Genomic DNA, 114267 nt, shown 5'->3' on the forward strand with positions numbered 1-114267 from the left:
CCGGGGGCGGTACCGAGGCGGCCACTCCGGCCGGGGCGACGAAGGCGACCAGCAGCTGTTCCATCAGCGCGCTGCGGGCGGCCTCGTCCAGTTCGTGCGCGGTCGCCCGCTCCAGGCGGCGGACGGCGAGCGCCGCCGCCTCCACCGCGTCGTCCACCAGCACCGTGCGCAGGCCCGCGTCCAGGTCGGCCAGCCGGCGCCGGCGCATCGACTCGGCCACCTCGGGCGCGTAGTCCAGGGCCAGCGGCTGCACCGAGTACACCTCCAGGCCGGCCGGGGCGACCTCGGCGGCCAGCGCCCTGGTCATCTCGTCGGCGAACCACTGCCCGTCGCGCAGCGCGGGACCGGGCCCCGCGTTGCTGTCGCAGGGCAGGGTGGACGCCGTGCGGGTGAGCACCGCCTGGACCTGCTCGCGCAGGTAGCTCTCGTGGTCCTCGATCGCCAGCAGCGCCCGCGCGGTGTCCTTGACCCGCCAGACGATCAGCAGCCGGACCACGATCGGCGTGCCGGTGCGGTCCACCACCTTGACCGGCTCGCTGCGCCAGTGCCGCAGCCGCACGTCCACCCGGCGGCGGCGCAGCAGCGGGTTGACCCAGACCAGGCCGGTCCGGCGGACGGTGCCCCGGTAGCGGCCCCAGCGGGTCAGCACCCGGGTCTCGCCGCCCGCGTTGGCCAGCAGCCCGGCGAGCGCGAGCACCGCCAGCAGGCCGGCCGCGGCCGCCGCGGCGACCCACCGCGCGTCCACCTCGACCAGACCGCTCCTCTTCGCGGCGGCGCCGCGCAGGTCGGGCAGCGCGTCCCAGTACGGGATGACGCCGGTGCGCAGCAGGACGAGCAGCACGCCGGCCACGCCGATCAGCACCGCCAGCAGGGCGATCCAGCCGGGCACCGCGGTGGCGCGCTGCTCGCGCAGCGCCTGGTCGGCGCGCGGCGGTCGGCGGGAGGTGGTCGCGGTCGGGGCTCCGACCGTCGTGGCGTCCAGGAGTTCGACGGTCTCCGGGGCGACGGTCTCCAGCGGGTCGGGCAGGTCCGCCGGAGCGCCCGGTGAGGGGTTCGGGACGACCGCCAGCGGGGTGGTCGCCGGGCCGCTGTCGGCCGGGCCGCCCGGCTTGACGGTCCTGACGGCCGTGGCTCTGGCCAGCGGGCTGGAGCCGGAACGTTCCGGCAGGGCCGGCGGGAGTGCCTTGGGCGGGTTGTCGGGTCGCTGCGAAGAATCGCGGGTGACGTCCATGCACGGGTCCTCTGGGTCGGTGTGTCGCGCAACGGGCGGCCCGGATCTGACGGGCAGTGCCAGGGTCAGGCTAAGTTCATACGTCATCAAATGCGACATTTGACCGAGGTGTGTCGACATTTACTGACGAATCATCCAAAGCCGACCTGACGCGCAGGCACATGAACTGATGGTCGGGACAGTTCGGCGCGGTTCAGCGCCGAGGAGCACCGGCCCTACGGGCGAACACCCGACGGGTGATCAGTCCGAGACCGGTGAGCACCAGCAGGACTCCGGCGAGTCCACCGCGCCAGCCGGCCTCCCCGGGCCGACCGGACGCACCCTGCGCGGCCTCCGCCGGCGGCGCCGCCAACGGCCGGTCCGCCTCCCCGGCCCGCTCGGCGGAGTCCGCCGGATCGGCGGGCCCGGCGAGTCCGACGAGGCCGACGGCTCCGGCCGGCGCGGGCACGGACCTCACCGCGGCGACGGCCGTCGGCGAGGTGCCGACGCCGCCTGCCGGAGCCGAGGAGACGATCGCGGCGGTCGAAGGGGTCGGGACGACGGGCCCGGTGGAGGCGGCGGACCCTGCGGGCACGGTGGACCCGGCCGGCACGGTGGCCGCGAGGGCCGCCGGGCTCGGCTCGGCGGGACTCGACGGCACCGGCTTCGGCGCCGCCTGGCTCGACACCGTCGACGGTGCCCCCGCCGTCGCCACCGCCGTCGCCGACGGACTGGGCCGAGCCGAGGCCGAGGCCGAGGCCGACCGTGTCGGGCTCACGGCCACCGGGCTCGGCGTCCCCGAGGCCGCCGTACTCGGCGTCGCCGGGTCGGGCACCGCCTTCGCCGTGGCGACCCGCACCAGCACCGCTCCCGCCGAGACCCCGTTCCCCGCCCGGTCGGTCGCCGTGACGATCAGCCACTGCTCACCGTCCGCCAGGTCCCGGTTGGCCGTGCAGCTCCAACTCCCGTCGAACGCCGCCGTCGCCCCGCACAGCACCGTCCGCCGCTCCTGCTCCGAGCCCGCCACGGCCCGCGCCGTGACCAGCACGTCCACGCCCGGATCCGCCCGGCCGACCAGCTTCGGCCGACTGACCCGCACCGTCTCCCCGGAGGCCGGCGAGGTGAGCACCGGACCGGTCGGCAGGCCGGTGTCGACGACCAGCGCGACCGGCTGACCGGCCGTCCGGTTCCCCGCCATGTCGACCGCGACCGGGGCGAGCAGGTGCTTCCCGTCCGTCAGGTTCTCGACCGGCAGGCAGGACCACCGGCCGTCCGCCGGCACCCCCGTGATGCAGAGGTCCTCGCCCGAGTCCTGGTCGACGACCATGACGGTGCTGCCCGGCTCGCCGGTGCCGGTGAGCCGCAGCCCCGGGTCGTTGGTGTACGCGGGGACGATGAGCGTGGGGGCGCCCGGCGGCACCGTCTTCACGCTGACCCCGACCGGTTCGCCGCGCACCGCAACGCCTCCGTCGGCGCTCTCCACCGGCGTGAGGGCGTGCGGACCGGCGGCCAGCTCCGTGTCGGGGCGGCAGGACCAGTCGCCGTCGTGCCCCACCTCGGCCGTGCAGAGCACGGTGTCGCCCTCCCGGACCTCCACCGTGGCGCCGGACGCCGCGCCCCGGCCGCTGATCCGCGGGCGGGCGTCGGCGAGAACGGCACCGTCGACCGGCTCGGTGATCTCCGGCCGGGCCGCGGTGGCGCCCGGCCCCGGGGCGGCGTCGAAACCGAAGCGGACCCGGAGCCCGGCGGGCAGCACCGCCCGCTGCTCGGCGGACCAGGTGCCGGGGGCCTGCCGGGCCGCCGCGAGTGGGGTGCTCCACGTGGTCAGCAGCCCGGTCGCGAGGACGGCCAGGGCGGCAGCCGTACGGGAAAACTGTCGGCTCATCCGGCTCTCCTTCGCGGTCGGCTGCCGGGTGGTGGGCAGTCTGCACAAGATCCGACAAAAAGGAATCACGATCCTGAGCCGGTCATACTGCGACACCTGTGCTTTTGGCCGTGTCCCACCCGTTCGGCGGTCATCCGGGTGGCAGGACGGGATGTACCCGAAACAGCTGCATTTCATCCATTAGGCGGCAATCGGCACCACCCGAACGGACGCGGGATCGGGTGCTCCGGACCCATGCGGGCGACACCCGCTTCCGGGACGGATCCATCCACCGGACGGCTCTGTTCGATTCGCCGGCCGGGCACCCCGGAGAACGGGAGAAGCCCCCGGCCGGTGGCCGGGGGCTTCTCGATGGTGCGCTCAGCAGGATTCGAACCTGCAACCTCTTGATCCGTAGTCAAGTGCTCTATCCGTTGAGCTATGAGCGCAAGGAACGGGCGAACCCGATCTTGCGGAGTTTGGTGCGCTCAGCAGGATTCGAACCTGCAACCTCTTGATCCGTAGTCAAGTGCTCTATCCGTTGAGCTATGAGCGCTCGCCCTGGTGAACGTCGTCCCCGGGGCGTTGCGTGGACAACATTACATGACCTGCGGCGTAGGACGAAATCGGTTGATCCGGGCTCCGCCCGGCCCCTCCGACTCCTTCCCGGCGTCGCCGGAGCCGCTCCCCGGAGCACCCCGGGACCATCCGCCGGGCCGACCGCCGAGCCACCCGCGACCAGCCGCCGGGCCGCCCGGGTCCTCCCCGGGAACGCGAAGAGCCCCCGCCGACGAGATCGTCGACGGGGGCTCCCGACTGGCGGAGGCTGAGGGATTTGAACCCTCGATCAGGAATAACCCCGAAACCGCATTAGCAGTGCGGCGCCATAGACCGGACTAGGCGAAGCCTCCCCACATGGACCGTTCCCGCGCGAGCGGAACCGTTCCGTGTGTCAGTGATGATGCCACAACCGTGGGGCTTGGCACCAACCACCGCCAACGTTACTAGGCGGGTCGTCCCCGCCGCAAAGAAGAATGAGATACTGCCGTCTCCGGAGGAGCTGCCCCGAGCCGAGGAGACCTGTCGACGTGAGCAGCAGGCCGATCCGAGGCGCTGCTCGCCTCGCCGCCATACTCGACGCCCTGCCCGACGCGTTGCTGCTGGTGAACAGCAACGGCACCGTCGTGGACGCCAACAGCGCGGCGGTCCAGGCGTTGCAGGCGCCGGGCACCTCACTGGTCGGCATGGGCGTGCTGGGTCTGCTGCCCGAGTTCGACCCCAGTCGCATCCCCGGCTCGATGCGCCCGGCCACCCGTGACGGCGACGCCCTCGACCGCCCGGTCCGGATGACCGCCCACCGCACCGACGGCACCACCTTCCCCGTCGAGGTCTCCGGCAACGACTTCGCCGACGACGGCGACGGCCGCGGCTACGCGCGCTCCCCGTACGACTCGTACCGCGAGAACTCGCCCTCCTCCTCCGACCTGCTCCTGCTGCTGGTCCGCGACCTCTCCGGCCGGCTCGGCGTCGAGGCCGAACTGCGCCGCCAGCACAAGCAGACCGAGATGATCCTGCGCGCCGCCGCCGAGGGCGTGCTCGGCGTGGACCTCGAAGGCCGCTGCGTGCTGGTCAACCCGGCCGCCGCGCACATCCTGGAGTACCGGGCGAGCGAGCTCGGCGGCCGCGAACTCCACCCGCTGATCCAGCACTCCCGGGCCGACGGCACCCCGCTGGCGCTGGAGGAGTCGGCGCTGCTGGACACCCTGACCTCCGGGCGCAAGCACCGGGTGCGCGGCACCGTGCTGTGGCGCAAGGACGGCCGGCCGGTCACCGTCGACCTCACCACCGCCCCGGTCCGGGACGGCGACCAGCTGGTCGGCGCGGTGATGACCTTCACCGACCGCAGCCGCGAACTCGCCCTGGTGGCCCGCAACGAGCACCTCACCGCCGTCCTGGAGAGCGAGCTGGGCGGCGCGCTGAACGCGCTGAACCAGCGGCTCGACGCGCTCGCCGCCGACCCGGCCGGCCAGCTCTGGCCGGAGGCCAACTGGACGCTGCGCCGACTGGCCGCCGAATGCCGCCGGTTCGGGAAGCTGATCGACGACGTGCTGGACCACCAGCGCTGCGAGGCCGGCGAGAGCGGCGCGGAGGCCAAGGACGGCAAGGAGCCCAAGACCGGCAAGGAAGCCAAGGACGCCACGGACGGCATGGGCGCGCGGAAGGCCGCGCCGCGGGTGCCGGTGGGCCTGGACAAGGTGGTCCGCCGGGCCGTCGAGGAGGCCGGCGAGCTGGTCGGCCCCGGCCGGGTGCGGTTCTCGGTGCACGCCGCCGCGGTCGAGGTGATCGCCGACGAGCGGCGGCTGGCCCAGGCGCTGGCCCACCTGGTCGCCGACGTCAGCGGCGTCGGCGTGGTGCTGGACGCCCCCGCCGCCCCCTCCCCCGGTCTGGCCGTGCCCGGGCTGAACGTCGCCGCCGCGCCCGTGCTGCCGCCCGCCCCCGAACCGCCGACCGTCGTGCTGGCCGCCGCCCAGCGCGGCGAGGTCGCCCGGGTCGAGATCCGCGGCCCCGGAGTCGGCGGCAGCCCCGTCCACCTGCCGATAGCCCGCACGGTGGTCGAGCGCCACGGCGGCGTGCTCCAGCCGCACGAGCTGCCCGGCAAGACCGGCACCACGTACGTCGTCGAGCTGCCGCTGGACCCGGCAGCCGCGAAGGCCGCCGCCGAGCGCGCCGCCGCCGAGGGCCGGTCCGACCGGCCCAAGGAGAGCGACAGCGCCGTCCTGCCCGACCTTCCGGGCATCCCGCAGCTGCCCCGCAGCGGCGGGACCGACGGGCCCGCCGAGGCCGAGGCGGCCGGCGAGCAGCCCGCTCCCGAGGCCGCGGAAGACCCCGCGGCGGAGCAGGCGCCCGCCGAGGAGCCCCCCGCCGAGCGGCGCGGCCGCCGTGGCCGCCCGGCCCCCGAGTCCCCGGCCTCCGGCACCCCCGACACTCCCGGTGTTCCCGGTGCCCCCGACATTTCCGTTGCCCCCGGTGCCCCCGATCTTCCCGCCGACCAGTGGCCGAACGCCCCGGCCCGGGTCGAGCGGACCGTCCCCGAGCAGTGGAACGGCACCGGCAACGACCCCGCGTACGGCCGCCAGGGCCTCGCCGGGCCGGACGGCGCCCAGAGCGACCCGTGGGGCAAGGACGACGGCCGCTCCGGCCCCGCCTACGCCGTGCCCGTCGACGGCGACCGGGCGCAGCCGCCGACCCGCCCCGCCGGGCGAGAGCCGCTCGCCCTCGGTCCGGCCCCCGCGCCCGCCGCCCCGGACGGCACCCCGCCCGGCGGCACCCCGACCGCCGAGAGCGACCAGGAGCACGTCCCGGGCGAGACCAAGCCCCGGCGCCGCCGCGCGCTGCCCACCGCCGAGGACTCCTCCGGCGGCTTCGCCCTGCCCGGAGTGGCCGACGCCCCGGTCTACCCCGGCCTGGAGCACGCCCTGCCGGCCGGCCCCGCGCCCGCGCCGCCCGAGCCGACCGCCGCCGCGCCGACCGGACGCCGCCGCCGACTGGCCGTCCCCCCGGGCCCCGACCCGGACGCCCTGGTGAACGCCTCCGCTCCGGCCGGCCCGTCCGGCCCGGTCGGCCAGACGCAGCCCGCGCCCGGCAGCGCCCTGGCGCCCACCCGGGCCGCGCTGCCCACCGCCGAGGAGCCGTCCGCGCCCCGCCCGGTCGGCACCGGCCTGGGCGAACTGGCCCCGCCGCGCGCCCTCGGCGCCGCGCCGGTGCCCGCCGCCGCGCCGCAGCCGCCCGTACCGGCCGAGGCCGCCCGGATCGCGCCGCGCCCGATCGCCGAGCTCCCGGCCGCCGAGCAGCGGCCCGCCGCCGAGCAGCCGTCGGCCCCGACCGGCGAACTGGCCAACACCCGCCGGCTGCTGGTCTGGCCCGAGCCCGACCCGGCCACCCGGCAGGCCCTCCAGGCGCGCGGCTACCTGCCGGTGATCGTCCGCTCCCGCGAGGAGGTGGACGCCCAGGCCGCCGGCTTCCCGGCCGCCCTCTTCGTCGACCCGCTGACCGGCCCGATCACCCGCACCGCGCTGCAGTCGCTGCGCACCGCGGCGCTCAACCGCCGGGTCCCGGTGCTGGTCACCGCCGGCCTCGGCCAGGCCACCCGGGACGCCGCGTACGGGGCCGACCCGGCCGTGCTGCTGCGCGCCCTCGCCCCGCGCGACGGCGAGCACCACGCCCCGCGGGTCCTGTTGGTCGAGAGCGACCCGGACATCGCCGCCGCCATGATCAGCAGCCTGGAGCGGCGCGGCATGCACGTCGAGCACGCGGTGGACGAGAACGACGCGGTGGCCCGGGCCAGCAGCGTCCAGCCCAACCTGGTGGTGATGGACCTGCTGCAGATCCGCCGCCGGCGGGTCGGCCTGCTGGACTGGCTGCGCGCCAACGACCGGCTGCACCGCACCCCGCTGGTGGTCTACACCTCGGTGGACCTCGACCCGCGCGAACTGCCCCGGCTGCGCACCGGCGAGACGGTGCTGTTCCTCGCCGAGCGCTCGACCAGCGAGGACGTCCAGTCCCGGATCGTCGACCTGCTCGGGCGGATCGGCGCGATGGGCGAGGCGGGCGTCGCCGCCGCGGGCTGACCGCCGGTACGCCGAAGGGCCGGCCGCCCCGTTCCGTACGGGGCGGCCGGCCCTTCTCCTCGATCACGCCTCGACGGTCACTCCTTGCCGAGGACCGTGACGTCCAGCTCCTCCGCCGCGTAGCTGGCCCGGATCACCTTCTTGTCGAACTTGCCGACCGAGGTCTTCGGCACCGACGGCACGATCGACCAGCGCTCCGGCAGCTGCCAGGAGGCGATCCGCTCGCCCAGGAAGGCCCGCAGCTCCTTCAGCCCGACGGTCGCGCCCGGCCGCAGCACCACGGTGGCCAGCGGGCGCTCGCCCCACTTCTCGTCCGGGACGGCGACCACGGCGGCCTCGGCCACGTCGGGGTGCGCCATCAGGGCGTTCTCCAGCTCGACCGAGGAGATCCACTCGCCGCCGGACTTGATGACGTCCTTGGCCCGGTCGGTGAGGGTCAGGTAGCCGTCGGCGGTGATGGTGCCGACGTCGCCGGTGCGCAGCCAGCCGTCCTCGGAGAACTTGTCGTCCGGGCGGACCGGGTCCTGGCCGGCGCCGCCGTAGTACGCCCCGGCGATCCAGGGGCCGCGCACCTCCAGCTCGCCCGCCGAGACGCCGTCGTGCGGCATCCGCTCGCCGCCCGGACCGATCAGCCGGGCCTCGACGGAGGCCGGGAAGACGCCCTGGGTGATCCGGTACGGCCACTCCTGCTCGGGGGTGAGACCGCCCGGCGGCTGGGCGAAGCAGCCGAGCGGGGAGGTCTCGGTCATGCCCCAGGCGTGCAGCACCCGGATGCCGTGGCGCTCCTCGTAGGCCTTCATCAGGGACGGCGGGCAGGCGCTGCCGCCGATGACCACCATGCGCAGGCTGGAGGTGTCGTAGTCGCCCGCGTCGAGCTCGTCGAGCAGGCCGGCCCAGATGGTGGGGACGGCGGCACTGACGGTCGGACGGACGGCGGCGATCATCTCGGCCATCGGCTTGGGCTGGAGGAAACGATCCGGCATCAGCAGGTTGGCGCCGGACATGAAGGCCGCGTGCGGGATGCCCCAGGCCTGGACGTGGAACATCGGCACCACCGGCAGCGCGGTGTCGCGCGGGGTGAAGGCGAAGTTGTCGCCGGTGTTGACCTGGAGGCAGTGCAGGTAGACCGAGCGGTGGCTGTACAGCACGCCCTTCGGGTCCCCGGTGGTGCCGGAGGTGTAGCAGAGCACGGCGGCCTGCCGCTCGTCGATGTCCTGCTGCCACGGGTACTCGGCGGGCCGGCCGGCGATCAGGTCCTCGTAGTCGTGCACGCCGCCCGCGAAGCCGGCCAGCAGCGAGCGGTCGCCGGGGCCGCTCACCACGATGTGCCGGAGGGTCGGCGCGAGGTCCGGGAGGACGGCGGCGAGCAGCGGCAGGACGGAGCCGTTGACGATGATCACGCGGTCGGCGGCGTGGTTGACGATGAACGACAGCTGCTGGGAGGGCAGTCGCAGGTTCAGCGTGTGCAGCACGGCCCCCATCGAGGGGACGGCGAGGTACGCCTCCAGGTGCTCGGTGTTGTTCCACATCAGGGTGGCGACCCGGTCGTCCGCGGTCACCCCCAGCTCGTCGCGCAGCGCGCAGGCCAGCTGCGCGGCCCGCGCGCCGACCTCGGCATAGCTGCGGACGACGGGCCCGGTGCCGTCCCAGGTGGTCACGGTCGACCGCCCGTGGATCGTGGACCCGTGCTCCAGGATTCGGGCGACGGTGAGCGGTACGTCCTGCATCGTGCTGAACACGGGTCCTCCTTGACCTGGCGGCACTTGGCGGCTGCGCCTGCGGCACCTACCGGGCGGTAATGCGCGCCGACGTGCCCGATTGTGCCGCCCCCGCCCCCCGCTGTCAGCATCCCGCCTCCGTTGCACGGATCACGGCTTCGTCCCGGTTCCACCGTCCGCCCGCCGTCTCGACTCCGTCGGCAGCCAGGTGCGCACGTCCGCCGGGACGGCCCGGTACTGGTCGGGGGTGAGGGTCCGGCTCCGCCACACACCGTCCGGGCCGGGCTCGACCACCCGCACCTCGTCCTCGGCGGTGACCGCGGCCCGGCGCCGGTCGGTGAAGATCCACACCTGGCGACCGTCCTCCTGCCACCGGTACTCCGGCTGGTCCTTCCTGCTGTCATAGAGCGTGTCGTCGTACCACAGCACGTCCTTGCGCGTGCCCTCGCCGCTCTTCGACGGCGTGTACGCCCGCACCACCCCGCGCCACCGCCTGCCCCCGTCCGGCCCCGCGCTCTCCTCCACCTCCAGCGCGAACCGGTCGTACGGCGCCCGCACCCAGTAGTCGGGCCTGGCCGCCCCCTCCGCGTGCAGCCGGTTGGTGTACACCGCGGGCGGCCCGTCCGCCCCACCCCCGCACCCGGCCAGCACCATCGCGGCCGCCAGTGCCACGACCAGCGCTCCCCCTCGCCGCCCCATCCGCCGTCCCCTCGTTCGCTCGGCATGGCCCACGGGATGACGGTAGGTCAGTTCCGCCCGGGTAGTCCGCGCGGGAGCGAGGGGGTCAGGGGTGGGTGGGGGTGGCGGGGCGGGTGAGGCGGAGGGAGTTGGTGGGGTCGGGGGTGTAGGCGGGGTCGAGGGTCCAGCCCTGGGCGGCGGCGATGCGGAGGGCCTGGTGGGCGCCGGCGCCGCGGTAGGTGGCGCGCTTGAGGTGGATGCGGTGGACCACGGTGCCGTCGGGGGTGCGGGTGGTGGTGGGGCGGGTGCGGTTGGAGTCGCGCTCGAGGATGCGGCGGATGTGGCGGTCCCAGGCGGCGGGGCTGTTGGTGAACTCGGCGCGGAAGGCGCGCGGGCCGACGGTCCAGCGGGCGCCCCAGCGGTCCCAGTAGTCGGGCTCGGGGCGGCTCACCCAGCAGGTGAGCAGGCCGTACACCGGGGCGTAGACGATCTGGAGAAGGAAGACGAACGGCAGCAGCGGCGCGAAGCGGACCGGCTGCGGGCCCCACGGGGTGCCGGGGGCGGCCGGCGGGTCCTGCGGGGAGGGGGCGTTCAGGGCGGCCGGGGCCGGGAAGTGGCGGGCGAGCCGGACGTGCCCGGCGTCCGTCCCGGACGCCACGCCGTGCCAGCCGCGCGACTCCGCGAGCCGGACCACGCCGGCCGCGCCGAGGCCGCGGTAGAGCCGCAGGGCGAGCCGGACCCCGACCACCCGGCCGAGGTCGGGCTGCACCTCGCCGCCGCCCGCCGCGTACGACGCCTCGGCGGCGGCCATCCGGCGCTCCAGGATCGGGGCGACGTAGCGCTCCCAGTCCTCCGGCCGGCCGGTGAGCTCGGCCCGCAGCCGGCGGGGCGGGATGAAGCTGCGGTTGACCTTCAGCCAGCCGTCGGAGCTGGGGCCTCCCCCGTTGTAGTCCGCGAAGATCAGGACGACGAAGAGGAGCACCAGGCCGAGCACCCAGAGCGGGGCGTAGATCCACTGGAGGAGGAACTGGAGCAGCACCGCGAGGCGGTTGCGGCGCGGTGCCGGGCCGGGGAAGCCGCCGGGGAGGCCCGGTCCGGACACCGGCGGAGCGCCGAACCGGGCAGCTGGGTACGGCGGTTGGGGAGCCGGCGGCTGGGGCTGGTGGGGCTGCTGGGACGGGTACGGCTGCGGGGGCTGCGGGGGCTGGTACGCCTGCGGCGGCGGGGCCGGCTGCGCGTACGGGTTCTGTGCCGCGTACGGGTTCTGCCCGTAGGGCGCCGCCCCGTACGGATTCTGCGGCGGCACGCCGTATCCGCCGGTGCCGCCGTGTCCCTGGCCGTTCGCCATGCCGCTCCCCCCGTGCTTCGATCGGGGGCCACCCTACCGGCGGGGTCTCAGCGGGCGGTGGGGCCGTCCACCTGGTTGCGGTCGACGGTGAGGGTGGCGCCGCCGAAGGTCTCCTCGACGTTGCCGTGGTACTGGTGGACGCGCTGGTGGAAGCTCCAGAGGTCGGGGGCGAGGCCGTCGGTGTCGGCCCGGCCGTCCCAGCGGGCGTACCAGAGCGCGTCGGGCATCGGGGTGCTGCCGGCCCGGGCGGCGGCGGCGAGGTCCGCGATGCCGGAGTCGAGGCTGGAGTAGAAGCCGGAGCGGTAGCCGGCGGCGTGCAGGCCGGCGGTCCAGCCGAGGGTGAAGTCGACCACGGCCTGGCCGCAGGCCGGGTCGCCCATCGGGTAGGCCTCGATGTCCAGGTAGACCGGGCTGCCCTTGGCGAGTCCGAGCGGGCGCAGCGCCCGGGCGGCCTCGCCCGCCTCCTCCCGGCCCTGCTCGGCGGCCTTCGCCGGGTCGATCCGCTCGGGTTTGCGGCTCGGGTCGGCACAGGGCGCCTGCCGTCCGACGTGCACCGGCAGGAACCGCCAGCCCGTCGCCCGCGCCTGGCGCACCCACTCGGCGGTGAGCCTCGGCTGGGCGCAGCCGCGCTGGGAGCCGCTGGTGTAGATGCCGACCGCCCCGTACGGGGAGGTGCCGCGCCAGGCCTTCAGGGTGTCGAGCGGCGGTGCGGTGCAGGCGTCGAAGGCGGGGCCGCTCCAGGTGTCGCGGGCCCGGGGCGGGCCGGGCCGGTCGGGCAGCGTGACGGCCCGGATGCGCGGGGTGGCGGTGGCGGCCGGGGCGGCGGCCGCGGCGTTCGCGCCCGGCCCGTCGGTGGCCAGCAGGAGCACGAGGGCGGCTGCGAGGAGGGAGGCGGGGCGGAGATGGCGCATCCCGCCTTGATACTGACGGTCCGTCGGGCGACTGCGGCAACCACGCCGCAGCGCCCTCGCGAGTCCACCCTTTCGGACGCACCCGTCCGTATCCGTCCCGATTTTTGTAACGAGCTTGCCGGTTCATCACTCCTTACGGCAAACTCACGAACATGCCCACCTCCCATACCAGCGAAACCCCCTCCGTCTCGTCGTCGGCCGCCGCCGTCGCCGAGGCCCTGGCCATGCCGCCCGCCCCCAAGGGCGAGCCTGCCGGTGAGCGGGGAAGCTGGCGACGAGGTGGGGCGTCCGGCTCCGCGGCGCCACCTGAAGGCCGGCCCGGTCGGCCCACCGGCCGGTTCGGCAAGGTCCTGCGGCGCCCGGAGAGGATCCCGGCGCCGCTTCTCTGTCTGACCGCGATGTTCCTGGTGCAGACCGGCATCGCACTGTCCAAGCCGCTGTTCGGTCCGCTCGGCGTCAGCGGCACGACCTTCCTGCGGCTCGGCTTCGCCGCGGTCATCCTGCTCGCCGTCACCCGGCCGAAGCTCCGCGGCAAGCGCCCGCGCGACCTCGCCGCGGCCGCGCTGCTGGGCATGGCCTCGGCCGGGATGACCTTCCTGTTCGCCGGGGCGATCGACCGGCTGCCGATGGGCACCGCCGCGACCATCGAGTTCCTCGGCCCGCTCGCGGTCGCCCTGGTCTTCGCGCGGCGCGCCAGCCACCTGCTCTGGGCGCTGCTCGCGGCCGCGGGCGTGGTGCTGCTGACCCTGCTCGGCGAGGGGGACGGCGGCGGGTCGCTCGACCCGGTCGGCCTGCTGTACGCCTTCGGGGCGGCGGCCTGCTACGCCGCGTACATCCTGTTCACCGACAAGGTCGGCGCGGCCTTCCAGGGGTTCCAGGGCCTGGCGGTGTCGATGACGGTCGGCGCGCTGACGCTGGCGCCGTTCGGGCTCGGCCAGGCCTGGGACGGGCTGACCGCGCCCGGCGCCTCGCCGCTCGCGCTGCTCGCCGCCGTCGCCGGGGTGTCGCTGCTGCTGCCGGTGATCCCGTACGCGCTGGAGATGACCGCGCTGCGACGGATGCCGCAGCGGGTGTTCAGCGTGCTGGTCAGCCTGGAGCCGGCGGTCAGCGCGCTGGTCGGGCTGGTGGTGCTGGGCCAGCTGCTGGGTCTGCCGCAGCTGGCCGGGATCGGCTGCGTGGTCGCGGCCAGCGTGGGCGCCACGCTGACCGGGCGGCGGTAGCCGCGCGGGCCCGCGCGGCACCACGGCTTACGGCTCACATTACGGCTTGACCGTGTCACGCCTCACGGCCAGAGCAGGGTGCGCGACCACTCCGGGGAGCTGACCGGGCCGGTGCGGGTGTAGCGCAGCCGGATGTGCCGGCGCTGGGCGTCGCCCTGCCAGAACTCCACCTCGTGCGCCCACAGGGTGTAGACCGCGTGCCCGGGTGCGACCGCGTCCGGGTGCGCCTCCAGTCGGCGGCGGGCGACCGCCACCGCCTCGTCGTACTCGTCGAACGAGCCCAGCGGCTCGCTCTGCCGCCCGACCAGCGCGCCGACCCGGGCGGCGGGCGAGCGGGTGGCGAACTCGGCGGCGGCGACCACGTCGGCGGCCTGCTCGACGGCGCCGCGCACCCGGACCTGGCGGCCCAGCTGCGGCCAGTAGACGGTCAGCGCGGCGGCCGGGTGGTCGGCGAGCTGACGGCCCTTGGGGCTGTCGGCGTCCGCGGAGAAGTTCCAGCCGGTGCCGGCCGCGTCGACGTCCCGCAGCACCAGCACCCGGGCGTCCGGCATGCCGTCGGCGTCGACGGTGGAGAGGGTGAAGGCCTGCGGGTCCAGCACCCCGGCGTGCAGCGCGGTGGCGAGCCAGTCCACGAACAGCGGGCCGGGCTCGGCGGGGGCGGCCTCGGGGTCGAAGGACGGCAGCGGGCGGGCCATCGGCGGGCGGCCGAGCAGCAGTTCGGGGACGGACCGGGGACCGGACCGGCGCTCGCGGACCGGCTCGGCCGGCGGCTCCGGGCGCGCCTCCGCCGACGGCGGCCCGGACTCCGACCGGGGCTCCGGTGCAGGCCTGGTCCCGTCCGGGCCGGTCAGGCCCTCCTCCTCCGCCGCCATCGCGCGCCCTTCCTTCCGATTGCCGCGGTCGCCGCCCCGGCCGGGCCGGTCCTTCCGGGCCCGGGCACGTGGGTGCGCTGTCAGAGCGCAACCGTACCGCCGTACACCGACGGCTCCGGGCGCGGGCCCTCGGTGGACGGATCCGGGGACACCGATCCGGGGACACGGCTCCGGGGACGGAGTGGCCGGGCGGGGGAATCCGGGTGGACGGGCGGATCGCCCGGTGGTCGGCGCGGAACCCGGGCCCACCACCGGGGGATCCGGCGCCGGACACGCCCGTTGGGCGGTGCCGATGGCGGCACCGCCCAACGAGGCCGGTTTCGCGGTGACCCTTTCCGCCTACCGGTCGAATGCGCTGTTCCCTCCGGTGTGATGCGTCGGTACCCCGGTGTCCGTTCCGGCCGTCGCGATCCGCTCCGGGCCCTTCCGCGACTGCTCAGCTCACCCGCGGCCATCCACGTCCGGCGCCCCCGCCTTTCGTGGTGGTGTGGTGCCCGGTGCCGTCACCCGGCCGTGCGGTCGGTCAGTTGAAGGTCGGAGCGAAGACGACGTTGATGTTCTTGCTGTCCTGGCCTGTCTGGACGTTGCCCGCGTTGTCCTTCACCGCGAGGGTGTTGGCCTGGTTGGAGGCACCGGAGCCGGTGGCGGTCTGCTGGGTGGAGACGTGGTTGCCGTCGACCCCGCCGAACACGTTGCCGGTGCCGGAGTCGGAGACCACACCGGCGTTGGACGGGGACTCGGCGCCCGCGCCCTCGTCGGCGGCGGCAGCACCGGCACCGACCAGCAGCAGACCGGCCGCGAGTGGGCCGGCGAGGAGGAGTCCGGCCAATCGGCGGGTGTGGATGCGTGCCATGGATGCCTCCAGGGAGCTTCTTTTCGGGCAACGGTCGATCAAGGTGTGCAAGGTTCGCCGGCCAGACGAACACCTGCGGGCTGCGACGCCGGAAGACAGCCTTCCGCAACAAATCGACAAAGCGCCAGCTCGCACGGCGCATTTCGCCCGTTTGCGTGATCTCCGTTCGAGCCGCGCATGACGGCCCGGAAAGCGGTCAGTGCGCAAGCTCACCCTGGTTGAGCTGGGGTTTCGTCCGGGCGGCCGCCGACCAGGGCGCCCCGGAGGGCGGCGCAACGGCGTCACACGATCCACTGGGCGCACCACCCCGGCGCGTGCGAACTGCGAACACGCCTCGAAAAAGTTCGATCACCCTTCCATGTCGACTTTTCCGGCCATTCGCAGAGAGTTGGAAAAATCAGATCATCTTGCCGGGATTCAGGATTCCCAGCGGATCGAAGACCGCTTTCAACCGCCGCTGGAGGTCCAACGCGACCGGGCCCAGCTCACGGGCCAGCCAGTCCCGCTTCAGCAGCCCCACCCCGTGCTCCCCGGTGATCGTGCCGCCCAGTTCCAGCCCGAGCGCCATGATCTCGTCGAAGGAGCGCTGGGCGCGGGCCGTCTGCTCCTCGTCCGCCGCGTCGAAGATGACGATCGGGTGGGTGTTGCCGTCCCCGGCGTGGCTGACCACCCCGATGGTCAGCCCGTGCCGCTCGGCGATCACCGCGACGCCGTTCAGCATCTCCGCCAGCCGCGAGCGCGGCACCGCCACGTCGTCGATCATCGTGGTGCCCAGCCGGTCCAGCGCGGGCAGCGCCATCCGCCGGGCGGCCAGCAGCAGATCGGACTCCGCCTGGTCCTCGGCCGGCACCACCCCGGTCGCCCCCGCCTCCCGGCACAGCCGCGCGACCCGTGCCAGCTCGGCCGCCCGGTCCGGTCCGTCGAAGGCCACCAGCAGCAGCGCCTGGGTGGACTCCGGCAGACCCATCCGCCCCAACTCGTTGACGGCCCGCACCGAGACCGCGTCCATCAGCTCCATCAGCGACGGGGTCAGCCCGCGCGCCATCACCTCGCAGACCGCCGCCCCCGCCGTGTCCGCGCTCGGGAACTCCGCCGCCAGCGCCAGCTGCGGAGCCGGCGCCGGCCGCAGTGCCAGCACCGCCCGGACCACCACGCCGAGCGTCCCCTCCGAACCGACGAACACCCTGGTCAGGTCGTACCCGGCCACGCCCTTCGCCGTCCGGCGGCCGGTGGACAGCAGCCGTCCGTCCGCCAGCACCACGTCCAGCCCGAGCACGTACTCGCTGGTGACGCCGTACTTCACGCAGCAGAGCCCGCCCGCGCCGGTGCCGATGTTGCCGCCGATCGTGCAGGACTCCCAGCTGGACGGGTCAGGCGGGTACGAGAGGCCCAACGCCTCTACCGCACGGGAGAGTTCGGCGTTCACCACGCCGGGCTCGACCACCGCGATCCGGTTCACCGGGTCGATCTCCAGGATCCGGTTCAGCTTCACCAGCGACAGCACGACGCAGCCGTCCACCGCGTTCGCCGCACCCGACAGCCCGGTCCGGGCGCCCTGCGGCACCACGGGGACGCGCAGCTCGGTCGCGGTGCGCAGCACGTGCTGCACCTGCTCGACCGTCTCCGGGAACACCACCACCGCGGGCTGCCCGGCCGCACAGAAGCCCGCCATGTCGCGGCGGTACGCGGCGGTCACGTCCGGGTCCACCACGACGGCCCCGTCCGGGAGGCCCTTCGCCAGTCGGTCCGTCAGATCACTCATCGCCGCCTCCGCTCGCCACCCCGCCGCCTCCACCTCCGCACTCTGCCCGGACGGCCGGGGCCGGGCAAGTGGGCCCCGGGGCGGACGGGCAGGAAGGGGAGACACCGCCGGGGCGGACGGACCGGGGCGCTGCCGCACAGGCGGGGTGCCCGGATGGGCTCAGGCCCGGCGGAGGGTCGGGGTGGCCAGGGCGGTGAGGCCGGCGGCGGCGGTGGCGAGCGCGCAGAGGAGGGTGGGCAGGGTGGCGCCCGCCGTGTCCGCGAGCAGGCCCAGCAGGGCGTTCGAGAGCACCAGCGCCAGGCTCTGGACCAGCGTCAACAGGGCCTGGACCCGCGAGAGATGGGTCGACGGCGCACCGGTCAGCACCAGCGGACCGAGGTGGCAGGCGAAGAGCCCCGAGCCGAGGCCCGTCACCGCACTGCCGGCCACCGCCGCCACCGGTCCCGCGGCCAGCGCCAGCAGCGCGGTCCCCGCGGACGCCGTACAGAGCCCGACCGCCGCCCCGACCCCGGCCCGGGGCAGCGCACCGCGCCGGGCGACCAGGCCGGCCACCACCAGCACCCCGGCCGCCTGCCCGGCGCTGACCAGTCCCGCCGTCCCGGCCGTCCAGCCGTGGAACCGGGCGAGCAGCGGGCCGAGCAGCGACACCACCGGCAGCAGCGCCCCGGCCGCAGCGCCGGTGAGCAGCAGCGCGGCCCGCAGCAGCGGGTCGGCGAGGGCGAGCCGGACGCCGGAGGCCGCCTCGCGCAGCAGGCCGGCCGACGGGGCGGACGGGCCGTCCTCCCGGGGCCGCACCCGCAGCAGGACCAGCAGCACGACCCCGAAGCTCACCGCGTCCGCCAGCGCCGCGCCGGACAGCCCGCCGGCCGCGACCAGCAGGCCGCCCAGCGGCGCCCCGAGCAGGACGGCGCTCTGCCCGCCGGCCTGCCGCAGGGCGAGCGCCCGGGGCAGCCGGTCGGCGGGCACCAGCCGACGCGGCATCGAACCGCTCGCCGGGAGGTGGAAGGCGTCGACCGTACCGATCACGGCCGCCGCCGCGACCAGCAGCCACAGCGGCGTCCCCCGGTCGGCCGCCACCAGCGCCAGCGCGAGGGTGGCGGCCAGCATCACCGCGTCCCCGACGAGCATCACCCGCCGGGCGCCGAACCGGTCCGCGACCGCGCCGCCCAGCAGGACCAGCGCGGTGCGCGGCACCGTGACCGCCGTCAGGACCAGCCCGGCCGCGCCGCCGCCGTGCGCGGAGGCGGCCCAGCCGAGGGCGAAGTACAGCGCGGCGTCGCCCAGCAGTCCGGCCTGGACGCCGGCCAGCCAGCACAGGTACGTCCGGGGCAGCGCCGCCGGGATCGGGGCGCCGGAGCCGGTGGTGGCGGCGGAGGCGGTGTTGGTGCCGGAACCGGTAGTGGTGCCGGAGCCGGTGGTGGCGGTCGTCATGCCGGGCGACGCTAGGGCCCTCGACCCGGTCGAGGGCAAACGCGGCTACCGCCGGGCCACCGGCTCCTGGAGCTCGGTGACCCACCCCGCCGGGTCGTCCGGGCACTCCAGGTACAGCTCCCGGGCGTAGCCGGCCGAGCGGTAGCCGTTCTCATCGATGAAGCGGGCCAACTCCTGAACGGTGCCCAGCACTTCGTCCATCGGGCCGCGGTGCACGATGGTCGCCGCCGCCTCGATCGGCGGCAGGTCGAGCACCTCGAAGTCGTGCGCGCCCGGCCGCACCGACGGTCCGACCGGGACGGCGGCCAGCACCAGCACCGAGCCACCGCCCTCCGGCGCGTCCCGGTAGTGGGCGACGGACGGGCCGGTCGCCTCGATCCCGGCCGCGGCCAGCCTCCGGCACAGCTCGGCGAACAGCGGCCCGATCACCAGTCCGATGTCCTCCGGTTCGTAACTCGCGGCCACACCGGCCAGTTGGGCCACCCGGACGGGCGGCACCGGCTTCACCACGACATCGTGCGCGGACATGGTCCCCTCGCTCTCGATCGTCCGGAGCCTTGCCTCCACCCGGGCCAGCCGCAGCTCGTCGGCCGCGATCGCCTCGGCCAGCTGGGCCCGCCGCAGCCGTAACATCCCGCGCAGTTCGGCCACGTCCACCCGCTCGTCCAGGACGTCCCGGACCTGCTGGAGGGTGAAGCCGAGCTCCTTGAGCGCGATCACCCGGTTGAGCCGGGCGAGTTGGGACGCCTCGTAGAAGCGGTACCCGCTGACCGGGTCCACCCGGGCGGGCCGCAGCAGCCCGATCGCGTCGTAGTGGCGCAGCATCCGCACCGACACCCGGCCGTGGCTGGCGAAGTCTCCGATGTTCAACATGGTGCGACCACTCCACCCCCTGCCACCGTGTCAGGGTCAACCCCGGCCGCCCACCGCCCCCGGGAAACACCGAGGGCGGGTGCCGAACGATCTCGGCACCCGCCCTGAGCAGGTGGTTCCCTACCGGCGGAGAGCGTGGGATTCGAACCCACGGTACGGGGTCACCGCACGACAGTTTTCAAGACTGTTCCCTTAGGCCGCTCGGGCAGCTCTCCAGGCGGAGGTCAGCCTAACGGGTCCGGCGGGGTTCGGCGCACACGTTTGGGCGCGGGCCGGGCTCACGGCTGGTCGCCGACTCGTTCGGCCAGCGTGACCTTGGTGTTGAAGGTCTGGCCGTTGCGGGTGTACTCGACGTCGACGATCTCGCCGGGCTTGTGCGTCCAGATCCGGCTGACCAGGGCGGGGCCGTTGTCGATCGGGACGCCGCCGAGCTTGGTGATGACGTCGCCCGGCTTGAGGCCGGCCTTGTCGGCCGCGCCGCCGGGGGTGACGGCGGGCTGGCCCTGGATGTCCTTGGTCTGGATCTGCGCGCCGTCGCCCTTGTAGTCGTCGTTGCGCAGCACGTCGAGCTTGGCGTAGACCGGCTTGCCGGTCTTGATCAGGGTGTCCGCGACCCACTTGGCCTGGTTGATCGGGATGGCGAAGCCCAGGCCGATGCTGCCGGCCCGGCCGTTGGACGAGGCGTTGGACTGGATCGCCGAGTTGATGCCGATCACCGCGCCGCCGGAGTCGAGCAGCGGGCCGCCGGAGTTGCCGGGGTTGATCGAGGCGTCGGTCTGGAGGGCGTTCATGTACGAGGCCTGCGAGCCGGTCTCGTCGCCGGAGGCCACCGGGCGGTCCTTGGCGCTGACGATGCCGCTGGTGACGGTGGACTCCAGGCCGTACGGCGCGCCGATCGCGACGGTGGCGTCGCCGACGTTGACCTTGTCGGAGTCGGCCAGCGGCAGCGGGGCCAGCTTGCTCTTGGGCGGGTTGTCGATCTTGATCACGGCGACGTCGTAGCCCTCGGCGTGACCCAGCACGGAGGCACCGTAGGAGCTGCCGTCGGCGAACTTGACGGTCAGTTTGCCGCCGCTGAGGGTCGGCGCGACCACGTGGTTGTTGGTGAGGATGTGGCCCTCGGTGTCGAAGACGAAGCCGGTGCCGGTGCCCGACTCGCCGTTGCCCTGCGCCTTGATGGTGACGACGCTGGGCAGCGCCTTCTGCGCGATGGCGGCGATCGAGCCGGGGGCGGGCTCGTTCTTCTGGGTGTCGCTGGCCTGGACGGTGGTGCTGCGGTGGTCGTTCGCGGAGCTGCTGCTGTCGGAGCCGTTGACGGCGGTCACGCCGAGCACGCCGCCGGCCACACCGGCGACCAGCGCGACGGCCGCCATCAGCGCGACCAGGGCGCCGCGCTTCTTGCGCGGGCCGCCGGGGCCGCCCGGACCGCCGGGGTAGTCCGCCGGGTAGCCGAGCGGGCCCGCCGGGCCGCCGGGGTAGCCCGCGCCGCCGGAGGTGGAGTCGTGGGCGGGTCCCCAGCCGCCGAGCGGCTGGCCGGCCCCGAAGGGGTGGTGGCCGTGCGCGGCGGGGGCGGCGGGCACGGCCGGGGCGGCGCCGTACCCCTCGTGCGGACCGGCGGCGGGGACGCCGTGGGTCGGGGTGGCGTACGGGTTGCCGGCCGGCGGCAGGGCCGGGGCGGCGGGCGCGGCGGCCGGGGCCGCCGGAGTCTGCGGGGCGGGCGGCAGGACGGGCGGCGGCGCGTCGATGTAGCCGGTGGCCGGGTCGACGGCCGGCTCCTCGGCGGCGGCCACGGCGGGGGCCTCCGGCGCGGGCACCTTGGTGAAGGCGACGGTGGGCTTGTGACCGCCCTCCGCCGGAACACCCGGCGCCTGGACCCCCTCGGCCGGCACGGCGTCGGCGGGCGGAGCCGCCTCGACGGCAGCGGCCTCGGCCGCGCCCGCCTCCGGCACCCGCCGGAAGGCCATGGTCGGCTTGTGCCCGCCCTGAGCGGGGCCCTCGGAAGCGGACTCGGCCGCCTCCAGGCCGGCGGGCTGCTCCCCCTGCGGCCCGGTGGGCCCAACCTCGCGCTCGGTGCTCACGGACGACCTCCATAGCTGGCAGAACCAAGGACCATAGTTTTTCGCATTGTCGATTCGTTTGCCGTAAGGACCCCTCTGAAGAACTCATAAGAATCCTTAGCCGGCACCGACACCGGCACGGACACCGGCACCAGCATCGACGCCGGACCGGCACCAGCACCGACGGCCGAGGCTCCCCTCCCCCGCCGGGCGTCCCGCGATGCGGTCCGCACGCCCTCGGCCTTGGGTGTTCGCCCCCGTGCCGGTTAGCCTGTCGCTCCAAACTGACACGCGGGAGCTTGGACCCACCAGGCTGAGAGTGCGCATGTCGACCGTACGCCACGCGAGTGACGGCCGTTCGAGGGGGCGCTGACCGCCGGAACCTGTCCGGGTAATGCCGGCGTAGGGAGTATCGGCCATGCCGCCTGCTTCGCCATCCTCTTCTTCGGGCGCGAACGCCCCCGCTCCCGGTCCGAACACCTCGGCTCCGGGCGCGACCGCCGTCCTGGAGCACCCCGACCACGTCGAAGCGCCCCTGGTCCTGGACACCGAGCCGCCGCGCACGCTGCGCTTCCGGGACCACTTCGCGCTCTGGATGAACCTGGGCGTCAGCCTGATCGGTTTCTCCACCGCCGCCACCGTGCTCGGCGCCCCCGGCAGCGAGCTGTCGCTGGCCGCCGCGGTGACCGCGATCACGGTCGGTACGGCGGTCGGCACCGCGATGCTCGGCGTGGCCTCGCTGATCGGCGCCCGGACCGGCGCCCCCGCGATGGCGAACCTGCGCGGGCTGTTCGGCACCCGGCTGTCCTACCTGCCGACGGTGCTGAACATCGTCCAGTGCATCGGCTGGGGCGTGTTCGAGCTGCTGACCATCTCGGCGGGCGCCCAGACCGTCGCGCACACCACCGGCTACCGCTGGCTGTTCGTCCTGCTCGCGGGCGCGCTGACCACCGCGCTGACCATCTGGCCGCTGGGCTCGATCGCGGTGCTGCGCCGCTTCGTCGCCGGGGCGGTCGCGGTGGCGATGGTGTACCTCACCGTCCAGCTGGGCCGCCAGGGCGTGCCGGACCCGGGCGCGGGCAACTGGCACGGCTTCCTGGGCGCCACCGACGCGATGATCGCGGTGTCGGCCTCCTTCGTCCCGCTGGCCGCCGACTACACCCGGCACTCGCGCACCCCGCGCTCGGCGTTCTGGGGAAGCTTCTCCGGCTACACGGTCGCCCAGGTCTGGTGCTACGTGCTCGGCCTGATGGCGCTGCTCCAGTCGGACGGCGACCCGAACCGGATCTTCGACTCCTTCCTCGGGGTCTGGGCCGGCTGGCTGTTCCTGCTGGTGCTGGTGCTGCGCGAGACCGACCAGTCCTTCGCCAACGTGTACTCGACCGCGATGTCGGTGCAGAACCTGCTGCCGAAGGTGGACCGCCGGGTGCTCTCCGGGGCGATCGGCGCGCTGACCACCGTGCTGGCGCTGCGGATCGACGAGTTCACGGACACCTACTACGGCTTCCTCGGGCTGATCGGCTCGGTGTTCGTGCCGCTGCTGGCGGTGCTCGCGGTGGACTACTTCCTCGGCGCCGGCCGGCGCGGCTGGAACCTCTCCGCCGACGCGCCGTCCCGCTGGCTGATGCTGCTGCCGTGGGTGCTGGGCTTCGCGGTCTACCAGTTCATCGCGCCGACCAACGTGGCCGGCTGGTGGACGGACTTCTGGACCTCCGCCCGGGAGGCGCTGCACTTCAGCCCGCAGGAGTGGACCTCGGCCTCGCTGTTCGCCTTCGTGGTGCCGGCGCTGGTCACCTGGGCGCTCACCCCGCTCGGCCGCCGCACCGCCGGGCGCTGAGAGAAGCCGGGCCTGACGCCGGGAGAAACCGGGCCGGGCGCTGAGGGAACCGGGCCCGGCACCGGGAACGACCGGCGAAGCGGCGGACGAAGACGGCCCCACAGGTTGGGACCGTCTTCGTCCGCGCTTCACCTGCGCCACCTATCGTTGGGCCTGTGACCAGCCCAGACCTGTCCTCGACGGCGGCGCGCACCGTGCCGCCCGTCCAGGTGATCGCCCACCGCGGTTCCTCCCACGCCCTGCCCGAGCACACCCTCGCGGCCTACCGGCGCGCGCTCGACGAGGGCGCGGACGCACTGGAGTGCGACGTCCGGGTCACCGCCGACGGCGCGCTGGTCTGCGTGCACGACCGCCGGATCGGCCGGGTCTCCGACGGCCGGGGCACCGTCTCGGCCATGACCCTCGCCGAGCTGGAGGCGTACGACTTCGGCGCCTGGAAGACCGGCCGCCCCAGCACCGACCCGGAGCTGCGCGGCGTGCTGCGGCTGGAGCGGCTGCTGGAGCTGGTGGTGGAGTGCGGCCGCCCGGTGGACCTGGCGATCGAGACCAAGCACCCGGTGCGCTTCCGCGGCCGGGTGGAGACCGAGCTGCTGCGGACGCTGGAGCGCTTCAAGATCGGCGCGACCCGGGACGGCGACCGCCCGTCCGCCCGGATCATGAGCTTCTCCTCGGTCGCGCTGAGCCGGGTGGCCGCCACCGCGCCGGAGTACCGGCGGGTCTTCCTGTTCGAGCGGACCGTGCCGCTGCTCGGACGGCTGCGCCCGGGCTCGCCGCTGCCGGGCGGGGCGCGGATCGCCGGACCGGGCATCGAGCTGGTGCGGGCCCGCCCGCAGCTGGTGACCCGGCTGCGCGAGCTGGGGCACGAGGTGCACGTGTGGACGGTGGACGAGCCGGCCGACGTCGAGCTCTGCCTGGAGCTCGGGGTGTCCGCGATCATCACCAACCGGCCCGCGGAGGTGTTGTCGCAGCTCGGCCGGTGATCCGCCGACGCACTGATCGCCGTACCCCGCCGATCCGATCACTCTGGTCGGCAGTCAAACCTTCCTCGCACGAAATTGCCGGAATTCTTGCACCCGGGCGACGCAGGGTGAGCGCGGAATGACCTGAGGTCGACCGTCGGGCGTCCTGTCCGAAATGGGCCCGCAGGATCGTCCGGTGCTCGTTTCCGACGCATTACCAAGGGGCATCTCTCCCTCGGCATACGCTGAAGGAGGTCCGGGGGTGGCGTTGATGGTGGCGCGTGAAGTGCCGACTTCATCGACCATGGCAGTGCCGCACGGCCCAGCGAGTGTCGGGGTCGCACGGCGCCGACTGCGTCGAGATCTGGGTGACCGGCAGGTACCGGAACCGGTCATCGATGATGCTGTTCTGATCCTTTCCGAGCTGTTGAGCAACGCCTGTCGGTACGCCCGCCCGCTCGGCCCGCTGTCGGCCCTGGGCCGCAGCGCCCGGGCCGAGGTACTCGGGAAGGTGCTGGTCGGCGTCCCGTCCGGGCCGCACTCCGCGCAGGGCGGCCGGAGGCCCGCCGAGGGCTCGGACGAGCCGGACGGCGGGGTGCTGGTCCGCTGGCAGATGCACGCCGACGGGGTGCTCACCCTGGAGGTCACGGACGGCGGGGCGGCCACCCGGCCGCTGCCCGCGAGTCCCTCGCTGACCTCGCGCGGCGGCCGCGGCCTGAGCATCGTCGACCAGCTGGCCAGCGACTGGGGCGTGCGCGACGCCCCCGGCGAGGTCACGGTCTGGGCGGCGCTGCCCGCCCGGGCCCGGCACGCCCGGCGCACCGGGGGCGATGCCCGTAGCGCGTGAGCCGGGCCGGGGGAATGTGTCGTTAGGCTTCCCGGGACACAGGACCACCGTTCCCGGGAGAGCCGCAGCATGGGCAAGAAGGCCGCCAAGAAGGCGCCGCAGCGCCAGTCCACCACCGCCGTCACGGGTGAGGTCCCCGTGGTCGGGGCCCGCGAGGACTGCCCCTGCGGCTCGGGCCGCCGGTACAAGGCCTGTCACGGCCGGGAGGCCTCGCACGCCGTGCAGGAGCTGGTGCACCGCCCGTTCGAGGGCCTGCCGGGCGAGGCCGACTGGGTGGCGCTGCGCGAGCTGGTGCCCGCCGCCACGGCGCCGCTGACGCTGGCCGCCGGGGTGGCCGGGGGCGCGACCGGTGACGTCCCGTCGGTGACCCTGGCCACCGTGCTGCCGCTGGCCTGGCCGGCCCTGCGCCGCCAGGACGGCTCGATCCTGCTCGGCCTGCAGACCCAGTCCGCCTCCGGCGACCTCAGCCGCGACCTCGCGGACGCCCTGGAGCTGGCGCTGGCCACCGAGCCGGGCAGCCCGGTGCCGGCCCGCCGGACCGTCCCGGGCGGGCGCCGGCTCCAGGACCTGCTGGACACCACCGCGGCGTTCACGCCGACCGTGCACACCGGCTTCGAGTTCTGGCTGGAGGACGCCGAGGCCGCCACCGGCGAGGTCGCCGCCTCCCTGGAGCGCGCCAACGCCTCGGCCATCCCGACCGAGAAGCTCGCCGGCGTGGACGCCGCCTACTGGTGCGGCACCCCGGACAAGAACCACCTGCGCTGGGTGATGACCGTGCCCGAGGAGCAGCTGCTGGACGCGCTGGCCCGGCTGAACGCGGCCGGCGAGGCCTCGCTCGGCACGGACACCCGCCTGGTGGGCTCCTTCCGCGCGCACGGCCTGACCGTCCCGGTGTGGGACCTGCCGCTGGCGATGACCGCCGCCGACTGCGAGAAGCCGGCCGCCGAGTTCGCCGAGCGGCTCGCCGCGGTGCTCGCCGACGCGACCCCGCTGAGCGCCGAAGAGCGGCGCGCCCGCGCCAACCTGGTGAACCGTCAGGTCACCCTGAACTAAAGCGCGCGGGATCCGCGTGATACGCGTCACATTGTCGCGGTGAACGCGCAATTTCCGGGCGTGGAGGGCGTCTTGGAAATTGGCGCGGGCGCAGATCCTTGTTACTGTCTAAAGAGTCCGGCCGCTGGTGCATCCCCCGTCGCCAGCGGTCGGATCTTTTGTTTTTCCGGGGCGCCCCGGTGAACGGCTCCGGCCTCCGCCCCGTTCCGGTGATCCTCAGTAGGCCGAACGTCCGCGATCGAGCCGGACCGTCGCCTCCACCAACTCCCCCAGCAGCGGCCCGACCTGCGGCAGCCAGACCCCGCCGCCGACGCCCGGTCGCGGGGCCATCACCCAGCGCACCCGCCCGGTGGCGCCGCCGGGCGGCAGCGGCAGGAACCCGCCCGCCCCGTGGTAGCGCAACGATCCCGGCACCCACGGCAGTTGGGCGAGCATCTCGCCGAGCACGTCCAGCGAGTACGGGGCCACCAGCAGCGCGTAGCGTCCCGGCATCGCCAGCACCGGCCCGAGCGGCAGCCGCAGCGCGCCCAGGTAGACCAGCGCCCGGGCGCCGGCCGCCGCGGGCAGGCTGACCGCCGAGACCGTGGAGCCGGTGGCGGCCAGCACCGGCGCGTCCGGGCTCTGCCGCTCCCACCACCAGCGCACCATCCGGGCGTCCGTGGTGGCGGCCAGCAGCGAGGGGTCGTGCGGGTGCGCGCCGGGGACGGTGCAGTCCGGGTCGCCGCAGGAGCAGCGGCCGTCGCGCAGCACGGCGCCCGGCACCACGGGCCAGCGGTGGTCGACGGCGGCCGCCAGGGCCGCGGTCAGCCGGGCGGAACGCTCCTCCGACCGGTCCTTCGGGTTCTCACGCATGGCGCTCGTTCCTTTCCCTGACCGCTCGGTTCGCTCCGCTCCGCCGGCGTCCGTCGGGATCCTCCGTGCGGGCCCGCCGCGGCGGGCCCCGGACTGCGCGAAGCGGGGCGGGCGGCAGGACGGGCGGCGCGGCTACGACGTGGAGCAGGTGTGGAGCACGACATGAAAGGGCCGAACACCGGCCCAGCCCTTGGAACGAGAATCCCGTACGCGACCGGATGGACGCCGCCCGGGCGCGCTTGGTTCCACCGTACGAGTGAGAGAGTTCCGGCCGGCGCGGCTCGCGGGCGGCACGGACATACGATCCGGACGGCCGCCCGGTCCGTCCTCCCGGTTCTGCCCGTTCACGGCCCGCTCCATGCCTCGCGCCCACCCGGCGCGTGCACGGATCCCGCACGCCCCCCGACCGGATCGTGAGCGATGTCGAAACGGCCACCACGTCGTCCTGGATCTGGACATGCCCCGAATGGCCTGTGTAGAAGTGGTGGCATTGCTGTCGATCAATGACGAGTAGTAGCGAATCGAGGCGAAACACGCCCTTAGGCCGTGCTCGCTCCACATTGGCCGTATCTGGGGGTTTCGCATGGCACGTAGCACCGCGTCAGGAGTGACGGCATGAACGAGTCCCACCCGTCGGCGGCCCTCCCCCCGACGCCGACCGCCGAGCCGGGCGAACCCGGCTGCGCAGGCGGGCTCACCGTCCTCGACCCGCCCGGCCTGCCCGGCCCCGTCGACGCCCTGGACGGCACGCCGGACGCCCGCACGGAGCCGTCGGCCGCGGTGCAGGACCGTTTGGCCGGACGCCTGTCCGATATCACCAGCCTGCACGAGCACACCGAGCGGCTCGTCCGCACCCGTGGGCTGGCCGCCGTCCTGGACACCGTCCTCGCCTCCGGTGCCGCCCTGCTCGGCGCCCGGCGCGGCGTCCTGGTCACCAGGCAGCCCGGCGGCGGTCCCGGACAGCCGGTCGGCTTCGGCCTCGACCGCGCCAGCCTCGGCGCCCTGGAGACCGTCCCGACCGAGCAGAGCATGCTGGCCCGGCTGCTGCGCGAACGGGACCGGCCCGCGCAGCTGCACTCCCGCGACCTCGCCGAGGACCCGGCCACCGGCGCCCGGCTGCGCGAACTCGCCGTCCACCTCGGCCTCGGCGGCGCCTACGGCCTGCCGCTCGCCACCGTCGAGGACGGCCCACTCGCCGCCGCCCTCTGGTTCTACGACGAGCCCGCCGAGCCCACCGCCTGCCAGCGCGACCTGGCCCGCCACTACTGCGAGATCGCCGCCCCGCTGCTCGCCAAGCAGCTGGAGGCGGACCGGATCGCGCGCACCACCGAGGCGCTGCGCCGCGGCCTGCTGCCGGACCGGCTCCCCCGGGCCGCCGGGCTGCGGCTGGCCGCCCGGCTCGTCCCGGCCGGCCTGGAGAGCTCCTGCGGCAGCGACTGGTACGACGCGATCCCGCTGCCGGACGGCACCATCGGCCTCACCGTCGGCTCCGTCTCCGGCGACGGCCCCGGCGCGGGCCCCGGCTCCGCCCCCGGCGCGGCCGCCGCGATGGGCCGGGTCCGGGCCGCGCTGCGGGCGTACGCGGTGCTGGAGGGCGAGGACCCGGTCTCCGTCCTGGGGGACCTGGAACTGCTGCTCAAGACCACCGAGCCGGCCCGCACCGCCACCGCCGTCTACGCCTGGATCGAGCCCGGGGAGCGCCGGATCACCCTGGCCGGCGCCGGACACTGCCCGCCCGTCCTGGTCGGCCGGCACGGCGCCGAGTTCGTGGAGACCTCGCTCTCCGCCCCGCTCGGCATGCTGGCCTGCTGGGAGGCCCCCGGCGTGGAGTTCACCGCCGAGCGCGGCGACACCCTGCTGCTGTACACCGAGGGCCTGGCCCGCCGCTGCGGCCCGACCCTGCACGCCGGCCAGGCCAACCTGCGCCGGGCCGCCGCCGACGCCCCGCGCGACGTGCGGATCGACCCGGACCGGCTCTGCGCCCACCTGCTGGCCGTCTGCCCGGACCCGGAGGCCGTGAGCGCGGCCACCGACGACCTGATGCTGCTGGCGGCCCGGTTCGAGTGACGGTTCGGGCCCGGAACAACCGGGCGGCCGGGCGTCCGTACCATGGACGCACGGCCGCCCGCGCGTGTCGCGATCCGACACCTCCCCCCAGGGGCGGCGGTACCACCCCCAAGGAGGCGTTGCACGTGACCGAGGACCGTACCCCCGCGGTGGCCGAGAACCCCGAGGCCGAGGGCGGCGAGGAGCCCGAGCAGTTCAAGGGCCGCAAGAACGGTCTCTACGGCGAGATCTCCGACGAGCTGGCCGCCTCGATGAAGACCGGCTGGGCCGACACCGAGCTGCACGGCCTCACCCCGGTCGCCCAGGCCCCGTACGCGGCCGAGCGCCGCGCCAGGCTCTCCGCCGCCTTCCCCGGCGAGCGCCTGGTCGTCCCGGCCGGCAACCTGCGGGTGCGCTCCAACGACACCGACTACGCGTTCCGCGCCTCCAGCGAGTACGTCCACCTCACCGGCGACCGGACCGAGGACGCGGTGCTGGTCGGCGAGCCGACCGGCGCGGCCGGCCACGAGTTCACCCTCTACCTGCTGCCCCGCTCGAACCGCGAGAACGGCGAGTTCTGGCTCGACGGCTACGGCGAGCTGTGGGTCGGCCGCCGGCACAGCCTGAGCGAGCAGGAGCAGCTGCTCGGCCTGCCCGCCCGCGACGTGCGCAAGGCCGCCGAGGAGCTGGCCGCCAAGGCCGCGGACTCCGTGGTGCCGACCCGGATCGTCCGCGGCTACGACGCCGGCCTGGAGGCCGCGCTCGCCGACGCCCTGGACGCCGACCGGGACGCCGCGTTCAAGGAGTTCCTGAGCGGCCTGCGACTGGTCAAGGACGAGTGGGAGATCGGCGAGCTGCGCGCCGCCTGCGACGCCACCGTCAAGGGCTTCACCGACGTGGTCCGCGAGCTGGGCCAGGCCGTCGCCACCTCGGAGCGCTGGATCGAGGGCACCTTCTGGCGCCGCGCCCGGGTCGAGGGCAACGACGTCGGATACGGCACCATCGCCGCGGCCGGCCCGCACGCCACCACCCTGCACTGGGTGCGCAACGACGGCGACGTGCGCCCCGGCGAGCTGCTGCTGCTGGACGCGGGCGTCGAGACCAGCACCCTCTACACCGCCGACGTCACCCGCAGCCTGCCGATCGACGGCCGTTTCAACGCGATCCAGCGCCGGATCTACGACGCGGTCTACGAGGCCCAGGAGGCGGGCATCGCCGCGGTGAAGCCCGGCGCCCGGTTCCGCGACTTCCACGAGGCCTCGCAGCGCGTCCTCGCCGAGCGGCTGCTCGCCTGGGGCCTGCTGGACGCCTCGGTGTACGACGTCGAGAAGGTCCTGGAGCTCGGCCTCCAGCGCCGCTGGACCCTGCACGGCACCGGCCACATGCTCGGCCTGGACGTCCACGACTGCGCCCACTCGCGCCGCGAGGAGCACGTCGACGCGCTGCTGGTCCCCGGCATGGTGCTGACCGTCGAACCCGGCCTGTACTTCCAGCAGGACGACCTGACCGTGCCGGAGGAGTACCGCGGCATCGGCGTCCGGATCGAGGACGACATCCTGGTCACCGCCGACGGCAACGAGAACCTCTCGGCCGGCCTGCCCCGCCGCGCCGAGGACGTCGAGGCCTGGATGGCCTCGCTCGCCTGAGCCGCGACACCGTGAAGGGCCCGGCCTCCCGAGCAGTGGGAGGCCGGGCCCTTCGGCTTCGGTCCGGGCTCAGCCCTTGCTGTAGGGCTGGACCAGGGAGTCGGCGCTGTGGTGGCCGCCCGCCACCCCGCCGACCTCGATGGCCATCGGTCCGGCGTGCCGCGCCACCGCGACCCGGAAGGTGTACGGGACCGAGCTGCCCGGCAGGAGGTCCGCCAGCTCGGTGGGCTCCACCCCGAACCGGCCGTTGCAGTCCTGGACCGTCGTGAGGGTCTTCCAGTCGTTCCCGACCTTCGCCTGCACCGTGACCTCCGACGCGGACAGCTCCTGGCTGTTCCGGGCGGAGAGGAACACCGACGGGTGCATCCGGGTGACGCCGTCCGGCGAGGAGAGCGTGTAGGAGAACTCGGTCGGGGCGCCGCCGTAGACCAGGAGGGACGGCTCGGAGAGCGAGTTCACCACCGGGCGGTGGGCGTCGACGACCTTCGTGGTCACCACGCTCTTCGCCATGTCCCGGTACGACGTGCTGTGCGGGGCCGGGGCGTCCGCCTCGACGGCGAGGCTGCCCGGACGGTTGTCCACGGCGAGCACCATCCGGTACTCGACGGTCCGGCTCTCGCCCGCGGCCAGGGTGAAGGCCGCGTCGTCGCCCGTGCCCGCGTAGTCCATCCCGCCGCCCTGGCTCAGCGCGGGCAGGGCCTTCCAGCCCGAGGCGTCCTTGCGCTCCAGCGTGCCCTGCGCCATCGCGAGCACCAGCCGGCACGGCGCGCCCTCGTACTGCCGCGTCGCCACCACCGGCGCGACCGCGCGGCTGCCGGAGGCGTCGTTGTTCCTCCAGGTCACCGAGAACGAGACCTTGTCGCCCACCTGGATCCTCTGGCCCTCCCGCAGGCCGTCGAAGGTGATCCCGATGCCCCCGGGCTTGGCGGTGGTGCCGGTGGCGGGCTTGGCGGCGGGCTTGGGCTCGGTCTTCGCGGCCGCGGCCACGGGGGCCGGTACGGCCGGTACGGCGGTGGCCGGGGCCGCCTCGGTGGCCGGCGCGGCCGGAGTGGTGACGGCCGGGGCGGGCGCGGCCGGGGCGGCCGGGGCGGCGCCCGCGCCGGGGGTGGCCGACGTGGTGGCCGCGGGGGTGGGAGCGGGAGCGGAGGCGGCGACGGAGGCCCCGCCGTTCGTCGGGCCGCAGGCCGCGACACCGACGGCGGCCACGACGGCCAGCGGGACGATCTTCGCAATACGGGCGATAACGGACGCGTTCATGTGACAGTCCCCCCAAGGACGTGGTGACGGTGATCGGAATGGTCGGGCGCCTGCTGTCGCGCCCCGAGGAGCCGGCCCGAGCCCCGGCTCCGCCGGCTCGCTCTCCCCGCCTCTCACCCTGATAGACGTCCATCCCGCCGGGGGGTTGCAGGTGGATCCGAAGTTTTTCTCCGCGGACTTCCCCGGAACGCCGAAAGGCGCCGTGACCGGGGGAAACCCCCGGCCACGGCGCCTCGAACGGCCGCCTGGGACGACTACTTCACGACCGTCACCGGGACGCTCTGCTCCTTCAGCACGGCCAGCGGCGCGGTGCCGTCGTACGGCAGCGTCAGCTGGACGGCCACCGGCATCGTCCCGGGCCCGTCCGCCGGGTCGAGGGCCATCCGGTACGTCACCTTCCTGGTCTCACCCGGCGCGAGCGAGAACCGGGCCTTGACGCTCACCGCGGCGTAGTCCATGCCGCCGCCCACCGAGAGCGGGATCTCCGTCCAGCCGCCGCCGTCCTGGCGCTCCAGCTTGCCCTTGTTCACCGGGAGCACGACGTTCGGCGGCGTTCCGGCGTACTCCTTCGTGTAGACCAGCGGCTGGAGCTGCGGGTAGGTCTTCTGGCCGGTGTTCCGGTACGTCACCGTGAAGGTCACCGGGGTGCCGTTGTCGGACACCTTCTGCCCGGCACCGATGCCTCCGTCGACCGTGATGGAGAGGTCCTTCGCAGCCTGCTCGGTCGAGGACGGTCCCGGCGACCTGTGGCCGCTCACGTCCAGGCTGTTGACGATCGCCGTCAGCCCCGACTGGTAGTCGCTCTTCAGCCCGTTCGCCACCACGAAGACCTGGTCCCCGCCCATCCCCCACAGCTGGGCCGTGAAGGTGTCGCCGGGCTTGCAGGTGACGTTCCACTGGACCTTGTCGACCGCCTTGCCGGCCACGGTGGACCTGGTCCGCGCGGGGTCGCCGACCGAGGCGTAGCCGTCCTCGGGGACGTAGGGCCGGCCCCAGACCGGGCAGTTCGGCTGGCGGCCCCAGCGCCCGGCGCCGGTCACGTCGCCCATCGTCGGCCAGGCACCGCCTTCGAGTTCGTCCGGGCTGTCGTAGGCCACGACCAGGGCGCCGTACGGCTCGCACGTCGACGGCGACCAGCCCTGCTGCGGGTCGGTCGGCGCGCCCGGGCTCAGGACGCAGACCCGGTCGGCCGCGACCGGCACGGCCTTCCAGCCCGCCGGGACCTTGAACCTGACGCCCCGGAGGCTGGACGAACTCGCCGCGCCGCCGGCGGGGTTGCCGCCGGAGGCGGTGGAGGACGGGCTGCCGCCGTCGGCGAGCGGGACCTCGGTCGCGGGCGCCTCGCCGGTGGGGGTGCCCGGGTCGGTCGGGGTGGCCGTCGCACCGGGGGTGCCGGTCGGCTCGGGCGTCGGGCTCGGCGAGGTGGTCAGAGTGGCCGCCGGGGGCGGGACCTCGTCCTGGGCGACCGGATCGCCGTGGAAGGTGAGCACGCCGACCGCCATGGCCGCGGCCAGGCCGAGCGGCAGGGTGACGGCGTACACCGGGCGCAGCCGGCGGATCCGGCTCTTCGGGGGAGCGGCCGGACGCAGTCCGGTCGCCGTGACCAGGGAGGCCCGGGCCGTCATCGCCTCGCGGAGCAGCCGCTCGGTCGGGGTCTCGGCCGGTCCGTCGCCGTCGCCGTCGCCGCCGGTGCGGCCGGGGAGCTTGTCGGTCATCGAACCTTCTCCAGGTGCTTTTCCAAGGCGTCCAGAGCGCGGCTGGCGGTGGACTTCACGGCGCCCCGGGACAGTCCCAGGGTCTCGGCTATCTGCGCCTCCGACATGTCGGACCAGTAGCGCAGCACCAGCACCTCACGCTGGCGGGGGGTCAACTCCTGCAGGGCCACCAGCACCCGGCGGTGCTCGTCGTTGAGCACCGCGTGGTCCTCGGCGGACGGGGCGTCGGCCACGTGCGGCGGCACGTACTCGCGAGCCGTCTTGCGGCGGCGCAGCATCGAGCGCGCCCCGTTGACCACCGAGGTGCGCAGGTAGCCGAGCGCGTTGTCGAGGTCGTCCAGCTCCTCGCCGTGGCGCTGGTAGAGCTGGGTGAAGGCCTCCTGGACGACGTCCTCGGCCAGGTCCTGGTGGTCGACCAGCAGGACCGCCATCCGGACCAGGCCGAGCCGGTGGGCATGGTACAGGTCGGTCAGGGTGGGCCGGTCCTCGACCGGCTTGCGGCCGCCGCGCAGCAGCCGGAACCCGGAGCGGCGCTGCTTCGCCTCCTGCTCGGTGACGACGGCGGCGAGCGGTTCGCCCGCCTCCTGCACACCGAACAGCGCGGCGACCACCCCTCGGAAGGAGAAGCCGCGGGCCCCTGACTGCACGGCGGTCGGCCCGATGGCCATGGACATCTGCGTTTCCGCTTTCCCCCGGGACGGTGACGGCGGCCGCCGTTCCGTCAGGTCACCTGATCAAGATCATGATCGGGGGGGATCATCGCAGGCGTCCGCTGCCGGCCTCCCTCCGCCCCCGTACCAAGGGACGTGTGACGGCGGTGGAGGTTGCGGGCGGGTTCGAAGGAAGTTCCGAAGGGCCCCGGACGGCTACACTCACCGGCATTCCGCCACCCGTGAGCAGGGGGTTCGCATGGCCGACCAGAACGTCGACGGCCCGGTCGGGGCCGGAACCGGTACGGCCGCCGGTCCGGCCGCGGACGGGGCCGCGGCCGTCGGCACGGCCGTCGGGTCGCGGCCGGTGGCCGTCGCCATCGGCCGGCGCCCGGAGCCCGTGCACGACGTCGCGGTGTACGCCTTCCCGGGCATGGCACCGTTCGAGCTCGGCGTGGTGGTCGAGGTGTTCGGGCTGGCACGGCCGGAGCTGACCGGCCTGCTGGCGGCGCCCTGGTACGGGCTGAAGGTGTGCGCCGACCGGCCCGGGACGGCGCTGGAGGCGGTCGGCGGATTCACGCTGACCGCCCGGCACGGGCTGGACGAACTGGCGGCGGCCGACACCGTGGTGGTCCCCGGGGTGCCGAACGCGTTCGGCGGCGTGGGGACGGGCGTCTCCCCCGCCCTGGTCGAGGCGCTGCGCACCGCGCACGGACGCGGCGCCCGGATCGTGTCGATCTGCTCGGGCGCCTTCGCGCTGGCCGCCGCCGGGCTGCTGGACGGCCGGGAGGCGACCACCCACTGGCGGTACGCCGAGCTGCTCCAGCAGCGGTACCCGGCGGTGCTGGTCAACCCGGACGTGCTGTACGTGGACAACGGCGACGTGCTGACCAGCGCGGGCAGCGCGGCCGGCATCGACCTCTGCCTGCACCTGGTCCGCCGGGACCACGGCGCCAGGGTGGCCAACACGGTGGCCCGCCGCTTCGTGGTGTCCCCGCACCGGGACGGCGGGCAGGCCCAGTTCGTCGAGGCCGCGGTCCGCCCGGTCGAGGACGAGGACGACGGGATCGCCCGCAGCATGCAGTGGGCGCTGGACCACCTGTCGTCCCCGCTGACCATCTCGCAACTGGCCGGCGCCGCCCGGATGTCGGACCGCTCGTACCTGCGGCACTTCACCGCCCGCAACGGGACCAGCCCGATGCGCTGGGTGGTCACCCAGCGCATCGCGGCCAGTCTGGCGCTGCTGGAGTCGCCGGAGGGGACGGTGGAGGAGATCGCCGCGGCGGTCGGCTTCGAGAGCGCCGCGACCTTCCGCCACCACTTCGGCCGGGTGATGCGCACCTCCCCGACCGCCTACCGGCGCTCCTTCGGGCGCGGGGTGGCCTGAGCGCGGTATGGCCTGGGCGCGGGGCTACCGCCCCTCGCTCTTCTCCTCGCGCCGGTCCGCGTTGGCGACGATGGCGTCGTGCAGCCACTGCGCCAGGCCTGGCGCGATCTTCTCGTAGGTCTCGGTCCAGCGCGGGTCCGAGACGTACAGCGAGGCCAGGCCCCGGTGGATGGTGAACGTGCAGTCGTAGAAGTTCCGGCAGATGTGCTGCCGGTGCTCCTCGGCGAGGTCCGTGGCCACCGTGCCGTCGGCGGGCTCGCCGGCGGTGACCGCCGCGGCCAGACGGTCGTTGAGCTCCGTCATCTCGGCCTGGATGCGCTGCCAGTCGGCCTTGGAGTAGCCGCCGGTGCGGCGCTGCGACTCGGCCCAGGCCTCGGTGTCGCCCCAGCGCTGCTCGGCCTCCTGTTCCCACTCCTCCTGGTAGCCCTCGCCGAAGATCTCGAACTTCTCCTCCGGGGTCAGCTGAATGCCCATTCTCCGTGCCTCCATGGCGTGTTCGACGGCTGAGGCGAGTTCCTGGAGGTGACTGATCCGGTCGGTGAGCAGCTGGTGCTGCCGCCGGAGGTGTTCGGTCGGGCTGACCGAGTCGTCGTCCAGGATCGCCGCGATCTCCTCCAGGGGGAACCCGAGTTCTCGGTAGAAGAGGATCTGCTGCAGCCGGTCGAGGTCGGCGTCCACGTACCGGCGGTAGCCGGACCGGGTCCGGCCGGCCGGGGACAGCAGGCCGATCTCGTCGTAGTGGTGCAGGGTGCGGACGGTCACCTTGGCGATCTTCGCCACGGCGCCGACCGAGTAGCCCTCACTGGTCATCGGAGTTCCTCCCTGGTGCTGACCACCACCCTCGGCTCTCACGTCGCGTGAGGGTCAAGCGGTGAACGGGAACGGGCGCGCGCCCGCCTCAGACCCCGGCGCCGGCCGGCGTCCGCTCGCGCCGACGGCCGCCCCTGGCGCCCTGAGCACCCCGGCGGCCACCGCCGCCGGCCCCGTCGTCGCCGTCGCCCGGGGCGCCCGGCCGCCGCCGACGGGACCGCTGGGTGGGCCAGAACAGCACGTACCCGGCGGAGACCACCACGAAGGCGAGCCGGACGAAGCCCCGGGCCGCGTCGGACGGCAGGAGAAGCGTGCCGCCGTACAGCGCGGCCAGCGCGATCCAGCTCCACCACGGGACGAGCCGCTTCTGCCCGACCGCGTCCCAGAGCAGGGTGCCGAGCAGGATCGAGGCCGTGTAGTAGGTGTAGACGCTCGGGTCGAGCAGGATGCGGGCGTCCGCGCCCAGCAGCACCACGGCCGGCCAGCGGCCGCGCCGGACGGCGGCGCAGCCGAGCCCGATGCCGAGCGCGAACTGGGCCGGCCGGTCCCACCAGGGGGTGGCCGGGTCGGTGACCCCGAACCAGCGCAGCGCGGAGGCGGGCTGGTTCGGGATGGTGAACTTGGCGGCCGCCATCGTGTCCAGGTTGCCCAGGTAGAACGGCAGCCAGGCGATCGCCACCAGGGCGCAGAACCAGAGCGCGGTGCGCAGCCAGGCGGGCCGGGGCAGCGCCAGGATCAGCGGGGCGAAGGCGATCGCCCAGGGTTTGGAATCGACCGCCAGCGCCAGGAAGACCGCGACCTGGACGGGCCTGCCGCGGGCCAGGGCGTGCGCGGCGAGGGTGGTGAAGAACAGCGCGAGGACGTCGTCCAGGTGCGCGAAGCGGACCGAGACCTCGACCCACATCGGGATGAACGCCAGCCCGGCGATCAGCAGCCGCTGCTGAAGCCGTCGGTGGTTGGTCCCGGTGCCGAGGTAGTACAGGGCGGCGGTGCGGCCGACCAGGACCAGCATCACCAGGCCCAGCCCGGCGCTCACCGCCTCGGCGATCAGCTCGCCGGTGTGCGGGGCGAACGGGGCGGTGAGCCGGGCCGCGGCCAGGCTCACCGGGCCGATCTGGAGCTCCGGATGGTGGGCGTAGAGCGACAGGCCACCGTCGGACTGGCCGCTGAAGAGCAGCTGCTCGCCCTGGCGCAGGTAGTGCCAGGAGAAGCCGCCGCTGGGCTCGACCAGGAAGAACCAGAGCACCGTCCAGGCGGCCAGCAGGACGTGGTGCCTGCGCAGCGGCAGTCCGGCGATCCGCCCGGTCGACGCCTCGTAGTCGGTGGTGGCCCGTGCCGTGCGCGCTGTCCGCACCTGTCCTCTCCCCGCCGTTCCGCCCCCTCCGGCCGGACATCCTATGTGACGGAGGAGAACCGCCCGTGCCGCCCGCGGATCCGTCCGACGGGACGGGGCGGGCGGCACGGGGACGGCTGCGGAGACAGCTCCGGGGACGCTCGGGAACGCCGCTCGGGCCGGGTCGGCGGCAGCCGTGGCCCGGGCGGCGTCCCCGGAGCCGGCGCGCTCGTCAGCGGGCGCGTCTCACGATCGGCGCGCCCCGGGCCGGCGCGCTTCGGCTCAGCCCTGCTGGGCGGACTTGCGGCGGCGCAGCACCACGAGGGTGCCGACACCGGCCACCAGGACGGCGGCACCGGTGGCCGCGATGGCGGTGGTGTTGTCACCGCCACCGGTCTGGGCCAGCGCCTTGTCGCTGCCGTCCGCGGCGGCCTTGGCCTTGTCGACGGCGGCCGGGGTCAGCGGCGGCGGGGTGATGACCGGGGGCACCACCGGGAAGTCGATCGGGCCCGCGGTGTCGCCGCTGCTCTCGGCCGGGGCCGGGGCGGTGGCCGAGCCGGAGGGCTCACCGGTGGCCGGGGTGGTCGGCTTCTCGGTCGGCTTCTCGGTCGGCTTCTCGGTGGGCTTCCCGGTCGGGGAGCCGGTGGGCTGCCCGGTCGGGGTCGGGGTCGCGGTCGCGGTGGCCGACGGGGAGCCGCTCGCGGTCGGGGACGGCTTGCCGGTCTGGGTCGGGGTCGGGCTGGGCTTGCCGGTGTGCGACGAGGTGGGCGTCGGGGTCGGCTTGCCGCCGGGCGCCTTGATGACGAAGCCCACGCCGCCGTCGCAGCTGAGGTGGCCGTTGTCGACCGGCTGGTGGCTGGAGTCGTCGAGCTGGGCGGCGAAGACGACCGGGACGACGCCGGCCCGGCCGAGCGGGGCACCGTCGGCGAAGGACGCCCGGACCTTGATCGGGACGTTCTTGCCGCGGTTCACCCCGAGCAGGTCGTCGGCGACCGGGTTGCCGCTCGCGTCGAGGGTGCCGAGCAGCATCAGGACGGAGTCGTTCTTCTCCCCGCTCTGGTCGGGGGCGACCACCGCGGTCTGCCACTCGCCGCCGGGGAGCCGGTACTGGACCTTGAGGTCCTTGGCCTGGAGCGAGCCCGCCTTGTTCCTGAACTTGAGCAGCGGGATGAAGACGAAGTCGTGCTTCGTCCGGTTGTCGATCTTGAAGGTGAACTCGCGGGCGTCACCGCCGGCGATGAAGGTGCCGGGCACGCCGTTCAGCGAGAGGTCGAGGCTCGCGTGCGACGCCTTGTCGGCCTGTGACGCGACGGCGGACGGGGTGCCGGTGGCGCCGACGGCCATGGCGCCCTGGGCGCCGGCCAGCACGAGCGAGGACGCGAGCGCGGCGGAGCCGGCAAGGGCAAGACTGCGACGTATGGACAAGGGAGACCTCACGGAAGAGTCCGGGCGAGGCCCGGGCGCGAGGGGGCGGCCGCAGACGCCGCGTACCCCCCGCGAAGCTGAAAGTCCGACGGAGAGTACCGAACGACCGGACCGGTCCGGAAGGCGGGTGGCAGCCTTCGCCCCGGACTCGGGGCAGGCCTGTCCGAATAGTCCAACTCTGGTATCCCGTACGGCTTTTGCTCCGCACCGGAGGACGGCCGACGGATGACGGCCGACGGGTGACGGGTGACGGGTGACGGGTACACGCCCGGCGGGCGGTACCCCACGCCCCCTGGAGGATCAGCCCGCGAAGAAGGACTTGGCCGCGATCACCGCCCGCTCGTCGGCCAGCACGTCGCCCGGGCGGGTGCCGTTGCCGAGCAGCACCCCGCCCCAGCGCATCCCCATGTACTCGGCGGTCAGCCGGAGCGTGCCGATCAGCGGCTCGGCCTTGTCGTCCTCGGTGGCGAGGGCGGTGACGCCCCAGACGGTGCCGCCGCGCATCCCGTCGCGGAACGCCACCCCGGGCACCCGGAACCAGGCCGACCAGTAGTCGAGGTAGAGCTTGGCGCTGGTCGGCAACGAGTACCAGTACAGCGGCGCGACGAAGACCAGGTCGGTGGCCGCCAGGGTGGCGTCCAGCAGCGTCCGCTCGTGGCCGACCGGCTCGGGGTAGCTGCCGTCGCCGGTGTGCCGCAGGTCCCGGAAGGGCGGCAGCGGGTGCTCGTCCAGCCGCAGCCAGCGCTGCTCGGCGCCGGCCGGCAGGCTCGACTCGGCGGCCAGCCGGGCGAGCCGGGCCGAGTTGCCGTCGGTGCGCGCGCTGGCGTCGAGGAACAGGAAGCGGCGCGGCGCCTCGGCGCCGGACGGCTGATCGGTCATCAGGACTCCTCCGTCGTACGTACGGTGCGGACGCAGGGGTGAGCAGCCGTCGAACGCCGGTTTATTCCGCGCCGGTGCCGGCCCCCGGGCGGCCCCCGGGAGCGGCCGGGCCGGCGGTCAGTCGGGCAGTCCGGCCCGGCGGCGGGCGACGGCGGCGACGGCCGCCCAGTCCTTGTCCCCGTCGCCGTGGGCCAGCGCGTCCAGGAAGGCGTCCCGCAGGATGCTGCCGAACGGCAGCGGGACGTTGCGCGCGGCGCCCGCCTCCAGCGCGAGGCCGACGTCCTTGAGCCCCAGCGGCAGCCGGAACCCGGCCGGCTCGTAGCGGCGCTCGGCCACCATCGCGCCGTAGCCGGTGTGGATCGGCCCGGGGAAGAGCGTGCCGGTGAGCATCTCGACCAGGTCGGTCGTCCGGACGCCGTTGGCCTCGGCGAGGCTGCACGCCTCGGCCGTCGACTCGATCGCGCAGGCGATCAGGAAGTTGGTGCTGATCTTGGCCGTGTTGGCCTGCCGGGGGCTCTCGCCGAAGTGCCAGGTGCGCTCGCCCATCGCGGCGAACAGCGGCTCGGCCCGCTCCAGCAGCTCGGGCGCGCCCGCGACCAGGAGGTTCAGCCGCCCCGCCGCCGCGACCGGCGGCCGGCCGAGGACGGGGGCGGCGACGTAGCCGATGCCGTGCGCGGCGTGCAGCGCCTCGGCCCGCTCGGCGAGGGCGAGCGAGACGGTGGCCATGTTGACGTGCAGGGTAGCCGAGGCGCCGGCCAGCAGGGCGGGGTCGAGCAGCAGCTGCTCGACCGCCGTGTCGTTGGCCAGCATGGAGACCACCGTGTCGGCGGCGAACACCTCGGCGAGCGAGTCGGCCGCCTCCGCGCCCTCGGCCACCATGGCGGCCACCGGCTCGGGCGAGCGGTTCCAGACCCGTACGGTGTGGCCCGCCCGGAGCAGGCTGCCGGCCATGCCGCGCCCCATCGCTCCGAGCCCCACGAAGCCGATCGTCCGCCCGGTCATCCGCCCGTTCCCCTCGCCGTCACCGCTCGCGTGCGACCGACTGTACGTCAGGCGCGCGGCGGGCCCGCGGGGGGAAGGGCCGACGCACCGCGGCGGGGCCCGGGCGCACCCGCGGCCGGGCCACGGCTCACGCGCAGGCGCGGGCCGGCATCCGGGGGCGGTCGGCCGCCGCACCGCGCTGCAGCTCGGCGACCACCCGGCCGCGCAGCAGCTCGTACTGGGCCTGGAGCCGGCCGGGGCGGGCCGGGCGGGCGACCGGGCGGCCGGGGCCGACCAGCTCGTCCGGCCCGAACTGCTCGCGGGTGAGGTCGATCTCGAAGCCGGTGGCGAAGCGGTTCCACCAGTGGAGGTCCGTCCGCACGCCGTCGACGTACACCTCGCCCATCATGAGCTCGCCGCCGAGCAGGTCGTGCACCACCATCGCCGTCACCCCGCACTGGCCGCGGGCGGGATTGTCGGGACGCCAGTGGGCCAGATCCTCGGGCGCACAGGTGTCGACACCCCAGGAGGAGCGGATCGCACGTTCGATGTCGTTGAGGGTCCACGCCGTCATACCGGGAAGCCTGCCACGCGGCACTGACAGCGGCACCGGCTTTTCGAAGGGTCGTCCCGTGTTCTGCGGCGAACCTCCCGGCGTTCACCCGAACGAGGCCATGGCCCGGCCGGCCGGTCCGCCCGGGTACGGGAGGGGCCGGCCGGCCGGGCCCGGCGTCACTTCGCCAGCTCCGCGACACCCGCCTGCGCGAACTGCTCGTCCAGGTCGCCGCTGGGCGCGCCCGCGACACCGACGGCCGCGATCGGAGCGCCCTTCGACTGGATCGGGGCACCGCCGGCCAGGAACAGGGTGCCCGGGATGTCCTTCAGGTTCGGGGCCTGGGCCAGGCGCTTGGCCAGCTCCGAGGTCGGGGCGTTCCAGGACACCGCGGTGAAGGCCTTGCGCTCGGCCGACACCGGGGACTGCGGGCCGGCGCCGTCGCCCTTCAGCAGCACCCGGGTGACACCGTCCCGGTCGACGACCGCGACCGACACGTGCTGGCCGGCCTTGGTGGCCGCGTCCAGGGCGGCCTGGGCGGCGCGGGTGGCGGCGTCGATGGTCAGTCCGCTGCTCTGGGCCAGGTTCTTGTTCTGGGTGTCGGCCTTCACGGCGGCCGGGGCGGCCGGGGTGTCGGTGGACTCGGCGCTGGCCGAGACGGCGCCCACGGTGGCGGCGGCGAGCGCGGCGGCGGCGACGGTGCCGGTCAGCACCCGGGTGCGCACGGAGGTCTTCTTCATGGTCCAGCTCCTCAGCGGATCTGCGGGGTGGGGCGGGGTGGGCAGGTCGGGGGCCGCCGGACCGTTGCGGGGATCGTCCGGCGGCGTGCTTCGATCCTCCGCCCGGGGCAGGGGCCGCCACATCGGCGGTCCGGCGCGGACGGCCGGGCATGATGGTGGACGGCGGGGTCAACCGATCGGCTGATGCGGACCCGGGCCGGACGGGTCACCATCGAGGGATCGGCGCAGGTCGTCGCGGGTCGGCGCGGGTAGCCGCCGCAGGTGGACGCGGGTCGGTACGGACCGGCGCCGACCGCGCACGCACCACCCCGTTCAGCCAGGAGCCACCCGTGCAGCAGCCCCGCCCGACCGCCGGCCGCCGCGCTGCGGACCGCACCGGCGCCGATCGTCCCAGCGTCCTCGGACACGACGCGGGCGACCCGGACGCGGGCCGGCTGGCGCTGCTGCTGGACTCCGCCTTCCTGCTGCTGCTCGCCGCCTCGCTCAACCGCTACCTCAGCCACCACTCCGGCACCGCCCAGGCGCCCTGGGTGATCGGGCTGAGCGCGGCCCTCGCGGTCGCCCAGCCGGCCGGGTCCTGGCTCGACCACCGCAGGCCGCCCGCCCCGGGCCGGCGCCGCCGGTGGCCGTCGGCGCTGGTGGTGGCGCTCTGGGTGGTGCTGGTGCTGCTCGCGCCGAGCTTCGCCTGGTGCGCCGTCCCGCTGATCTACACCGCGCTGCGGGCGCTGCCGACGAAGGCGGCCATCCCGCTGGTCGGCGCGCTGACCCTGCTGGTGGTGATCGCCGAGATCCGGCTGCCGGGCGGCGCCGACGCCACGCTCGTCCTGCTGCCGCCCGCGGTGGCCGGGCTCGCCACCGGCGTCTTCCTCTTCATGACCCGGCAGGCCGCCCGGCAGCGCGCGCTGATCGCCGACCTGGTCCGCACCCGGCGCGAACTCGCCGCCACCGAGCGGCGGGAGGGCACCCTGGCCGAGCGCGCGCGGCTGGCGATGGAGATCCACGACACCCTGGCGCAGGGCCTGTCCAGCCAGCAGATGCTGCTCCAGGCCGCCGAACGCACCTGGGACACCCACCCGGCGACCGCCCGCACCCACGTCCGCACCGCCGCCGAGGTGGCCGCCCGGAACCTGGCCGAGGCCCGCCGCTTCGTCCACGACCTCGCCCCGGCGGAGCTCTCCGACGGCCGCACCCTCGACCAGGCGCTGCGGGCGCTGGCCGAGCGGGAGTCCGCCGAGAGCGGGCTGCCGGTCCGCTTCCACCTGGACGGCACGCCGGTGCCGCTGCCCACCGCGGCGCAGTCCGCGCTGTTGCGGATCGCCCAGGGCGCGCTGGCCAACGTCCGCGAGCACGCCGGGGCTTCGGCCGCCGCGATCACGCTGTCCTTCCTCGGCGACCAGGCCGTGCTGGACATCGCCGACGACGGGCGGGGCTTCGACCCGGAGGCGGCCGGCCCCGGGGGCGGGCGCGGGTACGGCCTGCCGGCGATGCGGGCCCGGCTGCGGCAGCTGGGTGGCAGGCTGACCGTGGAGAGCACGCCCGGCGAGGGCACCGTGGTCTCCGCCGCGATCCCCCTCCAGCACCGGTGATCAGCGACGGCGGGCCGAGCGACGACGACCCTGGAACTGCGATGACCCTGGAGCAGCGATGAGCACGACTCCCGTACCGGCGGCTCCCGTCCGGCTGTTGGTCTGCGACGACCACGCCGTGGTGCGGGCCGGACTGCTGGCGCTGCTGGCGAGCGCCGGTGACATCGAGGTGGTCGGCGAGGCGAGCACCGGGGAGGAGGCCGTCGCACTGGCCGCCCGGCTGGCGCCGCAGGTCGTGCTGATGGACCTCCAACTCGGCGACGGCATCGACGGGGTGGAGGCCACCCGGCGGATCACCGCCGTTCCGGGCGGGCCGCACGTCCTGGTGCTCACCACCTACGACACCGACGCCGACATCACCCGGGCCATCGCCGCCGGCGCCACCGGCTACCTGCTGAAGGCCGAGCGGCCGGAGGAGCTGTTCGCCGCCGTGCACGCGGCCGCGCAGGGCCGCACGGTGCTCTCGCCGCCGGTCGCCTCCCGGGTGATGGCGCAGATGCGGGCGCCCGCGCCGCAGCTCACCGAGCGGGAGCAGGACATCCTCGAACAGCTGGCGCAGGGGCTGGGCAACCGGGAGATCGCCCGGGCGCTGTTCATCAGCGAGGCCACGGTGAAGACCCATCTCGGCCGGATCTACGACAAGTTGGGCGTGGACACCCGGGCGGGGGCGGTGGCGGTGGCGAAGGAGCGCCGACTGCTGCGCTGAGCCCGCCGATCCCGCCTCCTCCCGGCTGCGCTGGGCGCTCGCCCGGTGTCACTGTGTGCTGTCATGATCCTTGGAATGTCGGATTCCAGGCCGGTGTCCGCCGTCACCCGCACCCATCCCGGCGCGGTCGGTTGGGGCGGCGGTCACCCCCACAGGGCCGTAAATGCTTGGTCCCACGGGCTTTCCGGCCGCCACCGAGGGTCCGCCGTGATGTAAATGTTTCGTGGATTTCGCTATTGACAAACCAACCACGCGGTTTGTTAGTTTGAGATCCAACGACGTCCCCGGAGGTGGGGGCTCGCCGGGGCCTGTGCGGACCGCTCTCGCCGGAGGGTGTTGGCCAGGGGGGGGAAACGGCGGGTTTGCCGGGGTGTCGGGGGGAGCGGCAGCGCCGAAGCCGCGCGACGAGGCGGCGTGGAGCGAGTCCGGGGGGACTCGCTCCACGCCTCCCCCGGTCCCCGGGCCGTTCGACTACACCAGCGCGCTCCAGTACGGACAGCTGACGTACGGCAGCGGCGGCGCGCAGTGGTCGACGCTCCCGGACAGCACCGGGCCCCGCTCCGAGCGGGCCACTCCCGGCGAGGTCGCGGTCAGCCCGGCCTCGCCCAACTCGCCGAAGCGAAGAGCCAGTCGGTAGCCGTCCGGGGTGGTCGCGGCGACCCTCGGGCGCTCCCGGCCGGCGTCCAGCGAGGTGATCGTCCAGCCGCGTCGCCGCCAGTGCCGCTCCACCACGTCGACCAGCGCCGCCCGTCGGGGCAGCGAGACGACGGTGAGGAGGTCCCGGCCCCGGGTGACGTACCAGAGCAGCTCCGACTCGCGCCCCGGCAGCGACAGCCGGGCCCCCGCCCGCGCGGGCGCGCCCTGCCAGACCGGCACCGGACGGACGGCGTCCAGGGTGTCCTGGAGCAGCGTCTCGCAGCATTCGGCGGCGTCGAGTTGATCGACCGTCGCCGACCCCGACCCGGCCCCCGGTCGCCGACCCGGCGCGACCCGCGCACCCCCGGGGCCGCCGCCCGGGCATCCGACGTTCAGTTCGGTACCACCTGACTGCACAGGGCCCTCCGTACTCCTCCCGGTGTTCAACCCGGGCAGGCATTCCGTCACTGCTTGGACGGCGGGCGGGTACGGGCAGTTCCCCTCCCCGTTGCGTCCCGCACCGTTCCCCCACCTCAAATTGCACTGCACGGTGCAGTTGAATCACTGCTCTGCACTGTGTAGTTTACTTCTCGCGACGGCCGGGCCGGACCAGCCGACCGACCGCTCTCCGCCCGCCTTCTGACCCGCCATCGAGAGGACCCGCCATGCCCGTCATCACCGTCGGCACCGCCCGCATCCCCTACCGCGTCGTCGGAGACGGCCCCGACACCCTCGTCCTGGTGCACGGCACCGGCCCCGGCTCAGCCATGTGGGACGGCCTGCTGGACTCCTTCACCGACCGCTACACCCTGCTGCTGCCCGACCTCTCCGGCAGCGAGGCCGCCGAGGACGACGGCGCCCCGCTCACCCTGGCGGCCATGGCCGCCCAGGTCGCCGCCGTGATCGAGGACGCCGGGCGCGGCCCCGCCGACGTCCTCGGCTTCTCGCTCGGCGCCGTCGTCGCCACCGCGACCGCCGCCCTGCACCCCGAGCGGGTCCGCCGCCTGGTCGCCGCCGCCGGCTGGATCAGCGCGGAACAGGACGAGTACCTGCGGCTCTCCATGGCCACCTGGCTCTCGCTCGCCGACCACCCCGCCGCGTTCGGCGGCTACGCCACCCTCACCGCCTTCAGCGACGGCTTCCTCAACCGGATCGGGCGCGCCGCCGTCCAGGCCAACACCGCCTACATGCGGCCCACTTCGGGCACCCTGCGGCACATCGCCCTCAACCTCGACCTGGACCTCGGCCCACTGCTCCCCCGCGTCCAGGCCCCCACCCTGGTGATCGGCTGCACCCAGGACGCCACCGTCCCGGTGGAGAACGCCCGCCGGCTGCACGCCGCCCTGCCCGGCAGCGCCTACGCCGAGTTCGACACCGGCCACATCGTGCTCGCCGAGGAGACCGAGGCGTTCACCGGCGCCGTCCGGGACTTCCTCCTCACCGCCGCCCGAACCGCCGCCCGAACCGCCGCCTGAACCGCCGCCTGAACCGCCGCCTGAACGACGCGGGCTGCCTCCCGGAGCACACCGTTGCCCCGGAGGCAAGCCCCTCCGCAGAACGGCTGATTACCGCGCATGGTGATCGAAATCAAATTGACTGAACGTCAACTTCGAAGGTGAGACTGCCTTGTTCGCGACATTCGCAAGGAGACGACCATGCGCATACTCTTCACCGGCCCCACCGCGGCCGGTCACCTCTACCCGATGGTGCCCACCGCCCAGGCGCTGCGCGGCGCCGGGCACGAGGTGCTGTTCGCCGTCGGCCAGCCGGTCGACCTGATCCGGTCCGCGGGCTTCCCGGTCGTGGAGATCGGCGACGGCCGGACCCTGCGGGAGATCATCGAGGAACACCTCGGCGGCAAGGTCGAGTACGTCAACCGCGACCGGACCCAGGAGGAGATCTTCGACATGGCGGCCGCCATGTTCGCGCGCGCCTCCCGTCCGGACCTGGAGGGCCTGCTGGCCGCCGCCACCGGATGGGGCGCCGACCTGATCGTCCACGACTCCTTCCACTCCGCCGCCCCGGTGGTCGCCGGCCTGCTCAAGATCCCGTCGGTGGTGCAGAACTTCGGCGCCAGCCCCGGCCGCCCGATGGCCGAGCTGGTGGCCTCGCACGTGCCCGACCTGTACGAGGAGCACGGCCTGACCGGCCCGGACATCGCCGCGGTGCTCAACCTCGGCCCGCTCGGCGGCGACCCGGACGGCCTGTCGATGCGCTACGTCCCGTACAACGGCGGCGGCATCGTCCCGGCCGAGTTCCTGCGCAAGCCCGAGCGCCCGCGGGTGGTCGTCACCCTGGGCACCGTGCTCGCCGAGCTCGACGGCGTCCGCTCGGTGGTCCGCCTGGTCGAGGCGGCGGGCGAGGTCGACGCCGACTTCCTGCTCGCGGTCGGCGGCGCCGACCTCGCCCCGCTCGGCACCCTGCCCGCCAACGTCCGCGGCCTGCCCTGGGTCCCGCTCAACGAGCTGCTCAGCCGTGCCGACGCGCTGATCCACCACGGCGGCGCGGGCACCATGCTGACCGCCCTCCAGGCCGGTCTGCCCCAGCTGCTGCTGCCGCAGGGCGCGGACCACTTCGTCAACGCCGAGGCCATCACCGCCACCGGCGCCGCCCTGAGCTCCACCTCCGAGGCCGTCGACACCGCGCTGCTCGACCGCGTCGTCACCGACGCCGAGCTGCGCGACGCCGCCCGCCGCCTGCAGGCCGACAACACCGCCCTGCCCACCCCGACCGCCCTGGTCCCCGCCCTGGAGGGCCTCGCCGCCCGCCGCTGATCCCACCGTGCCTGACGGCACACCCGGAGAAGCGCGACAGCCGTGGGTCGACCGACCTGCGGCTGTCGGCCGTACCCGCCCGGTACCAGCCGGAGACGCCCCGGAACCAGATCGGTCTCGGCCACTTCGAACACACTGCCGACCCGGACGCAGCGCCCGTGAGGCCACGCCCGCCGGACCGGGCGCCGCGGTCGCCCCCCGGCCGCCAGCGCCCGGTCAGCCTGCCCGCAGCAGGGCGCGTAGCCCGGCGGTGTCGACGACCCGGGCCCGGGAGGGGAGGACCCGGTGCAGCAGGAGGTGGTGGACTTCCGGGTCGGGGTCGGCGACGCCGTCGGACAGGACGTACAGCCGGTAGTCGCGGTCGGCCGCGTCGACCACGGTGGACAGGACGGCGCCACCGGTGCTGAGCCCGGCGACGACCAGGGTGGTGATGCCGCGCTCGCGCAGCCGCCGGTCGAGGTCGGTGGTGGAGAGTTCGGTGGTGGACAGGGCGCCGTAGCGGGTCTTGCGCACGACGAGGTCGCCGGCCCGGGGCGCCAGCCGCTCGTGGACGGCGGCGGCGGGGTCCTCGTGATGCATGGCGCGGTGCCGGGCCAGCGGGGCGAAGGACCGGTTGGCGGCCGGGACGGCGTCCCAGTCGGCCTCGGTGAAGCCGACCCGCGCGTAGGCGATGGTGCCGCCCGCGGCGCGCACGTCGGCGACGGCTCCTGCCACCCGGTCGAGCAGGGCCTCGCGGTCCCCGTCCTCGGGCAGCGCGGCCAGGACCGCGGGTTGGCAGTCCAGGACGAGGAGCGCGGTGTGCGCGGGGTCGAATGCCGGGTCGAACGCCGGGTCGGTGCTCATGCGGGTGTCCTCCGTACTGGTGACGTGCCTGGTGGCGGGCCTGCCGGTGTGCCCGGTCCGGCCTCCGGTCGCGTCCGCTCCGCTCGGGGCAGCAGGAGCGGGGTGGCCAGGGCGAGCAGTCCGGCGACCGCGAGGGCGGTGCGCGGGCCGGTGGCGGCGGCGAGCAGCCCGCCGAGCGCGGTGCAGACGGCGATGGACGCCTGCTGCCCGATCGACCAGGCCGTCAGGGTGCGGGCGACGAGGTGCCCGGGCGTGTGTTCGAGCCGGTAGGTGGCGAGCACCGGGTTGAACAGGCTCATGTTGACGATGATCGCCAGCTCGACGGCCATCACGGTGACGAGGCCGACCACGCCGGGGCGGACGAAGACCAGGCCGATCAGCCAGACGGCGCGCAGGGTGCCGACCGTCCGGAGGACCCGGTCCCGGCCGTGGCGCTCCGCGACCCGCCGGGCCAGCCGGGAACCGATCAGTCCACCGAGGCAGGGGGCGGCGAAGGCGAGGCCGTACTGCCACGGGGCGAAGTGGAGTTGGCGCAGCAGCAGCACGGCGAGCACCGGCTCGGTGGCCATGATCAGACCGGCGACGAGCATGTTGTTGAGGTAGAGCGCCCGCAGGCCGGGATCGCCCGCGATGTGCCGCCAGCCGTCGAGCACCGCACCGGCCCGGAGCGGGCTCGCACCGGGCCGGGACGGGCTCCCGCCGGTCCGTCGCGGCGCCTCCTCCCGGCCGCGGATCGCGAGGATGCACAGCGCGGACAGCAGGTAGCTGAGCGCGTCGGCCACCACGGTGGTGACCGGCCCGAACCGGCCGACCGCCGCCCCGCCCAGCGGCGGCCCGATCGCGATGGAGCTCCAGTTCGTCGACTCGAAGCGCGCGTTGGCCACGAGCAGGTCCTCCGGCCGGACGAGCGCCTTGAGGTAGGCCCCGCCGGCCGCACCGAAGGCGATCTTCGCCGCGGTGACCACGGTCGAGACCGCGAGCAGTTGGACGAAGCCGAGCCGCCCGAAGGCGTAGGCGACCGGGACCGTCGCCATGGCCGCGAACCGGACCAGGTCCATCGCGATCATGACCGGACGCTTGCGCCGGAACTCCACCCACGGCGCGAGCGGCACGGCCACCAGCGCGCCCACCGCCGGCGCCACCGCGGACAGCGCGGCCACCTCCGCGGGACCGGCGTGCAGCACCAGCACGGCGATCAGCGGCAGCGCCCCGAACCCCAGCCCCGACCCGTACGCGCTCACCGCGTACGCCGCCCACAACCGGCCGAACCGCCGGCCCAGCCGTTTCCCGCCCGTCATGCCCGGTGCCCTCCTCCGCCGTCCCGGTCCTCGGCCGCACAAACCGAGGTTGACCGGTGCGAGCCAACCGGGCGGCGCGGCGGCGGGTCAAACAACCGATTTACCCGCTCCGCACAACCACTGGTTGTTCACTAAGGTGGCCGACGTGGACCTCGAAGCAGTGCGCACCTTCGCCGCCATCGCGGAGGCCGGCCAGTTCCAGAAGGCCGCCGTCGACCTGGCGATCACCCAGCAGGCCGTCTCCAAGCGCGTCGCCGCACTGGAGCGCGACCTCGGCGTGCGGCTGTTCACCCGCACCCCGCGCGGAGCCGAACTCACCATCGACGGGCAGGCGTTCCTCCCCCACGCCCGTGAGCTGCTGCGCGTCGCCGAGCGCGCGGTCGCGTCCGTCCGCGCCGGCCGCCGCCCGCTACGGGTCGACGTGATCGCCTCGCGCGGGGCGGCCTCGGGCCTGATGCGCGGCTTCCACCACGCCCACCCCGGGATCGACCTCGACGTGCTGATGCTGCTGGAGATCGAGACCGCCGTCGCCGCCCTCCGCTCCGGCACGATCGACGCGTCCTTCCGCGCCGTCGCCATGCCCGGCCGGCCCCTGCCCGAGGACATCGCGTCCGTCCGGGTCCTCGACGAGCCGCTCCAACTCCTCACCGGCCCGGCCCACGCGCTGGCGGGCGCCCGGTCGGTAACCGTCGCCGAGCTGGTCGGCCACCGGATCTGGATGCCCGGCATCCTCCCCGGCAGCGAATGGGGCGCCTACTACGACGACCTGGTCGCCGAGTTCGGCCTCACCATCGAGGCCACCGGCCCCAACTTCGGCTCCGACGCCCTCCTCGACACCATCGCCGACACCCCGGCCCTGGCCACCTTCATGAGCGAGCAGACCCGCCTCGTCTGGCCGGCCGGCCACGGCCTGCGCCGCATCCCGGTGACCGACCCGACGCCCGTCTACCCCCACTCACTCCTCTGGCACCGCGACAACCCCCACCCCGCCCTCCCCACCCTCCGCGCCCACCTCGCCACCGCCGCCCCCACCCCCACCACCCCCGAGACCTGGACCCCCACCTGGGTCCTCCCCCACTGACACCGGCCACCCTGGACGGCCCGGGACAACGCAAAAGCCGCAGGTCATATGACCTGCGGCTTTCGGTAGTGGAGCGGGCGACGAGAATCGAACTCGCGCTCTAAGCTTGGGAAGCTCATGTTCTACCATTAAACTACGCCCGCCTGATGAGCCGTCAGAGACCGCTCGATCCAGTGTCACTGTACCCCATCCGCGACGGTGGTTGCACAGGGGGTCGGCGGACGCGGCGGAGCGCCGTGGGGCGGGTGCGGGGGCGTACTGTTTGGGCCGCGTGCGAGTGCTCCGGTGGGTGGGGGCCGAGGCGGCGAGCCATGGTGAGGAATGTCCGGAACATCCCCTAATGTGACGCTGTCCCGGGGCTCGGCCGCCGGGGCGCGTGAGTACGGGTGAGTACTGGGTTAGGGATGGGAAGGGGATCGATGGAGCAGCGCGCCGTCGTTCGTTGTGCCGAGGGGCACCTGTTCAGCACCACCACGTTCCCGATGCAGAACCTCGGTCCGGGCCGGCTCGGGCCCGGGCGGTTGATCCGCTGTCCGCAGTGCGGACGGCTGCGGAGTTCGGTGCTGGCCGACGTGCGGGACCTGTCGGAGCCGCAACTGGCGCGGGCGATGCGGCTGGAGGCCGCGGAGTTCCTCGCCTGACGGCGGACGGACGCGGAGGTGGGCCCCGGACGGATTCGTCCGGGGCCCTTTCTTGCACGTAACCTCGAGGCGTGCTGCTCTCTGACAAGGACATCCGGACCGAAATCGACCTGGGCCGGGTCGTCATCGACCCGTTCGACCCGGCGATGATCCAGCCGTCGAGTATCGACGTGCGCCTCGACCGCTTCTTCCGCGTGTTCGAGAACCACAAGTACCCGCACATCGACCCCTCGGAGGAGCAGCCGGACCTGACCCGGTTGGTCGAGCCCGAGGGCGACGAGGCGTTCATCCTGCACCCCGGCGAGTTCGTGCTGGCCTCGACGTACGAGGTCATCACCCTGCCCGACGACGTCGCGTCCCGGCTGGAGGGCAAGTCGAGCCTGGGCCGGCTGGGCCTGCTCACCCACTCCACGGCCGGCTTCATCGACCCCGGCTTCAGCGGCCACGTGACGCTGGAGCTGTCGAACGTCGCGACGCTGCCGATCAAGCTGTACCCGGGGATGAAGATCGGGCAGCTGTGCCTGTTCCGGCTCTCCTCGCCCTCGGAGCACCCGTACGGCTCGGAGCGCTACGGCTCGCGCTACCAGGGCCAGCGCGGCCCGACGCCGTCCCGCTCGTTCCTGAACTTCCACCGCAGCCGGGTCTGAGACCGGAAGACCGGGAAACCCGGGAGACCGGAGACCGGAGCCCGGCGACCCGCGGAGCCGCACGCAGACGGGCGGCCACCCCTCATCGGAGGGGTGGCCGCCCGCGGCGTTCTCAGGCCCGCTTGGGGCTGGTGACGGCGACCAGCTCGGTGCCGTCCTCGGACAGCCGCAGCTCGGTGCGCAGCTCGGCCAGCTCGCCGAGGTGGTGCAGGTGGGTGCCGCCGCAGAAGATCTGCGCGCCGCCCTCGGGCAGCTCGCAGTGCCACTGCCGGCGGGCGGTGAGCTCGGGGCCGGGCACCTCGATGCGGACCGGGGCGTCGGCGGCGACCCAGGCGGCCAGCCGGGTGTTGACGGCCTCGGTGAGGGCCGGCAGGGCGTCGGCGAGGGCCGGGAACTCCTCGGTGGCGTCCACCGTGAAGCCCTTCTTCTTCAGCGACTTGCCGAGCCGGTAGGTGTCGGTGCTGGCCTCGGTGTCCATCACCGAGCTCGCCATCGCGAGGCTGTCGAAGTCCGGGTTGCCGAAGGCGTCCGAGCGGCCCGGGTCCTTGCGCCAGCGCGGGGCGAGCGCGGCGTTCAGGGCGAGCGCGAGCAGGTGGCAGCCGCTGTGCGAGGCGCTGAGGGCGCCCCGGCGCCGGGCGTCGACGGCGAGCGCGGCGGTGCGGCCGACGATGTCGCCGGGGTCGGTGTCGAGGACGTGCAGGACCAGCCAGGACCACTCCTCGTCGCCGCGCCGGACCGGGATGTCGGCGCCGACCGCCGGCTCCCCGCCCTCCGGGCCGACGGCGCCGGTCAGGCAGTCGACCACGGCCAGCTCGGTGCCGTCCACGGTCAGGGTGCCGAGGTCGGCCGGCTGGTCGGGCCAGGTGTGGTCGAGCGGGTGGAACGGGGTCGCCTCGGTGACGACGGCGTACCGGCCGTCGGCCAGCGGGTGCACCGCCAGCACCGGGGACTCGCCGGTCACCGCCCCGGCCGGGAAGCTGACGTGGGTGGTGGGGAGGGTCATGCCTGGCTCCGGTGAGGGTGGGACGACGAGGGTGGGGCGGGCTCGGCGCTCGGCCGCGGCCCGCCCCCATTCTGCCCTTCGCCCGTCGGAGCCCTCAGCCCAGCGTCGGCAGCTTGATCAGCACCAGCAGCGCGACCAGCTGTATCGCCGAGGCGCCCGCGGCCTTGCCCCAGGGCAGGTCGTGCAGCCGCCGGACCATGCTGGTCAGCAGGTACCCGCAGAGCAGCCAGGTGGCCCAGCCGACGACCTGGACGACGGCGCTGCCGGAGGGCAGCACCAGGTCGAGCAGCAGCCGGGGCGCGTCGGTGAGCCAGCCGATCAGCGCGGCCAGGCCGACGGTCGCCTTCCACGGGCCGTCGCCGCCCAGCTGGCGGGCCAGCGCGTAGGTGACCCCGCCGAAGAGCGCGCCCGCCACGGTGAAGCCGACGGCGGCGGCGAGGAGGCCGGTCAGCGCCACGGTGAAGGTCGAGTTGACGATGTCGTCGCGGGTCAGCCCGATGCCGAGCACCGCGAGCACGCCGTACAGCAGCGAGACGGTGAGGGCGGGCAGCCAGACCTGGTGGTCGCGGGTGCGGTCGAAGATCGCGGTCGGACTGCGGAACAGGCCGGTGAACAGCTCGCGCCAGCGCGGCCGGGGGCCCGTGGCGTGCGGGGCGGACTGGCCGCCGGCCCGGTAGACGGCGACGTTGTCCTGGCCGTACGGCTGCTGGTCGTAACCCCCGTCGGGGCCGTACCCCCCGTCGGGGCCGTAGCCCGCGTCCGGGCCGTAGCCCTGGTCCGGGCCGTACCCCTGCGCGGCGCCGTACGGCGGCTGCTGCCCGTGGCCGTCGTCGTAGTAGCCGTGCTGCTGGCCGGGGTGGCCCTGGTACGGCGGCTGCTGCGCGTACGGGCCGCCGGACGCGTACGGGTCGCCGGCCGGGAAGGCCCGGGTGTTGCCGGGCCGGTCGGCCGCGTAGGGGTCGTACCCGTGCCCCGCCGGGTGCCCGGGGCCGCCGGACGTGCCGCCGGGCCCGCCGGGCGGTGCCGTGTGCGGGGCCGTGAAGTACTCCGGCCCGTCCGTCCCCCCGGGCGACGCCGGCGGCGGAGGGGCCGACCACCCGCCGTGCGGGCGGTCCGCGCCCTGACCGTTGTCGTATCGATTACCAGCCACGGTCCGAAGGTACCCGCCCGGCCCGGCCCGCGTCGGCCCCGGACGGAGCCGGGGCCGGTTTGCAGCGAGGCTGAGACGAACGGGGCCGAAAACCCCCCGGACCGGGCCCCGAAGACCCGCGAAGCCGCGAGCCCGGGACCCCGGGGGCGCTACCGCTGGACGCCGACCGACGGCCCGTGCACCGCCGCGGCCGCGCTGGTGCCGGCCGGGCAGCCGCCCGGGCCGGCCGAGGTGCGGACGGCGCCGACCGGCAGCAGGGTGCCGCAGGCGATCCGGATGCCGGTCGGCAGCTCGTTGTCCGACTCCACGATCGCGCCGTCGCCGATCACCGCGCCGTCCAGCGCCGAGCGGTCGCCGACGGTGGCGAAGGCGCCCACGATCGAGTCCTTGACCAGGGTGTCCGGGCCGATCACGGCGCCCGGCAGGATCACGCTGCCCTCGACGATCGCGCCGGCCTCGACCACCGCGTCCTCGGCGACCACGGTGCCGCCGCTGAGCACCGCGCCCGGGTGGACGGTGGCGCCGGGCAGCAGCAGGGCGTCGCCGGTCGGGCCGGGGACGGCCGGGGAGTCGACCTTGCCGAGCACCAGGTCGGCCGAGCCGCGGACGAACGCCGCCGGGGTGCCCAGGTCCAGCCAGTACGAGGTGTCGACCACGCCGCGCAGCAGCGCGCCGGTGGCGAGCAGCTCGGGGAAGGTCTCGCGCTCGACGGACACCTCGCGGCCGACCGGGATGCGGTCGATCACGGACCGGGTGAAGACGTAGCAGCCGGCGTTGATCTGGTCGGTGACGATCTGCTCCGGGGTCTCCGGCTTCTCCAGGAACTCCAGCACCCGCCCGTCCTCGTCGGTGGGGACGAGGCCGAAGGCCCGCGGGTCCTCGACCCGGGTCAGGTGCAGGGTGACGTCGGCCCCGGCGGCCACGTGGCCGTCGCGCAGGGCGGCGATGTCGACGCCGGAGAGGATGTCGCCGTTGAAGACCAGGACCGGCTCGTCCGGGCCGCAGGTCAGGCCGGAGGCGGCGTTGCGGATGGCTCCGCCGGTGCCCAGCGGCTCGCGCTCGGTCAGGTAGACCAGCTCGATGCCGTACGGGGTGCCGTCCTGGAAGTGGTCCTCGAACACCTCGGCCAGGTAGGAGGTGGCCAGCACGACGCGGGTGACGCCGGCGGCTGCCGCGCGGGCCAGCTGGTGCGCGATGAACGGGACGCCTGCCACCGGCAGCATCGGCTTGGGGGTGTGGGTGGTCAGCGGACGCAGTCGCGTGCCCTTACCACCGACCAGCATGATCGCCTCGGTCATGGTCTGCGCTGTTCCCCTTGTGGTCTCTGCGGCACCGGCCCGGCGGGCCGACACCTCGTCGTCGGTCTGGACCCGGCCGTCCGGCCGGCGCGGGTCGCCACCCGTCCGGGGCTTCCGTCCGGAACGGGTGAACCGGCGCGAAGCCGGTCCGGGCCTACTGTATTTGCTTCCGACCGAATGCCCGTCCGGCGCCTGTGCGATTGCCGTCACTCCCCGTACGCCCGCCGTACCGGCACAGGCCGTCCGGGCCGTCCAAAAGCCCGGCCCGGCGGGCGCGTTCGCGGCGTCCACCGGGCCGGGCAGTTGTAGCAGAACTGTCGAACAGCGGGCTCTGCGGGGGCCGTTACGCGTCCACCGTCGCGGGCTGCTCCTCGTTGTCGGCCGGCGGGACGGCCTTCACCGAGTCGAGCAGCAGCTGGGCCACGTCGACCACCTTCAGGTGCTCCTTGGCCGCGCCCTCGTTCTTCTTGCCGTTGACCGAGTCGGAGAGCATCACCAGGCAGAACGGGCAGGCGGTGGAGACGATGTCCGGGTTGAGCGACAGCGCCTCGTCCACGCGCTCGGTGTTGATCCGCTTGCCGATGCGCTCCTCCATCCACATCCGCGCGCCGCCGGCGCCGCAGCAGAAGCCGCGCTCCTTGTGGCGGTGCATCTCCTGCTGGCGCAGACCGGGGACCTTGTCCATGATCTCGCGCGGCGGGCTGTAGACCTTGTTGTGGCGGCCCAGGTAGCAGGGGTCGTGGTAGGTGATCAGGCCCTCGACCGGGTTGACCGGGATCAGCTTGCCCTCGTCGATGAGGTGCTGGAGCAGCTGGGTGTGGTGGATGACCTCGAAGTGGCCGCCCAGCTGCGGGTACTCGTTGGCGATGGTGTTGAAGCAGTGCGGGCAGGTGGCCACGATCCGCTTGACCGGGGCGTCCTCCAGGGCCGCGTTCAGCGTCTCCACGTTCTGTGCGCCGAGCATCTGGAACAGGAACTCGTTGCCCAGGCGGCGGGCGGAGTCACCGGTGCAGGACTCCTCCTTGCCGAGGATCGCGAACTTCACGCCCGCGGTGTGCAGCAGCTCGGCGAAGGCCTTGGTGGTCTTCTTGGCGCGGTCCTCCAGGGCGCCGGCGCAGCCGACCCAGTAGAGGTACTCGACCTCGGCGGGGTCGATGTCCTCGCCGATCACCGGTACCTCGATGCCGGTCTCCTTCTTGAGCTCCTTGACCCAGTCCAGGCGGGCCTTGGTGGCCATGCCCCACGGGTTGCCCTTGTTCTCCAGGTTCTTGAGCATCGTCCCGGCCTCGGTCGGGAACGAGGACTCGATCATCACCTGGTAGCGGCGCATGTCGACGATGTGGTCGATGTGCTCGATGTCCACCGGGCACTGCTCGACGCAGGCACCGCAGGTGGTGCAGGACCACAGCACGTCCGGGTCGATGACGCCGTTCTCCTCGGCGGTGCCGATCAGCGGGCGCTCGGCCTCGGCCAGGGCGGCCGCCGGGACGTCCTTCAGCTGCTCGGCGGTGGCCTTCTCCTCACCCTCCATGTCCTTGCCGCCGCCGGCCAGCAGGTACGGCGCCTTGCCGTAGGCGTGCTCGCGCAGGCTCATGATCAGCAGCTTCGGCGAGAGCGGCTTGCCGGTGTTCCAGGCGGGGCACTGCGACTGGCAGCGGCCGCACTCGGTGCAGGTGGAGAAGTCGAGGATGCCCTTCCAGGAGAAGTGCTCGACCTGGGAGACGCCGAACACGGCGTCCTCGGCCGGGTCCTCGAAGTCGATCGGCTGACCGTTGCTGGTCATCGGACGGAGGGCGCCGAGCGCGGTGCCGCCGTCCTCCTCGCGCTTGAAGTAGATGTTGAAGAAGCCGAGGAAGCGGTGCCAGGCCACGCCCATCGAGGGGTTGAGGCCGATGGTGGTCGCCCACGCGAACGAGATGCAGATCTTCAGCATCGCGAACAGGTAGATCAGGTTCTCCAGCGTGCCGTGCGACAGGCCGCTCAGCGCGGAGACCAGCGGGTACGAGACCAGGTGCTCCGGGCCGTACGAGTCGACGCCGTTGAGGGCGCCCTCCAGCGCGCGCAGCATCAGGATGCAGAGGCCGATGCCGAGGATCGTGTACTCGACGTAGAAGGCCTGCCAGGCGATCGAGCCGGCGAACCGGGACTTGCGGCCGGACCTGGACGGCAGGCTCATCAGCCGGATCACGATCAGGACCAGGATGCCCAGCGTGGTCAGGGTGCCGATCAGCTCGACGAAGAGCTGCCAGATCATCCAGTGGCCGATGACCGGCAGCGCGAAGTCCGCGTCGAAGAGCTGGCCGAAGGCGTTGACGATGGTCAGCACCAGGCTGAAGAAGCCGACCGCGACGAACCAGTGGGCGATGCCGACGATCCCCCAGCGGTTCATCCTGGTGTGGCCGACGAACTCGGTCGCGAGGGTCTTCGCCCGCTGGGCGGGCTGCCCGAAGCGGGTGGAGTCCGGCGCACCGGTGCGGACCACCTTGAAGATGTACAGCGCCGCACGGGCGGCGAGCGCGGTGCCGATCACGAACGTGACCAGCGAGATGACGATCGCTGCTAGCTGCATCGGCTCTCCGTCTCCTGCGGCTTTGCGGTTGGGCAGGCTCTGCGGTTCTACGGTCTTCGGACTGATTGTACTGGTCGGTAACTTGCCGGGCCGACGGCCCGGACATTACCGGTGGGCAACAGTTCTCCAGAAGATTCCCAAGCTATGGCGGCAGTCACGTGGGCGCACCCCGCCACGGCGTGGCGGGGTGCGGGGGCGCTCCGGTCGCGCGATCAGCTCAGCAAAGTTGAGCGACCGACACTCATACCTGTTGACGCCGTCCCCCGGGTCGTGCATCCTTGAGCCTGTAAAGCTCAACTCTTCCGTGGAGGTATTTACGATGGCACGCGCGGTCGGCATCGACCTCGGTACGACGAACTCGGTCGTCAGCGTTCTGGAGGGTGGCGAGCCCACCGTCATCACGAACGCCGAGGGCGCTCGGACCACGCCGTCCGTCGTCGCCTTCGCCAAGAACGGCGAGGTCCTGGTCGGCGAGGTGGCCAAGCGCCAGGCGGTCACCAACGTGGACCGCACCATCCGCTCGGTCAAGCGCCACATGGGCACCGGGTGGAAGATCAACATCGACGGCAAGGACTTCAACCCCCAGCAGATCTCGGCCTTCGTGCTGCAGAAGCTGAAGCGGGACGCCGAGGCGTACCTGGGCGAGACCGTCACCGACGCCGTCATCACCGTCCCGGCGTACTTCAACGACTCCGAGCGCCAGGCCACCAAGGAGGCCGGTGAGATCGCGGGCCTCAACGTCCTGCGCATCGTCAACGAGCCGACCGCGGCCGCCCTCGCGTACGGCCTGGACAAGGACGACCAGACCATCCTGGTCTTCGACCTCGGCGGCGGCACCTTCGACGTCTCCCTGCTGGAGATCGGCGACGGGGTCGTCGAGGTGAAGGCCACCAACGGTGACAACCACCTCGGTGGTGACGACTGGGACCAGCGCGTCGTCGACCACCTGGTCAAGGTCTTCCAGGCCGGCCACGGCGTGGACCTGTCCAAGGACAAGATGGCCCTGCAGCGTCTGCGCGAGGCCGCCGAGAAGGCCAAGATCGAGCTGTCCTCGTCCTCCGAGACCTCGATCAACCTGCCGTACATCACGGCCTCCGCCGAGGGCCCGCTGCACCTGGACGAGAAGCTCACCCGGGCCCAGTTCCAGCAGCTGACCGCGGACCTGCTGGAGCGCTGCAAGGTCCCGTTCCACAACGTGATCAAGGACGCCGGCATCTCGCTCTCCGAGATCGACCACGTCGTCCTGGTCGGTGGCTCGACCCGCATGCCGGCCGTCGCCGAGCTCGTCAAGGAGCTGACCGGCGGCCAGGACGCCAACAAGGGCGTCAACCCGGACGAGGTCGTCGCCATCGGCGCCGCGCTCCAGGCCGGTGTCCTCAAGGGCGAGGTCAAGGACGTCCTGCTGCTCGACGTCACCCCGCTGTCCCTCGGCATCGAGACCAAGGGCGGCATCATGACCAAGCTGATCGAGCGCAACACCACGATCCCGACCAAGCGCTCCGAGATCTTCACCACGGCCGAGGACAACCAGCCGTCCGTGCAGATCCAGGTCTACCAGGGCGAGCGCGAGATCGCCGCGTACAACAAGAAGCTCGGCATGTTCGAGCTGACCGGCCTGCCGCCGGCGCCGCGCGGCCTGCCGCAGATCGAGGTCACCTTCGACATCGACGCCAACGGCATCATGCACGTCGGTGCCAAGGACCTCGGCACCGGCAAGGAGCAGAAGATGACCGTCACCGGCGGCTCCTCGCTGCCGAAGGACGAGGTCGACCGCATGCGCCGCGAGGCCGAGCAGTACGCCGAGGACGACCACAAGCGCCGCGAGGCCGTGGAGACGCGCAACTCCGCCGAGCAGCTCGTCTACTCGACCGAGAAGTTCATCGCCGACAACGCCGACAAGCTGCCGGGCGACGTCAAGACCGAGGTCGAGACCGCCATCGGCGAGCTCAAGGAGGCCTTGAAGGGCGAGGACATCGCGAAGATCCGCGAGGCCTCGGAGAAGGTCTCCACCACCGCGCAGAAGCTCGGCCAGGCGCTGTACGCCAACGCCGACGCCCCGGCCGGTGCCGCCGCCGGTGACTCCGCCCAGGCCAAGGACGACGACGTCGTCGACGCCGAGATCGTGGACGACGAGAAGCCCAAGGGCGGTGCGGCATGACGGACAAGCCGCAGGGCGGCAAGCCCGGCGACGACTCCGCCGCCGATGAGGCCGTGATCAAGGCTGCCGAGGAGGCCGCCGCGGCCGGCGCCGGGGAGTCCGGTTCGGACGACCTCGCCGCCGCCAAGCGGGAGCTCACCGAGCGCACCGGCGACCTCCAGCGCCTCCAGGCCGAGTACCAGAACTACCGCAAGCGGGTCGAGCGCGACCGGCTGACCGTCCGCGAGATCGCCGTCTCCAACATCCTGGAGTCGCTGATCCCGGTCCTGGACGACATCGGCCGCGCCCGCGAGCACGGCGAGGTCACGGGCGGCTTCAAGTCCGTCGCCGAGTCGCTGGAGACGGTCGTCGCCAAGCTGGGCCTCCAGCAGTTCGGCAAGGAGGGCGAGCCCTTCGACCCGACCATGCACGAGGCGCTGATGCACAGCTACTCCTCGGACGTCACCGAGGACACCTGTGTGCAGGTCCTCCAGCCCGGCTACCGCATCGGCGAGCGGATCATCCGCCCGGCGATGGTGGCCGTCGCGGAGCCCCAGCCCGGCAGCCAGGCGTCCCCGGGCACCGAGGCGAAGCCCGCCGACACGGACAAGTCCGACGGTGACTCGGACAGCTGACAACCTGTGACAGCTGACAACCAGTGCGCTGCGGAGTCGTACGCCGGCCAGTACGGCGGCCGGCTCCGCAGCGCGCTGTCAACCGCCGTCTCTTCACCGGCGGTTGACAGCGCAGTGACGATGGACATCGGGAGGTGGCGGAAGCCGTGAGCGAGCGCAGCGGGCGAACCATCGGGGGGCGCGTGTACCGCTCAGCGGCTGCCGAGCGCAGCGAGGTGGACGCATGAGCGGCAAGGACTACGTGGAGAAGGACTACTACAAGGTCCTCGGCGTGCCCAAGGACGCCACCGCCACCGAGATCAAGAAGACCTACCGGAAGCTCGCGCGCGAGTTCCACCCCGACGCCAACAAGGGCGACGCCAAGGCCGAGGAGCGGTTCAAGGACATCTCCGAGGCGTACGACGTCCTCTCCGACGAGAAGCGCCGCAAGGAGTACGACGAGGCCCGCAGCCTCTTCGCCAACGGCGGCTTCCGGGCCGGCGGCCCCGGTGGCGCCGGCAGCTACAGCTTCGACTTCGGCGACCTCTTCAGCGGCAGCCAGGGCGGCGCCCAGGGCGGCGGCGGCCTCGGTGACGTCTTCGGCGGCCTGTTCAACCGCGGCGGCACCCGGCAGGCCCAGCCCCGGCGCGGCGCCGACGTCGAGACCGAGGTGACGCTCTCCTTCGAGGAGGCGGTGGACGGCGCGACCGTCCCGCTGCGGATGACCAGCCAGGCCCCCTGCCGCGGCTGCAACGGCACCGGTGCCAAGTCCGGCACCACCCCGCGGGTCTGTCCGACCTGCGTCGGCGCCGGCACCGTCAGCCGTGGCCAGGGTGCCTTCGCGCTCTCCGAGCCGTGCAAGGACTGCCGCGGCCGGGGCATGATCGTCGACGACCCGTGCCCCGACTGCCACGGCAGCGGCCGCGCCAGCTCGGCCCGCACCATGCAGGTCCGGATCCCGGCCGGCGTCCAGGCCGACCAGCGCATCCGGCTCAAGGGCAAGGGTGCCCAGGGCGAGCGCGGCGGCCAGCCCGGCGACCTCTACGTCACCGTGCACGTCGACCCGCACCCGGTCTTCGGGCGCAAGGGCGACAACCTGACCGTCACCGTCCCGGTGGCCTTCCCCGAGGCGGCGCTCGGCGCCACCATCGAGGTGCCCACCCTGAACGGCCCGGCCGTGAAGCTCAAGCTGCCCCCGGGCAGCGCCAACGGCCTCACCATGCGCGCCCGCGGCAAGGGCGCGACCCGCAAGGACGGCACCCGCGGCGACCTCCTCGTCACCGTCGAGGTCGTGGTGCCCCAGCACGTCACCGGTGACGCGCTGAGCGCCCTGGAGCAGTACCGCGAGGCCACCGCCTCCGACGATCCGCGCGCCGCCCTGTTCCGGGCGGCGAAGGGAGCGTGACGACCAGATGTCCCCGATGAACCCGATCGACCCCGACACCCCGATCGGCCCGGGCCTCGGCGAGGGCCTGCCCGGCGCCGGCCCCCGCCGCGCCCGCCGGGCCGCCGCGGGCCCGCCGCCGTACGTCCTCACCGAGGACACCCCGGTGTACGTCATCTCCGTGGCCGCCGAACTGTCCGGCCTGCACCCGCAGACCCTGCGCCAGTACGACCGCCTCGGCCTGGTCTGCCCCGACCGCACCGCCGGCCGCGGCCGCCGCTACTCCGCGCGCGACATCCAGCAGCTGCGCGAGGTCCAGCGGCTCTCCCAGGACGAGGGCATCAACCTCGCGGGCATCAAGCGGATCATCGAGCTGGAGAACCAGGTCACCGCCCTCCAGTCCCGCGTCGCGGAACTGGTCGACTCCCTGGAGGGCGCCGCCGCCGCGCTCCAGCAGCGCGAGGCCGCCGTCCACGCCTCCTACCGCCGCGACCTCGTCCCGTACCAGCCCCCCACCCCGCAGTCCAGCGCCCTCGTCGTCTGGCGCCCCAGGCGCTGACCGTCGTACGCACCGAGCCGCCGGCCCCTCCTCCCGGGGGGTGCCGGCGGCTGCCGTGTGGTGAGAGAGTGCTCTGCCGGGCCGGCGCGGTCGATCTGCGGGCGGCAGGGCACCCGGTTCGCGCCGCCTAGGATTCTTGCCACAGAAGACGACAGTCGCGTTGACTACTTCCCGGTCAACACTAGGAGCCGAGATGAGTGGGCGAGAGCACGCGGGGGCTGCATCATCCAGCGGATCGCGCGTCCTGTCCGAGGGCGCCCGAAAGCTCTACCTGCAGGCCGTGAACGAGAACGGTCGTCTCACCAAGAGCGCGTGCCCGGCCGCCGGCTCCCCCGCCCTCGACGAATTGTTGAAGCTGGGACTTCTCATACCCGACAGCGACGAACCGGGCGAACTGCTCGCCGTGGATCCGACGCAGCTCGCCCATAGTCTGAGTTCGACCTGGCAGCGCCAGGCCCTTGATCTGCTGTCAAAAGCAGTGACGCTTCCCGGCGATCTCAGCGAACTCGCCGAGGCATTTCACGCCCCGGACACCACGGGCGGCGCCATCGAATACATCCACGGGAAAGCGCGAATTAATCAGAGACTTCAGCAGTCGGCCGCCGCGGGAGTCATGGAGGGGCTGGCCATGCAGCCCGGCGGTCCCCGGCCGGCGGAAATGCTCACGTCATTCCTGGCGCGCGACCTGGAGATTCTCCAGCACGGCGCGTCCATGCGGACGATCTACAACGCGAGCACCCGCTACCACCAGCCGACCCGGGACTACGTCGCGAAGCTGACCGAGGCGGGGTGGCAGTTCCGCACCCTGGACGAGCCGTACGCCCGGCTGATCATCGTGGACCGCAAGCTGGCCGTGATCCCGGTGGTGGACGACGACCTGGCCGCGTTCATCCACGACCCGGCCATCGTCAACTTCCTCATCGAGGAGGTGTTCGAACGCAGCTGGAACCGGGCCCTCGAATTCGACGGGGACCGGTCCGTCCCGCAACAGGTGGTGTCCAGACTGCGCCAGACGATAATCGACCTGATGCTCGCCGGAACGAACCACCGGGTCATCGCGCGTCGGCTCGGAATCAGCGAGCGGACGCTCGCCCGCCACATCGCGGAGCTACGGGAGGAGTACCACGTCGACTCCCTGTTCCAGCTGGGCTACGCGCTCGGCCGGTCGTCGAGACCGGACCTGGGCTGAGGGCAGCGGTCGAAAGCCCGCCCCGCCCGGCGCGGCAGGCTCACCCCGGCTGTCCGCCTTGTCCCGATCGAGTCGATCGGCGGGAATCAACCCCAGTGGAGGTCGTCCGCGACAGCCTCCACCGCACGGGTGGTACCAGCGGACTGCCCGCTGTCGGAGGAGACGGAGACTCCGGTCAACACCGCTATGCCGATGAGGATCGGAAGCGCAGCCTTGCAGACGAGTCGACGCACAGACACGGACCCACCCTCCCACTCTCTAACACTGTGGACTGAATCAATAGCACTAGCGTCCACATGATGCCGTACGTTCCGCGAGAGTGCCATCCCCCCTCACCTCGACCAGAGCGTCATCTCTCTGCCAGGCATCCAGATGACAGGGCGGGACGCTGGACGGGGCCGCGTGCACTGATAGACGATCAGTTCGCTCCCAATGGTCCCAGCACGGATAGCGAACTTGCCGCTGTACCGTCAAATATCTGCCAGATCTCCTCAGTCCCCAGACTGGAAATCCACCGTCCTCAGCGCCCACCGGCACCACTTCGCAACCCGGTCGGCCTTTCCCCGGAGTCGACATGACCGAGCCCTACCTGCGTCACCACGACAGCCAGGCCCCTGAGGGTCGGCGTGCACGTGTGTTCCTGGCCGCCCCGCTGATGCGACTGACCGGGCCGGCCGACAGTGTGGTGACGCTCGCCAGCCGGACGCGGTTGACGACGCTCCGCACGACCCTGCTCCGCAGCGGTGCCGCCGTGTACAGCGCGCACCACAGCGACGCCTGGACCATCTCCGGCCGCGCTCCGGAGCCCCGCGTCCCCTCCGACTTCCGCGCCCTGCAGTCCGCGGACCTGGTGTTCGCCTACGTCGGGGCCCCGCTCTCGGCCGGCGTGAGCCTGGAGCTCGGCTGGGCGTCGGCGCTGCGCAAGCCCATCGTCCTCCTCGTCGACGAGGCCATCACCCACAACCCGCTGATCGCCACCATCGAGCAGGTCGCCCCCGTCCTGCCGCTGGTCTTCGACGACACCTGGTCGCAGGAGGCCCTCAACCACACGGTCGAGACCGCCCTGGACTGGGCCGGCATGGCGCTCTCCCTGCGCGAGGGCTTCTGGACCGCCCCCGGCGAGCAGTTCAACGTCCCCCGGCAGTCGCCCCCGGTCCCCGGCTACTGGCCGACCGGTGCCGCCACCGGCTGAGCGGCGAGTAACCACCGGACCTCCCCTCCCGGACTCCCCCTCCCGGGTTCCCCCGCCCGGACTCCCGGCATCCGCCGGCCCCCTTCGGAACAGCGCCTCCGCGCCGTACGGCTCCTGCGGCCGGGCGGTGCGACCGGCCGCCGCGGGCCCGCTCAGCCCGTCCGGCCGACCGTCCGCCCGCCGCGTGAGCCCGCGGGCGAACGGTCGGCCGGCTCCGCTACCAGCGGCCCGGGTTCCAGTAGCCGGAGTTCCAGCGGTCGCCGGAGCGCCGGCCGGTCCGTCAGTCATGGCGCTCGCCCCGGAGCTGCCAGCCGAGATGGAACAGGGTGCGGGCGCCGTAGCGGTCGCGCAGCCGGGAGATGTGGGCGGCGACGGTGCGTTCGCTCACGCCCAGCCGGGTGGCGACGGCCCGCTGGGTGAGGCCGCGGGCGAGCAGCCGGCCGATCCGCACGGTGGTGACGGACGGCGGGTCGAGGTGGCGGGCGGCGGGCGTGGCGCGGGCCCAGTCGCGTTCGAACTGGGCGGCCAGGTAGGCGACGGTGGTGGGATCGGTGAGGAAGACCGCCCGGCCGCGCTCCTCGTCGGCGGGGATGACGGCCACCGCGCGGTCGAAGACCAGTACCCGCTCGTACGGTTCGGCGAGGACCCGGACCTGGGCGCCCTGTCCGGTGCGCAGGGCCACCTGGCTCCGCACGGCGGGGTCGGCGAGGGCGACCGGCTGGTAGACGGTGCGCAGCGAGCAGCCGCGGCGGAGCAGCGAGAGGTCCTGGGCGAGGGCCGTCCGGAGGCCTTCGACCGGACGCGGCCCGGGCTGGGCCGCCAGGACCTCCTGCCGGCACTCCGAGACGAGCTCGGCGATCCGGCGGCGGACCTCGGCGACGTCGTCGACGGTGCCGGCCCCGGAATCGACGGCCCTGCTGTCGACGGCGCTGCTGCCGGCGGCCCCGGTGTCGGCGGTCGGAGGGCAGACGGACGGCGAGCCGGGGCCCGCCCCCGGGTGGCGGGCCGCGTCGTAGGCGCGGGCCAGCGGCCCCAGGGCGTCCGGGAGCCGCTCGGCGTACTGCAGCAGGCGGACCGCGCGGGTGCGCAGGTGGAATCCGATCCGGTCGCCGACGGCGCGCGGACTGGCGGCGGTCCAGCCGGTGGCGGTGGGCGTGAGCAGGCCGCGGGCGACGAGGGCGGCCAGGGTGGGGCGGTCGGCGGGGGCGAGGTCCTCGGGGCGCAGCCGCCCGCCGCCCCGGACGGCGGCGAGGTAGAGGGCCCGTTCGGCCGGGCCCGGCTCATCGGTCATCGCGGGCGCCCCGCATCAGCCAGCCGAGCTGGAAGAGGGTCTGGGCGCCGTAGCGGTCGCGCAGCCGGGAGATGTGGGCGGCGACGGTGCGTTCGCTCAGGCCCAGCCGGGTGGCGACGGCGCGCTGGGTGAGGCCGCGCGCGAGCAGCCGGCCGACCCGGTCGGGGACGGTGCGGGCGGGTGCCTGGCCGAGGGCGGCGGCCTCGGCGGTGTCGGCGCGGGCCCAGTCGCGTTCGAAGGTGCCGACCAGGTAGGTGATGGTGGCCGGGTCGGTGATGAAGGCGGCGGTGCTGTTGTCGTCGTTGGCGGAGATCACGGCGACGGACCGGTCGAAGACGATCAGCCGCTGGAAGGGCTCGTCGAGCACCCGGATGAGCGAGCCGTGCCGGGTGACCTCCTCGGCGTAGGCGAGGGCGGGCGGGTCGGCGAGGGCGACCGGCTGGTAGATGGTGCGCAGCGAGCAGCCGCGCCGGAGCAGTTGGACGTCCTGGAGCACGGCGACCTGGAGCATGTCGGCGGGCCGGTGGCCGGGCTGCGCGGTGAGGACCTCGGAGCGGCAGTCGGAGACCAGTTGGGAGATCCGCTGGCGGATGTGGACGTGCCCCTCGACGTGGACGGCGCCGCCGGCCCGGTCGGTCGGGCGGGGCATCGCGTCGTAGGCCCGGGTGAGGCCGTCCAGGGCGCCCGGCAGGTTCTCCGCGCGGACCAGCAACCTGGTGGCCTCGCTGCGCAGTTCGGCGCCGAGGCGGTCGCTGACCGAGCGGGGGCTGACCGCGGTGTAGCAGCGGTCCATCCGGTTGACCATCAACAGGCCGATGTCGATGAGCTGCTGGAGCGCGTCCCGGTCGACGTCCGCGACCTCGCCGGTGGGGACGCGGCCGCCCGCGGCGATGATGGCCAGGTAGAGCTGTCGCGCGGCCTCGTCGGGCTCCTCGCCCACCGGCCCGTGCTGCGGTGTGACCGCCGGTTCCGCCGTCACGTCGCACTCTCCCTGCCGGACGCCTCGCCTGGTGCTGCCCGCGCTCCCCGCCGCGCGGGCCACGGCACCGGTGGGCCGGGCGGGCTCACGGTACCGGTGGGCCGGTACGGCGTGACCATGGATCAGGCGGTCACGGTACCGGGTGGGACGGCGGGCCCCGGGTCCGGGTGCCGTCGCACGCCGGATCACCCGGGGGCCGCCGTCGGTACGCCAATGCCAAGGCGCTCCCGTCGAGGCGGAGCAGCAACGCCTCGACGGGTCCGGCAGGAGGTCATCACCACACATGGCCCCCGGCCGGCGCTCTTCGCTCCCCCGTTCCGCCGGCGCGAGACGTGTCGCACCCGCGGTCAGTCGAAGAGCCAGTCGCCACCATCAGGCTGCGGTGCCTGGACGACTTGACGTGCCTCCACCCTCACAGCGTGACGGCCGGTGGACAAGTGCCGCCCGAGTGCATGTTCGCGCAATTGCAGCTATCTGCATCCCGGTGCGGACGCGGCGGTTCGGCCGGTGGGGTGGATTCCGGTGGAACCGGGCCGGGCGGCGGGAGTCGGCGCCGCCCGCCACCCATCTCGGGTCGACGGTCGGCGGCCCCCGGCCGTGCGCGTTCCTGCACCGGCGGCGTGCTCCTGAGCTGCGCGGCCGGCCCGCCGGGGTGCCCGCCGCCGTCGTCAGCGGGCCAGCAGTCGGCGCCGCGCCAGCCCGGTCGCGGTGCCGCCCGCGGCGAGCACCCAGGCGAACGCCAGCAGCAGGTAGAGGCCGACGGCCAGCCCGCTGAAGCCCCCGAAGCCGGTGTGCCGGGCCAGCGCGGAGGCGCCGGTGACGCAGGTGCCGACCGGGAAGGTGTACGCCCACCAGGTCATCGCGAAGGGCATCCCGGCCCGCCGGGCGCGCAGGTTGGCGGTGAGCGCGACGGCCAGCCAGAGCATCGCGACGCCGATCACCGCCACGCCGTACAACTCGGCGAGGTCGACCATGGCGGGCGCCAGCGCGGGCAGCACCGGGCGGGCGGCGTCGGCGAGCTGGTGGACCGCGGTGACGGACTGGCCGAGCGGGCCGAGCACCAGGAACAGCGAGGGGGTGAGCGCCAGGGCGGGCAGCTTGCTGTGGAGCAGCCCGGTGAACACCACCGGCAGCAGCACCAGGGTGGCCAGCAGGCCGATCCCGAACAGGGCCCAGCAGCCGTACAGCATGGCCTGCTGGGCCGTCCCGGCCGGCAGGTGGGGGACGAGCGCCGGGCCGCAGGCGGAGGCGACCAGCGGGGCGACCACCGGCAGCAGCCAGGTCGGGTTGGCCTCCAGCGCGGAGAGCGGGTGCCGGGTGATCATCAGGTACGGGATGCCGCCGGCCACGGCCAGCGCGTACAGGGTGCCGAACGTCCACAGCACCGCGTCCAGGGCGACCGCCGGGCCGGTGCCGATGACCCGGGAGCCGAGCAGCAGGGTGCCCAGCCCCACCGCCAGCAGCGCCATCGGCGGGCAGCCGTAGAAGACCGCGGTGGCCGGGTCGTCCAGCAGCTGGGCGCGGGCCGCCTCGCGGTGCCGGGTCAGGTGGACCAGCCGGGCCCCGGCCAGCACCAGCAGCGCGGCCAGCGCGAGTGCCCACATCACCTCGCCGAAGCCGGTCAGCCCGGGCAGCCGCACCGGCAGGACGGCGGCGCCGTTGGCCAGGATCGCGGTGCCCATCACGGCGGCGTACCAGTTGGGGCCGAGCTGGGCGAGGTCGAACCGGGGGCGGACGGCGGGGCGGGCGAGGGGGCGGGTAGCCGCCAGAGTGGACATGCTCCCACCGTCGCCCGGACGGCCCGGCGGCCGGTAGCGCCCGGGCTTCTATGGGGGCATAGCCTGGACCTATGCCCCTCTCCCCGCACGTCCCCGAACTCGGCGCCCTGGAACTGCTGCTCGCGGTGGCCCGGCTGGGCAGCGTCGGACGGGCGGCGGCCGAGCTGGGCGTCAGCCAGCCGACCGCCAGCGCCCGGATCAAGGGCATGGAGCGGCAGATCGGCGTCCCGCTGCTGGACCGCTCGCCCCGGGGCAGCCGGCCCACCGAGGCGGGCCGGCTGGTGGTCGAGTGGGCCCGGCAGGTGGTGGAGGCGGCGCAAGCACTGGACGCCGGGATCGACGCGCTGCGCGAGCGGCGGGACGCCAAGCTGCGGGTGGTGGCCAGTCTGACCGTCGCCGAGTACCTGATGCCCGGCTGGCTGCTCGGCCTGTCCGAGGCCAGCCCGGGGACGGCGGTGACGCTGCGGACGGCGAACTCGGCGGACGTCGCCGGGCACGTCCTGGCCGGGGAGGCCGACCTCGGCTTCGTCGAGGGCCCGTCCGCCCCGCCCGGACTGGCCTGCACGGTGGTGGCGGCGGACCGGCTGGTGGTCGTGGTGGCGCCCGGCCATCCGTGGGCGCGCCGCCGCACCCCGCTGACCGGGGCCGAGCTGGCGGCCGTCCCGCTGGTGCTGCGCGAGCCCGGCTCGGGTACCCGGGAGGTCCTGGAGACGGCCCTGCGACCGTACGGGGGCGCGGCCCGGCCCCGGATGGAGCTGGCCTCGTCCACCGCGCTGAAGGCGGCGGCGATGACCGGGGCGGGACCGGTCTGCCTGAGCGAGCTGGTGGTGCGGGAGGAGCTGGCCACCCGGCGGCTGGTCGAGGTGCCGCTGGCGCAGGAGCTGGACCTGCGGCGGCCGCTGCGCGCGGTCTGGCCCGCCGGGCAGCGGCCGGGCGGCCCGGCCCGGGAGCTGCTGGGGCTGACCCGGCGGTCCACCGGGCGTTCACCGGAGCGTCGGGGCGCGACCGGAGTCGGGAAAGGTTGAGCGGAATACACTCAACTTAGTGCATGCTGTACGTGGCAGCGCTGTTCGTTCTGTCGTACGTGGCAGCGCTGTACGTGGCAGTAGTGAACGACGACCAGGGAGGACCCCCCAGCAGTGGACGCCAGCAAGTTCACCACCAAGACGCAGGACGCCCTGTCCGCCGCCATCCGGCAGGCAGGCACGGCCGGCAACCCGGACGTCAGGCCGGTGCACATCCTGATCGCCCTGCTGGAGCAGCCCGAGGGCATCGCCCGGCCCCTGCTGGAGGCGGTCGGGGCCGACGTCGCCCGGATCGACGCCGAGGCCCGCCGCCAGGCGGCCGCGCTGCCCAGCGCGATGGGCTCGACGGTCGCCGCGCCGCAGCTCGCCCGGGACACCGTCGCGGTGCTCACCGAGGCCGGCCGGCGCGCGAACGACCTGGACGACCAGTACGTCTCCACCGAGCACCTGATGGTCGGCCTGGCCGCCGAGGGCGGGCAGGTGGCCGAGCTGCTGGGGCACCAGGGCGCCACACCGAAGGCGCTGCTCGCCGCGTTCAAGGACGTCCGCGGCAGCGGCCGGGTCACCTCACCGGACCCGGAGGGCACCTACAAGGCGCTGGAGAAGTACGGCACCGACCTCACCCAGGCCGCCCGGGACGGCAAGCTCGACCCGGTGATCGGCCGCGACCACGAGATCCGCCGGGTGGTCCAGGTGCTCTCCCGCCGGACCAAGAACAACCCGGTGCTGATCGGCGAGCCCGGCGTCGGCAAGACCGCCGTGGTCGAGGGCCTGGCCCAGCGCATCGTGGCCGGCGACGTGCCGGAGTCGCTGCGCGGCAAGCGGCTGGTCGCGCTGGACCTGGGCGCGATGGTCGCGGGCGCCAAGTTCCGAGGCGAGTTCGAGGAGCGGCTGAAGGCCGTCCTGAACGACATCAAGGCCTCCGACGGCCAGGTCGTCACCTTCATCGACGAGTTGCACACCATGGTCGGCGCGGGCGCCGGCGGCGACTCCGCGATGGACGCGGGCAACATGCTCAAGCCGATGCTGGCCCGCGGCGAGCTGCGGATGGTCGGCGCCACCACGCTGGACGAGTACCGCGAGCGGATCGAGAAGGACCCGGCCCTGGAGCGCCGCTTCCAGCAGGTGCTGGTCGGCGAGCCCAGCGTGGAGGACTCGATCGCCATCCTGCGCGGCCTCAAGGGCCGGTACGAGGCGCACCACAAGGTGCAGATCTCGGACGCCGCCCTGGTCGCCGCGGCCACCCTGTCCAACCGCTACATCACCTCCCGCTTCCTGCCCGACAAGGCGATCGACCTCGTCGACGAGGCGGCCTCCCGGCTGCGGATGGAGATCGACTCCTCCCCGGTCGAGATCGACGAACTCCAGCGCGCCGTGGACCGGTTGCGGATGGAGGAGCTGGCCCTGGAGAAGGAGTCCGACCCGGCCTCGGTGGACCGGCTGGCCCGGCTGCGGCGCGATCTCGCCGACAAGAACGAGCAGTTGAGCGTGCTCACCGCGCGCTGGGAGCAGGAGAAGAAGAGCCTCAACCGGGTCGGCGAGCTCAAGGAACGGCTGGACGACCTTCAGGGCGCGCTCGAACGCGCCCAGCGCGACGGGGACTTCGAGCGGGCGTCCAAGCTGATGTACGCCGAGATCCCGGCCGCCGAGAAGGAGCTCACCGACGCCCAGGAGCGCGCCGCCGACCAGGACTCCTCCGCCTCGATGGTCAAGGAGGAGGTCGGCCCGGACGACGTGGCCGACGTGGTCGCCTCCTGGACGGGCATCCCGGCCGGCCGGCTGCTGGAGGGCGAGAGCGCCAAACTCCTGCGCATGGAAGATGAGTTGGGCCGACGCCTGATCGGCCAGCGGGAGGCCGTGCAGGCCGTCTCGGACGCGGTGCGGCGCACCCGCTCCGGCATCGCCGACCCGGACCGCCCGACCGGCTCCTTCCTCTTCCTCGGCCCGACCGGCGTCGGCAAGACCGAACTCGCCAAGGCCCTGGCCGACTTCCTGTTCGACGACGAGCGGGCGATGGTCCGGATCGACATGAGCGAGTACGGCGAGAAGCACTCGGTCTCCCGGCTGGTCGGCGCCCCGCCCGGGTACGTCGGCTACGAGGAGGGCGGCCAGCTCACCGAGGCCGTCCGCCGCCGTCCGTACAGCGTGGTGCTGCTGGACGAGGTGGAGAAGGCGCACCCGGAGGTCTTCGACGTCCTGCTCCAGGTGCTGGACGACGGGCGGCTCACCGACGGCCAGGGCCGCACGGTGGACTTCCGCAACGCCATCCTGATCCTCACCTCCAACCTGGGCAGCCAGTACCTGGTCGACCCGACCACCCCGGAGGCGGAGAAGCGGGAGCTGGTGCTCGGCGCCGTCCGCTCCGCGTTCAAGCCGGAGTTCCTCAACCGGCTGGACGACATCGTGGTCTTCGAGCCGCTGGGCACCGCCGAGCTGAGCCGGATCGTCGACCTCCAGGTGGCCCGGCTGGGCGAGCGGCTGCAGGAGCGGCGGCTCACCCTGGAGGTCTCCGAGGCGGCCCGCGACTGGCTGGCGCTCACCGGCTACGACCCGGCGTACGGTGCCCGCCCGCTGCGCCGGCTGGTGCAGTCCGCGATCGGCGACCAGCTGGCCCGGGCGATCCTGTCCGGCGCGGTGCACGACGGGGACACCGTCGTGGTCGAGCGGGACGAGACGGGCGACCGCCTCACCGTCCGCGGCCGGGGGCCGCTGGAGAAGTAGCACCGCCGGGGCCCGGTTCGCACCCGGGCCCCGGCTCGTTCCCCGTCACTCGGCAGCGGTCACTCGTCCGCCGTCACTCGGCCGCCGTCACTCGGCCGCGGTCACTCCGCCGCCGACCCACCGCCCGACCGCAGCAGCCGCCGGGCCCGGTCCCGGCGGCTGCGCGCCAACCGGTGCAGCTCGGCCACCTGGGCGTCCGGCAGCCCCCAGGTCTGGGTCAGCAGCCGCAGCGTGGTCACCCGCGGACAGGACACCTCCCGTTCCAGGTCCCGGATCGACCGCACGCTCAGCCCGGTCGCCTCGCCCAACTGCTCCTGCGTCATCCCCCGGTCCAGCCGGATGCTCCGCAGCAGCGCCCCGAGCGTCGCGCCGTCCCCCGTCGCTCCACCCATGCCCGCTCCCTCCCCGATTCCGGACCGTCCGCCTCAGGACGGCTCAACTCTCCCGGCAGTAACGGTATTTGACCGAAGCGAATTCCGTCGCGCGCCGACCTCGACCGCTCCGCGAGGCAGCCGGACCAGCGCGCCGGGCGCGTGACCCGGCGCCCGCCATCCCCTCCGCGCGGCCCCCGCCCGGACCCGCGCCCCGACCCCGTCCCCACCCCGCGCACCCTCCGTGACCGCCACCCGTTCCACCCCGGCCGGAGGCACCGGACGACGCCGCGAAGAACGCCGGACGAAGATCGACGCACCCCTCGGCTGCCCCTGTGAGCGGAGGCCCGGATGAGGCAGGATGGGAGGTGGAAAGGGCGGCCTCTCATTGCCGGCCACCACGTGCACTGAGGAAGAGGACCCCCATGAGCATCGACCCGTCGTCCATCCCGTCCTTCGGCGTCCCCCAGGGCGGCCAGCCCGGCGGCCAGGGCGGGCGGCCGGCCGGCCCGCCGCCGATCGTCGTCCCGGACCAGGCCCTGGTGACCCAGCTGCTGGACCAGATGCAGCTCAAGCACGTCGTGGACGAGGAGGGCGACCTCACCGCCCCCTGGGAGGGCTTCCGTGTCTACTACATGTTCCGCGGCGAGCAGAAGGAGCTCTTCGCGGTGCGCGCCTTCTACGACCGCGCGTACCCGCTGGAGAAGAAGGGCGAGATCCTCGACCTGATCGACGAGTGGAACCGTGAGACCCTCTGGCCCAAGGTCTACACCCACACCCACGAGGACGGCGTGGTCCGCCTGATCGGTGAGGCCCAGATGATCGTCGGCACCGGCGTCAACCTGGACTACTTCGTCACCACCACCGCCAACTGGACCCAGGCCTCGGTCGGCTTCGAGCAGTGGATCGTCGAGCGCCTCGGCCTCCAGAACGAGATCGAGGGCGAGGACGGCAAGGGCACCGAGGGCACCGACGGCACTGACGAGGCCTGATCGCGCCCGCACGCCCGGTACGGCCCGCCACCGCCTCAGCCCGGTGGCGGGCCGTTCTTGTCCCCGGCTCGCGGCTGTCCCAGGATGGCCCTGACGACGAGCCGTGAGGGAGCCACCGATGGGTACCAGGCCACTGCTGAACCGCCGACTGGCCGGGATGGGCACGACGGTCTTCGCGGAGATGTCCGCGCTGGCCACAGCCACCGGCTCGATCAACCTCGGCCAGGGCTTCCCGGACACCGACGGGCCCGAGGAGGTCCGCGAGGCGGCCGTCCGGGCCCTGCGCGAGGGCCGCGGCAACCAGTACCCGCCCGGCCCCGGCATCCCCGAGCTGCGCACCGCGATCGCCGAACACCAGCGGCGCTTCCACGGGCTCTCGTACGACCCGGACACCGAGGTGCTGGTCACCGCCGGTGCCACCGAGGCCATCGCCGCCACCCTGCTGGCCCTGCTGGAACCCGGCGACGAGGTGATCGCCTTCGAGCCGTTCTACGACTCCTACGCCGCCTGCATCGCGATGGCCGGCGCCACCCGCCGCCCGCTCACCCTGCGGGCCCCGTCCTTCCGCCCCGACCTGGACGAACTCCGGTCATCGATCACCCCGCGCACCCGGCTGCTGCTGATCAACACCCCGCACAACCCGACCGGCACCGTCCTCACCGCCGAGGAGCTCGCCGCCGTCGCCGCGATCGCCGTCGAGCACGACCTGCTGGTCGTCACCGACGAGGTCTACGAGCACCTGGTGTTCGGCGCCACCCACCACCCCCTCGCCGCCCTGCCCGGCATGCGCGAGCGCACCGTCACCATCTCCTCGGCCGGCAAGACCTTCTCCTTCACCGGCTGGAAGGTCGGCTGGGTCACCGCGAGCCCCGAGCTGGTCGCGGCCGTGCGCACCGCGAAGCAGTACCTCACCTACGTCAGCGCCGGCCCCTTCCAGTACGCCGTCGCCGAGGCGCTGCGGCTGCCCGACACGTACTTCGACACCCTCCGCGCCGACCTGCTGCGCAAGCGGGACCTGCTGGTGGACGGCCTCACCGCGGCCGGCTTCCGGGCCTTCACCCCCGAGGGCACGTACTTCGTCACCACCGACATCACCCCGCTCGGCGAGAAGGACGGCATCGCGTTCTGCCGTGCCCTGCCCGGCCGTTGCGGCGTCGTCGCGATCCCGAACGCGGTGTTCTACGACGACCCGGAGGCCGGCCGTAGCCTGGTCCGCTTCACTTTCTGCAAAAAGGACGAGGTGCTCCAGGAGGCCGTCACCCGCCTACAGCGCCTGTGAGCGGCCGCACGCCCCCTTTCGCGCTCCTCGAACAGGGCTGCCGGTGATCCGACACCAGTTCTGATGGATCATCAACTCACTTGATCTATACGCCTGTTTGGTGCCACGGTGGCAGTCCTCCCGCCGCGTCGGCACGCCTCCGCCGCCCTCCGCGCCCCGCGTTCGGAGGGCGGCGGTGCGTGATGCACCTCGACAGCGCACACCCGGCGCGCACGGCGCACGAGCCGGTGATAGGGGCGCGCGCTGTGCAGACTCGCACATGGGCTCGATCAGAGCCGGGAAGCAGGTGTGCTCGAAACGGTGAATGCTTGACAAAGTTGGGTAAATCACCGGCGGACCCGGCGTATTCGTGCTTCTCTGCTGCTGAATCTCCAGCCGGAATCCTTCCTTCCACGGTCGGCCGCGCCCAGGGCCGGACAGCCACGAACAGCCTCGCCATCGCCTAGGCCTACTCGCTGCTGCTCGGCGGGCGCGCACGGAGCTGAAACGCGGAGCCGAGCATGCTCACCACACTGCAGACCTCCTACACGGACACCCGCGCCGGTGACCTCGCCTGGTGCCTCGGCGGCGACCCGCTGCCCGCTCTCGCCGTCCGCGACCTGAGACTCGACGGAGCCGGCCGTCCGGGCACGTCCGGCGCCCTCCAACTGCGCCTGCTGGGCGCCTCCCACCAGGTGGTGATCGACGCCGGCCCCGGCCGGTGCCTGGAGACCGTCGCCTGTCTGCCCGGCCGCCGCACCCCGCTGCCGGCCCGGGTGGCCAAGCAGGTCGGCGGCTGGGAGTACGAGTTCGCCGCCCGGATCGAAGCGCTGCCCCCGCACGACTTCGCGGCCCGCGCCCAGGAGCTGCTGGCCCTGGTCGAGGGGCACCCGCGGGGCCTGGCCGGGGTCTTCCCGGGCGACCCGAGCGCCTTCACCGCGCTGGTCACCCAGGGCGGCGCGGACCGGCTACTCTGGCGCACCTGGCACGCCTACCCCCAGGAGGGGCAGCTGGTGTGCACCCGCTCCTCCCTGGTGGTGTCCGGGCCATGACCGCCCGCAGCCCGGAGCGGTGCACCGATCCGGCCGCAGGCCGCCCACCACAGGCCTACGAATCGCACGCAGGAACGGTTCGTCAATCCGACGTCGCCCACTGTCCGTCGGATGGGCGCAGCCATCCGTCCCGCACGTCCCCTAGCGTTTGTTCGTGATCAACCATCCGGCCGGTCCGCCCGCACGCCCGCGAGTGGACCTCGACGACGGCACCCCCCTCCGGCCCGGGCGAGGCCTCGCCCCACTGCCGCCCACCCGCCGTCGGTCCCGGCTGCGCTCCCGCCCCCGGTTCGCCCGCCTGACCGTCCTGCTGGCCGCGTTCGTCTGCGCGGCCTGCGGACTCGTCTACGAGCTCGAACTCGTGGCGCTCGGCGACTACCTGCTCGGGGACACCGTCACCCAGACCTCCGTCGTGCTCTCCGTCATGGTGTTCGCCATGGGCCTCGGCTCGCTGCTCGCCAAACGGTTCACCAGCCGGCCCGCCACCGCCTTCGCCCTCGTCGAGTGCGCGCTCGCGCTCACCGGCGGACTCTCCGTCCTCGCGCTCTACTCCTGCTGGGCCTGGATCGGCCGCTACCAGGCCGCCATGGTCGGCCTCACCTGCCTGATCGGCATCCTGATCGGCGCCGAGATCCCGCTGCTGATGACCCTCATCCAACGGATCCGGCGCGAGGACGCCGGACGGGCCGTCGCCGACCTGTTCGCCGCCGACTACGTGGGCGCGCTGATCGGCGGCCTCGCCTTCCCGTTCCTGATCCTGCCCACCCTCGGGCCGGGCGACGGCGCCCTGCTCACCGGCGCCGTCAACGCCGTCGCCGGAGCGGCCGTGGTGCTCTGGCTGTTCCGCGAGGAACCCGCCCCCCCGATACGACGGCTGCTCTGGGGCGGCTGCCTGCTCGTCCTCGCCCTGCTCGCGGCGGCCGCGGCCGGCTCCGACGCCGTCGAGCGCGCCGCCCGGTACGCCCTGTACGGCGACCAGGTCCGCTACGCGACCCGCGGCCGCTCCCAGGAGATCGTGCTCACCGGTCCCGCCGAGGGCCCGCTCCGGCTCTACCTGGACGGCCGGCTCGCGGTCTGCGGGCCCGACGAGTACCGGGGCAGCGAGGGCCTGGTCCACCCCGCCATGGCGGCCGGCCCGGACGCCCGGGTGCTGCTGCTCGGCGGCGGCGACGGCCTCGCCCTGCGGGAGGTGCTGCGGCACCGGGGCGTCCGCACCGTCCGGCTGGTCGACGCCGACCCGGCCCTCCCCCGGCTCGCCCGCACCGACCCCGCGCTCGCCGCCCTCGGCGGCCGCTCACTGGACGACCCCAGGGTCCGCACCACCGCGGCCGACCCGATGGCCTGGCTGCGCGGCGCGGACGCCTCCGGCGGGGACGGCCCTGGTGGGGACGGCCCGTACGACGTGGTGCTCGCCGACCTCCCGGCCCCGGCCGACGGCGGGCCGGTCAAGTTCCACTCCCAGGAGTTCTACGGCCTCGCCAGCCGGCTGCTCTCCCCCGGCGGCCGGATCGCCGTCCGCGCCGGGAGCGACCTGGACGGCCTCTGGCGGATCGAGTCCGGCCTGCGGACCACGGGACTGCGGACCGCCCCGTACGCCGTCCCGGGCAGTGCCACCGCCGGCTGCCGCCCCGGCCCGCCGGACGGCGCCGAGAACTTCCTCCTCGCCTCCGCCACCCCGCCCCCGCTCACCCTCGCCCCCGACGCGCCACCACCCCGCGCCCTCACCCCCGACACCCTCCACACCACCGCCACCCGCCTCACCGCCCTCCGCCCCGCCCACCCCCCGGCCGCCCTCACCCTCCTCGGCCCCCGCTGACGCCGCGGGAGCGACGGCCGGGCACGCGCCGGGCGGCCCGGCGATGGTGCGACGGCCAAGGGGACGGGTGGGGCGGGGAAAATCTGGTGGTGGTGGGTAGGGACCGTGCGGGGCCCAGTCGGTAGGCTCCGTTGCATGGAGCATGAGGTTGTCGTCCCGATGTCCGCCGAGCTGGTGCGGCAGGCCTTGCAGGATCCGGCGCTGTTGGCCCGGAGCGTGCCGGGGCTGAGCACCGAGCCGGCCGCGGTCGGGGCCGGTGCTGCCGAGGAGATCAGCGGCCGGCTCAAGCTGCGGGTCGGCGGCTCCACGATCACGTACAAGGGCGTGCTGTCGCTGATCGAGGGCCGGGAGGGCGTGCTGACCGTGCTCGCCGAGGGCGAGGAGGCCCGGGGCAGCGGTGAGGTGACCGCGACCGTCCGGGTCAGCGTCGCGGACGGGGCCGAGGACGGCACCGCGGCGATCCGCTTCACCGGCGACCTCAGCGCCACCGGCCGGCTGACCGAGTTCGACGAGGAGACCCTCGACAGCACCGGCCGCCGCCTGCTCGACAGGTTCGCCGCCGCGCTGGCCGCCCCGGAGGGCGAGCAGCCGCAGGACCAGGACCAGGAGGACGCCGAAGCGGCCGAGTCCGCCGCCGACGGCCCCGAGGCCGGTGTGGTCTTCATCGAGGAGCGCCAGGACCAGCCCGGCGACGACCTGGACGACGACCTCTCCGACCTGATCGCCTTCTCCGACGCCGACGCCGAGCGCTTCGGTCTGCCCACCGGCTCCGCCGACGACGACGAGGAGGACGACGTCGACGGCGAGGGAGTCTCCGCCGAGCAGGACGGCGTCGCCGAGGAACTCCCCGCCGAGCCGCTCTTCGCGTACGAGGAGGAGCCGGCGCTCAGCGGCCCGGTGCGCCGCAGCATCGTCGGCCGGTCCGCCGAGGAGGTGGACCACGCCCCGCCGCGCGGCCCGTACGCCCCGGCGCTGCCCGCCCGCAGCGCGCGGGCCCGGGCGGCGTCCCGCTGGGGCGGCGAGGCCGGCGGGATCGTGGTGCCGGGCACCGGCGGCCGCAGCGCGGTGCCGTGGGTGATCGGCGGCTCGGTGGCCCTGCTGGGCGGCGCCGTGGTGCTGGTCAGGGCACTGCGCCGACGCTGAGCCCGGGGCGCCGCGTCCGTGTCCAGGGCCTAGACTGAACGCTCATGAGCAACGACCGCGACGCCCTGCTGGCACAGATCAAGGACAAGGCCGTCGTGCACGGCAAGGTCACCCTCTCCTCCGGCAAGGAGGCCGACTACTACGTCGACCTCCGCCGGATCACGCTGGACGGCGTGGCCGCCCCGCTGGTCGGCCGGGTGATGCTGGACGCGACCTCGCACCTGGAGTACGACGCCGTCGGCGGTCTGACCCTGGGCGCCGACCCGGTGGCCGCCTCGATGCTGCACGCCGCCGCCGCGCGCGGGCAGCAGCTGGACGCCTTCGTGGTCCGCAAGACCGGCAAGGCGCACGGCCTCCAGCGCCGGATCGAGGGCCCCGAGGTCAAGGGCCGCCGGGTGCTGGCCGTCGAGGACACCTCCACCACCGGCGGCTCGGTGCTGACCGCCGTGGAGGCGCTGCGCGAGGCGGGCGCCGAGGTGGTCGGCGTCGCGGTGATCGTGGAGCGCGGCGGCGCGGCCGCCGTAGAGGCCCAGGGCCTGGAGTACGTGACCGCGTACACCCTGGACGACCTGGGTCTCTGACCCGGTCCGGTACGACGAACGACCGAGGGCCGGTGCTGTTTCACGTGAAACGGCACCGGCCCTCGCCGTGTCCGGGTCGCCGGGCGCTCAGCCGCGCCGGTGCCGGCCGCCGCCGGCCTGGACCTGCTCGTCGTCGGCGGCCTCGATGCCGCCGGCCCGCTTCTTCTTCCGCTCGCGCAGGACCTCGACCAGGATCGGCGAGACCGAGAGCAGGACGATCAGCAGCACCGCCGGGATCAGGTACTTGTCGATCACCGGGGCGAGCGCGTCACCGAAGAAGTAGCCGATCAGCAGCATGGACTCGGTCCACAGCACGCCGCCGATCACGTTCCAGAGGAAGAACGTCCGGGCGGGCATCTCCAGGGTGCCGGCGACCGGGTTCAGGAAGGTGCGGACGATCGGCATGAAGCGGGCCAGCACCACCGCCTTGCCGGAGCCGAACTTGTTGAAGTACTCCTCCGCCTTCACCACGTACTCGCGGCGGAAGATCTTCGATTCGGGCTTGTCGAACATCTTCGGCCCGACCTTGGCGCCGATCAGGTGCCCCAGCTGGGCACCGGCGATCGCCGCGATCGGGCAGCCGACCAGCAGGACGGCGATCGGCAGCTTGGCCCCGTCGCCGAGCACCGAGGAGGCGGCGTTCGAGGCGGCGACGCCCGCGAGGATCAGCAGCGAGTCACCCGGGAAGAAGAAGCCGACCAGCAGGCCGGTCTCCGCGAAGATGATCGCGATCAGCCCGATGGCGCCGAGGGACGAGATCAGGGATTTGGCGTCGAGCAGGTTGACGGCCAGCTGGTTGTAGTCCACGGGCGCAGGATAGCGGGCGAACCTTGCCGGCGAAGCGGGCGTCCCGTACCGACGGCGCCCGGCCGGGACCGCTCCCGACCCCCGCCGGCACCGCCCGGGAACCGCCGTGCGCCCGTGCCGTGCGCCGTTCCGCATGGCGGGCTCCTGCTGACCTGCGGGCACGAGTCTGGGAAGATGGCACAGGCGTCCGGTCCGCAACGGCACACCACCCTCATGGCCGTACCGCGGAGGTCGCCTCGAACGTGCCGGAGAGCCACACCGCAACGCCGCGCGTCGGCGGGCCGGCACGGAGTCGTCACGAAGGCGTACACAGCGTCGGACAGCACCGTCCGTACGCCGCAACCCGACAGGAGCGGATCGCATGCCCATCGCAACTCCCGAGGTCTACAACGAGATGCTGGACCGGGCCAAGGCGGGCAAGTTCGCCTACCCGGCCATCAACGTCACGTCGTCGCAGACCCTGCACGCCGCGCTGCGTGGTTTCGCCGAGGCCGAGAGCGACGGCATCATCCAGATCTCGACCGGTGGTGCGGAGTTCCTGGGCGGCCAGCACAACAAGGACATGGTGACCGGCGCCGTCGCGCTCGCCGAGTTCGCCCACATCGTCGCCGCCAAGTACGACGTCACCGTCGCGCTGCACACCGACCACTGCCCGAAGGACAAGCTGGACGGCTACGTCCGCCCGCTGCTGGCGGTCTCCGCCGAGCGCGTGGCCAAGGGCCAGAACCCGCTGTTCCAGTCGCACATGTGGGACGGCTCGGCCGAGACCCTCGCCGACAACCTGGCCATCGCCCAGGAGCTGCTGGCCCAGGCCGCCGCCGCCCGGATCATCCTCGAGGTCGAGATCACCCCGACCGGTGGCGAGGAGGACGGCGTCACCCACGAGATCAACGACGAGCTGTACACCACCGTCAACGACGCCGTGCGCACCGCCGAGGCGCTGGGCCTGGGCGAGAAGGGCCGCTACCTGCTGGCCGCCTCCTTCGGCAACGTGCACGGCGTGTACAAGCCGGGCAACGTCGTGCTGAAGCCGGAGCTGCTGCGCGAGCTCCAGGACGCGATCGGCAAGCAGTACGGCAAGACCGACCCGTTCGACTTCGTCTTCCACGGCGGCTCGGGCTCGACCGCCGAGGAGATCGCCACCGCGCTGGAGAACGGCGTCGTGAAGATGAACCTGGACACCGACACCCAGTACGCCTTCACCCGCCCGGTGGCCGGCCACATGTTCGCCAACTACGACGGCGTGCTGAAGGTCGACGGCGAGGTCGGCAAGAAGAACACCTACGACCCGCGCACCTGGGGCAAGCTGGCCGAGGCCGGCATGGCCGCCCGTGTGGTCGAGGCCGCCCAGCAGCTGCGTTCGGCGGGCAAGCGCCTGAAGTGAGGCCCGCGCCCGAAGCCGGGCTCGCGCCCCGCGTAGGGCCCGCGCCCCGAGCGTGAAACACGGGTGCCCCCGGCGGAGAACCGCCGGGGGCACCCGTACGTCGGGGGGTGTCTACTGCTTGAGCTCCGCGTACGCCTCCGCGCTGCTGTCCTTCAGGAACTGCCAGCAGCGGGCCTCCTCCTCGGTCTCCTTGATCGCGCCGGCCGCCCGGGCGAGCGCCGCCAGGCAGCGCAGGAAGCCGCGGTTGCCGCGGTGCTCCCACGGCACCGGGCCGTGCCCCTTCCATCCGCTCCGCCGCAGCGCGTCCAGGCCACGGTGGTAGCCGGTACGGGCGTAGGCGTACGACTCGACGTACCGGCCGGCCGCGTAGGCGTCGTCGGCGAGCATGGCCCACGCCAGGCAGAAGGCCGGGAACTCGGCCGCGACCTGGGTCGGGGAGGCCGACTCCTCCGCCAGCATCCGGTAGGGCCGCTCCTCCTCCGGGAGGAGGGTCGGTTCGGGACCGTCGAGAAGGTTCCTGTGAATCGCCATGCCCTGAAGTCTGCCACCCGAGACGCAGGGGTCAACCGCCGTCCCGTGCGATCCACCGCCCCCGGCGCCCCGGAGCCGCCTCCGGGGCGTGTGGACATTCACCCGTTCGCCATGCCAGTGTGATGATCATGTCCGCAGCCCGATCCGTCGGCAGGCGCACCGCACCGCCCCGGAAGGGCGGTCGCCGACGCCGCCGACCGCGGCGCAGACCCGGTCCTGGCATGCTCACGGCACTGGCGCTCTCCGTCCTGGTGCTGGGCGCCACCGCGATCATGCTGACCCGCCCCACCGGTAGCCCGGACGCCGCCGCGACCACCCAGGCGAGGGTCGCCCCGCCGGCCGAGCAGGCCGCCACGGCGGCGCCGGGGCCCGAGCAGGCCCCGCCCCCGGCTCCCGCCACCGCCGCCCCGGTACCGGCCAGCGCCCCACCACCCGCGCAGCCCCCGACGCCGGCCGTCCCTCCGACGGCACCGCCGCCCGCACCGCCCGGCCCCGCCGGGCCGGACCCCGGGCCCACCATGGGCGCGGGGTCCTTCACCGTCGCCCCCGCCACCGCCAAGCCGGTCGGGCGCGGCAACGTGCGCCGCTACCGGGTCGAGGTCGAGGACGGCATCGGCATCGACGCCCCGACCGCCGCCGCGCAGATCCACGGCATCCTCGGCGACCGGCGCGGCTGGACCAACGACCGCAGGAACGGCTTCCACCTGGTCGCCGACGGCCCGTACGACTTCACCGTGAAGATCGCCTCACCGGCCACCGTGGACCGGATCTGCGGCGCCTCCGGCCTGGACACCCACGGCGAGGTCAACTGCAACGTCGGCAACCAGGTGCTCGTCAACTCCAAGCGCTGGAACACCGGTTCACCCCAGTTCAGCGGGCCGCTGGAGGAGTACCGGGCGCTGATCGTCAACCACGAGGTGGGCCACCGGATCGGCCACGGGCACGAGGGCTGCCCGGGCGACGGCAAGCCCGCGCCCGCGATGATGCAGCAGATCTACGGCCTCAAGGGCTGCACTCCCAACGCCTGGCCGTACTCGGCGGAGGGCGTGTACCTCAGCGGGCCGTCCGTCCCGTAGGACGGCCGTCCCGGCCGGGCCGGGACGGGCGGAGGCGCGTCCGACGGTTCTCGGCGGGTGCGCGAACGGGGCAGGCCCTACCGGAGCACCGGCAGGTACTCCCGGAGGTCGCTGCGCTCCCCCGAGGCGGACACCTCGCCCGACTCCACCGCCGCCGCCCAGTCCGCCCGGCCGGTGGCCAGCCGGATCCAGGTCAGCGGGTCGGTCTCCACCACGTTGGGCGGGGTGCCGCGGGTGTGCTTCGGCCCCGGTACCGCCTGGACCACCGCGTACGGCGGGATCCGCAGCTCGACCGCGCCGCCGGGCACCTGTCCGGCGAGGGCGTCGGCCAGCATCCGGGTGACGGCGGCGACCGCCTCGCGGTCGTGCGGGAAGGCGTCCAGGCCGAGCGCGTCGGCCAGGTCCTCGGCGTGCACCACGGTCTCGACCAGCCGGGACACCAGGTAGTCGGTCAGGTGGAGCGGATGGCCGCTCAGGAAGGTGACCCGCCGGTCAGGCTCCAACGCGGCCGCCCGGCCGAGCACGGCCCGCACGGTGTCGAGCGCCTCGTCGAACGCGGCGGCCACCTCCTTGGGCGGGCCGGCGAACCCGATCGCCGTGTGCTCCGTGGTCGCGGCGTCGACGAACTCGGCCATCGACGCGGCCAGCGCCGCGTAGTCGGCCAGCGGGAGCGGCGGCCCGTCCACCTCCGCGGCGTCCAGCACGGCCCGCATCTGGCTCAGCGCCAGGCTCACATGGGTCACCAGCTCCCGCACCCGCCAGGAGCCGAGCCGGGTCGGCCGTTCCAGGTCGGACTCGGTCAGCCGGTGCACGACGTCGCGCACCGCCTCGCACTGCGCCACCAACGCGGCGCTCGTCTTCTGCGGCTGATACGTACGGGACTTGGCAGGCATGGGCGTCAACATACGCCCAGGGGCGGGTGGTTCACCAGAGAACCACCCGCCCCGGAGGAAAACCGTGCCGTCAGGCCAGCAGGGCCTCGATGACGCCGGTGTGGGCGTCCTTCAGCTCGGCCAGCGAGACGCTGAACTGGCCCTGGACGTCCAGGCTTTCGCCGTCCACGACACCGATCCGGGTGGCCGGCAGGCCGCGCGCGGTGCACATGTCGTTGAACCGGAGCTCCTCGCTGCGCGGCACCGCCACGACGGCGCGGCCGGCCGACTCCGAGAACAGCAGGACGAACGGGTCCTGGCCCTCGGGCACGACGATCCGCGCCCCGTGGCCGCCCTTGAGGCAGCTCTCCACCAGCGCCTGGCCGAGACCGCCGTCGGACAGGTCGTGCGCGGCGTCGATCATGCCGTCGCGCGAGGCGGCGATCAGGATCTCGCCGAGCAACCGCTCGCGCTCCAGGTCCACCTTGGGCGGCAGGCCGCCGAGGTGGTCGTGGACGGCCTGCGACCAGGCCGAGCCGCCGAGCTCGTCCGCCGTGTCGCCGAGCAGGTAGAGCAGCTGCCCCTCCTCGGCGAAGGCCAGCGGGGTGCGCCGGGTGACGTCGTCGATGACGCCGAGCACCGCGACCACCGGGGTCGGGTGGATGGCGACGTCGCCGGTCTGGTTGTACAGCGAGACGTTGCCGCCGGTGACGGGGGTGCCGAGGACCAGGCAGGCGTCGGCCAGGCCGCGGGTGGCCTCGGCGAACTGCCACATCACGTCCGGGTCCTCGGGGGAGCCGAAGTTAAGGCAGTCGGAGACGGCGAGCGGCTTGGCACCGCCGGCCGCGACGTTGCGGTACGCCTCGGCCAGGGCCAGCTGGGCACCGGTGTACGGGTCCAGCTTGGCGAAGCGGCCGTTGCCGTCGGTGGCGACCGAGACGCCGAGGTTGGTCTCCTCGTCGATCCGGATCATGCCCGAGTCCTCGCCGACCGAGAGCACGGTGTTGCCGAGCACGTAGCGGTCGTACTGGTCGGTGATCCAGGACTTGGAGGCCTGGTTCGGGTGGCTCGCGACCTTCAGCAGGTCGGCCTTGAGGCCCTCGCCGGTGGTCGGGCGGGCCAGCCGCTCGGCGGTCGGGGCGTCGGCCTGCAGCGCGTCCTGCCAGCTCGGGCGGGCGTACGGGCGCTGGTAGGTCGGGCCCTCGTGGGCGACGGTGCGCGGCGGGACGTCCACCACGAGCTCGCCGTGCCAGAAGATCTCCAGGCGCTCGCCGTCGGTCACCTCACCGATGACGTTGGCGATGACGTCCCACTTCTCGCAGATCTCCAGGAAGCGGTCGACCTTGTCGGGCTCCACGATCGCGCACATGCGCTCCTGCGACTCGCTCATGAGGATCTCCTCGGGCGAGAGCGTGTGGTCGCGCAGGTGCACGGTGTCGAGCTCGATCCGCATGCCGCCGGAGCCGGCCGAGGCCAGCTCGCTGGTGGCGCAGGACAGGCCGGCGCCGCCGAGGTCCTGGATGCCCTTGACGAGCTTCTCCCGGAAGATCTCCAGGGTGCACTCGATCAGGAGCTTCTCCTGGAACGGGTCGCCGACCTGGACCGCCGGGCGCTTGGCCGGCTTGGTGTCGTCGAAGGTCTCGGAGGCGAGCACCGAGACGCCGCCGATGCCGTCGCCACCGGTGCGGGCGCCGTACAGGATGACCTTGTTGCCGGCGCCGGAGGCCTGCGCGAGGTGGATGTCCTCGTGCTTCATGACGCCCACGCACAGCGCGTTCACCAGCGGGTTGCCCTGGTAGCAGGAGTCGAAGACGACCTCGCCGCCGATGTTCGGCAGGCCCAGGCAGTTGCCGTAGCCGCCGATGCCCGAGACGATCCCGGGCAGCACGCGCCGGGTGTCCGGGTGGTCGGCCGCACCGAAGCGCAGCGGGTCCATCACGGCGACCGGGCGGGCGCCCATCGCCAGGATGTCGCGCACGATGCCGCCGATGCCGGTGGCCGCACCCTGGTAGGGCTCGATGTACGACGGGTGGTTGTGCGACTCGACCTTGAAGGTGACCGCGTAACCCTGGCCGACGTCGACGACGCCGGCGTTCTCGCCGATGCCGACGAGCATCGCGTCCGAGTCGGGCTTCTTCTCGCCGAACTGCTTCAGGTGGACCTTGCTGCTCTTGTACGAACAGTGCTCCGACCACATGACCGAGTACATCGCGAGTTCGGCGCCGGTCGGGCGACGGCCGAGGATCTCGCGGATGCGCGCGTACTCGTCCTCCTTGAGGCCGAGTTCGGCCCAGGGCTGGGCGGCGTCCGGGGTCTGCTCGGCGTTCTTGACGGTGTCGAGGCTCATCAGGCGTTCACCAGCTGCTTCAGGACGGAAGTGAAGAAGCCCAGGCCCTCGGTGGTCGGACCGGTGAGCGGCTCCACGGCGTGCTCCGGGTGCGGCATCAGGCCGACGACATTGCCGGCGGCGTTGGTGATGCCGGCGATGTCGCGGTACGAACCGTTCGGGTTGACGTCCAGGTAGCGGGCGACCACCCGGCCCTCCGCCTCCAGTTCGTCCAGCACCCGCTCCTCGGCGACGAAGCGGCCCTCGCCGTTCTTCAGCGGCACGACGATTTCCTGGCCCGCCGAGTAATCCCGGGTCCAGGCGGTGTCCGTGTTCTCGATGCGCAGCTTCTGGTCGCGGCAGATGAAGTGCAGCGAGTCGTTCCGGGTGAGCGCACCGGGCAGCAGGTGCGATTCGCAGAGCACCTGGAAGCCGTTGCAGATACCGAGGACCGGCATTCCGAGCTTCGCCTGCTCGATGACGGTCTCCATCACCGGCGAGAACCGGGAGATCGCACCGCAGCGCAGATAGTCGCCGTAACTGAATCCGCCCGGCAGGACGACGGCGTCGACCTGGTGGAGATCCTTGTCACGGTGCCAGAGGGCGACCGGCTCGGCGCCGGCGAGGCGGACCGCCCGCTGGGCGTCGCGGTCGTCGAGCGAGCCGGGGAAAGTGACGACGCCGACGCGGGTGGTCACTTGCCCTCCTCCTCGACGCGGACGGTGAAGTCCTCGATCACGGTGTTGGCGAGAAAGGTCTCGGCGGCTTCGCGGATACGGGCGAGCGCCGCGTCGTCGACCGGGCCCTCCACATCCAGCTCGAAACGCTTGCCCTGGCGGACGTCGGCGATCCCGGTGAATCCGAGACGGGGCAGTGCACGCTGCACCGCCTGTCCCTGGGGGTCGAGGATCTCCGGCTTGAGCATGACGTCGACTACGACGCGTGCCACTGGCACTCCCGGTGGTGTCTTCGGTGAGGCGGGGGAACTCCAGACTACCGGTGGTTTCGGGCAGGATTGCTGGCCGGGGATAGCGACGCGCGTAGACCCGAGACCCTTACGCCGCAAGGGATCCGGGCGGGTCGCCGCCGGACCGGGCCGACCGGTTTCCCCGGATTCGGCACTCGGAACGGCACCGTCCGGAGAACACCCGAATACGGCACTTGGGGACAGATCCGCCCGTCCCGCACACCGGTATCCAGGAAGAGCGCGAAGAGACGTGAATATCCGGAAAAGAATGCCGGACTCTTCGATTTCGGCCCCCTTCGGGTGCAGAATAGGGCCACCTGTCGCGGCAAGTGCTGCGTATCAGGCGAGCCGTCCGGCCCGCCCGTACGTGCTTGCGCGAGTTGGTGCACATCAGGCCCCGGTACCCCCTCGGACCGGGGCCGAATTGCCCGAGAGGATTGACACCCATGGCTCAGCGTGTAGTTGTCACGCTCTCCGACGACCTGGACGGCGGCGCCGCCGCGGAAACCGTCCACTTCGGCGTCGACGGGAAGTCGTACGAGATCGACCTGTCCGTGGACAACGCGGAAAAGCTGCGGGAGGCCCTCGCTCCGTTCGTCGCCGCCGGCCGCCGCCAGAGCCGTACCGGAAAGTCGTTCCGCCGCACCGCCCTCACCCCGGACCCGGCCGCCGTCCGCGCCTGGGCCCTGTCCCGCGGGATGGAGCTGCCGGCCCGCGGCCGCATCCCCAAGCACGTGTACGAGGCGTTCGCCGAGGCGAACTGAGCCCCGCGGGAGCCCGCTCCCGGTCGCCCCGCCCGCCTGGACCGAAAGGGTGGGGCGACCACCCCGAACGATGCTGTAGAGTATTCCTCGTCGCCGCAACGGAGAGATCCGGAGAGGCGGCGGGTGCCCCATCAGGCACCATGCGGACGTGGCTCAGTTGGTAGAGCATCACCTTGCCAAGGTGAGGGTCGCGAGTTCGAATCTCGTCGTCCGCTCGCAGTGCGCGAGCACAGCACAACTCAATAGTTTGACCTGCGGACGTGGCTCAGTTGGTAGAGCATCACCTTGCCAAGGTGAGGGTCGCGAGTTCGAATCTCGTCGTCCGCTCCGATCCGAAGGGCCCCCTCGAACGAGGGGGCCCTTCGGCATTCCCTCCCCCGCCATCACCCCGGAACACCGCCCCGCGCCGGAACATCCCCCGGAGAACGCCGCCCCGGGCGCCCGCGATATCGCCCATGACATTTGTCATCGCCGAGCCGTGGATCCCCACCGCGATGTCATGACGGCGCGCACTGCCCGCCCGGCCCGGCCGGCGGAAGGCTGGGGGCATGGAAACGAGCCGGCCCTCCCGCCCCAGCGAAGACGTGATCGAGGTCACCGACCTGCACCGCCACTACGGCGGCGGCAGCTCCGGGTACCACGCCGTGCGCGGCGTCGACCTGACCGTCCGCCGCGGCGAGCTGTTCGCGCTGCTCGGCACCAACGGGGCCGGCAAGACCTCCACCATGGAGGTCGTCGAGGGCCTGGCCGCGCCCACCGGCGGCACCGTCCGGGTGCTCGGCCGGGACCCCTTCAAGGAGCGTGCCGCCGTCCGGCCGCGGATCGGCGTCATGCTCCAGGAGGGCGGCTTCCCCGGCGAGCTCACCGCCGCCGAGACCGGCCGCGTCTGGGCCGGGATGACCAGCGGCGCCCGCCCGGTGGCGGAGGCGCTGGAGCTGGTCGGCCTCGGCCACCGCGCGAAGGTCCGGGTCAAGCAGCTGTCCGGCGGCGAGAAGCGCCGGCTGGACCTCGCGATGGCCCTGCTCGGCCGCCCCGAGGTGCTCTTCCTGGACGAGCCCAGCACCGGCCTGGACCCGGAGGCGCGCGCCGCCGTCTGGCAGCTGGTCCGCGAGCTGCGCGCCCAGGGCACCACGGTGCTGCTCACCACGCACTACCTGGAGGAGGCGGAGGAGCTGGCCGACCGGCTGGCCATCATGCACGGCGGCCGGGTCGTCACCACCGGCACCGTCGCCGAGGTGATCGCCGACCGGCCCTCCCGGATCACCTTCGAACTGCCCGCGTTCAGCGGGGCCGCGCTGCCCGTCCTGGCCGGGGCCGAGGTCGCCGTCGACGGCCGCCGGGTCACCGTCCAGACCCTCGGGCTCCAGGACACCCTCACCGACCTGCTCGGCTGGGCCCGGCACCACGGGATCGCGCTCGGCGCCCTGGACGCCCGCAGCGCCTCGCTGGAGGAGGCCTTCCTCGCGATCGCCTCCGAGGCAGCCCACCAGAACCCCCCGCAGGCACCCGCCGCCACCCGCCCCGCCCGCCGCCGCCTGATCGGATCCGCCCGATGACCACCGCCACCGCCACCGCCGCCCCCGCCGGTCCGCAGAGCACCACCGTCCGCCGGCTGCTCGCCCTCGGCCGGGCCGAGGCCACCCTGCTGCTGCGCAACCGCACGGCCCTGTTCACCGCCCTGGTGCTGCCGCTGGTGCTGGTCTTCACCCTGCGGGGCACGCTGTCGGCGCAGGCCGAGTCCCACCCCGGGCTGGACGTCGACTCGCTGCTGGTCTACGGCTCGGTCGGGATGATCCTGGCCTTCGTCGTGTACTACAACCTGACCGCCGCGTACGTCGGGCGGCGCGGTGAGCTGGTCCTCAAGCGGCTGCGCACCGGCGAGGCCCGGGACATCGAGATCCTGCTCGGCACCGCCGTCCCCTCGCTCGCCCTCGGCCTGCTGATGGCCGCCCTGATCGGGATCGGCGGCAGCCTCGGCCTGCACCTGGCCGTGCCGGTCAACCCGCTGCTGATGCTGGTCGGCCTGCTGCTGGCGCTGGCCACCATGATCGCCCTGGCCGCGCTGTCCAGCGCCTTCACCAGGACCGTGGAGAGCGCGGGCATCACCACCCTGCCGGTCATGCTGGTCATGCAGCTCGGCTCCGGCCTGTTCGTCCCGCTGGAGGTCATGCCCTCCCAGGTGGCGGACGTCTGCCGGCTGCTGCCGACCACCCCCGCCTTCCAGCTGATCCGGGTCGGCTGGTTCGGCACCGACGGCTCGGCCCCCGCGACGGACTTCCTCGGCTCCTGGGGCGCGGCCGGCTCGCACCTGGTCACCGGGACCATCTGGCTGGGCCTGGCGGTCTGGGGCGCGATGCGCTACTTCCGGTGGGAGCCGCGCCGCTGACCCGAAGGGCGGTGCCCGCGGAAGGCGCTCATCCGACGGATGGGCGCCTTCCGCGCCTCTGATATGAAGACACCGGCAAGATCGTGATCGAACTGGGGCGGAAGAATTGAGAATGCGGTCGCCGCTTCGCAGCTGGGCGGGCCTGAGCAAGCCCCAGCGCACCGAGCTGTACCTGCGCTGGTCGCTCTACCTGATGGCGCTCTTCCTGCTGCCCTGTGTGCTGATCTCCGCCGGCAGCGTCGTCACCGAGGCCGGGAACCTCCCGGCGGTCCGGATCTCCGTGCTGGTCGGCCTCGCCGCCACCCTGGTGCTGCTGCGGGCCTACCGCACCACGCTCGACCACTACCTGGGCCGCGCCGACGACCAGCGGCTCTGGCTCGCCCTGTCGGTCGGCCTCGCGGTGGCCGGCTCCTGGGTCGTCCTGCTGTTCGGCCCCGCCACCGGCGGCACGGAGGCCCCGGGCAGGCTGCCCTTCACCCTGTTCGTCGTCAGCAGCCTGCTGCTGTTCTCCTACGGCCCGGTGTGCGTCGGGCTCGCCCCGCGCCCCGCCGTCCTCACCGGCCTGGGCATGCTGGCGGCCGTCCTGCCGGCCGCCGGGCTGGCCGGGATCGACGTCGGCACCGCCACCGGCTACCTGACCGGGCTGACCGTCGGCATGGCCTTCATCGGCTCCAGCTGCCGCAGCTTCGCCTGGCTGACCTCGATCGTCTGGGAGCTGGACGCCGCCCGCGAGGCGCAGTCCCGGCTGGCCGTCGCCGAGGAGCGGCTGCGCTTCTCCCGGGACCTGCACGACGTGATGGGCCGCAACCTCACCACCATCGCGCTGAAGAGCGAACTCGCCGTCCAGCTCGCCCGCCGGGGGCGCGCCGAGGCCGCCGACCAGATGGCCGAGGTGCAGCGGATCGCCCAGGAGTCGCAGCGCGAGGTCCGGGACGTCATCCGCGGCTACCGCACCGCCGACCTGCACGCCGAGGCGATCGGCGCCCGGGCGGTGCTGCGCTCGGCCGACGTCGCCTGCGAGATCGACCTCGGCGAGCACGCCGACGAGCTGCCGGCCGCGGTCCAGTCGGTGTTCGGCTGGGTGATCCGCGAGGCCACCACCAACGTGCTGCGGCACAGCGAGGCCGACCGCTGCCTGATCCGGCTGCGGACCGGGGACGGACGGGCCGTGCTGGAACTGGAGAATGACGGGGTGCCCGAGGTCCCGTTCCCGTCCCAGGGCGGCGGCACCGGGCTGCGCGGACTGCGCGAGCGGCTCGCCGCCCACGACGGCGAACTGACCGTGGCCTCCGCCGGGGCGGGCGTCTTCCGGATGCTCGCCACCGTCCCGCTCGCCAGCTGAGGAAGAAGGACCGCCCGATGACCGAGAACGCCGCGCCCGTCCGCGTCCTGCTCGCCGACGACGAGCACCTGATCCGGGGCGCACTGGCCGCGCTGCTCTCGCTGGAGGACGACATCGAGGTGGTCGCCCAGGCCGGCTCCGGCACGGAGGCGCTGGCGATGGCGCAGGCGCACCGCCCGGACGTCGCGGTGCTGGACCTCCAGATGCCGGGCCGGGACGGCATCGAGGTGGCCGCCCAGCTGCGGCTGCTGCTGCCGGACTGCCGCTGCATGATCGTCACCGGCCACGGCCGCCCCGGCTACCTGAAGCGGGCGCTGGAGGTCGGGGTGCGCGGCTTCCTGCCGAAGACCGTCTCGGCGGCGGACCTGGCCGGCATCATCCGCACCGTGCGCTCCGGCGGCCGGTACGTGGACCCGGAGCTGGCGGCGGACGCGATCAGCGCCGGCGAGACCCCGCTGACCCCGCGCGAGACGGACGTCCTGGAGCTGGCCGCCGACGGCACCTCGATCGCCGAGATCGCCGAACGGGCCTCGCTCTCCCAGGGCACCGTGCGCAACTACCTGTCCGCGGCGGCCACCAAGCTGGGCGCGGAGAACCGCCACGCGGCGGTGCGGATCGCCCGCGAGCACGGCTGGATCTGAGGCCGTACCCGCGGGCGCTCCGAAGCGGCTCAGGCCCAGGTCGTCCCGGTCAGCCGCTCGTAGACCTCGATGTACTTGGCCCGGGTCCGCTCGACGATCTCGGCCGGCAGTGCCGGCGGCGGCTGCTCGCTGTAGCGGTCCCAGCCGGAGGCCGGGGAGACCAGCCAGTCGCGGATCAGCTGCTTGTCGAAGGACGGCTGCGAGTGGCCCGGCTGCCACTGGTCGGCGGGCCAGTAGCGGGAGGAGTCCGGGGTGAGCACCTCGTCGCCGATCACCAGTTCGCCGTCCAGCAGGCCGAACTCGAACTTGGTGTCGGCCAGGATGATGCCGCGGTCGCGGGCGATGTCCCGGGCCCGGGCGTAGACGTTCAGCGTGGTCTGCCGAAGCTGGGCGGCCAGTTCGGCGCCGATCCGGCGGGCGGTCTCCTCGTAGGAGACGTTCTCGTCGTGCTCGCCGACCTCGGCCTTGAGGGCCGGGGTGTAGATCGGGGCGGGCAGCTCGGAGCTGTTCTCCAGGCCCTCGGGCAGCGCGATGCCGCAGACCGTACGGCTCTCCTGGTACTCGGACAGGCCGGAGCCGGCCAGGTAGCCGCGGGCGACCGCCTCGACCGGGATCATCTCCAGGCTGCGGCAGACCAGCGTGCGGCCCTTCCAGTCGGCCGGGGCGCCGGCCGGGACCTCGGTGGAGATCACGTGGTTGGGCACGATGTCGGCGATCCGCTCGAACCACCACAGCGACAGCTGGGTGAGGACGCGGCCCTTGTCGGGGATCTCGTTCGGCAGCACCCAGTCGTGGGCGGACGTCCGGTCGCTGGCCACCATGACCAGCTCACCCGACTCGGTGCGGTAGAGGTCGCGCACCTTGCCGGTGTGCAGGTGGACCAGGCCGGGCACCTGGACCGGCTCGGGCTTGGTGACAAATCCGCTCAAGGTGTTCAGTCCTCAGGGGTCGTTCACGGGCGGGGCACCGCGAAAGGGGAGGTCACTGCCCCCGCAGTCTTTCACGCCCGCCGAACGCCGCTCCTCCGGCCGTCCGTCACTGGTTCTTGCAGAGCCGGTCCAGCAGGTTGGCGGTGGCCCGCTGGATCCGCTCGTCGGTCAGGCCCGGGCGGCCCAGCGCGGGCGACCAGGCGAAGGTGCCGGCCGCGAAGACGTACGCGCCGCTGGGCGCCCGGTACAGCGAGGTCTCCTGGTAGCGGGTGCGGCCGGCCGGGTCCTGGTAGGGCGAGTGCGCCAGCAGCACCCGCTCGATGTGCTCGGGCAGCGCCACCTTGGGGTAGTAGCGGTCCGCCTCGCCGGCGACCAGCCCGGGAAGCTCGTCGCCCTCCTGGAGGCCGGTGCCGTCCCAGAGCCAGTGCGCGGTGTGCCGGGCGACCAGCGGGACGGGCGCGGCGACCCGCCCCGAGTACTGCACCCCGAGCAGGTGCTGCTCGGGCTCCCCGGCGTCCCGCCACAGCGCGCTGGCCGCGCCGGGCACCCCGGCGGCCGGGCTGCCGGGGCCGACCTTCTGCCGCTTGCGGCAGTTGAGCAGCCGGTTGGGCTCGCCGGAGGCGGCGGCGGTCAGCTCGACCCGCCAGTACATGGTGTTGGCGGAGAGGAACACCAGCGAGGTGCCGTCGTCGCGGGCCCGCTCGGCGGCCCGGCGCATCGGCTCGGACCAGTACTCGTCGTGGCCGGGGAAGACCAGCGCCCGGTGCCGGGAGGCGTCCACCAGGCCGGCGTGCAGGTCGGTGGCGGTGGCGTAGGAGAGGTCGTAGCCGTAGCGCTCGGCCCAGCGGATGAAGTCGTACGCGTAGCCGACGTGCAGCGGCAGTCCGGCGGTGGCGTGCGGGCGGTCGAAGGAGACGGTGACGGCCGCCTCCGGCTCGCCGACCAGGCCGCCCCGGCCGTCCCAGGCGTGGTAGAGGCTGGCGCCGGTGCGGCCGTCCTCGGGGAACAGGTTGTACGCCTGCCAGGTCACGTCCGGCAGCACCAGGAGCAGCTCGGCGGTGCGCCCCTGCTCCTCGAAGTCCCGGACGGTGAACGGGATGTGGCTGCGGTGCAGCATGTCGGCGGTGGTCAGCACGGCGACGTACGCGCCGGGCTTCCAGTGCGCCGGGATCTGCTGCCGCCAGGAGTGCCACCAGTGGTGGCAGGAGACCGTCCGGTCGACCACCAGCGGGGCGGGCTGGGCGAGGCCGGCGATCAGCGGGCTGGAGGTCATGTGGCGGGCGCCGTCGCCGCCGTAGTGGCCGATCCGGAAGATGTTCACGGTGAACTCGCGGGGCGGGTTGACGGTGACCCGGAAGTCCACCGAGCCGCCGGGGCGGACCACCCCGGCCGAGGCGAAGCCCTTGATCTGCTGGTCCACGTCGTTGGCGCCCTGCGGGGTGCCGACGGACGGCTTCCGGCGGACTCCGGCCGTCAGCGACTGCTGGCCGGGCGCGTCCACCGAGACGTACCAGGGCACGGCGCCCTCCGCCCCGGCCAGGTACTGGTCCGGGCTGCGGAGCCAGGGCAGCGGGCCCTGCCCGAAGGGGTCGGAGACGCTGTAGGCGTGCGTCCCCGACTCCCAGCGGCGGTTGAGTTCGGTCCCCACGCGCCCCTCCCAGGTGCACTTCCGCCCGGTTGGCACGTGCCCCCCGGATGTGCGTGCGGTCTAATACACCACAGAGTGCTGGCGCAACGTCACCCTCCGGTAGCAATTGGTGCAGGGAATCTCGCGCGCCTCCCGGGCAGGGCCTCCGGCCTGCGAAGACGCCTGGCAGTCGGCCGTTTTGGGGGCGCGCGACGGGGTGCCGAGCGCCCTTCCGGGACGCCTGGGACGTCAGAGGCGGACGGGTTTCTCGAGGCGGACGTCGGCGGCGTCCAGCCAGGCGCGCAGCGGACCGTCCTGGCCCTGTTCGACGGCCTCGGCGACCGGGCCGGCCAGGTCGGTGCGGCGCACCCCGCCGAGCAGCAGCACCGGGCCGTCCAGCCAGTCCAGGCCGGGGGCGCCGCCCGCGGTGTCCACGGCGGCACAGCAGACCATCGCGGTGACGTGGTCGACCAGCAGGTCGCGGCCGCTGCGGTCGGGTTCGAGCAGCGGGGCCGGGGCGGTGGTGCGGGCCAGCTGGGCGGCGAGCGCGGCGGCCAGCAGCTCGCCGTCGTTCTCGGCGAGCCGGCCCAGCAGCCGGGTGAGGGTCGGGGCGCCGGGACGGGACTGCGGGGCGAGCCGGTCCAGCGCGGTCTGCAGGGTGGTGGCGCCCGCCCGCCAGCCGGCGTCCACCACCTCGGCCGGGTAGTCGGCCCACTCCAGCTCGTGCCAGGTGCCGGCCGCCGGGCGGCCGAAGAAGAGTTCGGCGGCGAGCCGGGAGACCGCCCGGTCGACGGCGCCGGGCTCCTCCAGCAGGTCGCAGGCGGGGCGGTCGCCGAGCCGGCTGCCGTAGCCGTCGGCCAGCCGGTCGCGCCGGGACAGCTCGGTGAGCGCGGAGACCACGCCGGCGTTGAGGTGGGCCGGGTGGCGGCCGAGCCGCCAGGCGGGCAGCGCGACCCGGGTGAGCAGCCGGTCCCAGCCGGCGTAGGCGAGACCGACCTGTTCCTGGGCGGCGATCCGCAGGCCGTAGTCGACCGTCCTGGCGTGTTCGGAGGCCCAGCCCGCGACCGAGCGCTCCAGCTCGGCGGAGTGGCCCCGGCAGGCGCCGAGCAGCCGGCGCACGATCCTGCGGACGATCCGGTCGGCGAGCGCGGCCGGACCGCGCCGGGGCGGCCGGGGCGGGGCGGCCAGGGTGCCGCCGCCGAGGCCGGGGGCCGTGCCGCCGCCGGAGTCCAGGCAGGCGTCCAGGCCGCGCAGGAAGCGCCGGGCGGCGGCGATCTCCGGGTCGGCGGAGGCGGCGGTGCCGGCCACCACCGGGGCGAGCAGGGCGCGCAGCTCCCCGGCCCGCATCCACCACAGGAAGGGCGAGCCGATCACCAGGACGGGGCCGGGTGCCCCGGCGGCCGGCCGCTGCCGGTCCGGCCGGGCCGTCCGTCCGGTCGACGGGGCGTCCTCCAGCCAGCTGTCGCAGTCCGGGGTGAGGGCGACGGCGGAGGGCGCGGGTACGTCCAGCCGGTCCGCCAGCTCGTCGATCAGCCGGTACAGCTCGGGGGCCTCGGCGCGGTCCAGCGGGACGGCCGGGGTGCGCGGCGGGACGGCCCGGCGCACGGCCCGGGCGGTCAGGACGGCCACCGCCAGGGTCAGCGCGGCGACCGCGCAGACCACCCAGCGGGCGGCGTCCCAGCCCGCCGCGTCGGCGGCCCCGGGCGCGCCGATCCGGCCGGTGAACCGGCCCGCGAGCAGGACCACCGCGACGGCGGCGGGCAGGGCGGCGGCGGCCCGGGCGAGGCCTCGGACCCGCAGGACCGCCTGGGCGTGAGCGCGCGCGATGTCGACTGCGGCCATACGGTGCGGCACCCCCTTCGGAGCCCTCGGGCGCCCGGCTTCGGGCCCTGAGCCGACTCGAAACGATCAGTTCCGACCGGGAAGCGGAGGCGTCCGATCCCCGGTAGTGCATGCTGCGTGGCGCTACTGACATTTTCGACGCCCCGGTCCGGGTGGGCGTTCCGGATCTCCCCGGTTTCCACTCGTCCCGGTGACACCGCCCGGACGTTCCGGTGACGCGGTCGTTCCGGTGACACCGCCCGGACGCCGACGGCCGGTCCGGTGCGAAGCACCCGGACGACCACCCGGCCGGACGCCGTCCAGCATCCCCCCGTGGGAGCACCGCTACCCGGCGGCGACCCCGGCGCACGGACCCCGCGCACCGCGATCCAGCGCACCATAAGGCCGCACGGCCGGTTGCGTCAGCCGGATGCGGACGCTGTCACCCGATGGGCTGGAATCCGTCGGCCGAACGGTACGTCCGCCCCCGCAGGCGCTCCGGTCCCGAAACGCCCGGGACGCTGCGCCCATGGGGTTGACCGGTGGGCCCGGGCGTTCGATGCCCGCTCATCCCGCCGAGACCCGCCCGTCCCCGCTGCGACCGCTGCGACCGCCCCCGCCCCGCGCTCCGGGGGCACCACGCACCGCGGCCCCCGTGCGAGCGGTTCGCACGGGGGCCGCGGGCAGCGCGGACGCGGACGCCTCAGGCGGTGGCCGCCTTCAGCGCGATGTCGGTGCGGTGCTGGCCGCCCTTGAGGGAGATCCGGTCCACCGCGGCGTACGCGCGCTCGCGCGCCTCGGCCAGGTCGGTACCGGTCGCGGTGACCGACAGGACGCGGCCGCCGGCACTGAGCACCCGGCCGTCCTCGTCCGCCCTCGTCCCGGCGTGCAGCACGAACGCGGTGCCGTCCGCCTCTGCCTCGGCCAGGCCCTCGATCGGGTCGCCGGTGCGCGGGTCGGCCGGGTAGCCCTCGGAGGCGACGACCACGGTGACGGCCGCGCCCTCGTCCCAGCGCAGCGGCTCCAGCTGGTCCAGGGTGCCGTTGGCGGAGGCCAGCAGCACGCCCGCCAGCGGGGTGCGCAGCCGGGCCAGCACGACCTGGGTCTCCGGGTCGCCGAAGCGGGCGTTGAACTCGATCACCCGGGTGCCGCGCGAGGTGAGCGCCAGGCCCGCGTACAGCAGGCCGGAGAACTCGGTGCCCCGGCGGCGCAGCTCGTCCACGGTCGGCTGGAGGACGGTCTCCAGGACCTCCTCGACCAGCCCGGCGGGCGCCCACGGCAGCGGCGAGTAGGCACCCATGCCGCCGGTGTTGGGGCCCTCGTCGCCGTCCAGCGCGCGCTTGAAGTCCTGGGCGGGCTGGAGCGGGACGACGGTGGTGCCGTCGGTGATCGCGAACAGCGAGACCTCGGGACCGTCCAGGTACTCCTCGATGACCACGCGCTCGCAGGCGGCGGCGTGCGCCAGCGCGGCCTCGCGGTCGGAGGTGACCACGACGCCCTTGCCGGCGGCCAGGCCGTCGTCCTTGACCACGTACGGGGCACCGAAGGCGTCCAGCGCCTCGGCGGCCTCGGCGGCGGTGGTGCAGACGTAGGAGCGGGCGGTGGGGACGCCGGCCGCGGCCATCACGTCCTTGGCGAACGCCTTCGAACCCTCCAACTGGGCGGCCGCCGCGGACGGGCCGAACACCGGGACGCCGGCCGCGCGCACGGCGTCCGCGACGCCGGCGACCAGCGGGGCCTCCGGGCCGACCACGACCAGGGCGGCGCCGAGCCGGCCGGCCAGCGCGGCGACCTGCGCACCGTCCAGCTGGTCGACCGGGTGGACCGTCGCGACCTGCGCGATCCCGGCGTTGCCCGGGGCGCAGTGCAGTTCGGTCACTGCGGGATCTTGGGACAGAGAGCGGCACAGGGCGTGTTCGCGGGCGCCGCCGCCGATGACGAGGACCTTCACGCCTGGCAGCGTAGTCGGTGGCCGGTTCCGGCCGCTCTCCGGTCCCGTCCGATCCTCCAGGAGAGGCACTCGGTACGGCGAGCGCGTCGGAGGATCCTCCAATCCGGGCGGGGCCGGTTCGGCGGTGGGTGGTCGGGTCACGACGTCGGGTCACCGGGCCCTCGCTCGGACGGGTGAAATCTCGGCGCCTCCCGCAACCCGCCCACCTCGGGTTCCGTTGGCCGAAACCGGTAACGATCAGCGGAGAAGCGGCCCCACGGTCAGCCATTTGGCGGTAAGAAGTGCTGTTGGAGAACCATCGGCGGACACCACGTCAGCCGTTGCGCCGACAGACCAGCAGTCCGCCCGCCACAGGGAGCCCCACAGGTGAGCCAGCCGGAAATGCAGCCCGAGGAGAGTGCCTGGGGCAAGGAGATCGGTGAGGAGGACCAGCCCGTCGCCGCCGTCGTCCGACGGGCCTCCACCCGCCACCGAGCCGATCTGAGCACCCGCCAGTTCCCCCTCGGGGACTGGGGCGAGCCCGCCGAACGGCTGGAGGAGCTCTACCGCTGGTCCGAGGAGCGGGCGGTCGAGGCGATCGAGTGGTACCGCCGGGACCGGATCTGGAAGCGCCGCTGGGCGCGCCTGCTGCGGTTCGGCGCGGCCGGCTTCGCGGTGGGCGGGGTGGTCGCCCCGCTGGTCGGCCTGGCCGGCGCCTTCGCGTACGGCACCGGTTGGGGCTACGTCGGCTTCGCGCTCTCCGCCGCCTGTCTGGCGGCCGACCGGGTCTTCGGCCTCACCTCCGGCTGGATGCGGGACATCTCCACCGGGCAGGCGCTGCAACGCCGCCTGGAGGCCTTCCAGTTCGACTGGGCGTCGGAGTGCGTGCGCGAGGTGCTCGGCCCGACCGAGGGCACCGCGGGCGAGGCCGCCGAGCGCTGCCTGGGTGTGCTGCGCCGGTTCTGCGAGGACGTCTCGGACATGGTCCGCTCCGAGACCTCGGAGTGGATGCTGGAGTTCCGCGCCTCGATGACCCAGCTGCCGACCCAGTCCGGCGGGGCCTGGGGCGGGCGCAGCGAGCCCGGGGTGGGTGCCCAGGTGCGGGTACTGCCGCCGCCGGGCACCCGGCCCACCATGCCGCGCCAGCGGCCGCCGGAGGGGCCGCTGCGGTAGCACCGGGACCCGGGCGCGAGGCTCGGGGCCCGGACGGGAGCGTGGGCCCGGACTACGGGCTCAGGCGAAGACGATCATCGAACCCTGGGTGACGCTCCTGGTCGCCGCCGCGTACAGGCCCGACCAGGCGTGCCGCTCCCGGGCGAACGGGTGGACGTCGTCGATCGGCGGCCCGAACGGCTGCTCCAGACCGGTCGGGCCGAGCGGCCTGGTCGGGTCCGGCGGGTTGAGCGGGTCGATGCCCAGTGCCGGTGCGACGGCCTGGAGTTCGCGCAGCAGCCCGTGGCTGGAGCCGAGCGGGCCGCCGGAGGCCAGCAGCGTGTCGTCCACCAGCGGTGCCGCGAACTCGACCGGCACGTACGCGCCGGCGTGGTCGAAGTGCCAGACCAGGTGCGACTGTTCGGCGCTGCTCTCGAACATCTCCAGCAGCTGCTCGTAGTCGCCGCCGAGCGCGTCGACCGGGGTGATGTCCAGCCCGGTGAGGCCCAACAGGTAGGCGCGGCGCAGGAAGTGCAGCGAGTCGTAGTCGAAGGCGGCTATCGGCTCGACCGCGCCGCTGACGCCCGGCACGAACCGGTAGACCGGCACCTCGGGCAGCCCGCGCGAGGCCAGCACCGAGTTGTAGAGCGCGAGGTCTTCCCGGAAGGGGTTGTCGGTGCTGTGGCTCAGCACGTCCACCAGCGGGACGAGCCAGAGGTCGCAGGCCATGGCCGGCAGTTCCTCTCCGGAGGCGGGGATCGCCCGCGGAGACGGGGCGACGACGGGGCTGGGTCGGTACCCGGACGGCCCTTCGGCGGGGCGCCCGGTCCGACGCCCGCCCACCCTACCGGCCCGGCGCGGCGTGCGGGTCGGGCCGTCCCCGCCCGGCCTCCGGGGCCGGTTCGGTCAGCCGTCGGCCGAACCGGCCGTACGGCAGCGTGCGCGGCTGGGGCACCAGGCCGAGGCCCAGGCCCAGCTCACGGCCGAGTTCGCGGCCCACCTCGTCGCCGCGGCGGCTCCGCTCGGCGCGGGCGGCGCCGGGCCCCGCGACGGGACCCGCACCGGGACTCGCGACGGGCTCGACGGCCGGCGCCGGCGGCGGCGGTTCGACCGGCACCGGCGGCAGCTCGTCGCCGACGAACCCGGTGAGCAGCCCCAGGACGGTCACCGACTCCAGCGGCTGCCCGGCCAGCCCGGCCAGCAGCCGGACGGTGTACAGGTTGTACTCGCAGATGATCCGGTGCGCGCCGACCGAGTCGCGGGCCTCGATCGCCTCGACCAGGTCCGGGTGGCGCTCCCAGCAGATCCCGCCCAGCGTGGGCAGTTCCCGCAGGTAGCGCGCGGCGAACATCCAGGACTGCACCCTCAGCCAGTCCAGGTAGTCGGCGATCCGGCGGTTGCCGAGCAGCCCGCCGACCTCCTGCCAGAACCGGCGGTCGCAGCCCACCATCACGTCCAGGTTCCCGGCCCGGGCGGCCCGCACCGCCGCGTCCGCCCGGCGGTGCAGCGAGGGCAGCCGGCTGAGGTCGGGCAGCGCCCGGCGGGCGGCGAACTGGCGGTGGAAGCTGTCGGTGATCAGCACCCGGGACTCGAAGATCTCCAGGAAGTCGTCCCACCCCAGCTCGGGCACGGTGAAGCCGCGGTGGTGCTCGGCCCGCAGCAGGCCCTGCGCACCGAGGTCGACCAGGGCCTCGCGGGCCGGGGTCGCGGAGACGCCGTACAGCTCGGCGATCTCCTTGACGGTGAAGTTGCGGCCGGCCGCGAGTCGGCCGGCCATCATCTCCTCGCGCAGCGCTCCGGCGATCTGCTCGCGCAGGCTGTTGCGGTGGATGACGGGGCGGGGGGTGTCGCCTGCGCCGTCGCCAGGCATGGGCGCGACCTCCTCGGGCGGCCTACCGTGCCGGCCCTCGTCCGGGCCGGTGGGGAACACGACGAGTGCTCATCTTCTCAAACCCGACCGACCCAGGTACGAACCAACCCTCCGAAACGCCGTCCCCGCGCCCCGGTCCCGCCCCGGCTCAGCGCTGGACCGGCGCCGGGATCCCCAGCAGGCGGTCCCGCAGCACCGGGAACTCCTCCCGCGCCTTGGCCACCTCGGCCGGGTCGAACTCGACCGTCAGGACCTCCTCGTCCGGCCCCGCCTCGGCCAGCACCCGGCCCCACGGGTCCACCACGATGCTGTGCCCGGCCTGCTCGACCCCGGCGTGCGTCCCGGCGGTGTTGCAGGCCAGCACGAAGGCCTGCTCCTCCACCGCCCGGGCCCGGGCCAGCAGCGTCCAGTGCTCGCGCCGACGGGCCGGCCAGGCCGCCGGGACCACCAGCAGCTGCGCGCCGGCGTCCAGCAGCGCCCGGAACAGCTCCGGGAAGCGCAGGTCGTAGCAGGTGGCCAGGCCCAGCGTGGCGAAGTCGACGGGCGCGGTGACGATCTCCTGACCGGCCCCCATCACCACCGCCTCACCGCTGTCGAACCCGAAGCGGTGGATCTTGCGGTACGTGTGCACCAGCTCGCCGTCCGGGGAGAACAGCAGCGAGGTGTTGTAGATCGGCCCGTCCGGATCGCGTTCGACGATCGAACCGGCGTGCAGCCAGACCCCGGCGGCCCGGGCGGCGGCCGACATCACGTCGGAGGTGGGCCCGTCCAGCGTCTCCGCGCCGTCCGACCAGAGGTCGTGGGCGAAGCCGCCGAGCGGCCACAGCTCCGGGAGCACCACCAGGTCGGCACCCTGCTGCGCCCGCACCAGGGCCGCCGCCCGAGCCCTCCGCTCGGCGGGCGGCTCCGCGTCGGAGACCGCGAGTTGGATCAATGAAGCGCGCACAGTACCACCGTCCACGGCAAGAGACCTACGATCGTCACCCGAAAGCGCTGCCCAGCTGTCTCCCGGCAGCGTAACGTGCGGTTAGCGTGTGCGCCCGGAAGCCGGACCATCCCGGTCGGCCGTGACGGCGGGGCGCAGAGGCAAGGAAGCTGACGGAGGGCCGGAGATTCCCGTGACGGACAACCAGACCGTGCAGGCTTACACCGAGGCGTGGACCCAGACCATCGAGTCCATATCGGAGCTGGTCGCCCCCCTCCCCGAGGACTCCTGGAACCGGGCCACCGAGTGCCCCGGCTGGTCCGTCCGGGACGTCGTGTCCCACGTGATCGCGGTCGAGTCCGACCTGCTCGGCGACCCCCGCCCGATCCACTCGCTGCCGCGTGACCTCCGTCACGTCACCACCGAGTTCGCCCGTTACGTCGAACTCCCGGTCGACAAGCGCCGCTGCCACACCGCGCTGGAGATGACCAGCGAGCTGGAGTACACGATCATCCGCCGCTCCCGGGCGCTGCGGAACGCCAAGCAGACGCCCGAGGAGCCGGTGCGCTGGCCGGCCGGACCGCTGGCCAGGGACGTCCCGTACCACGAGCTGCTGCGGATGCGGGCCTTCGACGTCTGGGTGCACGAGCAGGACCTGCGCCGGGCCCTGGACACCCCGGGCAACCTGGACGCCCCGGCCGCCCTGATCACCCGGGACCTGCTGCTGGAGCTGCTGCCCAAGGCCGTCGCCAACAAGGCCGGGGCCCCGGCCGGAACGGCCCTGGTGCTGGACGTCACCGGCCCGGTGGAGTTCCTGCGCACCGTCCGGGTGGACGCCGCGGGCCACTGCACCGTGGACGAGTCGATCAGCCTGGCCCCCGACGTCCAGCTCACCATGGGCTGGGAGACCTACCTGCGGCTGGCCTGCGGGCGCGGCCGGCCCGGCCCGGTCTCCGTCGAGGGCGACCGGGAGCTGGCCGAGCGGGTGCTGGCCAACTTCTCGGTGACCATCTGACGACCGGCGCCCGCCGCCCCGGGCCCCGCACGGGGTCCGGGGCTCAGCCCGACTGCGCCGCGACCTTCCGGCGCAGCCGCAGGATCATCGCCGTGCCCACCGCCAGCGGGACGTACTGCCAGCAGAACGCCCAGCGGAAGGCGGCGGCCGAGTACGGCCCGGAGCCGTCCGGGGAGAGCAGGTCCAGCAGCACGCCGATGCCGAACAGGGTGATCATCGTGCCGATGAAGCCGCCCATGTTGACGATCCCGGAGGCGGTGCCGAGCCGTTCCACGGGGTTGCGGGCGCGCGCGTAGTCGAGGCCGACCAGCGAGGCCGGGCCGTTGCTGCCCATCACCAGGATGATCCCGACCAGCAGCCAGGTCGGCGGGTGGCCACCGGGCCAGGCCAGCACCAGCGCCCAGCCGAGCGCGGTGGTGACGACGACGGTCAGCACGATCGGCATCCGGGCCCGGGCCGTGGCGGAGAGCAGCCGGCCGAAGACGAAGCCGAAGGCCATGTTGCTGAGCACCAGCAGGGTCAGCAGCCCGCCGGCCCCGGCCCGGGACATGCCCTGCGCCTGCACCAGGTAGGGCAGCCCCCAGAGCAGGCCGAAGGCGTTGCCGGGGAACTGGGTGGTGAAGTGGATCCAGAGCCCGAGCCGGGTGCCCGGCTCCCGCCAGCAGGAGAGGACCTGTCGGCCGACCTTCGGCCGCGCCCCGACCGGCTCGGGCCGGGCGCCGGCCCCCTGGTGCGGCGGGGTGTCCCGGAGCAGGAACGCGACCGGCACGAACACCCCCGCGCCCAGCAGCGCGATCGCGCTGAAGGTGGGCGTCCAGCCCTCGCTGTGCAGCGCCCGGGCGAGCACCACGGTGGTGACCAGGTTGCCGCCCATCCCGACCAGGCCGGTCAGCTGGGCCACGAACGGGTTGCGGGCCGCCGGGAACCACCGGGCGGCGACCCGCAGCACGCTGATGAAGGTCATCGCGTCACCGCAGCCGAGCACCGCGCGGGAGGCCAGCGCGGGGCCGAAGTCGGCGCTGAACGCGAAGGCCAGCTGACCGGTGCTCAGCAGCGCGATGCCGAGCAGCAGCACCCGGCGCGGCCCGAACCGGTCGACCAGCAGGCCGACCGGGATCTGCATGGCCGCGTAGACCAGCACCTGGAGGATCGAGAAGGTGGAGAGCGCCGAGGCGCCGATGCCGAAGCGGTCGGCGGCGTCCAGTCCGGCCACGCCGAGGCTGGTGCGGTGGATGACGGCCAGGACGTAGACGCCGACCCCGATGGACCAGGCCAGCCAGGCCGCACGGCCACCGGGCGGCGCGGCGGCCGTGCGCGCGGACGCGGATACGGGGATGGGCGCGGATACGGGTGCGGCCGGGGGTTCGGCGGTGGACCGGGGAGCGGGCACGGACGGGGACGGGGCTGGACGAGCGGGCTCCACGGTCATAGTCCGACCAGATTAGTCATCCCATGATCGGACACCCGGAGCCGGGGGGCGTCCGATCGCGGGCCTCAGCCGGTCAGCGTCCAGGACACCGAACGGGTCATGTAGCGGTCCCGGAAGGCCTCGTCCCGCACCCAGTCGGTGGTGTCCCGGACGGTCGCCGTCACGGTGGCCGCCCGGCCCGGCGCCAGCTCCAGCCCGGCGGTGTCCAGCCAGGAGCCGTCGGGGGACTGCGGCGTCACCGGGACGCCGTCCACCTTCCACTCCACCTTCAGCTGCCGCGGGCCGGTCAGCGGCAGCGGCCGGACGTCGAGCCGCGGCCGCCCGGCCACCTCGCCGGGAGCCGGCACCGGGGCGTCGGTCGGCCGGACCTTGCGGTACAGCTCCTCGATGATCGCCTCCCGCGAGGGGAGGTTGTACGCGCTGCCCAGGGTGCGCATCACCGAGTCCGGGGTGGGCCGGTAGAGGCCGTTGGCGCTGCGGTACGCCCCGATCACTCCGGCCCCGTCCGGGGACTCGGCGCCCAGCCAGCGCCACCACTTGAGCTGCTTCCTGCGCATCTCGTCGGCGTTGAGGGTGGCGAGGTTCGGGTAGTCGGCGTCGTCGGGGGCGCTGTCGTACTCGTCGCCGAGGTCCCCCACGGTGTGCCCGATCTCGTGCTGGATGATCCGCCCGGCGTCCGGGTTGCCGCCCGCCAGGGTGGTCACCCCGGTGCCGCCGGCGCCGCCGTACTCGGTGGAGTTGGCCAGCGCTATCAGGTACTGCGGCCCGGCGCCGTCGCCCGCGTACCGGGCGGTGGCGGCCTCGTCGGCGCAGAGCAGCCGGGCGGTGCCCTCGCACCAGAAGTGCATGCCGAGCGGGGTGGCGGTCCGGCGGCCGTGTTTCTCGGACTCGGCGATCCCGGAGACCGGGGAGACCACCTCCACCCGCCTGATGTTGAAGAAGCCCTGGTAGGTGCGGAAGGGCTCGATGTCCATCAGGGCGTGCCAGGCCCGGTCGGCCTGCTGCCGGAAGAGGTCCTGCTCGCCGGCCGTGTAGCCGTCGCCGAGCAGCACCAGGGTGATCCGGTTGGCCGGTTCGCCGGTGCGGCGTATGTCGACGGTCGGGGCGACCTCGGATATCCGCTGGTCGGCGCGGAGGGCCGTGTGCGGCGGCACCGCGCGGTCGGCCGGGGCCCCCGGCCCGATCACGCCGAACGGCGAGGGGCCGGCCAGCTCCAGGGCGGCCGGGAGGGCGGCGGCGGACACCAGCACGAGTGCGGCCAGACTCCGCACGAGACGGCCAGGGTTGCCAGGCGGCATACGGGTGCGTCCTCCGGGCTCCGGTCACCCGGCGTCGCCCGGGTGGTGGAGCGGAGACGTACCCGAACGGGCGGAGCGCGCCTATCCGGCTGCGAAAAAGTCACCGACCTGGCCGAACGATCCACATCCGCCCTGCCATACGTGTCATCCCAACCACCTTCCCGTTCAGCCCCGCCGGAAGCCCAGCACCAGGTGGGTGCCGAGCCCGAACAGCAGCCCCCAGAAGGCCGAGCCGATCCCGAACAGGCTCATCCCCGAGGCGCTCGCCAGGAAGGTCACCACCGCCGCGTCCCGTCCGCGCTCCTCCGCGACCGCCGCCGCCAGGCTGCCCTGCAGCGAGGCCAGCAGGGCGACCCCGGCGATCACCGCGATCAGCTCCTTCGGCAGCCCGGTGAACAGGCTCACCAGCACCCCGCCGAAGCTGCCCACCAGCACGTACAGCACGCCCGAGGACATCCCCGCGACGTACCGGCGGCGCGGGTCCGGATGAGCCTCCGGGCCCGAGCAGATCGCCGCCGTGATCGCCGCCAGGTTCACCCCGGGCGAGCCGAACGGCGCCATCAGCATCGATACCACGCCGGTCGAGCCGATCAGCAGCCGGTCGTCCGCCCGGTAGCCGAAGGCCCGCATCACCCCGAGGCCCGGCGCGTTCTGCGAGGCCAGCGCGACGATCGTGAGCGGCAGCGTCAGCCCCACCAGGGCCGCACCGGAGAACGCCGGCACCGTCAGCACCGGCACGGTCGGTCCGCCCGAGCCCAGGTGCAGCGGCAGTCCGACGGTCAGCGCCGCCAAGACCCCGCCGACCAGCAGCGCGACCGGCACGGCGTACCGCGGCGCGAAGCGCCTGGCCAGCAGGAAGGCCGCGAAGCTGCCCACCACCAGCACCGGCGCGCCGTGCACGGCGCCGAAGATCCCGGCGCCGAAGGAGAACAGGATGCCCGCGAGCATCGCGTTCACGATCCCCACCGGCACCGCCGCGATCAGCCGGCCGAACCAGCCGGTCACCCCGAACAGCGCCACCACCGCCGCGCTCACCAGGAACGCCCCGACCGCCTCCCGGTACGGGTAGTCGCCCAGGCTGGTCACCAGCAGCGCGGCGCCCGGGGTGGACCAGGCGGTGATCACCGGCGTCCGGGTCCACCAGCTCAGCGCGAAGCCGCTCACCCCGCTGCCGATCGCCACCGCCCAGATCCAGGACGCGGTGTGCGCGGTGTCCAGCCGCCCGGCGGCGGCCGCCGCGAGCACCACCACCAGCGGCCCCGAGAAGGACACCGCGACGCACACCAGCCCCGCCAGCAGCGCCGGCCCCGACGCGTCCCGACGCAGCGACCGACGTTCCCCGCTCCCGGTCGACGTCGTTTCCGGTCTGGTCGTCAGCTCATCGGTCATCCCGGCAGTATCCCGAAGCGGCCCTTCGGAAGCGCCCGAAAAAAATTCCGGACCCACCTGCAACCCCGGACGGGGATGCACGTCCATAGGTATGAAGGCACGGAGAGCGAGACCGGCGGAGCCGGGGGGCGCTTCCGCTCAGGAGGAGCGGAGCAGGCCGGTCGTCTTCACCACCACACCGTCAGTCACATGACCCTGGGGAGTCACGTCATGCGTACGTCCGTTATCACCCGTTTCGCGAAGAACGACCGCGCGCTCTCCGGCCGCCGCCGCATCGCCACCGTCGCCGCCACAGTGGTCCTCGCCGGCGGCGTCCAGTTCCTCGCCACCGACGCCGCCTGGGCCTGCGGCGACTACCGGGTCACCGGCGCGTACCGGGCCCCGGCCGGCGTGTCCGGCCTCTCGCCCGACACCGCCATCGTCTCGGCCAGGTCCTCGGTGGTCGCGGACGGCAGCTGGAACGAGGTCTCCCTCAAGGTCACCAACAGGGCCGACGAGGACGCCCACGGCATGGAGCCGTTCCTCGGCCTCGTCACCCCGGGCCCGGGCGCCGCGGCCCGCGGCAAGGACGTCAGGGTGCAGTTCCAGGACCGCACCGGTGCCTGGAAGAACCTCCAGCTGAGCGAGGGCTGCACCCGCGTCGTCGACGTCACCGGCTCGCAGCGCCAGCGGATGGCCGCGCACAGCTCGATGACCTTCACGTTCCGGTACTCGCTGGCGCCCGGCACCCCGGCCGAGGTGACCACGGTCAACCTGCTGGCCTCGACGGAGATGGCCGGCTCCCAGGGGCCCGGCGACTCGGGCTTCCAGCCGGTCAAGGTGACCCACCCCCAGGACAGCACCGCCACCACCACCGCCAAGCCGTCGACTCCGGCCAAGCCCGCCCCGGCCAAGCCCCAGCCCGCCCCGAGCAAGGCGGCACCCGCCAAGGAGGCGCCCGCCAAGGCCGCCGGGGCCGCCGAACCCGCGGCCGACCGGAGCCAGGAGGCCGCCCCGGCCACCGGGGCCCCGAAGGCGTCGGCCCCGTCCACCACCGCACCGGCCGGCACCCCCGAGCTGGCCCGGACCGGTTCCTCCTCCGCCGACACCCTGCTCGCCGCCGGCTCCGCCCTCCTGCTCGCCCTCGGCGCGGGCGTCCTGGTCGCCGTCCGTCGGCTGCGGCCCCAGCGGTAGCAGCCGATCGGGCGGTCACGACGAAGGGGCCCTCCTCCGCACGGCGGTGCGGAGGAGGGCCCCTTCGTCATGCTGTCGGGCCGTCAGCCCCAGGTGATCAGGCGCTTCGGGCGCTCCAGCAGGCCGGCCACGTCGGCCAGCACCTTGGAGCCCAACTCCCCGTCCACCAGGCGGTGGTCGAAGGAGAGCGCGAGCGTGGTCACCTGCCGCGGGACGACCTTGCCCTTGTGCACCCACGGCAGTTCCCGGACCGCGCCGAAGGCCAGGATGGCGGCCTCGCCCGGGTTGAGGATCGGGGTGCCGGTGTCGACGCCGAAGACGCCGACGTTGGTGATGGTGACCGTCCCGCCCTGCATGTCGGCCGGCGAGGTCTTGCCCTGGCGGGCGGTCTCGACCAGCTCGCCGAGCGAAGTGGCCAACCCGGCGAGGGTCTTGGACCCGGCGTCCTTGATGTTCGGGACGATCAGGCCGCGCGGGGTGGCCGCGGCGATGCCGAGGTTCACCTGGCCCTTGAGGACGATCTCCTGGGCCGCCTCGTCCCACTGCGCGTTGATCCCGGGGTGCCGCTTGATCGCGGTGAGCAGTGCCTTGGCGACGATCAGCAGCGGGCTGACCCGGACGTCCCGGCCCAGCTCGCCGCTCTCCTTGAGCCGGCGGACGAACTTCATCGTGCGGGTCACGTCGACCTGCACGAACTCGGTGACGTGCGGGGCGGTGAAGGCCGAGGCCACCATCGCCTGCGCGGTCGCCTTGCGGACGCCCTTGATCGGCACCCGGACGTCGCCCGCGGTGGGCAGCGGCCCCTGCGGCGCGGCCGGCTCGGCCACGACGGTCTCGGCCACCGCGACCGCCGGAGCGGCCTGGGCGGCCGGGACGACCGCCGGAGCGGCCTGGGCGGCGGCGTGGGCGTGCACGTCGTCGCGGGTGATCACGCCGTCCCGCCCGGTCGCGGTGACCGCGCGCAGGTCGACGCCGAGATCCTTGGCCAGCTTGCGCACCGGCGGCTTGGCCAACGGCCGTTCCCCGCCGGGTACTTCGGCCACCGGCACGGGAGCCGAGGGAGCCACGGGCGCCGGTGCGGCCACCGGGGCCGGAGCGGCGACGGGAGCCGGTCCGGTGGCGGCGACCTTGGTCGTGGTCGTCCGCCGCGCCCGGCGCTGGGCGGCGCCGGTGCGCGGGCCGTACCCGACCAGCACCTCGCGCCGCTCGGGCTCGGCCTCCTCGGCGGGCGCCGGGGCCGGAGCCTGGGCCGGCGCGGCGACGGGGGCGGCCGGAGCCGCGGCCCCCGCCTCCCCGGCGACCGCGACCGAGATGATCACGGTGCCGACGTCGACCGTCGAGCCCTCGGGGAAGTGCAGCTGCTCGACCACCCCGTTGTACGGGATGGGCAGCTCCACGGCCGCCTTGGCGGTCTCCACCTCGCAGACGACCTGCCCGTCGGTGACGGTGTCACCGGGCTTGACGTACCAGCTGAGGATCTCGGCCTCGGTGAGGCCCTCGCCCACATCGGGCATCTTGAACTCGCGGAGCGAGCGAACTTCGGTGGTCATCTTCGCTCCCCTGGATCAGTACGCGAGCGCGCGGTCGACGGCGTCGAGCACGCGGTCCAGGTCGGGGAGGAATGCCTCCTCGACCCGGGACGGCGGGTACGGCGCGTGGTAGCCGCCGACCCGCAGGACCGGCGCCTCCAGGTGGTAGAAGCACTTCTCGGTGAGCCGGGCGGCCAACTCGGCGCCCATGCCCAGGAAGACGGGTGCCTCGTGCACCACCACGGCGCGGCCGGTGCGCTTGACCGACTCCTCCAGGGCGGCGAAGTCCACCGGGGAGAGCGAGCGCAGGTCGACGACCTCCAGCCGGCGGCCGTCCTCCTCGGCGGCCGCGGCGGCCTCCAGGCAGACCTTGACCATCGGGCCGTACGCGATCAGCGTCGCGTCGGTGCCGGACCGGACGATCCGGGCGTCGTGCAGGCCCAGGTCGGCGGCGTCGCCGACCTCGCCCTTGTCCCAGTAACGGCGCTTGGGCTCCAGGAAGATGACCGGGTCGTCGGACTCGATCGACTGCCGCAGCATCCAGTGGGCGTCGTGCGCGCTGGCCGGGGTGACCACCCGCAGGCCGGCGGTGTGGGCGAAGTACGCCTCGTGCGACTCGCTGTGGTGCTCGACCGCGCCGATGCCACCCGCGTAGGGGATGCGCACGGTGACCGGCAGCTTGACGTGGCCCAGCGCACGGGCGTGCATCTTGGCCAGCTGGGAGACGATCTGGTCGAAGGCCGGGTAGACGAAGCCGTCGAACTGGATCTCCACGACGGGGCGGTAGCCGCGCAGCGCGAGGCCGATCGCGGTGCCCATGATGCCGGACTCGGCGAGCGGGGTGTCGATCACCCGGTCCTCGCCGAAGTCCTTCTGCAGGCCGTCGGTGATCCGGAAGACGCCGCCGAGCTTGCCGATGTCCTCGCCCATCAGGACGGTCTTCGGGTCGTTCTCCAGCGACTTGCGCAGCGCTCCGTTCAGCGCCTTGGCGATGCTCAGCTGACCGGCCATCAGTGGGTCTCCCCCGCCTCGAAGGAGGCCGCGTACTCGATGTACTCGGCCCGTTCCTCATCGACCAGCGTGTGCGGCTCGCTGTACACGTGGTCGAAGATCAGGGTCGGGTCCGGGTCCGGCATGCCGCGCACGCCCTCGCGCACCCGCAGCCCCAGCTGCTCGCTCTCGGTCTCGACGGAGGCGAAGAACTCCTCGTCGGCCAGGCCCTCCTTCTCCAGGTGGGCGCGGAGCCGGGTGATCGGGTCCTTGGCCTTCCAGGCCTCGGTCTCCTCGGAGTGCCGGTAGCGGGTGGGGTCGTCGGAGGTGGTGTGGGCACCCATCCGGTAGGTGAACGCCTCGATCAGCACCGGGCCGTTGCCGCTGCGGGCGTGGTCGAGCGCCCAGCGGGTGACCGCCAGGCAGGCCAGCACGTCGTTGCCGTCGACCCGGACGCCCGGGAAGCCGAAGCCGGAGGCGCGGCGGTACAGCGGGATCTTGGTCTGGGTGGTGGTGGGCTCGGAGATCGCCCACTGGTTGTTCTGGCAGAAGAACACCACCGGCGAGTTGTAGACCGAGGCGAAGGTGAAGGCCTCGTTGACGTCGCCCTGGCTGGAGGCGCCGTCACCGAAGTACGCGATCACCGCGTCGTCGGCGCCGTCCTTGCTGATGCCCATCGCGTACCCGGTGGCGTGCAGGGCCTGCGCGCCGATCACGATGGTGTACAGGTGGAAGTTCTTCTCGTTCGGGTCCCAGCCGCCGTGGTTCACACCGCGGAACATGCCGAGCAGGTTCAGCGGGTCGACGTCGCGGCACCAGGCCACGCCGTGCTCGCGGTAGGTGGGGAAGGCGTAGTCGCCGGGGCGCATGGCGCGACCGGAGCCGACCTGGGCGGCCTCCTGGCCGAGCAGCGAGGCCCACAGGCCGAGCTCGCCCTGGCGCTGCAGCGAGGTGGCCTCGCTGTCGAATCGGCGCACCAGCACCAGGTCGCGGTAGAGGGCGCGCAGCTCCTCGGGAGTGGTGGTGAGGGGGTAGTCCGGGTGCTCGACCCGCTCGCCTTCCGGCGTGAGCAGCTGGACGAGCTCCGGCTGGGCGTTCTCGCCCTTGGCGCGGAGGGTGTCAGGGACGCCGGGGGCCGCCTTCTTGCGAGCCCTCGCCGTGCTTTTGACGGTCACGTTCACTCCTCGGTCTGTCCGGCCGCCCGGGGTCGCCGGTGACCGGTCCGGTCACCGCCTCGCGGGGCGCGCGTGGGTGTGCGCTCCCCCTGCGGGGCAGGTGGTGATCCTGTTCCGACGGCGTCCCTCACGAGAACGTTACCCAGCGTCCGCCCTCGACGCGCTTGCGCTAGGACGTCCTACTTGTTCAGGGTCTACAACCCCGAGGGT

Annotated in this window: 92 protein-coding genes, 7 tRNA genes, 1 pseudogene and 1 riboswitch (1 of these 101 running past the window's edge); of the genes and pseudogenes, 42 read left to right on the top strand and 58 right to left on the bottom strand. The window is 73.8% G+C overall.

Annotated elements, in window-relative coordinates; translation table 11 throughout:
* The 5 genes from ACZ7RU_RS16380 to ACZ7RU_RS16400 form a co-directional block, all read right to left on the bottom strand.
* Positions 1–1231, bottom strand: partial view of an SPFH domain-containing protein gene (locus tag ACZ7RU_RS16380; protein ID WP_470341624.1) — the 5' portion only. It extends 38 nt beyond the left edge of the window; the window shows 1231 of its 1269 coding nt (coding positions 1–1231); its start codon is at positions 1229–1231; its stop codon lies beyond the left edge, outside the window.
* 193 nt (positions 1232–1424) lie between these two features.
* On the bottom strand, positions 1425–3095 hold the full coding sequence (locus ACZ7RU_RS16385) for an Ig-like domain-containing protein (protein WP_470341625.1): 1671 nt from the start codon (positions 3093–3095) through the stop codon (positions 1425–1427).
* 352 nt (positions 3096–3447) lie between these two features.
* Positions 3448–3523: transfer RNA gene (locus tag ACZ7RU_RS16390), tRNA-Arg, on the bottom strand.
* A 31-nt stretch (positions 3524–3554) separates the two neighbouring features.
* Positions 3555–3630 (bottom strand) — tRNA-Arg (locus tag ACZ7RU_RS16395).
* A 261-nt stretch (positions 3631–3891) separates the two neighbouring features.
* Positions 3892–3985, bottom strand: a tRNA-Ser gene (locus ACZ7RU_RS16400).
* Positions 3986–4162: 177 nt separating this feature from the next.
* On the opposite strand from ACZ7RU_RS16400, the gene ACZ7RU_RS16405 reads away from it, so the two are divergent.
* Entirely contained in the window at positions 4163–7702 is a 3540-nt protein-coding gene (locus ACZ7RU_RS16405; RefSeq protein ID WP_470341626.1) for a hybrid sensor histidine kinase/response regulator, read from the top strand.
* Positions 7703–7779: 77 nt separating this feature from the next.
* Here ACZ7RU_RS16405 and ACZ7RU_RS16410 read toward each other — a convergent pair whose 3' ends face one another.
* The 4 genes from ACZ7RU_RS16410 to ACZ7RU_RS16425 all read right to left on the bottom strand — a co-directional run bounded on the left by ACZ7RU_RS16410 (position 7780) and on the right by ACZ7RU_RS16425 (position 12357).
* Entirely contained in the window at positions 7780–9441 is a 1662-nt protein-coding gene (locus tag ACZ7RU_RS16410) for a long-chain fatty acid--CoA ligase (protein WP_470341627.1), read from the bottom strand.
* A gap of 129 nt (positions 9442–9570) precedes the next feature.
* Entirely contained in the window at positions 9571–10092 is a 522-nt protein-coding gene (locus ACZ7RU_RS16415) for a hypothetical protein (protein WP_470341628.1), read from the bottom strand.
* Between the two features lie 112 nt (positions 10093–10204).
* The gene (locus tag ACZ7RU_RS16420) at positions 10205–11446 is read right to left on the bottom strand and encodes a hypothetical protein (protein WP_470341629.1); all 1242 of its coding nucleotides are present in this window, start codon (positions 11444–11446) and stop codon (positions 10205–10207) included.
* A 47-nt stretch (positions 11447–11493) separates the two neighbouring features.
* Positions 11494–12357 carry a glycoside hydrolase domain-containing protein gene (locus tag ACZ7RU_RS16425; protein WP_470341630.1) on the bottom strand — a complete coding sequence of 288 codons (864 nt, stop codon included), beginning with the start codon at positions 12355–12357 and terminating at the stop codon, positions 11494–11496.
* Between the two features lie 152 nt (positions 12358–12509).
* Between ACZ7RU_RS16425 and ACZ7RU_RS16430 the strand changes: the two genes are divergently transcribed.
* Entirely contained in the window at positions 12510–13577 is a 1068-nt protein-coding gene (locus tag ACZ7RU_RS16430) for an EamA family transporter (protein ID WP_470341631.1), read from the top strand.
* A gap of 62 nt (positions 13578–13639) precedes the next feature.
* Here ACZ7RU_RS16430 and ACZ7RU_RS16435 read toward each other — a convergent pair whose 3' ends face one another.
* From ACZ7RU_RS16435 to ACZ7RU_RS16465, 7 genes are all read right to left on the bottom strand, one after another.
* A complete protein-coding gene (locus ACZ7RU_RS16435) occupies positions 13640–14449 on the bottom strand; it encodes a pyridoxine/pyridoxamine 5'-phosphate oxidase (RefSeq protein WP_470341632.1) in 810 nt (269 codons plus the stop codon).
* Positions 14450–14972: 523 nt separating this feature from the next.
* Positions 14973–15302: a hypothetical protein gene (locus ACZ7RU_RS16440; RefSeq protein ID WP_470341633.1), complete on the bottom strand. Its 330-nt coding sequence runs from the start codon at positions 15300–15302 to the stop codon at positions 14973–14975.
* A gap of 397 nt (positions 15303–15699) precedes the next feature.
* Positions 15700–17064, bottom strand: a complete 1365-nt coding sequence (locus ACZ7RU_RS16445; RefSeq protein ID WP_470341634.1) for an FAD-binding oxidoreductase — start codon at positions 17062–17064, stop codon at positions 15700–15702.
* 159 nt (positions 17065–17223) lie between these two features.
* Complete coding sequence (locus tag ACZ7RU_RS16450) at positions 17224–18495, bottom strand: MFS transporter (protein WP_470341635.1); 1272 nt, start codon at positions 18493–18495, stop codon at positions 17224–17226.
* Between the two features lie 45 nt (positions 18496–18540).
* Entirely contained in the window at positions 18541–19368 is an 828-nt protein-coding gene (locus tag ACZ7RU_RS16455; protein ID WP_470341636.1) for a MerR family transcriptional regulator, read from the bottom strand.
* A 127-nt stretch (positions 19369–19495) separates the two neighbouring features.
* Positions 19496–19583 (bottom strand) — tRNA-Ser (locus ACZ7RU_RS16460).
* A 63-nt stretch (positions 19584–19646) separates the two neighbouring features.
* Positions 19647–21446: a S1C family serine protease gene (locus ACZ7RU_RS16465; protein ID WP_470341637.1), complete on the bottom strand. Its 1800-nt coding sequence runs from the start codon at positions 21444–21446 to the stop codon at positions 19647–19649.
* 260 nt (positions 21447–21706) lie between these two features.
* Positions 21707–21851: riboswitch (TPP riboswitch) on the top strand.
* On the opposite strand from ACZ7RU_RS16465, the gene ACZ7RU_RS16470 reads away from it, so the two are divergent.
* The 4 genes from ACZ7RU_RS16470 to ACZ7RU_RS16485 all read left to right on the top strand — a co-directional run bounded on the left by ACZ7RU_RS16470 (position 21844) and on the right by ACZ7RU_RS16485 (position 26121).
* Positions 21844–23262 carry a purine-cytosine permease family protein gene (locus ACZ7RU_RS16470; protein ID WP_470341638.1) on the top strand — a complete coding sequence of 473 codons (1419 nt, stop codon included), beginning with the start codon at positions 21844–21846 and terminating at the stop codon, positions 23260–23262. (Overlaps the previous riboswitch by 8 nt.)
* 155 nt (positions 23263–23417) lie before the next feature.
* Entirely contained in the window at positions 23418–24242 is an 825-nt protein-coding gene (locus ACZ7RU_RS16475; protein ID WP_470341639.1) for a glycerophosphodiester phosphodiesterase, read from the top strand.
* 250 nt (positions 24243–24492) lie between these two features.
* Entirely contained in the window at positions 24493–25068 is a 576-nt protein-coding gene (locus tag ACZ7RU_RS16480; RefSeq protein WP_470341869.1) for an ATP-binding protein, read from the top strand.
* Between the two features lie 69 nt (positions 25069–25137).
* Positions 25138–26121 carry a DUF5926 family protein gene (locus ACZ7RU_RS16485; RefSeq protein ID WP_470341640.1) on the top strand — a complete coding sequence of 328 codons (984 nt, stop codon included), beginning with the start codon at positions 25138–25140 and terminating at the stop codon, positions 26119–26121.
* Between the two features lie 216 nt (positions 26122–26337).
* Here the strand turns inward: ACZ7RU_RS16485 and ACZ7RU_RS16490 are convergent, their stop codons facing one another.
* Positions 26338–26973 carry a bifunctional DNA primase/polymerase gene (locus ACZ7RU_RS16490; RefSeq protein ID WP_470341641.1) on the bottom strand — a complete coding sequence of 212 codons (636 nt, stop codon included), beginning with the start codon at positions 26971–26973 and terminating at the stop codon, positions 26338–26340.
* A gap of 615 nt (positions 26974–27588) precedes the next feature.
* On the opposite strand from ACZ7RU_RS16490, the gene ACZ7RU_RS16495 reads away from it, so the two are divergent.
* A complete protein-coding gene (locus ACZ7RU_RS16495; RefSeq protein WP_470341642.1) occupies positions 27589–29040 on the top strand; it encodes a PP2C family protein-serine/threonine phosphatase in 1452 nt (483 codons plus the stop codon).
* Positions 29041–29165: 125 nt separating this feature from the next.
* Positions 29166–30665 (top strand): aminopeptidase P family protein, encoded by a 1500-nt coding sequence (locus tag ACZ7RU_RS16500; RefSeq protein WP_470341643.1) that lies wholly within the window; start codon positions 29166–29168, stop codon positions 30663–30665.
* A 69-nt stretch (positions 30666–30734) separates the two neighbouring features.
* On the opposite strand, the gene ACZ7RU_RS16505 is transcribed toward ACZ7RU_RS16500, so the two are convergent.
* The 3 genes from ACZ7RU_RS16505 to ACZ7RU_RS16515 form a co-directional block, all read right to left on the bottom strand.
* On the bottom strand, positions 30735–31922 hold the full coding sequence (locus tag ACZ7RU_RS16505) for a hypothetical protein (protein ID WP_470341644.1): 1188 nt from the start codon (positions 31920–31922) through the stop codon (positions 30735–30737).
* A 254-nt stretch (positions 31923–32176) separates the two neighbouring features.
* The gene (locus tag ACZ7RU_RS16510; RefSeq protein WP_470341645.1) at positions 32177–33637 is read right to left on the bottom strand and encodes a hypothetical protein; all 1461 of its coding nucleotides are present in this window, start codon (positions 33635–33637) and stop codon (positions 32177–32179) included.
* A complete protein-coding gene (locus ACZ7RU_RS16515) occupies positions 33634–34311 on the bottom strand; it encodes an RNA polymerase sigma factor (protein ID WP_470341646.1) in 678 nt (225 codons plus the stop codon). The genes ACZ7RU_RS16510 and ACZ7RU_RS16515 overlap by 4 nt, the downstream gene beginning before the upstream one ends.
* 235 nt (positions 34312–34546) lie before the next feature.
* Here ACZ7RU_RS16515 and ACZ7RU_RS16520 point away from each other — a divergent pair, with 235 nt between their 5' ends.
* A complete protein-coding gene (locus ACZ7RU_RS16520) occupies positions 34547–35674 on the top strand; it encodes a helix-turn-helix domain-containing protein (RefSeq protein ID WP_470341647.1) in 1128 nt (375 codons plus the stop codon).
* Between the two features lie 24 nt (positions 35675–35698).
* Here the strand turns inward: ACZ7RU_RS16520 and ACZ7RU_RS16525 are convergent, their stop codons facing one another.
* From ACZ7RU_RS16525 to ACZ7RU_RS16555, 7 genes are all read right to left on the bottom strand, one after another.
* Positions 35699–36484: a MerR family transcriptional regulator gene (locus tag ACZ7RU_RS16525; RefSeq protein WP_470341648.1), complete on the bottom strand. Its 786-nt coding sequence runs from the start codon at positions 36482–36484 to the stop codon at positions 35699–35701.
* Between the two features lie 88 nt (positions 36485–36572).
* Positions 36573–37838, bottom strand: a complete 1266-nt coding sequence (locus ACZ7RU_RS16530) for a hypothetical protein (RefSeq protein WP_470341649.1) — start codon at positions 37836–37838, stop codon at positions 36573–36575.
* A gap of 261 nt (positions 37839–38099) precedes the next feature.
* Complete coding sequence (locus tag ACZ7RU_RS16535) at positions 38100–39242, bottom strand: LPXTG cell wall anchor domain-containing protein (RefSeq protein WP_470341650.1); 1143 nt, start codon at positions 39240–39242, stop codon at positions 38100–38102.
* A 300-nt stretch (positions 39243–39542) separates the two neighbouring features.
* A complete protein-coding gene (locus tag ACZ7RU_RS16540; protein ID WP_470341651.1) occupies positions 39543–40121 on the bottom strand; it encodes an NAD(P)H-dependent oxidoreductase in 579 nt (192 codons plus the stop codon).
* A gap of 117 nt (positions 40122–40238) precedes the next feature.
* Positions 40239–41123, bottom strand: coding sequence for an NAD(P)-dependent oxidoreductase (locus tag ACZ7RU_RS16545; RefSeq protein ID WP_470341652.1), 885 nt, complete (start codon positions 41121–41123; stop codon positions 40239–40241).
* Positions 41124–41250: 127 nt separating this feature from the next.
* The gene (locus ACZ7RU_RS16550) at positions 41251–41676 is read right to left on the bottom strand and encodes a YunG family protein (RefSeq protein WP_470341653.1); all 426 of its coding nucleotides are present in this window, start codon (positions 41674–41676) and stop codon (positions 41251–41253) included.
* Positions 41677–41834: 158 nt separating this feature from the next.
* A complete protein-coding gene (locus tag ACZ7RU_RS16555; RefSeq protein ID WP_470341654.1) occupies positions 41835–42395 on the bottom strand; it encodes a GlcG/HbpS family heme-binding protein in 561 nt (186 codons plus the stop codon).
* 329 nt (positions 42396–42724) lie between these two features.
* Between ACZ7RU_RS16555 and ACZ7RU_RS16560 the strand changes: the two genes are divergently transcribed.
* Together ACZ7RU_RS16560 and ACZ7RU_RS16565 are read left to right on the top strand one after the other, a co-directional pair.
* The gene (locus ACZ7RU_RS16560) at positions 42725–43981 is read left to right on the top strand and encodes a sensor histidine kinase (RefSeq protein ID WP_470341655.1); all 1257 of its coding nucleotides are present in this window, start codon (positions 42725–42727) and stop codon (positions 43979–43981) included.
* A gap of 58 nt (positions 43982–44039) precedes the next feature.
* Positions 44040–44687: a response regulator gene (locus ACZ7RU_RS16565; protein ID WP_470341656.1), complete on the top strand. Its 648-nt coding sequence runs from the start codon at positions 44040–44042 to the stop codon at positions 44685–44687.
* 471 nt (positions 44688–45158) lie between these two features.
* On the opposite strand, the gene ACZ7RU_RS16570 is transcribed toward ACZ7RU_RS16565, so the two are convergent.
* A complete protein-coding gene (locus tag ACZ7RU_RS16570; protein ID WP_470341657.1) occupies positions 45159–45740 on the bottom strand; it encodes a hypothetical protein in 582 nt (193 codons plus the stop codon).
* Between the two features lie 248 nt (positions 45741–45988).
* Between ACZ7RU_RS16570 and ACZ7RU_RS16575 the strand changes: the two genes are divergently transcribed.
* Both ACZ7RU_RS16575 and ACZ7RU_RS16580 read left to right on the top strand, forming a co-directional pair.
* Positions 45989–46798, top strand: a complete 810-nt coding sequence (locus tag ACZ7RU_RS16575; RefSeq protein ID WP_470341658.1) for an alpha/beta fold hydrolase — start codon at positions 45989–45991, stop codon at positions 46796–46798.
* Between the two features lie 180 nt (positions 46799–46978).
* A complete protein-coding gene (locus tag ACZ7RU_RS16580; protein ID WP_470341659.1) occupies positions 46979–48097 on the top strand; it encodes a nucleotide disphospho-sugar-binding domain-containing protein in 1119 nt (372 codons plus the stop codon).
* Between the two features lie 216 nt (positions 48098–48313).
* Here ACZ7RU_RS16580 and ACZ7RU_RS16585 read toward each other — a convergent pair whose 3' ends face one another.
* Both ACZ7RU_RS16585 and ACZ7RU_RS16590 read right to left on the bottom strand, forming a co-directional pair.
* The gene (locus tag ACZ7RU_RS16585; protein WP_470341660.1) at positions 48314–48940 is read right to left on the bottom strand and encodes a cysteine hydrolase family protein; all 627 of its coding nucleotides are present in this window, start codon (positions 48938–48940) and stop codon (positions 48314–48316) included.
* Positions 48937–50238 carry an MFS transporter gene (locus ACZ7RU_RS16590; RefSeq protein ID WP_470341661.1) on the bottom strand — a complete coding sequence of 434 codons (1302 nt, stop codon included), beginning with the start codon at positions 50236–50238 and terminating at the stop codon, positions 48937–48939. Before ACZ7RU_RS16590 ends, ACZ7RU_RS16585 begins: the two co-directional genes overlap by 4 nt.
* A gap of 145 nt (positions 50239–50383) precedes the next feature.
* On the opposite strand from ACZ7RU_RS16590, the gene ACZ7RU_RS16595 reads away from it, so the two are divergent.
* The gene (locus tag ACZ7RU_RS16595; RefSeq protein WP_470341662.1) at positions 50384–51319 is read left to right on the top strand and encodes a LysR family transcriptional regulator; all 936 of its coding nucleotides are present in this window, start codon (positions 50384–50386) and stop codon (positions 51317–51319) included.
* A gap of 69 nt (positions 51320–51388) precedes the next feature.
* Here the strand turns inward: ACZ7RU_RS16595 and ACZ7RU_RS16600 are convergent.
* Positions 51389–51462 (bottom strand) — tRNA-Gly (locus ACZ7RU_RS16600).
* A gap of 276 nt (positions 51463–51738) precedes the next feature.
* Here ACZ7RU_RS16600 and ACZ7RU_RS16605 point away from each other — a divergent pair.
* Together ACZ7RU_RS16605 and dcd are read left to right on the top strand one after the other, a co-directional pair.
* Positions 51739–51960: a hypothetical protein gene (locus ACZ7RU_RS16605; protein WP_470341663.1), complete on the top strand. Its 222-nt coding sequence runs from the start codon at positions 51739–51741 to the stop codon at positions 51958–51960.
* A 71-nt stretch (positions 51961–52031) separates the two neighbouring features.
* Entirely contained in the window at positions 52032–52607 is a 576-nt protein-coding gene (gene dcd / locus ACZ7RU_RS16610) for a dCTP deaminase (RefSeq protein ID WP_470341664.1), read from the top strand.
* Positions 52608–52719: 112 nt separating this feature from the next.
* Here the strand turns inward: dcd and ACZ7RU_RS16615 are convergent, their stop codons facing one another.
* From ACZ7RU_RS16615 to ACZ7RU_RS16630, 4 genes and pseudogenes are all read right to left on the bottom strand, one after another.
* Entirely contained in the window at positions 52720–53610 is an 891-nt protein-coding gene (locus tag ACZ7RU_RS16615; RefSeq protein WP_470341665.1) for an alanyl-tRNA editing protein, read from the bottom strand.
* A gap of 94 nt (positions 53611–53704) precedes the next feature.
* The gene (locus ACZ7RU_RS16620; RefSeq protein WP_470341666.1) at positions 53705–54760 is read right to left on the bottom strand and encodes a Yip1 family protein; all 1056 of its coding nucleotides are present in this window, start codon (positions 54758–54760) and stop codon (positions 53705–53707) included.
* Between the two features lie 224 nt (positions 54761–54984).
* Positions 54985–56058: pseudogene (gene manB, locus ACZ7RU_RS16625) on the bottom strand (mannose-1-phosphate guanylyltransferase); the annotation flags it as partial.
* Between the two features lie 343 nt (positions 56059–56401).
* Positions 56402–58627 (bottom strand): (Fe-S)-binding protein, encoded by a 2226-nt coding sequence (locus tag ACZ7RU_RS16630; RefSeq protein WP_470341667.1) that lies wholly within the window; start codon positions 58625–58627, stop codon positions 56402–56404.
* 319 nt (positions 58628–58946) lie between these two features.
* Here ACZ7RU_RS16630 and dnaK point away from each other — a divergent pair, with 319 nt between their 5' ends.
* The 6 genes from dnaK to ACZ7RU_RS16660 all read left to right on the top strand — a co-directional run bounded on the left by dnaK (position 58947) and on the right by ACZ7RU_RS16660 (position 65702).
* Positions 58947–60785: a molecular chaperone DnaK gene (gene dnaK, locus ACZ7RU_RS16635; protein ID WP_470341668.1), complete on the top strand. Its 1839-nt coding sequence runs from the start codon at positions 58947–58949 to the stop codon at positions 60783–60785.
* Complete coding sequence (gene grpE, locus ACZ7RU_RS16640; protein WP_470341669.1) at positions 60782–61399, top strand: nucleotide exchange factor GrpE; 618 nt, start codon at positions 60782–60784, stop codon at positions 61397–61399. The genes dnaK and grpE overlap by 4 nt, the downstream gene beginning before the upstream one ends.
* Before the next feature lie 223 nt (positions 61400–61622).
* Positions 61623–62783, top strand: coding sequence for a molecular chaperone DnaJ (gene dnaJ / locus ACZ7RU_RS16645; protein ID WP_470341670.1), 1161 nt, complete (start codon positions 61623–61625; stop codon positions 62781–62783).
* A 7-nt stretch (positions 62784–62790) separates the two neighbouring features.
* Positions 62791–63321, top strand: coding sequence for a heat shock protein transcriptional repressor HspR (locus ACZ7RU_RS16650; protein WP_470341671.1), 531 nt, complete (start codon positions 62791–62793; stop codon positions 63319–63321).
* A gap of 193 nt (positions 63322–63514) precedes the next feature.
* Positions 63515–64510, top strand: a complete 996-nt coding sequence (locus ACZ7RU_RS16655) for a hypothetical protein (RefSeq protein WP_470341672.1) — start codon at positions 63515–63517, stop codon at positions 64508–64510.
* Positions 64511–65084: 574 nt separating this feature from the next.
* Positions 65085–65702 (top strand): hypothetical protein, encoded by a 618-nt coding sequence (locus ACZ7RU_RS16660; RefSeq protein WP_470341673.1) that lies wholly within the window; start codon positions 65085–65087, stop codon positions 65700–65702.
* Between the two features lie 280 nt (positions 65703–65982).
* Here the strand turns inward: ACZ7RU_RS16660 and ACZ7RU_RS16665 are convergent, their stop codons facing one another.
* The 3 genes from ACZ7RU_RS16665 to ACZ7RU_RS16675 all read right to left on the bottom strand — a co-directional run bounded on the left by ACZ7RU_RS16665 (position 65983) and on the right by ACZ7RU_RS16675 (position 69750).
* Entirely contained in the window at positions 65983–66993 is a 1011-nt protein-coding gene (locus tag ACZ7RU_RS16665) for a helix-turn-helix transcriptional regulator (RefSeq protein ID WP_470341674.1), read from the bottom strand.
* Positions 66983–67972: a LuxR C-terminal-related transcriptional regulator gene (locus ACZ7RU_RS16670; RefSeq protein ID WP_470341675.1), complete on the bottom strand. Its 990-nt coding sequence runs from the start codon at positions 67970–67972 to the stop codon at positions 66983–66985. Before ACZ7RU_RS16670 ends, ACZ7RU_RS16665 begins: the two co-directional genes overlap by 11 nt.
* Before the next feature lie 668 nt (positions 67973–68640).
* Entirely contained in the window at positions 68641–69750 is a 1110-nt protein-coding gene (locus ACZ7RU_RS16675) for a TDT family transporter (protein ID WP_470341676.1), read from the bottom strand.
* A 71-nt stretch (positions 69751–69821) separates the two neighbouring features.
* Here ACZ7RU_RS16675 and ACZ7RU_RS16680 point away from each other — a divergent pair, with 71 nt between their 5' ends.
* Positions 69822–70775, top strand: a complete 954-nt coding sequence (locus tag ACZ7RU_RS16680) for a LysR family transcriptional regulator (RefSeq protein WP_470341677.1) — start codon at positions 69822–69824, stop codon at positions 70773–70775.
* Between the two features lie 114 nt (positions 70776–70889).
* Positions 70890–73496: an ATP-dependent chaperone ClpB gene (clpB, locus tag ACZ7RU_RS16685; protein ID WP_470341678.1), complete on the top strand. Its 2607-nt coding sequence runs from the start codon at positions 70890–70892 to the stop codon at positions 73494–73496.
* A 101-nt stretch (positions 73497–73597) separates the two neighbouring features.
* Here clpB and ACZ7RU_RS16690 read toward each other — a convergent pair whose 3' ends face one another.
* A complete protein-coding gene (locus ACZ7RU_RS16690) occupies positions 73598–73888 on the bottom strand; it encodes a helix-turn-helix domain-containing protein (protein WP_470341679.1) in 291 nt (96 codons plus the stop codon).
* A gap of 404 nt (positions 73889–74292) precedes the next feature.
* Between ACZ7RU_RS16690 and ACZ7RU_RS16695 the strand changes: the two genes are divergently transcribed.
* The 6 genes from ACZ7RU_RS16695 (at position 74293) to pyrE (ending at position 80709) form a co-directional block, all read left to right on the top strand.
* Complete coding sequence (locus tag ACZ7RU_RS16695; protein WP_470341680.1) at positions 74293–74859, top strand: type III secretion system chaperone family protein; 567 nt, start codon at positions 74293–74295, stop codon at positions 74857–74859.
* Positions 74860–74977: 118 nt separating this feature from the next.
* Complete coding sequence (locus tag ACZ7RU_RS16700; protein WP_470341681.1) at positions 74978–76138, top strand: pyridoxal phosphate-dependent aminotransferase; 1161 nt, start codon at positions 74978–74980, stop codon at positions 76136–76138.
* A 500-nt stretch (positions 76139–76638) separates the two neighbouring features.
* Positions 76639–77169, top strand: coding sequence for a DUF2617 family protein (locus tag ACZ7RU_RS16705; RefSeq protein ID WP_470341682.1), 531 nt, complete (start codon positions 76639–76641; stop codon positions 77167–77169).
* Between the two features lie 154 nt (positions 77170–77323).
* A complete protein-coding gene (locus tag ACZ7RU_RS16710) occupies positions 77324–78985 on the top strand; it encodes a polyamine aminopropyltransferase (RefSeq protein ID WP_470341683.1) in 1662 nt (553 codons plus the stop codon).
* A gap of 135 nt (positions 78986–79120) precedes the next feature.
* Positions 79121–80128: a CoxG family protein gene (locus ACZ7RU_RS16715; RefSeq protein ID WP_470341684.1), complete on the top strand. Its 1008-nt coding sequence runs from the start codon at positions 79121–79123 to the stop codon at positions 80126–80128.
* A gap of 44 nt (positions 80129–80172) precedes the next feature.
* Positions 80173–80709: an orotate phosphoribosyltransferase gene (gene pyrE / locus ACZ7RU_RS16720; RefSeq protein WP_049659651.1), complete on the top strand. Its 537-nt coding sequence runs from the start codon at positions 80173–80175 to the stop codon at positions 80707–80709.
* Positions 80710–80796: 87 nt separating this feature from the next.
* Here pyrE and ACZ7RU_RS16725 read toward each other — a convergent pair whose 3' ends face one another.
* Complete coding sequence (locus ACZ7RU_RS16725) at positions 80797–81516, bottom strand: DedA family protein (protein WP_470341685.1); 720 nt, start codon at positions 81514–81516, stop codon at positions 80797–80799.
* Positions 81517–81877: 361 nt separating this feature from the next.
* Between ACZ7RU_RS16725 and fbaA the strand changes: the two genes are divergently transcribed.
* Positions 81878–82900, top strand: a complete 1023-nt coding sequence (gene fbaA / locus ACZ7RU_RS16730; protein WP_470341686.1) for a class II fructose-bisphosphate aldolase — start codon at positions 81878–81880, stop codon at positions 82898–82900.
* 111 nt (positions 82901–83011) lie between these two features.
* On the opposite strand, the gene ACZ7RU_RS16735 is transcribed toward fbaA, so the two are convergent.
* Complete coding sequence (locus ACZ7RU_RS16735; protein ID WP_350631934.1) at positions 83012–83431, bottom strand: DUF3151 domain-containing protein; 420 nt, start codon at positions 83429–83431, stop codon at positions 83012–83014.
* Positions 83432–83652: 221 nt separating this feature from the next.
* On the opposite strand from ACZ7RU_RS16735, the gene ACZ7RU_RS16740 reads away from it, so the two are divergent.
* Positions 83653–84507, top strand: coding sequence for a DUF3152 domain-containing protein (locus tag ACZ7RU_RS16740; RefSeq protein WP_470341687.1), 855 nt, complete (start codon positions 83653–83655; stop codon positions 84505–84507).
* 77 nt (positions 84508–84584) lie between these two features.
* Here ACZ7RU_RS16740 and ACZ7RU_RS16745 read toward each other — a convergent pair whose 3' ends face one another.
* From ACZ7RU_RS16745 to purS, 4 genes are all read right to left on the bottom strand, one after another.
* Entirely contained in the window at positions 84585–85400 is an 816-nt protein-coding gene (locus ACZ7RU_RS16745; protein WP_470341688.1) for a maleylpyruvate isomerase family mycothiol-dependent enzyme, read from the bottom strand.
* Between the two features lie 70 nt (positions 85401–85470).
* Entirely contained in the window at positions 85471–87726 is a 2256-nt protein-coding gene (gene purL, locus ACZ7RU_RS16750; protein ID WP_470341689.1) for a phosphoribosylformylglycinamidine synthase subunit PurL, read from the bottom strand.
* Positions 87726–88403: a phosphoribosylformylglycinamidine synthase subunit PurQ gene (gene purQ, locus ACZ7RU_RS16755; protein ID WP_470341690.1), complete on the bottom strand. Its 678-nt coding sequence runs from the start codon at positions 88401–88403 to the stop codon at positions 87726–87728. The genes purL and purQ overlap by 1 nt, the downstream gene beginning before the upstream one ends.
* Positions 88400–88654: a phosphoribosylformylglycinamidine synthase subunit PurS gene (gene purS, locus ACZ7RU_RS16760; RefSeq protein WP_049654013.1), complete on the bottom strand. Its 255-nt coding sequence runs from the start codon at positions 88652–88654 to the stop codon at positions 88400–88402. Before purS ends, purQ begins: the two co-directional genes overlap by 4 nt.
* A gap of 464 nt (positions 88655–89118) precedes the next feature.
* On the opposite strand from purS, the gene ACZ7RU_RS16765 reads away from it, so the two are divergent.
* The 7 genes from ACZ7RU_RS16765 to ACZ7RU_RS16795 all read left to right on the top strand — a co-directional run bounded on the left by ACZ7RU_RS16765 (position 89119) and on the right by ACZ7RU_RS16795 (position 93805).
* Positions 89119–89436 carry a histone-like nucleoid-structuring protein Lsr2 gene (locus ACZ7RU_RS16765; protein ID WP_030056585.1) on the top strand — a complete coding sequence of 106 codons (318 nt, stop codon included), beginning with the start codon at positions 89119–89121 and terminating at the stop codon, positions 89434–89436.
* 142 nt (positions 89437–89578) lie between these two features.
* Positions 89579–89651: transfer RNA gene (locus ACZ7RU_RS16770), tRNA-Gly, on the top strand.
* Between the two features lie 39 nt (positions 89652–89690).
* Positions 89691–89763, top strand: a tRNA-Gly gene (locus ACZ7RU_RS16775).
* A 221-nt stretch (positions 89764–89984) separates the two neighbouring features.
* Positions 89985–90992: an ABC transporter ATP-binding protein gene (locus ACZ7RU_RS16780; RefSeq protein ID WP_470341691.1), complete on the top strand. Its 1008-nt coding sequence runs from the start codon at positions 89985–89987 to the stop codon at positions 90990–90992.
* Complete coding sequence (locus ACZ7RU_RS16785; protein WP_470341692.1) at positions 90989–91822, top strand: ABC transporter permease; 834 nt, start codon at positions 90989–90991, stop codon at positions 91820–91822. Before ACZ7RU_RS16780 ends, ACZ7RU_RS16785 begins: the two co-directional genes overlap by 4 nt.
* 112 nt (positions 91823–91934) lie before the next feature.
* Positions 91935–93164, top strand: coding sequence for a sensor histidine kinase (locus tag ACZ7RU_RS16790; protein WP_470341693.1), 1230 nt, complete (start codon positions 91935–91937; stop codon positions 93162–93164).
* 17 nt (positions 93165–93181) lie between these two features.
* The gene (locus ACZ7RU_RS16795) at positions 93182–93805 is read left to right on the top strand and encodes a response regulator (RefSeq protein ID WP_470341694.1); all 624 of its coding nucleotides are present in this window, start codon (positions 93182–93184) and stop codon (positions 93803–93805) included.
* Positions 93806–93834: 29 nt separating this feature from the next.
* Here ACZ7RU_RS16795 and ACZ7RU_RS16800 read toward each other — a convergent pair whose 3' ends face one another.
* The 4 genes from ACZ7RU_RS16800 to purD all read right to left on the bottom strand — a co-directional run bounded on the left by ACZ7RU_RS16800 (position 93835) and on the right by purD (position 100133).
* Positions 93835–94734 (bottom strand): phosphoribosylaminoimidazolesuccinocarboxamide synthase, encoded by a 900-nt coding sequence (locus ACZ7RU_RS16800; protein WP_470341695.1) that lies wholly within the window; start codon positions 94732–94734, stop codon positions 93835–93837.
* A 106-nt stretch (positions 94735–94840) separates the two neighbouring features.
* The gene (locus ACZ7RU_RS16805) at positions 94841–96382 is read right to left on the bottom strand and encodes a N,N-dimethylformamidase beta subunit family domain-containing protein (protein ID WP_470341696.1); all 1542 of its coding nucleotides are present in this window, start codon (positions 96380–96382) and stop codon (positions 94841–94843) included.
* Between the two features lie 228 nt (positions 96383–96610).
* Positions 96611–98203, bottom strand: coding sequence for a hypothetical protein (locus tag ACZ7RU_RS16810; protein WP_470341697.1), 1593 nt, complete (start codon positions 98201–98203; stop codon positions 96611–96613).
* Positions 98204–98885: 682 nt separating this feature from the next.
* Positions 98886–100133 (bottom strand): phosphoribosylamine--glycine ligase, encoded by a 1248-nt coding sequence (gene purD / locus ACZ7RU_RS16815; RefSeq protein ID WP_470341698.1) that lies wholly within the window; start codon positions 100131–100133, stop codon positions 98886–98888.
* Between the two features lie 366 nt (positions 100134–100499).
* Here purD and ACZ7RU_RS16820 point away from each other — a divergent pair, with 366 nt between their 5' ends.
* The gene (locus tag ACZ7RU_RS16820; RefSeq protein WP_470341699.1) at positions 100500–101285 is read left to right on the top strand and encodes an SLATT domain-containing protein; all 786 of its coding nucleotides are present in this window, start codon (positions 100500–100502) and stop codon (positions 101283–101285) included.
* A 60-nt stretch (positions 101286–101345) separates the two neighbouring features.
* Here the strand turns inward: ACZ7RU_RS16820 and ACZ7RU_RS16825 are convergent, their stop codons facing one another.
* The 3 genes from ACZ7RU_RS16825 to ACZ7RU_RS16835 form a co-directional block, all read right to left on the bottom strand.
* Entirely contained in the window at positions 101346–101993 is a 648-nt protein-coding gene (locus tag ACZ7RU_RS16825; RefSeq protein ID WP_470341700.1) for a hypothetical protein, read from the bottom strand.
* Positions 101994–102108: 115 nt separating this feature from the next.
* Positions 102109–103134, bottom strand: a complete 1026-nt coding sequence (locus tag ACZ7RU_RS16830) for a GntR family transcriptional regulator (protein WP_470341701.1) — start codon at positions 103132–103134, stop codon at positions 102109–102111.
* Positions 103135–103282: 148 nt separating this feature from the next.
* A complete protein-coding gene (locus tag ACZ7RU_RS16835) occupies positions 103283–104080 on the bottom strand; it encodes a carbon-nitrogen family hydrolase (RefSeq protein WP_470341702.1) in 798 nt (265 codons plus the stop codon).
* Between the two features lie 172 nt (positions 104081–104252).
* Between ACZ7RU_RS16835 and ACZ7RU_RS16840 the strand changes: the two genes are divergently transcribed.
* Positions 104253–105074 (top strand): maleylpyruvate isomerase family mycothiol-dependent enzyme, encoded by an 822-nt coding sequence (locus tag ACZ7RU_RS16840; RefSeq protein ID WP_470341703.1) that lies wholly within the window; start codon positions 104253–104255, stop codon positions 105072–105074.
* 43 nt (positions 105075–105117) lie between these two features.
* On the opposite strand, the gene ACZ7RU_RS16845 is transcribed toward ACZ7RU_RS16840, so the two are convergent.
* The 3 genes from ACZ7RU_RS16845 to ACZ7RU_RS16855 form a co-directional block, all read right to left on the bottom strand.
* On the bottom strand, positions 105118–106503 hold the full coding sequence (locus ACZ7RU_RS16845) for an MFS transporter (protein WP_470341704.1): 1386 nt from the start codon (positions 106501–106503) through the stop codon (positions 105118–105120).
* A 65-nt stretch (positions 106504–106568) separates the two neighbouring features.
* Positions 106569–107774 carry a M64 family metallopeptidase gene (locus ACZ7RU_RS16850; RefSeq protein WP_470341705.1) on the bottom strand — a complete coding sequence of 402 codons (1206 nt, stop codon included), beginning with the start codon at positions 107772–107774 and terminating at the stop codon, positions 106569–106571.
* 192 nt (positions 107775–107966) lie between these two features.
* Positions 107967–109190: a benzoate/H(+) symporter BenE family transporter gene (locus tag ACZ7RU_RS16855; protein ID WP_470341706.1), complete on the bottom strand. Its 1224-nt coding sequence runs from the start codon at positions 109188–109190 to the stop codon at positions 107967–107969.
* A 210-nt stretch (positions 109191–109400) separates the two neighbouring features.
* On the opposite strand from ACZ7RU_RS16855, the gene ACZ7RU_RS16860 reads away from it, so the two are divergent.
* Complete coding sequence (locus ACZ7RU_RS16860; RefSeq protein ID WP_470341707.1) at positions 109401–110363, top strand: LAETG motif-containing sortase-dependent surface protein; 963 nt, start codon at positions 109401–109403, stop codon at positions 110361–110363.
* 83 nt (positions 110364–110446) lie between these two features.
* Here ACZ7RU_RS16860 and ACZ7RU_RS16865 read toward each other — a convergent pair whose 3' ends face one another.
* From ACZ7RU_RS16865 to pdhA, 3 genes are read right to left on the bottom strand one after another with little or no spacing between them, the layout of a single operon-like run.
* The gene (locus ACZ7RU_RS16865) at positions 110447–111913 is read right to left on the bottom strand and encodes a dihydrolipoamide acetyltransferase family protein (protein ID WP_470341708.1); all 1467 of its coding nucleotides are present in this window, start codon (positions 111911–111913) and stop codon (positions 110447–110449) included.
* Between the two features lie 15 nt (positions 111914–111928).
* Complete coding sequence (locus ACZ7RU_RS16870) at positions 111929–112903, bottom strand: alpha-ketoacid dehydrogenase subunit beta (protein WP_470341709.1); 975 nt, start codon at positions 112901–112903, stop codon at positions 111929–111931.
* Complete coding sequence (gene pdhA, locus ACZ7RU_RS16875; RefSeq protein WP_470341710.1) at positions 112903–114057, bottom strand: pyruvate dehydrogenase (acetyl-transferring) E1 component subunit alpha; 1155 nt, start codon at positions 114055–114057, stop codon at positions 112903–112905. The genes ACZ7RU_RS16870 and pdhA overlap by 1 nt, the downstream gene beginning before the upstream one ends.
* Positions 114058–114267 lie beyond the last annotated feature (210 nt).

The organism is Kitasatospora sp. NPDC114501 (genome assembly GCF_055633695.1).

Coding starts and splice junctions, on each gene's coding strand:
- ACZ7RU_RS16385 (WP_470341625.1), bottom strand. CDS start 3,095: ATGAGCCGACAGTTTTCCCGTACGGCTGCCGCCCTGGCCGTCCTCGCG.
- ACZ7RU_RS16420 (WP_470341629.1), bottom strand. CDS start 11,446: ATGGCGAACGGCCAGGGACACGGCGGCACCGGCGGATACGGCGTGCCG.
- ACZ7RU_RS16425 (WP_470341630.1), bottom strand. CDS start 12,357: ATGCGCCATCTCCGCCCCGCCTCCCTCCTCGCAGCCGCCCTCGTGCTC.
- ACZ7RU_RS16430 (WP_470341631.1), top strand. CDS start 12,510: ATGCCCACCTCCCATACCAGCGAAACCCCCTCCGTCTCGTCGTCGGCC.
- ACZ7RU_RS16435 (WP_470341632.1), bottom strand. CDS start 14,449: ATGGCGGCGGAGGAGGAGGGCCTGACCGGCCCGGACGGGACCAGGCCT.
- ACZ7RU_RS16440 (WP_470341633.1), bottom strand. CDS start 15,302: ATGGCACGCATCCACACCCGCCGATTGGCCGGACTCCTCCTCGCCGGC.
- ACZ7RU_RS16445 (WP_470341634.1), bottom strand. CDS start 17,064: ATGAGTGATCTGACGGACCGACTGGCGAAGGGCCTCCCGGACGGGGCC.
- ACZ7RU_RS16450 (WP_470341635.1), bottom strand. CDS start 18,495: ATGACGACCGCCACCACCGGCTCCGGCACCACTACCGGTTCCGGCACC.
- ACZ7RU_RS16455 (WP_470341636.1), bottom strand. CDS start 19,368: ATGTTGAACATCGGAGACTTCGCCAGCCACGGCCGGGTGTCGGTGCGG.
- ACZ7RU_RS16470 (WP_470341638.1), top strand. CDS start 21,844: ATGCCGCCTGCTTCGCCATCCTCTTCTTCGGGCGCGAACGCCCCCGCT.
- ACZ7RU_RS16480 (WP_470341869.1), top strand. CDS start 24,493: ATGGTGGCGCGTGAAGTGCCGACTTCATCGACCATGGCAGTGCCGCAC.
- ACZ7RU_RS16485 (WP_470341640.1), top strand. CDS start 25,138: ATGGGCAAGAAGGCCGCCAAGAAGGCGCCGCAGCGCCAGTCCACCACC.
- ACZ7RU_RS16490 (WP_470341641.1), bottom strand. CDS start 26,973: ATGCGTGAGAACCCGAAGGACCGGTCGGAGGAGCGTTCCGCCCGGCTG.
- ACZ7RU_RS16495 (WP_470341642.1), top strand. CDS start 27,589: ATGAACGAGTCCCACCCGTCGGCGGCCCTCCCCCCGACGCCGACCGCC.
- ACZ7RU_RS16505 (WP_470341644.1), bottom strand. CDS start 31,922: ATGAACGCGTCCGTTATCGCCCGTATTGCGAAGATCGTCCCGCTGGCC.
- ACZ7RU_RS16510 (WP_470341645.1), bottom strand. CDS start 33,637: ATGACCGACAAGCTCCCCGGCCGCACCGGCGGCGACGGCGACGGCGAC.
- ACZ7RU_RS16515 (WP_470341646.1), bottom strand. CDS start 34,311: ATGTCCATGGCCATCGGGCCGACCGCCGTGCAGTCAGGGGCCCGCGGC.
- ACZ7RU_RS16520 (WP_470341647.1), top strand. CDS start 34,547: ATGGCCGACCAGAACGTCGACGGCCCGGTCGGGGCCGGAACCGGTACG.
- ACZ7RU_RS16525 (WP_470341648.1), bottom strand. CDS start 36,484: ATGACCAGTGAGGGCTACTCGGTCGGCGCCGTGGCGAAGATCGCCAAG.
- ACZ7RU_RS16540 (WP_470341651.1), bottom strand. CDS start 40,121: ATGACCGATCAGCCGTCCGGCGCCGAGGCGCCGCGCCGCTTCCTGTTC.
- ACZ7RU_RS16545 (WP_470341652.1), bottom strand. CDS start 41,123: ATGACCGGGCGGACGATCGGCTTCGTGGGGCTCGGAGCGATGGGGCGC.
- ACZ7RU_RS16550 (WP_470341653.1), bottom strand. CDS start 41,676: ATGACGGCGTGGACCCTCAACGACATCGAACGTGCGATCCGCTCCTCC.
- ACZ7RU_RS16555 (WP_470341654.1), bottom strand. CDS start 42,395: ATGAAGAAGACCTCCGTGCGCACCCGGGTGCTGACCGGCACCGTCGCC.
- ACZ7RU_RS16565 (WP_470341656.1), top strand. CDS start 44,040: ATGAGCACGACTCCCGTACCGGCGGCTCCCGTCCGGCTGTTGGTCTGC.
- ACZ7RU_RS16575 (WP_470341658.1), top strand. CDS start 45,989: ATGCCCGTCATCACCGTCGGCACCGCCCGCATCCCCTACCGCGTCGTC.
- ACZ7RU_RS16580 (WP_470341659.1), top strand. CDS start 46,979: ATGCGCATACTCTTCACCGGCCCCACCGCGGCCGGTCACCTCTACCCG.
- ACZ7RU_RS16585 (WP_470341660.1), bottom strand. CDS start 48,940: ATGAGCACCGACCCGGCGTTCGACCCGGCATTCGACCCCGCGCACACC.
- ACZ7RU_RS16590 (WP_470341661.1), bottom strand. CDS start 50,238: ATGACGGGCGGGAAACGGCTGGGCCGGCGGTTCGGCCGGTTGTGGGCG.
- ACZ7RU_RS16605 (WP_470341663.1), top strand. CDS start 51,739: ATGGAGCAGCGCGCCGTCGTTCGTTGTGCCGAGGGGCACCTGTTCAGC.
- ACZ7RU_RS16615 (WP_470341665.1), bottom strand. CDS start 53,610: ATGACCCTCCCCACCACCCACGTCAGCTTCCCGGCCGGGGCGGTGACC.
- ACZ7RU_RS16630 (WP_470341667.1), bottom strand. CDS start 58,627: ATGCAGCTAGCAGCGATCGTCATCTCGCTGGTCACGTTCGTGATCGGC.
- dnaK (WP_470341668.1), top strand. CDS start 58,947: ATGGCACGCGCGGTCGGCATCGACCTCGGTACGACGAACTCGGTCGTC.
- grpE (WP_470341669.1), top strand. CDS start 60,782: ATGACGGACAAGCCGCAGGGCGGCAAGCCCGGCGACGACTCCGCCGCC.
- dnaJ (WP_470341670.1), top strand. CDS start 61,623: ATGAGCGGCAAGGACTACGTGGAGAAGGACTACTACAAGGTCCTCGGC.
- ACZ7RU_RS16650 (WP_470341671.1), top strand. CDS start 62,791: ATGTCCCCGATGAACCCGATCGACCCCGACACCCCGATCGGCCCGGGC.
- ACZ7RU_RS16655 (WP_470341672.1), top strand. CDS start 63,515: ATGAGTGGGCGAGAGCACGCGGGGGCTGCATCATCCAGCGGATCGCGC.
- ACZ7RU_RS16660 (WP_470341673.1), top strand. CDS start 65,085: ATGACCGAGCCCTACCTGCGTCACCACGACAGCCAGGCCCCTGAGGGT.
- ACZ7RU_RS16665 (WP_470341674.1), bottom strand. CDS start 66,993: ATGACCGATGAGCCGGGCCCGGCCGAACGGGCCCTCTACCTCGCCGCC.
- ACZ7RU_RS16675 (WP_470341676.1), bottom strand. CDS start 69,750: ATGTCCACTCTGGCGGCTACCCGCCCCCTCGCCCGCCCCGCCGTCCGC.
- ACZ7RU_RS16680 (WP_470341677.1), top strand. CDS start 69,822: ATGCCCCTCTCCCCGCACGTCCCCGAACTCGGCGCCCTGGAACTGCTG.
- ACZ7RU_RS16690 (WP_470341679.1), bottom strand. CDS start 73,888: ATGGGTGGAGCGACGGGGGACGGCGCGACGCTCGGGGCGCTGCTGCGG.
- ACZ7RU_RS16695 (WP_470341680.1), top strand. CDS start 74,293: ATGAGCATCGACCCGTCGTCCATCCCGTCCTTCGGCGTCCCCCAGGGC.
- ACZ7RU_RS16700 (WP_470341681.1), top strand. CDS start 74,978: ATGGGTACCAGGCCACTGCTGAACCGCCGACTGGCCGGGATGGGCACG.
- ACZ7RU_RS16705 (WP_470341682.1), top strand. CDS start 76,639: ATGCTCACCACACTGCAGACCTCCTACACGGACACCCGCGCCGGTGAC.
- ACZ7RU_RS16715 (WP_470341684.1), top strand. CDS start 79,121: ATGGAGCATGAGGTTGTCGTCCCGATGTCCGCCGAGCTGGTGCGGCAG.
- pyrE (WP_049659651.1), top strand. CDS start 80,173: ATGAGCAACGACCGCGACGCCCTGCTGGCACAGATCAAGGACAAGGCC.
- fbaA (WP_470341686.1), top strand. CDS start 81,878: ATGCCCATCGCAACTCCCGAGGTCTACAACGAGATGCTGGACCGGGCC.
- ACZ7RU_RS16735 (WP_350631934.1), bottom strand. CDS start 83,431: ATGGCGATTCACAGGAACCTTCTCGACGGTCCCGAACCGACCCTCCTC.
- ACZ7RU_RS16740 (WP_470341687.1), top strand. CDS start 83,653: ATGCTCACGGCACTGGCGCTCTCCGTCCTGGTGCTGGGCGCCACCGCG.
- ACZ7RU_RS16745 (WP_470341688.1), bottom strand. CDS start 85,400: ATGCCTGCCAAGTCCCGTACGTATCAGCCGCAGAAGACGAGCGCCGCG.
- purL (WP_470341689.1), bottom strand. CDS start 87,726: ATGAGCCTCGACACCGTCAAGAACGCCGAGCAGACCCCGGACGCCGCC.
- ACZ7RU_RS16765 (WP_030056585.1), top strand. CDS start 89,119: ATGGCTCAGCGTGTAGTTGTCACGCTCTCCGACGACCTGGACGGCGGC.
- ACZ7RU_RS16780 (WP_470341691.1), top strand. CDS start 89,985: ATGGAAACGAGCCGGCCCTCCCGCCCCAGCGAAGACGTGATCGAGGTC.
- ACZ7RU_RS16785 (WP_470341692.1), top strand. CDS start 90,989: ATGACCACCGCCACCGCCACCGCCGCCCCCGCCGGTCCGCAGAGCACC.
- ACZ7RU_RS16790 (WP_470341693.1), top strand. CDS start 91,935: ATGCGGTCGCCGCTTCGCAGCTGGGCGGGCCTGAGCAAGCCCCAGCGC.
- ACZ7RU_RS16795 (WP_470341694.1), top strand. CDS start 93,182: ATGACCGAGAACGCCGCGCCCGTCCGCGTCCTGCTCGCCGACGACGAG.
- ACZ7RU_RS16810 (WP_470341697.1), bottom strand. CDS start 98,203: ATGGCCGCAGTCGACATCGCGCGCGCTCACGCCCAGGCGGTCCTGCGG.
- ACZ7RU_RS16825 (WP_470341700.1), bottom strand. CDS start 101,993: ATGGCCTGCGACCTCTGGCTCGTCCCGCTGGTGGACGTGCTGAGCCAC.
- ACZ7RU_RS16830 (WP_470341701.1), bottom strand. CDS start 103,134: ATGCCTGGCGACGGCGCAGGCGACACCCCCCGCCCCGTCATCCACCGC.
- ACZ7RU_RS16845 (WP_470341704.1), bottom strand. CDS start 106,503: ATGACCGTGGAGCCCGCTCGTCCAGCCCCGTCCCCGTCCGTGCCCGCT.
- ACZ7RU_RS16855 (WP_470341706.1), bottom strand. CDS start 109,190: ATGACCGATGAGCTGACGACCAGACCGGAAACGACGTCGACCGGGAGC.
- ACZ7RU_RS16860 (WP_470341707.1), top strand. CDS start 109,401: ATGCGTACGTCCGTTATCACCCGTTTCGCGAAGAACGACCGCGCGCTC.
- ACZ7RU_RS16865 (WP_470341708.1), bottom strand. CDS start 111,913: ATGACCACCGAAGTTCGCTCGCTCCGCGAGTTCAAGATGCCCGATGTG.
- ACZ7RU_RS16870 (WP_470341709.1), bottom strand. CDS start 112,903: ATGGCCGGTCAGCTGAGCATCGCCAAGGCGCTGAACGGAGCGCTGCGC.